Genomic DNA, 115,343 nt, shown 5'->3' with positions numbered 1-115,343 from the left:
GCGGATTGACCAGGCAGCCCTCCGGCGCGCGCACCGTGATCGGGCGCAGATAGCCCTCGCAATTGGGGATGTCCTGCTGCGACAGGCAGCGGATCGCGCAAAAGGCCGCCGATTCCGGCAGCGAGATCGGGCAGTTGATCGAGGCGGCGACTTGACCGGCCGTGCCGGCGAAGTCGACATCGATGCTGTCGTCCTCGACCGTCACGGTGGCGACGATGGCGAGCGGGACCGGATGCCCGCCGACGCCGTCGATATAATCGGTCGCCTTGTAGACGCCGTTGGGGAGCGCGCGGATCACGTCGCGCATCATCGCCTCGGCATGGTCGTGCAGCGCGTCGATATAGCGGTCGAGCAGCGTGGCGCCGTAGCGGGCGATTAGCGAGCGCAGGCCTTCTTCGGCGACATTGCAGGCGGCGATCTGGGCGCGGATGTCGCCAAGAACCTCGACCGGCGCGCGCGTATTGGCCTCGATGATGCGGAAGACCGCATCGACCGGCGCGCCCGCTTCATAAAGCTTGAGCAGCGGCAGTCGCAGGCCCTCCTGCTGGATCTCGGTTGCATAGATCGCGACGCTTCCGGGCACGATGCCGCCGATATCGGTGTGGTGGGCCACCGTGGCGGCGAAACCGGCCAGGCGCTCCTCCACGAAGATCGGCTTCAGGATGTAGATGTCAGGCAGATGCTGGCCGCCTGAGCCATAGGGGTCGTTGGCGATCAGGACGTCACCCGGTTTCAGGGTCGCGCCATAGCGCTGTTTCACGAACCGCATCACGCGCGGAAAGGAGCAGAGCTGGATCGGCAGCGTCAGCCCCTGCGCGATCACGCGCCCCTGCGCATCGCAGAGTGCCGTCGAGTAATCCATGATGTCGCGCACCACCGGCGAATAGGCGCTGCGCATCACGATCAGCGCCATTTCGTCGGCGGTCGAGGCAAGCGCGTTGCGGATCACCTCCACCGTGATCGGGTCGATCGCGTCGGTCATCATGCGGCCTCCAGCGCGATGTCGATATTGCCGGCGTCCTCCAGGCGGGCGGTCTGGCCCGGCCCGACGACGCAGGTGCAGTCGTATTCCTCGATGACGAAAGGGCCGCGCCGGGGCGAGGCGTCGAGATCGGCGCGCCCGATCACCGCGACAGTCGCGGTGCCGACATCCTCGAAGGATACCGGCCGGTCGAACCGGCGCTGGCCTGGAGCGGGCGCGAAATGCTGCGGTGGCGCGACGAGCGGCAACCTCGCGGTGAGCCGGGCATTGACGAGATGGACCTGGTCCTTCTGCGAACGGTGGCCATAGGTCCGCTCATGCTCGAGGTGGAACAGCTCCGCCAGCTCGTCGAAGACCAGACGCCGCGCCGGCACCGTCAGCTCATAGGCCTGCCCGACATAGCGAAGGTCTGCGGCGTAGCGGAATTCGGCGCGCGACAGCTCGTAGCCTTCCAGCGCCAGAACGCGGCGGGCATCCTCGGTCAGCTCGGCATAGAGCTGCGCCAGACCGGAATCGTCGAGGTCTCCGGCCCGGCGGCGCGAGGGGCGGACGAACTCCTGCTCGACATCCGAGCGCAGCAGCCCGAGCGCGCTGAAGACGCCCGCCGCACGCGGGATCACCACCCGCCGGATCCCCAGCGCCTTTGCGACCTCGGCGGCGACGACCGGCCCGTTGCCGCCGAAGGCGACCAGGGTCGAATGGCGCGGATCGCGGCCGCGATAGGTCGAGACCGCCTTCACCGCTCGCGTCATCGTGGTGACCGCCAGCGTCAGCACGCCGCGCGCCGTCCTGGTCAGGTCGAGCCGCAGCGGCCGAGCAACCTGATCGTTCAGCGCCGCGCGTCCGGCATCGGCCTGCAGGGGGAAGGTGCCGCCGGCCAGCGCCACGTCGTTGATGTAGCCCAGCGTCAGGAAGGCGTCGGTCAGCGTCGCCTGCTTGCCGCCGAGCCCGTAGCAGACCGGACCGGGATAGGCGCCGGCGCTCTGCGGACCCACCGAAACCTGGTTCATCTTGTCGATGGCGACGATGCTGCCGCCGCCGGCGCCGATTTCGGAGACGTCGATGAAGGGCATCTTGATCGGATAGCCGCCGCCCTTGACCAGCTTGCTGGAAAGATTGATGCCGGCACCGACCTCATATTCGGTGGTGCGGGCGGGCTCGCCATCCTCGATCAGCGCGGCCTTGGCGGTGGTGCCGCCCATGTCGAAGGAGATGATGCTCGGCTCATTGCTGCCCGAGACCAGCCTCGCGCAGGCGATGACGCCCGCCGCAGGCCCGGACTCGACCAGCGAGGCCGCGCGCTTCACAGCCGAACCCAGCCGCATGATGCCGCCGCCCGAATGCATCATCTCAACCGGGCAGGTTACGCCGATCGAGGCCAGCCGCGTCGTCAGCGCGGCGGCATAGTTGCGCACGACCGGGCCGATATAGGCGTTCACCACGACGGTCGAGGTGCGCTCATATTCGCGGATCTCGGGCAGGATTTCCGAGCCCCGGCAGATATAGACATCATCGCCGAGCTCCTCGCGCAGGATCGCTTCGGCCGCGATCTCATGGTCGGGGTTAGCATAGGCGTGCAGGAAGCTGATCGCGACCGCCTCGACCTTCTCGTCGCGGAACTGCGCCGCCGCCCGCCGAACATCATCCTCGTTCAGCGGTATCCGAACCGAACCGTCCGGTCCGAGCCGCTCGCGTGCCTCCAGCCGCAGATGCCGCGCCGCCAGCGGCCTCGGCTTGTCGTATTGCAGATCGTAGAGCACCGGGATTCGCAGGCGGCGCATTTCGAGCACGTCGCGGAAGCCCTCGGTGGTCAGAAGACCGGTGCGGGCACCCTTGTATTCCAGGATCGCGTTGGTCGCGACGGTGGTGGCGTGGACGATGCCGGTGATGCGGTCTGGCGTGGTTTCATAGTCCGCGACGAGCCGGCCCAGCGCCTCGACGATGCCGCGGCTGTAGTCGTCGGGCGTCGATGGCACCTTGCGGGTCTCGATCAGCCCGTCGTCGCGGGCAATCACGATATCGGTGAAGGTGCCGCCGATATCGATGCCGATCCTGTAGCTGTGCTGCGTCATGGGTTTGGTCTCGTGAGGTCGGAGGAGAGATCAGCCGGCGCTTTCACGGGCGGGGCTGGCAGAGGTTGTGGCCGCCTGGCCGCGACGCCCCTTGATGCCTTTCGGCACGGCGGCGATCAGGAGCTGCGTGTAGGGATGGGCAGGGTGGTCGAGCACGTCGAGGCACGGCCCCTGCTCGACGATCTCGCCCTTGCGCATCACGATGATCCGCGAGCAGAGCGTGCGCACCAGCGCCAGGTCATGGCTGATGAAGAGCAGGGTCAGGCCGAGTTCGCGCGTCAGCCGGCTGAGAAGGTTGATGACCTGCGCCTGCAGCGAGACGTCGAGCGAGGAGACCGGTTCGTCGGCGATCAGGATGTCCGGCTTCATCGCCAGCGCCCGCGCCAGCCCGACGCGCTGTCGCTGGCCGCCCGAAAGTTCATGCGGCAGGCGTGGCGCGAGCTCCGCGCCGAGCCCGACCAGCGCCAGCATCGCCAGAGCCTCGCCCTCGCGCTCAGGCTTAGGCACGCCGCGCAGCGCCAGGGTCTCGGTCAGGCAGCGGCTCACCGTCTTGCGCGGATTGAGCGCGCTGCTCGAATCCTGGAAGGCCATCTGGATGCGCCGCCGCCACGGCCCGCCATGGTCGCGCATCAAGGCCGACAGCGGCTCGCCATCGAGCAGAACCTCGCCCGATGTCGGCCTGGTCAGCCCGACCGCGATGTTCGCCAATGTCGATTTGCCCGAGCCGCTTTCGCCGACGATGCCGACGACGTCGCCGCGTCCGATCTCCAGGGAGATGCCGGCGAGCGCGACGAAACGCGTGTCGCGGCCCAGCAGCCGGTCAAAGGCGGTGCCCTGCGCATAGGATTTGGTGATGCCGCGCAGCGACAGGATCGGGCCGGTCATAGCGGCCTCCAGCAGGCGAAGTGGCGGTCGGCCTCGCGTTCCAGCGGCGGCATCTCCGCGATGCAGGCCTCGACGACATGCGGGCAACGCGGCGAAAACGGGCAGCCCGGCGGCATGCGGCCGAGACGCGGCGGCGCGCCTTCGATCGCCACCAGCGGACCGACCGGGCCGGTCAGGCTCGGCACGCAGGCCTGCAGCAACCCGGTATAGGGATGGCGCGGCGCGCGCTCGATCGCCTCGACGGGCCCATCCTCGACAACCTTGCCGCCATACATCACCACGACCCGGTCGACGATCTCGGCGACGAGCTGGAGGTTGTGCGAGATGAAGATTACCGCGATGCCGAGATCGCGCCGGAGCTCCGCGATCAGATCGACGATCTGGGCCTGCACCGTGACATCGAGCGCCGTCGTAGGTTCGTCTGCGATCAGCAGGCGTGGGCGGCAGGCGATCGCCATAGCGATCAGGGCGCGTTGGCGCATGCCGCCCGAGAACTCATGCGGATACGCATCGAGGCGCTTTCCGGCTTCGCGGATGCCGACGCGCTCCAGCGATTCCGCCGCGATCCGGCGGGCCTCCGCACCCGACACCTGCCGATGGGCCCGCACGACATCGGTGATCTGCCGCCCAATGGTCAGTGCCGGGTTGAGCGAGCTTTGCGGGTCTTGAAACACCATGGCGATGTCGCGGCCGCGAATGGCGCGCATGCGAGCCTCGTTGAGGGCGAGGAAATCCTGGCCGTCGAAGATCACGCGCCCGCCGGTCGTATGCGCCGGCGAGCCGAGCAGGCGCATCACCGCGAGCATGCTCAGGCTTTTGCCGGAACCTGATTCGCCGACGACGCCGACCGCCTCCCCGGCCGCGACCGAGAAATCGACGCCGCGCACCGCCTCGACCACGCCGCCATCCGCACTGCGGAAGCCGACGCGCAGACCCTCGATGCTGAGCAGAGGCGCGCTCATGTGACCCGTGCCACTCATGCGACCAGCGTCCTGGCTTCGCTGCGCGGATCGAACAGCTCGCGCACCGCGTCGCCGAGCAGGTTGAAGCCGATCACGGTGATCGAGATCGCCAGCCCCGGAAACACCGGCAGCCACCATTCGCCGGAATAGATCGCGCTGCGCGCATCCGACAGCATCGAGCCCCAGCTCGCCTGAGGCGGCTGCACGCCCAGTCCGACGAAGGAGACCGAGGCCTCGACGACGATGCCGATCGCGACCAGGAGCGTGCCCTGCACGATGATCGGCGACAGGCAGTTGGGCAGGATGTCGCCGGTGACGATGTCCCAATGCGTCGCGCCCTGCAGATAGCGCGCCCGGACATAGTCGGCGCCGACCACGCGGCTCGCCACCGCATAGGTGACGCGGGCGAAGACCGGCGAGAACAGCACGCCGACCAGCAAGACGATCTTGATCTCGTTGGGCAGGAGCAGCGGGCCGACCGGCACCGGCCCGACGCCGAGGATTCCGACGATCGCGATCGCCCAGACCAGCAGCGGAATCGAGGCAACGCCATCGACGATGCGCATCACGAGCTGGTCGCCGAGCCCGCCCTTATAGGCGGCGAACAGCCCAGCCGAGACGCCGATCAGAGCGCCGATGGCGACGGCCCCGACGCCCACGGCGAGTGAAGCCCGTGCGCCGAAGATGATCCGGCTCAGCACGTCGCGGCCGGCCTGGTCGGTGCCGAGCCAATGCGCCATGTCGGGCGCCAGCAGGCGATCCTCGATGCTCAGCGCGACGGGATCATAGGGCGCGATCAGCGGCGCGAAGACCGCGGCGCAGATCATGACGAGGACGATTCCCGCGCCGAGCCAGCCGGTCCAGTCGATCATGCGCAGCGTCGACGAGAGGCCCTTCATGCGGCGACCCTCTGGCGCGGATCGAGCAGGTGATTGACGAGGTCGGCGGCGAGATTGGCCAGCACGAAGATGACCGTGAACAGGAAGACGATGCCCTGCAGCAAAAGGAAGTCGCGCTGCGAGATCGCGTTCAGCAAGGCGCGCGACAGGCCCGGCACATTGAAGACCTGCTCGATGATCAGCGCCCAGCCGAACATGTAGCCGAAGGAGAGCGCCGCGAGGTTGATCACCGGTGGCAGGGCGTTGATCAGCGCGTAGACCACGACCCGCGGCGAGGACAGCCCCATCGCGCGGGCAGTGCGGACATAGTCGCCGCGCAACGTGTCCTGCAGGCTGGCCTGCGTCATCCGCGCCAGCACGGCGATGTAGTAGACCGCCAGCGACACCGCCGGCATCAGGATCGTCTGGAGATGGGCGGAGAGCCCGGCCGACAGCGGCGCATAGCCGCCGGGCGGCAGCCAGCGCAGATCGACCGCGACGAAGCGGATCAGGACGATGCCGAGCCAGAAGGCCGGCACCGACAGGCCGACTACCGACAAAAGCCGCGATACGCGATCGAACATGCCCCTGGGGCGCAGGGCCGCCGCGATGCCGATGCCGATGCCGAAGATCACGGCGAGCGCGAAGGCGAAGAGCACGATCGACAAGGTCACCGGCAGGGCGTTGACGATCTCGCTGCCGACATCGCGGCCGGTGACGAAGGAGCGTCCGAAATCGCCGCACAGGATGTCGGAAAGCCAGTAACCATATTGCGCCAGGAAGGGCCGGTCGAGCCCGTTCGCCTGCTCGAACTGCGCGAGTTGCTCTGCGGTCGCATCCGCGCCGAGCACGATCCGGGCTGGCGAACCCGGACCGGCGCGCGTCAGCGCAAACAGCGCGAAGCCAACGAAGAGCAAGGTGCCGATGGATGAAACGATCCGGCCGGCGACGAGGCGAAGCATGGGCGATGTTCCGAGCGTTGGTGGCGGGCTTTAGACCTTCACCTCGCCGACGCTCATCGTCAGCGCCTGGTTGACCTTGAAGTCTTGAACGCCCTGCCGCCAGAGATTGGAGGCGTGAACGAAGCCGAGCACGCCGATCGGCGCGTCGCGAGCCATGATCGCCTGCATCTTCCCGTAAAGCTCCTTGAGCTTGGCCTGTTCCGTCTCGAGGAAGGAGGCGGCCATCAGCGCATTGAGCTCCGCGTTGTCATAGCCCGTGCTCTTCGAGAGAAACTGGCCCGGCATCACCGTATTGGCGATGATGTAGGTCGCCTCGCCAGGCGACATGAAGACCTGCATCGCCATCTGGTGCTCACCGCGCGCGATCTGCTGGATCAGCACCGAGAACTCATAGACCTTGAGGTTGATCTTGACGCCAATCTTGGCAAGCTGCGCCTGCAGGAAGATCGCCGCATCCTTTGTATCCAGCAGATAGGGCTCGGCCTGGATCGAGATGTCGATCTCGGCACCGGTCGGATATTTCGACTTCGCCAGGAACTCCTTGGCGCGGTCGAGATCGAAGCCCAGCTCCTTTTCGGCCTCGGCATTGAACCACCAGCCGCGCGGCGGTGCGAGCACGGCGGCCGGATCGAGCAGCCCGTAATAGACCTTGTCGCCGATCGTCTTGCGATCGATGGCGCAGGACAGTGCCTTGCGGAAGTTCAGGTCGTCGAGCGGCGGCTTGAGGTTGTTGGTGAACATCAAGAGCGCGCCTCCCAGCGTCGGGCGCGACGCGCCGGTGATGCCAGGCATGGTTTTGAGGCGGTTGAATTCGCGCGCCGGCGGCGCGCTGATGATGTCGACCTGGTTGGTCAGGAGATAGGCGACGCGGGTGGCGTCCTCCGGGATCATCTTGACGACGAGCCGATCCCAGGCTGGCAGGCCCTTGCGCCAATAATTCGGGTTCTTCTTGAAGCTGATCGAGTCGTTGGGCTTCCACTCCTCGAAAATGCCGGCGCCGGTGCCCATGCCGGCGGGCTTCGACTTGAAATAGTCGTCGCCATGCTCCTTGCGCGAGCCGTCGGGGAAGATGCCCATATATTTGGTCAGGAAGTAGAGCCACTGCCCGTAGGGCTCGGACAGCTCGACCTGGACCTTGAGCGGATCGAGCACAGTCACCTTGGCGATCTTGGTAAAGAGCGGCCGACGCAGCGCCTTGTTGTTGGCGTCGAGCAGGTAGTCGAACGAGTATTTCACATCCTCCGCAGTCATCTTCTTGCCGTTGTGGAAGGTGACGTCGTCGCGCAGTTCGAAGGTGTAGGTCTTCTTGTCGCCTGAGATCGTCGGCAGCGCCTTGGCGAGCTGCGGCTTCAGCACGCCTTCGACATCGAACTCGACGAGGTTCTCGAAGACAGTCTGGCCTAGCACCATCGCGTCATGATTGAGCTGGTTGATCGGGTCGATGGTGATCGGGTTGCTCGGCAGGACAATCGTCAGCGTCTTGCGGTTGTTCGGCTGGGCATGGAGCAGGCTGGACGGCAGCAGAGCGGCGAGCGCGCCACCGGCGCTCGCTGTCAGAAATTGTCGGCGATCCGTCGGCAGATTGACCATCGAACATCCCCTTTTTGGCTGGCAAAGCCTTGGTGGCGCAAACATCGGCGTCGCGCTGAACGGGGAGAAGCGTAACACCCGCGTCAAGACCAATGAAAATAAGAACTCTTGGCGTCTCGATAGCGGTTCGCTATCGTCTTTGCCCATGCGCTACACCTTCGGTCAGGCTGAGGCTTTCTATTGGGTGGCCCGGCTGGGAGGGTTCCGCGCCGCCGCATCTCATCTCAATCTCGCCCAGCCGACCGTCAGCCTGCGGGTCAAGGAGCTGGAGCGCATTCTCGGCGGGGAGTTGTTCGACCGCGCGCTGTACCGGCCGGTGCCGACGACGCTGGGCAGTGCGATCTATGCCGATGTCGAGCGCATGCTGGCCCATGCCGAACAGGTCCAGCGCCGCTCGAAGGACGCGCTGCCGGGGCGCGGCCTGCTGCGCATCGGCGCCGCCGACTCGTTTGCGGCGCTGATCCTGCCCGATCTGCTGGCGGCGCTGGCGGCACGGCACGCATCCCTGCAGGTCGACGTCACCGTGGATTTCAGCACACGGCTGGAACAGCTCCTGTTCGACCGCTCGATCGATATCGCCTTCCTGTCGCAGCCGCGCGCGCATGAGGGCGTCACCATCGTCCCGCTCTGGCTGATCGATCTCGTCTGGGTCATCGGCAGGGACCTGCCCTTCGAGGGCGATGTCGCCACGCCGGAGAATCTCGTCGATCTGCCGATCTTCACCAACAGTTCGCCATCGGGCCTGTTCACCACCATCCAGATGTGGTTCGGCACGAAGGGGCTCAAACCCCACCGGATGAACACCTGCAACCCGTTGACGGTGATCGCAAGGCTCGCCAATGCCGGCACCGGCGCGGCCCTGATCCCGCGCGAGATGATCAGGGTCTCGGGCGACGACCTTGCCTTGCGTGTGCTCGAGGCCAATCCGCCGATCCCGTCCCATAATCTCTGCGCGATGTGGTGGGACAATAAATCTGCCGCCGAATGCAGCTATCTCGCTGATCTCGCCAGGGAGATTTCAGTTGGATTGCAGCAATAGAGATCGCGCGGGAAAACAAGCCGGAATCTCCGCAAGAAGCTTGCAGTGCTGCTGGGCGGCATTCTGTTCGCGCCATTGGCAGAAGTTGGGCTGCCGCCAGACAGCGGACGCTGGCCGGCCGACGGCGCCTTCGGTCCGTCCCGCGCCATTTCGCTTGATCCCGTCGCGGGAGCGGCGGACGGTCACGCCGAAGGCGAAATAGGCCGATTTCCATCAGATCACACGCAGCCAAACGGCCGTCTCGCCTCCGGCGAGCCAAGGCGAGATCGAAGCCCTTTGCTTCGCGCTCATCGACCAAGTGTTTCCGGCTGCCAAAGGCATTCGCTTGCTTGGCGTGACGTTGTCGTCTCTTGTGGTGAGTGCGAACTTCAGGGCCGGGCAGCTTCGACTGGAACTCTAGCATCCAAGCCGAACAATCTGGACAAATCGGACAATCCGGACTATATAACCCTCCGAAGTTATGGAGGCCAACATGGTCGCAACGGTTCGCAAGTCTGGCGGTGGGGCGCAGTTCAATGTGAACAGCGCAGCCGTCGCTGACATTCTCGACGTGCTCGCCCGGCACAATCCCGGCATTTCCAGATCCGTGCTGAAGGGAAAGAGCAAAGTTGTCGCCGCGCTCACGGCGGCCGCTGTCCGGCTGTCTGACGAGCAGCAGCGCCAGATTCTGACCCACGAGAACGACCTTGCCGAGGCAATGCAGACCGTGGTCGCCGATCTCGCCGGCCGCCACACTGAAAAGCTGATCGAGCTCACGGTCGACAAGCCCGTCGAGGTCAGCCAGGGTGCCGGCTTGGCCGACGTGGTCGATTTCGACGAAGGCCGCCGGCGTCTTGCGACCTACGCGACGCCTCTTCGCCTTGAGGACTGGGCGGGGCCGGTTGCCGGACCGGGTGACATCGAAAAGGCATTCGGCACCAAGCGATCGACCCTGCATGACTGGCAAAGGCGAGGCGCCGTCATTGGGCTGCTCAAGGGCGAGCGCAAGCATGTCTTCCCCCTGGCGCAGTTCGTCGACGGCCGGCCGGTGGAAGGCATGTCGGACGTCACCAGGATCATCCGCAACCCCAGAGCCGCCTGGCAGTGGCTCATTCAGCCCAAGCCGAGCATCGGCGGAACTCCGCTCGATCGGCTCAAGGCTGGACATCTGGACGAGGTCATCGACGCGGCCGAAAGAGACTTCAGCTGATCGTGAGGCTTGATCCGAAGACCGTCGCGGAGCTGGCTCTAGCATTCCAGCCGCAGTCCTACTTGCGGGTCATGCCTGCCGCCCATGCCGCGACCCCGCTCGGCATGGGCTTTGGTCATACCCGCTTTTCAAGTCCCGATCAGTCGTTTCGGCTGGTCTACATCGCGCGTGATCTCGCAACGGCAATCGCGGAGACCATTGTCCGGGATCGCTTCGAAGGCGCCACAGAACGCGTGCTCGACTACAGCGAGATCGACGAATGGGCCTTGCAGAGGTAACTGCGCCGTCTCCTCTCCTGGTACTCGACCTACGAACGACGAGCTTGCTGAGGCTCGGCGTCAGTACTGACGCGGCCCGCGCCAAAGCACATCGAGAGGGACAGGAGCTCAGCAAGGCGGTCTACGGCGCCTTCGCGGTTGACGCCCTGCTCTATTCCTCCCGCCTGACCTCGGCCGAGTGCCTCGCGGTCTATGACCGCGCGGTGGACGTCAAATTGGTCTCGGGGCCGGCGGTGAATCTCGTGCGCCACCCGGACCTGGTTCGCGCGCTGAACTCCATCAGTGTCGCAATTCGCAGAGCACCTTGAGCGAGCCCGCGGGACTCAGACGATGATTGTGACGACAGACCCTCTCGGACCGATAGAAGAGAGGCGCATTTCCGCCTGGTCCATCGACAGGACAACCATGAGCGAGCCGAACGACGACGACCACGACACCGATTGGTACCAGGACGACCCTCCGTTCGCAGATCCCGCTATCCAGCTTGAATATGAGGCGGCTCTCGGTCGTTTCCTGGTCGCGTTCAACAAGATCGACAATGAGCTGACGGATCTGATTCGGACGGTTCTTCGGGCACACAATCGAGAAGATCTGTTCGAGAAGTGCGCCATCAGCGTCGATTTCAGCCGTAAGGTCTTCCATCTTGACCTGCTGAGCCTTGTTTCCGACCCGGGGAAGCTCGGTTCCGCCCCTCTCGATGAGATGAAAGATATTGCTGGCCAGAGAAATACCGTGGCGCACGGGCATTTTGATCAGAACCCCACCGATGGCGCATACCAAGTGAAGCAGAAGGGTAAGGCGCTGGAGTTTTCCGTCGAGCGCATAAATGGCCTGACAGCCCGCTGCCAAATCGTGTGAGATCGCCTTCGTACGCTCCAGGCCCACTACTGGCTTGAGCCTGAGATCATCGAAGAGATCAGAAATAGCAGCCGGTTGGCCCCTGCTAGGAAACCATGAGGATCTCCCATGACGCCCCCGCGGGGATCACGCACACGCGGGCCTCGAACGTCAGCGCCGCTTTTTCGGTTGGAGAAGCTCAAGGCAGCGTTTGGCGGTCCCTTCGTCAATGGCGAATTCTTCAGGGCGCGCCTTTAGGTCCGGATGAAAGTTTCGCATCCAGAGCTTGGCTCGCTCGTCGCCGAGTGTCGACTTTGCGACCTTCTCAACATCGTATTGGGCGGCTGCCTTCGCCTGCGCCTGGGCCTGGCAGCGCAGGTACTGGGGCTCGTCATCCCAGAGTTCGACCGGATTGCCATGGGGGAGCCGAGCAACATCGCCAACTCCGGCAAGCCCATCCTGCCGCTCCATCTGCGCCCGTTCCTCCTCGCCGGCGTGGCGGTCGTTCTGGAGAGCGGACCGGAAATGCTCGACCTGCTTCGCAGGCACGCCATCGGCGTCCGACGCGAGCTGTTCGATGCCTTCGCAGCAGAAGCCATCGCTCAATGGGTCAGCGTGCGTGCCCATTCACAGAAGCAGCTTATTTGAAGATGAGCACCCGCCCATTCTCACGATTAAATGCTCAACCCAGTTCGGAAGCGGCCATTCTTACATTTAACTGCAAAGCGACAGCCGGCTCTGATTGTAGAACGCCAGCTGAGGGCGCTCCCGGCCCTGTCCGAAGAATGCAGCATTGTTAGGACGGTCGACAGCGTCCGAAATGTGCATCATATTTCGGACATGTTCGATCAACCGGCCACAGACCTTCGGCGGCGCCTTATGGCCCGAATTGACGCAACGCCGGCAGAGGTGTGGACCCCCGCCGACTTCGCCGATCTCGCCAGCCGCGCTGCCATCGACAAAACATTGCAACGCCTCGTCGCGGCAGGAGAGCTGCGTCGCATCGATCGCGGGCTCTACGACAAGCCGAGAAAAAGCAACCTCACCGGCAAACCGGCGGTCCCCGACTATCGCGCTGTGATCAGAGCCGTTACGCGGCGGGACCAAGCCCGAGTCGTGGTCGACGGCATGACCGCCGCAAACGACCTCGGCCTCACCACGGCGGTCCCGGCGCGCATTGAAGTGCTGATTGATGCCCGCTTGAAACCGATCACGCTCGGGAAGCAGGTCATCCATTTCAAATCGGCCGCACCCAGTCGTCTCTACTGGGCGGGACGCCCAGGCATGCGCGTCGTCCAAGCACTCTACTGGATGCAGGATATGATGAGTACGGAAGACGATCTACGGAGCGTCGAGAACGAACTTCGCAGGCTGCTCACCGCTCCAAAGCATGGAAAGGAGATACGCGAGGATCTTCGCGCGGGGCTCTCTGCCATGCCAATCTGGATGCAGGACTTTCTCCGACCCCTTCTTGAACCTCTGAATGGCGAGCTGGAGAATCACTCGTGAGCGCCGTTGCCTATGCCGAAGTCATCTCAGCCGCACCCGCCGAAAAGCTCGACCTCTTTTTGACCACAGCAAACCGGCTCGGCACCCCGATCAGGAATGTCGAAAAGGATTTTGGGTCTGCTGGACTCTCGACGCCCTCTATCGTGAACGACCAGCGGGAGGGCCACGCCTATTGTTCAAGGGCGGAACATCGCTATCGAAAGCCTATGGACTCATTGAGCGGTTTTCGGAAGACATCGACGTCACGGTATTTCGTGACGATCTCGACGAGCCCGCTTCCGTGGAAGAGCTCGAGGCCCTGTCGAACAACAAGCGCCGTGCTCGCCTAGACGCGATCCGCGACGCCTGTCGCAGCTATATCACCGGCGCGCTGCACGAATTCCTGGCCGAACACCTTGCTGCAGCGACGGACGGAAAAGGCCGAGTCGAGATCGATGAGGCAGACCCCGACCGACAGACGCTTCTGGTCTGGTATCCAGAGGTTGAGCCGCGCGACGAGTCCTACGTGCGACCGGCAGTGCGGATCGAGTCCGGCGCCAAGTCGGCACTCGACCCCAACCAGCTCAGGAACATCCGGCCTTACATTGCCGACGATGCGGGCGGACTCGATCTCACGGTTCCGAATGTCACAACGATCAATGGGGAGCGCACGTTTTGGGACAAGGTCGTGATCGCACACGGCTTGCGGCGCTGGTTCGAGCGGCGCGGCGAGTTGCGCCACGCAGGCCAGCGTGTTTCGCGGCACTTCTATGATCTCCACTGTCTCTTTGCATCCGACACCGGCCGAACCGCATTGGCCGATGCAGCGCTGGGAGCAGACTGTTCGCCACGCGCTCATGTTCTTCAATCGGACCGACTACGACCTGGCCACGGCCGCAGCCGGATCATTTGCACTCATGCCGACAGCAGCAATGATCGACGCGCTTGCGCGCGACTATGCAAACATGACGCCCATGATTTTCGGCGAAGCCCCTCGCTTCGAAGAAATCCTAGCCTCGATGGAAATGATTGAACGAGCGGCGAACGGAGCACGTTAGCAAGGACAGAGGCTCACCATTCGTCACGGCGATCAGATCGGCGATCAGATCGGCCGCGATGCCTCCCGCGGGACTAACCTTGGCTGCTGGCTTCACTGATACACGCCCTTCATATCGTCGCGGCGGTCGCTGCATGGTTGACAAAGCGCAGTTGCGGCGAGCCGTCCAACCCGCGCGATCAGGGCGCCGATCGAATTGGATGAAATGGCACAGATACCCGGCCGCGAGCGCAATGCGCTCGGCAAAGCGGCGGCATAGAGCCCGTTAGGGTAATGCCTTGGCCTTGGTCACACGCTTCGCTCTGGTTGGCTTAACCGGCTCGCGGGCCGGGGCTGGAGCCGCGGCTGGCTTGCGCCCAAGCCCAATCGATTTTGCCAATACTGACCGCGCCTCGGCGTAGCTGGGAGCTACCATCGGGTAGTCGGCTGGCAAGCTCCATTTTACGCGGTACTCCTGTGGCGTCAGCCCATATTTATTCCCGATATGACGCTTCAGCGATTTAAATTTCTGGCCGTCTTCCAGGCAGATCAGGAAGTCCGGGGTGATCGATTTCCTGATCGAGACAGCGGGCACGAGTGGCTCCGCCGGCGCGATTGCCGGCGTGCTGTCGAGCTTCGCCAACGCGGAATGAGTGCTGGCGATGAGGCCGACCACGTCAGCGGCAGGAACATTATTGTGGCTCACATAGGCCGAGACGATAGAAGCCGTCAGCTCCAGTAATTCTTCATGATTCTCGGACATTCGAAATCCTGCGTCTAGGAAAATGGCAGGCGCCAATTAACGGCGCCCAAACAGAGACGGGCTCTGCGAGGAAGTGCATGTGATTAACTTCCAGATATCGGTGTGCGCAAGCAATCTTACTAACGTTGCAGGCGTGCAGTCAGTTCATGAACCCTAGCACCGGGGCACACCCGCCGCGCGATCTCGCAAAGATGCGGATGATGCGTCAGGTAGATCACCTGCCCGACCTGCGCCATCTCGCCGAAGAGTCGAAACGCCTCCTCGGCTCGGAAATCGTCAAACGTCTCCATGATGTCGTCGGCGATGAATGGCACCGGTTGTCGAGAGGCGACGAATTCGTAGTACCCGGCGACGCGCAGCGCGAGATAGAGCTGGAAACGCGTGCCCTTCGACAGCTCCGCCGCCTCCTTCGAGCCCCCGCCAGCTGCCAGCGCAATCAGGATTTCGCCGTCCTTCTCCGGCTGGGCGGCGAGCCCGGTATACGCGCCACGGCTGATCGTCGCGAAGGCCTGGGAAGCACGCGCCATCATCGAACTGCGATGCCGATCGCGATAGGCGCGCAGCGCCCTTTCGGCCGCGGCGGCGCCCAGCTTAAGCCGGAGATAGCGTAGCGCGCGATCCTCGATGTCGAGCAGCAGCGTGCGCTTTTCTTCCTCGATCTTCGCCACGACGCCATCGCCGCTAACGGCCTCGACCCGGTCGAGCGCCTTGCTGTGGACAGAGAACAGGTCACGGCTGCGCTGGTCCTGATCATCGAAGCGAGCCTTCAGCTCGACAAGCTCAGCCTCCAGGGCGGTGTGATCGGCACGATCGAGCACGGCTTCCGCCTCGTCTATCGCGGGCAGCCGAAGTGCTGCGACGATGTCACGCTCGGCAGCTTCGGCCTGCGCAATCAATTCCGCCCGCTTCTCGATGGCCAATAGCTTGCCGGCGACATCCGCCAGGGTCGCGGCGCCGAAGAACGCGATCATCTCCGTCATGCGGCGATCATGGATCGCGACCGTCTCGGAGACCATGCGTTGCCGGGTCCAAGCAGCCTCAAGGTTTTGGGCCCAGTCGCCCGCCGCGTTCGTTCGGCGTAGGCTTGCTGAATCTGAGCGCTGACCGCCTGCGCCAGATCCAGGATATCGCCCGACGGCGCAATGATCCCGATGTTGCTGGCGAGCGCTTCCGCCTCATCGCGGAATGCGGACTGATCCTTCTCCATCTTGCCGATCCGGTCGACGAGGCCAGCCTTCTTCTCCAGCACGGGGCCCAGCTCGCTGATGGCCGCGAGGATTTCGCGAACCGTTGCGAGCGTCGGCACTGTGCCGCCCTCTCCCAGCCAACAGGCCGAGCAGGCTTTGGTCCATGAGGCGTTCCAGTCCCGGTCGGCCTCCGTGGCCTTTTGGACCTCGCGTTCACGGCCCGCCAGGTCGCGCTGCCGCTCATCCACGCCAGCCCGCAACGCCTTCAGCTCGACCTCCCGGTTTATCGCCCCCTGCCCTGCTGCCAGCAGCGCCTCGAACCGGGCTTCGGCGTCCTGCAGCAGACCAGCCGCGTTGAGCGCCATCGCCACTCGATCCCGCATCGCCATGGCGTCGGCTTCCGCCTCACGGAGATCGCTCTCCGCTGCACGGACGAGCGCTCTCGCCTCCAGCGCCGTGTCACGCCGGCCAAGCCAAGTTTCAAACTGAGGCAGCGGCATGCTGTCCGACAGCGCCGGACAGGTCACAGCCACGGCCGCCGCGATCTCGCGCTGGAGGCCCTCCATAGTCGTTGCCGCGACATCCCGAAGTTCGATGGCGCGATGGCACTCTGCCTTGGCAATGGCCAGCGCCTGGCTCACCTGATGGAGCTTTGCGACATCCGCCATATGACCGAGCCGTCCACTCGTGACGACATCGTCATGCCGAAGCGCCGCTTCGAAGCCGTCGGCCGAAGCAGGATCGAGCGCGCCCCGATGAGCGGCCCACGCCTGCTCCCGGATTGCACGAATGCTCGCGGCCTCCTGATCAGAGACGACACCTGAGATCCCACTGAGCGCGCCCAGTTCGGCCGTCAGACGGATCTGCTCCGTCGTCAGGCGCTCGACGTCGCCGGCATGCTGATCGATCCGCTTCTGTGTCTCAGTGATCGCCAGCGTCCAGCGCTGAACCTCCGCCGCAGAAGGAGCAGGCAGGTCGACGAGCTCGTCGATGTCACCGTTCCAGGGTCGCAGCTCACGCAGACGATCCGCCAACGTCGCGCGGGCAGCATCACGAGCCCGTTCGGCCAGCCGGCGACGCGCCGCATGGTCGTCCGCCCGCGCAGCCGCAATGGTCGCCGCGAGCGATGACATCCGTGTCTCTCGCCCCTGCCCCGTCTCCGGATCGCCGCCGGCCTCACCTAGCCTGGCCTGCGCCTCGTCCAATCGCCGACGAGCCTGGGACAACTCGTCGGCAGCCGATTTCAGCGCGGCCTCGATGCCGGAGCGCGTCTCAATCAGGGCGCGAAGCGCACCGACGACGGAGGCTCCCAACACGAGGCGATGGGGATCTGTCTCTCCGGTCCGCTCGATGCGGCCCAGGATCGTGGCGGTCGCGAATTCGGCCTCGCGCAATTGTAGACGGCGCTCGGGGATATCCTTCTCGGCCGTGACATGGCGAGCGCGCAGATCAGCAAGCCGCTCGACCTTGTCGGCCAGTCGCAGCGCCGTCTCATCGACGATGATCGCATCCAGTTGCCCTGACAGCTCCGCGATTTCCTCAGCGAGGCCTTGCGCGCGAGTGCCGAGCTCGATCTCGTCCTTCTGCAGCTGCGGCAGCTCCTCGGCCCAGCCGCGCGGAGCATCGGGAAGGTCGGCGAGGGGCGCTATGCGCGCTCGGAGCGCGCGCAGATCCGTCAGGCGCGGCAAGGCGTTCAGATGGCGCTGGATCTCATCCATGCGCGCCTGGATCTTCCCGCGGCTGCCGATCGCCTCTTCGTACTGGATCGCGGCCCGATCGCGGGCTTCGATGAGCTGGGCATAGTCGGACGCTAGAGTGTCCACCCGTTCCCGTTCCGCCTTGAGCTCTACGAGTCGGGCCTTGAGGTCCGACAGCTCGCCACTGCGGGCGCGGTACTTGTAGAAGCCCTCGGCCTCGGCCTTGAGATCGACGAGGCCTTTGCTGAGATCCGCCAGACCCGCGCTCGCGGAAAACAGGAGCTGGCCGAGATCGCCCTTGCTCGACAGGATGCTTTCACCGCCTGCCTCCAGGGTCGCATCGTCGAGCGAGAACATGGTGCGATAAGATTCGCGGTCGATGCCGCCGAGTTCTCCCAGGAGGACGCCCTCGGCGATCGGCTGATCGCGGACATCGAGCAGGCTGTTCTGTGGCCGCTTGATCCGGACGAGCTCCTGGGGCCCGGCGGCAAGCTCTAACGTCCCGCCGATGCGCATCGTCGGATAGGGATGGATGAAGTTGAAGCGACTGCGCGTTTCGATCCCGAAAAGGAGATCGAGAAAACCGGCCAGGGCGGTCGATTTGCCGGCCTCGTTGGGGCCATAGACGATGTGCAGATCGGGCTGGCCCGCCACCCGCTCGCCAAACTCGATGCGGTGATCGGTGAACTTGCCATAGCGTGTGAGATCAAGGCACTTCAGGCGCATCAGGAAACGCCGCCTTCCGCACCAGCATGTAGCCGGGCGAGCACATCTTCGGACCCGTCCCTCGCCAGAGCCGCGATCGTGGCCTTGAACGCCTCCTCGTCTGAGCCGAGCAGGCCACGGCATTCCTGCGGAAGCTGCGTCCTGAGCTCGTCTGCGATGCCCGCGACCTCGGCCTGGTAGGCGTCGGAGCCGATGACCTCCTCATCGATCAGGCGGCGCAGTTCGGTGAGCGGGTCAGCCGATGCGCCGGCGACCGCACCGGGCGCCCGGCAGTCGACCTCGAGCTTCTCGACCCAGCTGTTCCCGATGACGGATGCCCGATCGTCGGCTTCCGTCTTGAGGAGATCGAGATCACGCCGGATGCGCCAGGCCAGAGGCGTCGCGCCCGTTACCCGCAGGCGGGCGACAAGGTGCTCCGCAGCGACGTCGCCGCGCGCGTGCTCCAGCCCTCGCGCCAGCGCCGCGACGAGATCGCGCCAATCGTCGATCCCCGTTACATCGACGGCAACCCGCTCGAACTGTGCGATGCTGGTGACGCGCTCTTCGATCCGAATCGAGCGATCGTCGCCGATCGTGACCAGGGTCACCGATTTGGCGCCAGCCTCGTTGATGTCGCGGCCCTGCGGCATAGGGCATCACGATCGCGCAGCCGCCCTCGACGACCGACCGCTTGTGGATATGGCCGAGCGCCCAGTAACGAAAGCCAGTGCCCTGCAGATCAGTGAGGTTGCAGGGTGCATAGAGATCATGTCCGGTCGCGCCGGCGAGGCTGGTGTGCATCAGGCCGATATTCACGGCGCCCTCGACCGGTGGCCTGTACTTGCCGATCAGGCTTTCGGGGGCATGGGGCTGGGCAAAACTGAGCCCTTGAATCGCGACGGGAAACTGGCTTCCGGCCCGTTCGATCGCAATCGCCTCGGCGCGGCCGCCAAACAGCTTCACGGAATCCGGCAGGATCAGCTCCTTGCTGATCCGCGACAGCGCATCGTGGTTGCCGCGGATGATGAAGACGCGGATGCCGGCCTCGTGCAGCCGGCGGAGTTGCTCGGCCAGGAACCGCGCCGTCTTCATCGAGGTCTGGTCGCCATCATAGAGATCGCCCGCCAGCAGCAGCGCATCGACCTGTTCGTCGAGACACAGGTCGACGACGCGCACGAAAGCGCGCCGGGTCGCGTTTCCGATCAGGTCGGCGAGGTCCGCGTCGCGCAGCGCGAGAGAACGCAGCGGTGAATCCAAATGAATGTCCGCGGCATGGACGAAGCGATAGGTCACGTTTTGCCCTCTGGCCCGGCACTTTGGAGGAAGCGAACCATCACGCGTGTCTATTGGCCATCTGCTTCGGCCGACTCAAGACGGGTAGAAGCATGCCGGAGGGCCTCGTCCAGTCGCGCTCGCGATGTCGCCGCCAGCCGCTCGACGCCCAACAGGCGCGCCAATGCCAGCGCAGGATCGGTCTCCTCCAATAGGGCGGGCTCGGCGACGACAAGACTGGCGAGTTCGGCGAGCGGGATATCTGCAATGCCTCGGCGCGCCTCGACATCGACCGGCGCGCGATAGGGATGGATCGGCACGATCGTACCCGGTATCCACAGGAACTCACCACTGGACTCGCTCGTGCGCTGAAGGTCACGCAGATGTAGCTGGATGCGCTCGCGGATCTTACCGCCGGTGCGCAGCCATCCGTGGGCGCGAGCGATGCGCTGCGCCAGGATCTCCTCGCGCAGCGGCGCCTCTGTTTCCATCACGGCATCGACCATGCCGCGTAGAGTGGCGCGGTAGCCGAACTCGTGAAACATATTCGGCTCCGCCCGGAATCGTGAGAGGTCCGTCAGGCCATAGCGCGGCGCATCACCGGTCTGTTGAGAATGTGTGCCGAGCAGAGTGCCAGCGGCGGCCAGCCTAACGGGCTGAGGTTCCGTCTCGGCCATGACGTCGGCTGCAAGCTCAGCGGCAGGGATGGAGTTGACGGGACCCATTGGCGACATCGAGCCCTCTATGTGCGCTTCCTCGAGCTCAATCACGTCCGCCGTCGACTGAACAGAATCGACCTCGTCGCCAAGCTCCCAGTGCAAGGTCTGATTGGACGCCTGCTCGGCGTCCTTCGCCCGGCTGTCCGCAAGCAGCGCAGTCAACGCCTCATGAAGGCGAATGGTGGCTCCATTCACATCGAACCACCAATCGGTCGACCAGACGCGGACGATGTTCCAGCCTAGCCCGCGCAGCACCTGCTCCCTCACCTTGTCCCGATCGCGGGCGGTCGCCGCACTGTGATAGGTCGCGCCATCGCATTCGACGCCGGCGAGAAACGCGCCGGCGCGGTCGGGGTGCTTCACGCCGAGGTCGATCCTGAAGCCGGAGATGCCGACCTGGGGAACCAGTTGCCAGCCGAGGCGGGTCAGCTCCGCTGCAACCGCCTCCTCGAATGGAGATTCAAGCGCGCCGACCGATCCCTTGTCCTGCGCTGGCAATGCGATCGCGCCGCGCTCGGCGAAGTCGAGGAACGTCTTGAGATGCTGGACGCCGACCGCCTTGGTGCGGCCGGTATCGATATCGTCGGCGCTGAAGCCGGAGAACACCACGAGCTCTTGCCGTGCTCGAGTCACTGCCACGTTGAGGCGCCTTTCGCCGCCGTCCCGATTGAGTGCTCCGAAATCCATCGTGCGCTTGCCTGCGGCATCCTTCGAGAAGGTAATCGAGAACAGAATCACGTCGCGCTCGTCGCCCTGCACGTTCTCGAGGTTTTTGACGATGGTTGGCTCGATGCGATCCTCGGCAAAGAACCATTCGAGCGCCGGCTCATGGCGGCGTGCCTCGTCGAGCAGATCCTGGATCAGCGCCTGCTGTTGCGCGTTGAAGGTGATGATGCCCAGCGTCGGCCTGCTCGTTTCGGGCAGCTTCAACCACTCTTTCATGCGCTGGACCGCGTCATCGGTTAGTGAGCGGGCCTCCGTGCGGTTCGTTCGACTTTTGCCGCGGTCATAGACACCATCGACCCGCATCAGCCTGACCGCCCGGTCCTCGACCTCCGGTGCAGGGAAGGTGATCAGCCTGTTCTGATAGTAATGCGCGTTGGAGAACGCGATAAGCGACTCGTTGCGACTGCGATAATGCCAACGCAGGTCGCGGACTGGGATTCCGGCGGCCTTGGCCTCATCCAGGATGCTCTCGAGGTCCCGTTCATGCTCGGCGACCTCCTCGTCGTCCTCGTTGCGACCAAAGAAGTTCGTCGGTGGGAGTTGGCGGGGATCGCCGACGATAATCGTCTGCTGTGCCCGTGCGATCGCGCCAACGGCATCCCAGGTGGTGATCTGTGAGGCCTCGTCGAAAATTACGACGTCGAACAGCGCCTGATCCGGCGGGAAATACTGCGCGATCGACAGTGGCGACATCAACATGCAGGGCGCGAGCTTGCCGAAGCTGCCTGACATTCCGCCGATCATCTCGCGGATCGAGCGGCTCGGTCGCTGCAGCTCCATCTGGTGACGCAGTAGACCGAGCTCCGAGTTGCGCGGCACGCTCTGGACCGGAGGCAAACCGTGCGCAAGGGCACTCACCACGCGAGCGGTCGCCTTGGCTCGGACGAGATCGTCGATCTCGCGGAATTCTTCGACGGCGTGTTCGTGCTGGAAGCGGCGAAAATCGCGCAACGTTGCATTCGTGTCGAGAGCGTGGGGCAGCCACCAGCGCGTATAGGCGAGATCAAAGGCCGACCGCGTTTCATCCGGGCTCAGCGCGCCGCTCTGTAGGTCAGCGATCAGTGGGCCGAGACCTTGCGCCTCGCCCTGCGCCCTGACCCGGCACCAGCTCGTCCAATCGCGCAGCAGTTGGCGAGCACTCGCGAGTTGATCAGCCATTCCCACAAGGTCGGACAGCAGCGTCTCGCTGGTAGACCGTGACGGGTCCGACCCCGCGGCCGCGGCGAACTGCGCCATGGCCACTGAGAAGGCAGCGAAAGCATCGCGATAAGCGACGGCAGTCAGCCGGACCGGCTCAGCATCAATGCCCGGGACGAGCACCGGCGCGATAGCTTTGACGACCGCGCGGATATCGTCTGCCGCGCGTCCGAGCCGCAGCAAGCTGTCGCGAAGTTTAGTCGCGCCGGAGAGATGGCGGTCTATCGCCGACACATCGGTATCGAGGCCGGAAAAGGCGAGTGGCTTGCCCGCAAGACTGGAGCTCTCGACTGACGAGCGGAGCACCTGCAACCGGCGCAGGATAGGCAGATCCTTGTCTGGGTTGGGCTGGCCGGCAGCGGCATAGCCATGCAGCAGCCTTTTCACCCGCCGGCGTCCCAGCCAACTGCACGGCCAGATGGCGGCGCCGGCCTCGCGCCAGTCGCGCTCCAGATCGTCGAGGGGGATCCGAACGACCGAATCACGCTCGAACGTCGCCGAGAGCTCCGCTTCCGTAGTCCGATAGAAGGTGATCGAGCCTTCGAGTTCGGCGAGTGCCTGGCGAAGGCCCGCGAAGTCGGGATCGAACGTGATGCGTTGGTCGCTGCCGACGCTCTCACAGAGGGCGGAGGCCAGGAGAGACAGCCTTTCCAGCTCTGTGCCTGAGGCATCGCTAGATGCCGACAGTCCAAGTTGCGGCAGAAACGCCGCGAGCGCCGTCCCGAGGGTGGTAACTTTTCCCGCAAGGTCGCGCCCCGTCGCCAGCAGGCGCTCCTGCCAGGCCGAGGACCATTCGGGAGCATCGACGCAGGCGAGGACCGGCGCGCGCTCGACGGCCGCGAACACGCGGCCTACCTCCTCGGCGAGGTCGCCGAGTGCGCGCCGCGCCTCGTCGTCATGGAGATCGCGATGCGACCAGGACAGCTCGGGAGCATGACGATGGCGACCGCGCAAGGCGACGCCGAGCGCGGCATACGCGGTCAGGCCATTGGTATGGCGCTGGTGGAGCGCCTCGACATAGGCGTTCAGGACGTCTCGCCTCACCTTCAGCCGATGGTTGACGGCGACCCAGTCGGAGGAAGACGCCGTGCGGCCCTTCTCCCAGGAGTTCCGCAGCTGTGCGAGGAACGACTTGCGATCGGCCTTGCTCGAATGCAGTTCGAGGCAATGGTCGCCCAGCCCATGCGCCTTCAAGCGGCGATGCACGACGTTCAGAGCTGCGGTCTTCTCCGCAACGAAGAGCACCGTCTTGCCGCTTGCCAGGCAGTTCGCGATCATGTTCGCGATCGTCTGACTCTTTCCCGTACCGGGCGGGCCGATGATGACAAAGTCGCGCCCCTCGACTGCGGCCATGCTGGCTGCGATCTGCGAGGAGTCGGCCGGCAGAACCGAGACGATGTCGGCCGGCGCATAGCGCCCGTCGAGCTCGCGCTCATCGACGAAAGCATCATCGGATCCAGAGAAGGCCTGCTCGGGCGTATCGATCAGGTGACGGACGATCCGATTCTGTCGCAGCGCGTCGGTCCGTTCAACGAGGTCCTTCCACATCAGGTATTTCGCGAAGGAGAAGGTCGACAGGGCAGCGTCGTCGACAACTTCCATTCCAGGCACGTCACGTACCGCCTGGCGCATTGCGCCGAGGAGACGCGGCACATCAATCCCGTTCTCGTCCTGCGGCAACTCGCCGGCGAACTGCGGCAACGGGAGATCGAACTCGCACTCCAGGAACTGCAGCAGCGTCGCGTTGAAGCGCGGCTCGTCCTCGTGGAAGCGTAGCGTGAACTGCGAACTCGCGCTGCGCCGGTCGAGCTTCACCGGCAGTAGCAGAAGCGGCGCACGATAGCTGCGCTCATCGCTGGGCATGCGCTTCCAGCGTAGGAACCCGACAGCGAGGAAGAGTGTATTTGCCCCGCCCTCGGCAAAGTCGTTGCGGACCTGCCGATGGAGCTCGATCAGCCGCGCGTCGAGGTTCTTGGCGTCCAGCGGCGACGTGAGTTCGCCACGCGCGAGCGCATCCGCCGCAAAGCCGCGATGCAAATCCTGGCCGCGCACTTCTCGATATAGGGCCTCATCACGCTGGCCGAGTGGATTGTGCTCCGGCAGCGAGATCAGCCGCATCGCAGCACCGTCCGAAAGCCTATCCTCGAGATAGGCTATATCGGTGCACAGGAAAGGGATCGTCTTCTTGGAGTCGGCGAAATTGAGCAGCCGGTTGCGTAGCGTGAGATCGAGCAGCTTCTTCTGCCAACGGTCGATGCGCCCTGCGGCAGTGGTCGGCTTGAGCTCAACGACCTCCGCCGGAAGATCGGACAGTTCCGCCGCGACCGAAAGCGGCAACTGGATGTCGCCATCCTGCGCCTCATCAGCAACAGGGACCGGAGCATGATGTGAGGCGAGCGGTGTAATGCCGCCGCTGCGCGACCTGTGCAGGTCGATCGCCGCTTCGAAGCCTGAAGCCTGGGTTTCGGCGAGGCGCGGCTCGGCGAGCCGGCGAGCGTGGTCCAGTGTCGCAACCGGCCGATGCGTCACGCCGGTCGTTTCGAAGACGACGAGCTCTCTAGCGGCAATAGCCTTGCGGACTTCCGTAAGGTCACTTTCCACCGCTCTCGGAAAGGTCCGTTTCGTCAGCCAGACGCCGACGGCCGCGTGATCCTTGAAGAGCAGCACGGCCGAGTTCAGCCCGCAGCCTTCTAGGGCTGCGACGAACAGCAGGGAGCTGTCGAGGCAGGTCACGAGCTTATCCCGAGCGATTGTCGATGGGCGCCTAACCTTCTGGCCGCGCTGTTCAAAGCTCGCCGGGGGCTCAGCATAGTGCAGCTTCATCCCGGCGATGGCAGAATAGACAGCCGCCGTCAGCAGCAGGCTTCGCTTGGGATCGCCCGATTGGTAGCCGTCGAGTCCCGAAGGATGCCCATGCGCCGTCAACGACTCGGCCGCAGCGCGTAGGATCTTCGGGACTGCCGGATCGTTGGGGAGCACGAACGCCGGCAGCAGTTGCGCCATGTCGGCGACACCACCCCATTCGTCGCGTGCCAGAAGCCGCACGGGAAACCGGACTTCGGCCAGGCACGCGTCCTGCGCGTAGAGTCGGAACGCGATTTCGCCGCGCTCCGCCTCGTCCAGACCGGCCAAATAGCCAGCATCAAGTTCGACCCGCTTATCGCTGATGGTGATGCGGTCGCCGGGCACCAGGCGATCGAGCGTCCAGAGCTTGGGGCGGAGGAAGGCCGGGGTCGATACCATCGCCAGCCGGCACTGTTCCAAGTGCCTATCGGTTGGGTTTGCAATCGCGAGTGATCTTAAGACCGGGACCGCGTTCTGATAGGAAGCATACGTGAAGCTTCCAGCGACTGCTGCATCGATTGTAACCGATGGCGGCGCTTCGCTGTCACCGCTCACAGGCCGCCCAATTTCTTGATTCAGCATTTTGCTCCCCGACGCCGGCTCAGGATAGAACCTGTGATTGTAGCGCGCCAAGTGCCTACTTCGTTGAGTGTGCCGAGCAATAGGCGAATCCGCCGGACGGATTTGGACGACTAGCGCAAATAGTCGACATTGGGCCGTCGTCCGAGAGCCGACATTACGACCGGCCGTGCATGTTCTCAGCGACTGCCTTTTGGAACGCTTTCGCAGAAGAGCGGCTACCTCGCTTGAATATCCCGATGAAATCGTATGGTTCGGAAGTGCGGGGAATGAACCAGTAAATCAGCAACAGGTCTTCCTGCCCGCCCTGCACGAAAGCGCTTTCCGCGATGTGAGTCAGGTTGGCGTCGAATTGTCCGGGCGAAGCAGGCGAGCCGACGCCGATTGCAATTGTCTGGAGGCGCTGGGGTGATCCAAGCGTCAAACCTGTCGAAAAAAAACAGTCGGGCCTGAGTGTGACTTGCCTTAGTCCCTGCTTCATCAGCCGTTCGATTTTTCTTTGGCCGGTGAGATCGACATTGAGCAGCCGATGCCCAAAACGAGTCCATCCCGTCGGGCGCTTCTCTTCAAGCGCAGTCAGCAGCCGACTCCAAAACGGTGTGCGGCTGATAGAAATGCGCAGCGGCTGCTTCTCCCCCGCATCATTGTAAGTCGGTGCGATACGCAGGGACGCGCCGTACCACTGAAGCGGCCTGCCATCGAACTCGTCTTCGCCGATGATGAACTGGGTGCCGAGGTAGACCGCGAGCAAATCGAGTTCGTCGGCAAAGTAGACCGCGTTGCGTTCCAATTCGGCACGGCGGCTCAAATAATGGCAGCGCTCGATTTCCTGCGTGAGAACGTCGAAGACAGTCTCCAGCTCAAAGATGGACATCGATGGAGCGATGTCTGAATTCTGAGGAATCAGACCAGCGGCTTTGAGCTGCGGCCAGTGCGCCGAAAGCGGGCCGACCGCGTCCTGAAGCACGTTGATGCGAATGATGTCCCGCACATCGTGCGGATTGATTTCAAGCAGACCCTGTCTGGTTTGAAAGGTGATGGGTCCCCGCGCTTCAAGCACGCGCTGCTTCAATCGAAGAGACTGCTCGGAGGGAGCGACCACGAGTTCGTGGAGTGCTTCTTTCAGGCTCTGAACTGCGCCTCGACGGGCCGCGGATTTGATCTTCGCTGACTTCGCCTCGAACACCAACATGGTCTTGTCGATGATGGCCACGAGGTCAGACTCCCAGGCCGTCTTTCCACCGTCGTCACTCCACTTCACGTTCTCCCGAACGTCCGCGTGCGGCAGGAATTTTCGTACGGTCGCGCTCAAGCGAGCCTCCAACCATTCAGCCCCTGGCTTTCTCCGACGCTTTTTTGAGCTTGGGATTCGCGGTGCAGAGTGCTTCTAGTATCTCCGCGAAGTGGGCGGAGATGACCTGCGGTGCCGCGCAGAAAATGATACCTTCTGCCAGCTGAATCAGTGGCTTGAGCTGGACCGGATTGGATAGATGCAGGTGTTCCAAGTCTGCCGGCGTGACGGCGCCGAACTTCAGTGACAGCGCAGTGATCACCTCCGACAAATACTGCTTTTGAGCCGGCGGGGCTGCGGCCGTCAGATCTTCGATTTTGAATGTGAAGATCTCGCGGAGGCGATGCTCGTTATGGCTCCATAGATAGGCGCGAAGTCGCCGGCGGTCATTCCGGAAAGGCAACGCCTTTTCCTTCGCAACCGACCGAAGCTCCGGCGGTAGACGTTGGACGAAGGCCTCGATCATTGAGATGCCGGTCTTCTTTTGGGACCAGGCGCGCGCCTCGTCCATGAGACCACGCAGGCGATGCTTAGTGGTCTCGATGATTGTCGAGAGTGCGACGACTACTTCCGTCGCGTCGCAGCCAATGTGGTGTCGGAATGTAGGATTGATTGCTTTCGCCAAGTCTGTCGCATATTCCCGCGTTTGGAAGCCTTGGCGCGCGCCCCTCACAATCAACGTCCACTCTTGGATGCGAGCCAGCAGGTTCTGACGTCGGTTCGCAGCTGCGTCGGCGCTCATTTTGCTTTTCGCCCGGTCGCAATACGCTCGGCTATTTTCGGCGATCAGGTCGATAACTCGCTGGGTGTTGCCGGGATAGTCGGTGTCGGAGACCGGACTGCTGCGGCCGCGCGACAGTGCGAGAGCCTGAATTAGTTCAAGATGAAAGAGCTGCAAGCCAGGCTTCCCAATCTGCTGCTCTTCTGGACGCACCCCTCGGAGAATGACCGAAAATCCGGCCCGCGCGAGGATTTCCAATGCGTCAACGGAGGTCGTTTCCTTGATGAGTGAGTTCAGAGTCTCTTCGAAAAGTGCGGCTGCGGCGCTTCCGGCCGCGTGAGCTGAAGCCAAGTCTTCCTGCCTCAATTCGTTGGCTTCCATTGGATGCGCTCTTCGAGCCGGTCTCTAGCCGATCAGTTCTTTTCGTGCGTAGGATTTTCGTCGGGAAACGGGTCCACGTAACCGAAGTTCGCGACCACCCTGGTGGAGGTGACCGTCGTATCCAGCACCTCGATCTCGTCTCCGTCCATCTCGCGGGCGACAACCAGCGTCACGTCGAAAGTGAGATCATCCTCAGTGTATGGAACGCGTGAGCCGAGGGCGACGCTGTCACCATCAACAGCGTCATGTGCGTAAAAGCTGAAGGCTGCCTCGAACCCGATCTTGGCGACGACCTTGACCGTCATGGTCATCTCGTTCTCGTCCTCGGCGATGACGGACGGCGCGCCGATCTTGTCGCTGTAGATGTGCTGTAGCACTGCGTTGAGCGGCTCGACCTCATAGTTGAGCGGCGCATCTGCGTTGATGTCGAAACCGATTCCGTCGAGGTAGTACTCGAATCCTCTCGCTACTTCCTCCGCGATGGACTTGGGGGCGTCTTTCTTCCAGACAGCGACCACCTTTTCGGCGAAGTGACAGCCGGGATCATTGAACCAGGACATAAGCACGTCGAGTTCTGGAACAACCACTAGATATTGCGACTTCTCGGCAAACTCCGCCCACCCCTTATCCGGGCTCACACAAACTATGAGCTTATTGCGTGCCCTTGCTGCCTGTTCGAGCCCCAGCAGTGCGAAGGCATCCGGAAATTCGTGCTTCTTGGCTTCGCGCGCCTCAAATGGGGTTACGATCTCGAAATATCGGCGGAGCACCTCGGCGGCTAGAGTTCCGTCGCCCTCCCCTGGAATGACCTCGGCACCCACGGCAGCGAGGTATTGGTCCAATTGCTCGACCGCAGCGGCAGTGGGATCGATGTCGAGCTGCAACTCCTTCTTGAGGGCGTCGAGGTCTTTAGCCAGTCTCCAACGACGGTCATGGCGTTTCAAGGCGGCGGTCAGCTCACGTTTGGTCTCACCTGCGGCGACAGCGATATGGGCTCTGACCTCCTTCACCACGACTTCCGAAAAGACGAGGTTGACGCCGCCCTTCTTAAACTGGTCGAGACGGGCAAGCACCGCGTGTTCGAGGTTGCATCCGTACCTGTCGAAAATGGCGGTATCGATCGAGACCGCGGTGACAGAACCATCCGCGATGCGCGCCCTTACATCTGCGTTCTCGAATTTTGGCATGCGCACTCGCTATTCGATTCCAAAAACGTGTGTCCCTTAGCAGGGGGCTCCGGTCATATCGACCTTAGTCTCAAGCCACGGAAGCACCGAACGATCCGCGCGAAGGCTGTCCAAGCGCTCACAACATCACCGTAGATTAGAGAGCGCAGCCGGACGTTCCCCGAACAGCCTGCCATTGTGAAAAAACCGAATCTGAACGACCCTGCGTCAGCGGATATCCCAGACGAAGGGTCGCGATCCCAAGCGACTAGCGGGATATCTTGGCTAGGGGGACCAATGCTGACGCCGCTAACCAAGAAAAGAGGGAACGGCGATCTCTACGAGCGCTTCCCCAAAACTGCCGCCATTCTTGAACAACTGATAGCGCTCCCGCGGGACGAGATCGTACGGCGCTTAGGGCATCGGAGCCGAACGCATGCAGAGTTCATCCCGAGCGAATGCTTGATGTACATGCTCCGCGAGGCGAGCCGGCAGGGCAACCGCTCCGAGTGGTTCAACACGCTCTTCCTGGCGCTTTATGCCCGGTGCGAGCGAAACCTGGCACATGCCGTGAGCTATGGCGCCGTGACCGATGCCGAGACCGTCCGCGAAGATATCCTCGGTGAGTTCCAGATCATCCTGGCGCGCGGACTTGGGCCGGAGCCGCAACGGCTCGACGTCTTCGAGGTGGTCTTCGACAAGGCCTTCGTAGCCCTTCGGAAAAACATGCTTAAAAAGCGGAGGCGCATCGAGCACAAGGAAAAGGCCGCGCTTCAGGCTGCCGACCATGATGACGAGGAGGGAACGGCTTCGCCATTCGAGCCGGTCCAGCCCGAGCCCGACAACGCGATGCGACTGAACGCCACCGAACTCGCAATTTTCCGGATCCAGGCAACCGAAAGGATTGACGCACTACCGGACAAGGAACGGCGAGCGGTGACCCTCATTCTACGTGGCCACAAGATCGACGCGTCCGACCCGACAAAGCCCTCTATCGCGGAGTTATGCGACGTGGACGAGAGAACGGTTCGAAACTGGCTCAAGAGCGCAGCGGCGCGACTAAGCGACAAACTGCATGGAGAAGCGCCATGAGCCCGAACCACGACGATACCTTTCGGGAGAGCGTGCTGGCCGACTTCGTGACAGTCGATGGCAACATCACCGAAGACCGCCTTCGCGACTTCAGCAAGCGCTATCCCGAACTGACCGAGGACTTCACCGAACTCGCGCACGAATTGGCGCTGATGGAGAAGACACCTTGGCCGGATGCATTCGAGGTCAACGAGGAAGCGGGTAGGAAAGCGCTCGCGCGCTTCGCAGACATCGAGGCAGAATTCGGAAAGCGGCTGCTCGAGCGCCAACCGGTCCCCTTCGAAGGGTTCTCGGTCAAGGATTACAGGGCCGTCGCGGCGAACCTCGGCGTCAACACGTCCTTCGTGCAACGATTGAGAGACCGCCTTATCCAGGTGGAAGACTTCAGCAACGGCCTGTTGGAGGCTATCGCAGCCGCCGTTGGCACGAACCTCGAAGCCATGAGAGACTTCCTCGCTGGCGCTCCGCCTGCGCCCGCGACGCGCATGTTCAAGGCCGACGAAAAACCGTCCTACCCCACAAAGCAGTCGCTTCAGCAAGCCCTCGACGATTCCGGCCTCGAAGAGGACCAGAAGAGTCGGTTGCTGTCATTGTAGGCCTGCGTCGATGGAGGCGTTCGAAGCCGTCAGGCGGGCCGCGGTCGATCTGCATGCCAAGGCCGTCAAGGCAGGTGCCGATCCATGGGTGCCATTGTCCGTCGTCGTCGCCGGCGCCGCGGAGGCAGGCGTCGAGTTACGGTGGGCCAGGAAGGAAGATCCCGCCTTGATGGGGGGCCTTGCCACCTTCGACCCCTCGATGATGCTGGCCTCTTGCCTCGATGGTGGCACGGATGCCGATCGCGCCATCTTGGCGGCCCACGAGGTCGGCCATGCGGTGTTGCATCTGCCTGCCGAGACCGTCATCGACAACGAGATCGATCCAAGCCGTCTGTCCGAAGGTGCGGCGAGCGGCATCGAGAAAGTGGTCGATTACGGGCGTCGTGAGCGTCGCGAGCTACAGGCCGATCTTTTTGCCCGCGAACTCGTCCTGCCGAGGCATCGAGTTCGCGCCCTCTACTTGGGCGAGAAGCTCGGGGCGAAGGAAATCGCATCCCGGTCCGGGCTTCCCTATTCCCTTGTCGCGCAGCAATTGCTCGACGCGTTGCTCTTGCCGTTGCCGTCCCTCGATGTCGAGGCTGGCCCAAGCAAGCCTCCTCCCGCTCTGGACGAGAGCCAGGCCGCGGCCGCCGATCATGCGGGCTCCCCGTTTCAGCTTCAGGCGGGCCCCGGGACGGGGAAGACCCGCACGCTCATCGCGAGGGTCGAAAGGCTCATCGACAAGGGGATCGACCCCGGCAAGATTTTGGTGCTGACGTTCTCGAACAAGGCGGCCGGCGAATTGATCGACCGGCTTGCCAAGTCCCGACCCGCCGCGGCACCGGCGGTTTGGATAGGCACCTTTCACGCCTTCGGCCTCGATATTCTTCGGCGCTTCCACGACCATGTCGGGCTCTCGACTAACCCACGGCTCGTCGACAAGGCCGATGCTGTCGGACTCCTCGAAGACCTCATTCCGGTGCTTCCGCTGAAGCATTTCAGGAATTTCTTCGACCCGACCGCCGACATCGGCGACATGCTCGCCGCCATCTCGCGCGCGAAAGACGAGGTTTGCGACCCGGCCGCCTATCGCCGGCTGGGGAAGGCCATGGAGACCCGGGCGACCGCCTCCGGCGACAGGGACGCGCTGACCCGCGCGGAAAAGGTGCTCGACGTCGCGGAGCTCTATGACGCCTATCAAGAACAGTTGAGGGCGGGTGGCGTCCTCGATTTCGGCGATCTCGTCATGCGGCCCGTCGAACTGGTCGAAAGGGAGCCCGCCATTCGGGAGGCGTTAGCGCAGCGACACCAGCACGTGCTCGTCGATGAGTATCAGGACGTCAACCGAGCCAGCGTGCGTCTCTTAAAGGCGATCGTCGGCAGTGGCGAGAGACTATGGGTCGTCGGTGACGCACGGCAATCGATCTATCGCTTCAGGGGCGCCTCGTCCTCAAACATGGCCGGCTTCCTGAGAGACTTCCCCGCAGGCAAGGTGGGACCCCTGAAGGTCAACTACCGGTCGAGCCAGGAGGTCGTCGGCACGTTTATCAAGTTCGCCGCGGGCATGAAGGCGTCCAGCGGGATGCTCGCCCTGGACCTGACGGCGAAACGAGGCCCTGCGGGTATCCGGCATGAGTCCCGCCGCGTCGGACGCCCGGTCGACGAAGGGGCCGCCGTCACCGCCGCGATCACCGAACTTCACGATCGCGGGGTGGCTTTCAAGGACCAAGCTGTCATCTGTCGCGGGAACGCTCGACTGGGCGATATCGCCGAAGCGCTGGAAGCGAGGGATGTGCCCGCGCTATACCTCGGAAATCTCTTCGAACGTCCCGACGTGAAGGATCTCCTTTCGATCCTCGCACTCCTCATCGACCCCAGGGCGGGGACCCTGCCGCGCGTCGCGGCGATGGCCCGGACCCCGATCGACATCACGGACCTCGCGATCCTCCAGAAGCATGCCGCGCAATGCGAGAAGCCATTGCAATGGATGTCGGCCGCCGCCTCGGTGGTGCGCAATTCCAGCACGGGCGCCTCGCTGGCGACCTTGGCTGCCGACCTGGCCGGGTTCGGGCCGGAGAGCACGCCATGGCAAGTGCTCACGGCATGGCTTCTGGACAGGACGGAGCTGCTGCGGGACTTGTGCGGCTCGAACAGGCCCCGGGATCAGATCCGCAGAATAGGCCTATGGCAGCTCATGGCATTCTGCCGGACCCTGCCGGCGGCCCAGCGGGGCAGACCAATCCAGCGCCTTCTGGACCGCGCCCGGAGGCTGGCCTTGCTTTCCGAGGAGCGCGATCTGCGCCAGATGCCGGCGGCCGCGAGCGGGCTCGACGCCGTCAATCTGATGACCGTCCACGGCTCGAAGGGGTTGGAGTTCGAGGTCGTGCACATGCCGGGCATGACCGTGTCGAGCTTCCCGACGAACAATACCGCGCCAAGGTGCACGCCGCCCGACGGCATGATTGCAGGGGCCGATGGCCTGACCGGCCTGGAGGCCGTCAAGCAGGGGCACGACGAAGAGGAACAGTGTCTGTTCTTCGTCGGCATTTCCCGGGCCCACAGTCGCGTGATCTTCTATTCCAGTACGAAGCAGGCGAACGGCAACAACCGCAGCCCTTCGCCTTTCCTTGCCGAAGTGCAATCGTCACTGACCTTGCTGGAGCCGGCGCCCCTTCTGGACCCGGACTCCAACACCGAACCCGGACCTGACCTCCCCATCGTCTGGGAGACGCCACCCGGCATCACGCACGATCATCTGGCACAATACGATCGCTGCCCGCGCCGCTATTTCCTGACCCATGTCATCGGAGTGCCCGGCGCGCGGACCTCGACGCCGTTCACCCGCATGCATGACGTCGTGAACGAGGTCATGCGGCGCCTGCGCGGCGATGCGGAGAAATGGGACGTCCCGCTCGCCCAGGTGGTGACGGACTTCGATGCCGTCTGGGCCGAACGTGGTCCGACCGAGCACGCCAGCGCCGCGGAGTATCATCGCGTCGGCCTGCGCCTCATCGAGAGCCTGCTATCGTCCAGGCGCGGCACCACGTTCGTCGAGCCCTCCTCGGTGGAGATCCCGCTAAGCGGAGCCCGCGTCATCATCCGGCCCGACGAGGCCAGGCAGGGCCCTGGCGGCATCGTGCTGCGTCGAGTGAAGACGGGAAAGGAGCGTTCGAACGAGATGGACGACATCGCCTACGCGCTCTTCCATCTCGCGGGCCGGGACAGCGGCGGAGCTGGCGCGACGGTCGAAGCGGTGTTTCTGACCGATGACGTCGTCGGTCCCGCCATCTTGAAGGACGCCAAGATCGCTAGCCAGCGGGATAAGGCGGCACGGTTGGCGGCTGGCATCGTGGGCGGCTACTTCCCTGCGAAGCCCGAGGCCAGGTCATGCCCGCGATGCCCGCACTACTTTACGTGTGGAACGCTCCCCGGCGGGGCGTTGACCAAGGCCTAGCCAGCGGCGGGTGCGGGGGTTGCCCGCATCCCGTTCCATTCCAGAAAAAAGATCGCGGCGAGTTTCCGGTTCCCGGGCGCCGGATTGATTGGTCCCTCAGATGGCCAGGAAGCTCCCTCGGGACGACGGGCCCCAACCTGAAGGAGAACGATCATGAACGCCCATAACCGACCCCCGCTCAACCTGAGCCCCATCGATATCCTGCTGAGCGACATCGCGATCCGCGTGCAGCTCTCGCAGACCGACCACGACAAGGCCGTCGATCGCTACGAGACGATGCAGGACTGGATCGATCGCGACGGCAGCCCGCTCGCGGGACGTGTCACCCGCATGTACGCGCAGGGCAGCATGGCGACCGGCTCGACGGTGGCCCAGAATTCCGACAGCGACGAATACGACATCGACGTCATGACCGAGTTGGCGATCTCGCCGGAGACGCCGCCCCAGACCGTGCTGGATGTGACCTACGAGGCGATCAAGGGCGAGCCGGGGTCGCGATATCATGCGATGACGGTTCGCCACACGCGCTGCGTCACCGTCGAGTACGCCGACGGCATGCACATCGACCTGACCCCCGCGGTCATCGTCCCGGGGGCCGCCGAGCGCACCAGCTGGATCTTCCATCACAAGGAAGATGCCCCTCGCGACCCCAGCTTCCGGCTGCTAGCCAACCCGTTTGGCTTGGCCGAGTATTTCAACGCGCGGACGCCGCAGGATGCCGACTTCGCGGCCTTCTACGAGCAGCGCTCGCTCACTTACGACAAGATGGTCGTCGAGGCTCGCGCCTACGGCGAACCCGTTCCCGAATTGCAGCCCGCCTATCGTAAGTCCAGGGCCCTGATCAGCCTCCAGTTGCTCAAGCGCTGGCGCAACGTGCTCTTCGAGGCACCGTCACGCTCGAAACTCAGGCGGCCGCCTTCGGTCCTGCTCAGCAAATTGATCGCCGATAACGCGGGACGCACGCGGAGCCTCTCCGACGAGTTGCAACACCAGGCCCAGTGCCTGCTGGATCGCCTCATCCACGAAAAGTCGATCGGTCGGCTCATCCATGAAGTGAACCCGGACTGCCATGGCGATGTGCTGACTGACCGCTGGCCGGGTGATCACGCTGCCCAGGATCTGATGATCGCCGACCTGCGCGACTTCTGCGCCAAGATGGAACTCCTCCGCTTCGGCGGCCTGTCCCTGGCGGAGATGAGCGTCATCCTTGAGAAGCTCTTCGGTGAACGGCCGGCGCGCGGTGCCTTGAACGAGTACATTACCCGCCAGGCCGACTCCTCCCGGCTCGGCCAGTCGCGAGTCGTCCTGGGGTCCGGCCTCATCACCGGAGGGTTGGCCAGCATCCCGACGGCAGCACCCGCTCGCACGGTCCCTAATCACAACTTCTACGGCGGCCCCTTGAAGCGGAGGCGCTGACGACCATGACCATTCTGTCGATCGAGGAACAGGATCGTCTAATCCAGCGTGACTTTCCTCAGTTCACGCTGGTCCATGACAGCGGCCTGTTCGCCATCTGGAGGGGAGCGCTCTGCCCGATCCAGAAGCCGTATGAGATCGAGATCGCATACTGCCCGTTCGACACGTTCGACGAGTTCACGATCCTGAACGGCGACATCACGGTCCGGCTGATCAGCCCTGAACTCGTCGTGTTCCACCCCGTCAAGGGTGGCCTCGTCCACCACGTCTACGCCGATCCGGAGCAGCCCGCGCGATCACCGCTGTGCCTGTACGATCCCCGCACCCAGGAATGGTCCCCGGCGCGCGCCATGGCGGAAACCATCATTCCCTGGGCGATGGAGTGGCTCTTCTTCTACGAGGCCTGGCTTCTGACCGGCGAATGGCACGGAGGCGGCCGCGGCCACCCAAGTTTAGAAAGATCCCGCCCATGTCCTACGAACGCGCCGCCCTGCCCCGCTCTGCCGGCTCACTCCGGAAACGCCGCGTTCCACAGGCTTGGCCTGAGGACCGGGACTTCCGCATCCTTTCGAATGATGGCGGCGGCATCCGAGGGGTCTTTCCCGCCGCGATCCTGGCGGGCCTGGAGGAGACTCTCACCGGTGGGAAGCCCATCTCGGATTGCTTCGACCTGATCGTCGGAACGTCCACGGGCGGCACCCTGGCGCTCGGCCTCAGCGCTGGCTTCGATGTCCGGCAACTGCGTGATCTCTCCAAGCAGCGCGGGCGCCATATCTTTATCCCGACCCGGCTCGGAGGCGAGATCCATCCATCAGATGCCGGCGAACATGTACAGCCTGTGCGCGAGCACATCGCCATACGGCGTCCCTACGTCATGATCGGAGTATAAAATGGCCGGAACGAAGATCGATCCGAAAATTCAGTACGCACTTTGGGCGCGGTCGGCTGGGCGATGCCAATACCGCGGCTGCAATGAACACCTGGTCGGTGACCTGTTGGCCGGCAAGACCACAGGCAAGTTCGGCTACGTCGCCCATGTCATAGGCGACGTGCCAAAGGGCACGTCAGGAAAGGGCGGCCCGCGCTACGACCCCGCCCGCTCTGCTGCTCTCGCGGGCGACATTGCCAACCTGATGTTATTGTGTGGCGGGCATCACAAATTGGTTGATGTCGACGCCAAGGAGGACCACCCGGAGTCGTTCCTTTTGAGCATGAAGTCTGAACATGAGCGCCGGATTGAGATCCAAACTGCAATCAAACCCGACCGCGCGTCGCACGTTCTAAGGTTTGGATCGAACATAGGGGCCAACCAGGCACTCGTTTCGCGGCAGGAGATCTTCGATGCGATGCTTCCAGATCGCTATCCGGACAACGACGGCCGCCCGCTAGATCTCGACATGCCAGGCTTCTCATTCGACGACGCCGACCCCGCTTACTGGCAAGCGCTCCAGGCCAATATGCGGCGTCAATTCTCGGACCAGGTGCGAGGGCGCATCGAGCGACAGGAGATCCGGCACCTCAGCGTGTTTGCGCTCGCGCCCATTCCGCTCCTGATCGAGCTCGGGCGGCTGCTGGGCGACATCGTGCCCGCCCACGTGCACCAGCGTCATCGCGAACCCGAGACGTGGAAGTGGCAGTCGGATGGTCCAGCGATCGAGTTTAGCACCGAAGAGCCCCTAAAGCGCGGCGGCGCGGTCGCCTTGAAGCTCGGCGTCAGCGGCACCGTTAGTAACGAGCGCATCGAGGCTGTGCTCGGTGCCAAAACTGCGATCTGGTCGATCGCGGCGGCCACACCAGGCAACGACGTGATGAGACGCCCTGGAGACTTGGTTTCGTACCGCACGATTCTTCGACGAGCGTTCGACCGGATTAAGGCCTCCCACGGCGAGGGTGCGACCATCCATGTCTTTCCGGCGGTGCCGGTCTCGCTCGCGGTCGAAACCGGTCGCATCTGGATGCCCAAAGCCGACCTGCCGCTGCGAATCTACGACCAGAACCGGAAACTTGGAGGTTTCGTCCCGGTCCTCACTATCGAGCACACCTGACCGCATCTGCGCGGCGCCAATGGCCGCGGCTTGGGCGTCGACTTCCAGATCGTGACACCAGCGGACGAATTGCCAAGCGTATGCGTGTGATGACATTGGAAGGGGCGCGCGAGCTAGCAATATGCCCGAAAGCTGACGCTGCTGATGTCCGGAAAGGGCCACAAGCAGAAGCGAGAGACTACGCGGCATCAGCCTTCTTTGGCCGCCCGACATCTCCCAGCCGGTCGATGCGCAAGGTCGGACCGTCCGGAAACCGCGCCACGATCTCAAGGCTGCCGCCGGCGGCCTCGACATAGCCTTTGAGCGTGCTCAGCAGCAGATCCGCGCGCTTCTCGAGTTTCGAGACCCCGGCCTGATCGGTGTGCAGCCTTGCGGCCAATGCCGCCTGGCTCAGGCGGCGCGCCTTGCGGAGTTCCTTGAGGCCGACATATTCGGCCATCACCTCGAGGCTACGCTCTGCGATCGCGACCTGCTCGTCGACTGGGAGCTTGGTCAGCGTCTCATTCCAGGAGGTGGTCATCGTTTTGACCCTCTCTTCGGTGGTGGTGGCACGATCAGCGTCGCAAGATGGTTGCGATATCGCTCGTCAGCGATCGGCACATTGACGTCACAGAAGCGGCCGTCACCGCCCTTGTTGCCGCCGACCAACAAGATGGCTGAGCGGCTAGGATCGAAGGCAAAGAACACCCGCCAGGGATCGCCACCGATCTGGATCTGCAGCTCTCATGTTCGGATAGACTGAACCATTCAACGTGTCAGCGTGGGGCCTGCCAAGCGTCGGTCCGACCTGCTGCAGCAGGTTAATCTTGACCGCGATTTCTACCCGAACAGATTCAAGAACCAGCACTCGAATTCGGCGACGGATTGAACAGCCCAGGCCATGAAAGCGATATGCCTTGAAAGGCATTATGTCGTCAAGTGCATGTATCTGCCTGGTCACAGGATCCCCCAAGCGCGGTACCGCTTCCGCCCAGTGAGCTCGCGCGGCAAGCTGCCGCTCAGTTCCTTCAGCATCGCCTCGATCGCCTGCGGCGTCACCTGCAACCGCGCCGCCGCCAGTTGCACTGTCACGAGCGGCGACGACACGAACAGGTCAACCAGGTCCGCCAACTTCGAATTCCCCCGCCGGCCCTCGCACCTCCGTAGCATCAGCGTTCGCGCCAATGACAGCCGATCGAGATCCCGTTGCCCGAACGCAGCGGCCTCGCCAAAAGCGCCGAGCAGCCCCTCAACCCGGGCGCTGAGCGCCAAATGCGGGCTCCACCTGAACTTTCCCCGTCTCAGCCCAACCCCGACTGTTGGCAGATGCGCCTGCGCCAACTCGCGCTGTCGCAACACGGTCGCCGCGAGCGCGAACCCGAGCTCGCCGGCGCGTTCCGACGGCTCGAGCCACAGCCACGCATCGAGCGCGACCGCGGCTGCGAGCGCCGCCGGCAGCCCCCTGCCCTCCTCCAGGATGTCTTGCCACCGCGCGAACCGCCCGGCGGCGTCATAGGTGGGATCGCGTAGCATCAGGTTTTTGCGGCCCTCGTCGGAGGAAAAATCGTTCCAGGCGTCAAGTTTTTTTCGCGTCCGGACCAACAAGGCGTCGATGTCGGCGAAGGCCGGATCGCCGAGCCCCTCCTCATCCTCCAGGCCCAAATCATCCTCGCCGGCGGGATCTTCATCGTCGTCATCCCGTTCGATCAAAACTACATGTTTGGAGTGCGCGGGAAAGTGTAAATTTGCCTTAGATCCTGTCGCAAAGCGGCATTCGAAGTCAGCAACTTCTTATCATGGAAGCCGCATTCCAGAGTGCCTCCGGAGCGGAAATCGAGCAGTGTCTCAGGTCACAAAACATGGTGGATGCTTGGCTGCGGGATCCCCAATTCGCGGCTGAGCTCAAGAATGGTCCACTCGCGCTTGCTTCCCACGAAAGCGTCGAGAATCGAAACGACCCGCTTGAGAGACGTAAGCAACGAATACACCCTGGCGTTTAGATAGTTCCGAATCGTCTGAGCAATTTGCCACAGCAACGGCGCAGAGCGCGAAGACCTATTCCGGTATTTCCGAACGGATCTCAAGGTTGGCGGGCCATGGTTCGGAATCGTCCATGTCCAGGATTTCACAAGATGCGCGCTCGCCCTCGAGGGGAGCCGCTCCGGAGAGGCTCTCTGCACCTCTCACGAACCCGGCCGATGCTCCCGGAAACCGGCAGCGAGCGCCCGAAGGGCCTCACGTGATTTTGCATCGGTGAGCGTGGAAAACATCACGATCTCGGTGGAGGGAAGCAGCGGCAGGCCGAAACGCTGGCTGACCTCGATCGTGCCGGGAGGCGCAAGGCGATAGGAAAAGGCCGAGATGGCGAGGCCGGCGGAGACGGCGGCCGTCACCATGGATGACGTACCGCCAAGGAAAACCTCGGTCCAGGGGATCGAAGCGGCGTCCAGCGCGCGAGTGGCGATGTCGCGCACACCGCAGGCGGGCGAAAGCGCGGCCAACCGCAAGGGCTCGCCCTGACGGTGCTCGAATTGCGGGGCGGCGAACCAGCCGAAGTGCTCCGGTCCCAGTACCTCGCCGTCGCGCCGATCATCCTCGCGCCGAATGATGGCAGCGTCCAGTTCGCCGCGATCGAAGGCGTCGAGCAGGACGCGCGAGCTCTCCATCCGCACTTCAATGGTCAGGCCGGGATCGTGGGCATTGAGTCGGGCCAGAAGGGTCGGAACCTCCGGCCCGGCCACATGGGCGGCGATGCCGAGGCCGAAGCGGCGGCCTCCCGCATAAAGACCGGCCATGGCGCGGTCGTGAGCGGCGAGGAAGTCGCGCGCGCCCACCAGGAACACGGCTCCTTGCGCCGACAGGCGTACCGAGCGGGGCGTTCGTTCGATGAGCCGCTGGCCGAGCCGGTCCTCCAATCGTTTGAGCTTCACGCTGATGGCACCTTGCGTGGTCCCGAGTGCCTCGGCGGCGCGGGTGAAGCTCTGCAAATCGGCGATGGTGACGAACGCCTGGACGGCGTCCACATCCAGCGTGGTCATCCAATGATCCGAATATGTTGTCTCTGAAATACTTAACCATCTAATTCAGATATGGTCAAGGTTTCGCTAGCTTGCCTCGACCGCAACACGCGGACCGAAGCACACGCGCCTTCCGTCATGACCGGATTTCGCCGTCGCGGTCCGGACGTCGAAAGGCTGAACCATGACCATTGCGATCTCCGCGCCGACCAGCAGCCGGCACGCTGTCGCGCTCGCCGCCGTTTGCCTGTCCGCCTTGATGTTCGGACTGGAAATCTCCAGCGTGCCGGCGATCCTGCCGACTCTGGAGCAGGTGCTGAACGCGAATTTCCGACAACTTCAATGGATCATGAACGCCTATACGATTGGCGTGACGATGGTGCTGATGGCGACGGGCGCGCTTGCCGACCGCTTCGGACGCAAACGCGTGTTCACCGCCAGCATCGTCGCCTTCGGCGCATCGTCCCTCGCCTGTGGGATCACCGGCAGCGTGCCGGTGCTGATCGGCGCTCGCTTTCTCCAAGGCCTGAGCGGCGGGGCGATGCTGGTGTGCCAGATCGCGATCCTCTCGCACGAGTTCCGCACAGCCGCCGACCGAGGCATGGCCTTCGGCTGGTGGGGCATCGTCTCCGGCGTCGGGCTGGGCTTCGGTCCGATCATCGGCGGCGCCATCGTCGCGCTCTGGAGCTGGGAATGGGTGTTCCTCGTCCATGTCGTGCTCAGCATCGTGACTTTGCTGCTGGCGGCCGGCGGAGTGCGGGAATCACGCGATCCGGAAGCGACCCGGCTCGACTTCGTCGGCATCGTCACGCTTTCGGCCGCAGTCTTTTGCCTCGCCTTCTTCATCACCCAGGGGCCGGAACCCGGCTTCGCCAGCCCGGCGGCGCTGTCGATCCTGGGCGTGGCGGTCGCGAGCTTCATCGCCTTCCTCATTGCGGAAAGGCTCACCCCGAGGCCGATGTTCGACTTTTCGGTTTTCCGCATCCGCGCGTTTTCCGGCGCGATCATCGGCTCGGCAGCGATGAATATGAGCTTCTGGCCGTTCATGATCTATTTGCCGATTTGGTTCCAGGCGGGGCTGGGCTATGACAGCGTCGCCGCCGGTCTGGGGCTGCTCGCCTATACGCTGCCCGCCCTGGTCGTGCCGCCGCTGGCCGAGCGTTTGTCGCTGCGCTACCAGCCCCGTCTCGTCATTCCGGCCGGTCTGTTCACCATCGGCCTCGGCTTCATGCTGATGAAGCTCGGCAGCGGCGCCGGGAACGCGAACTGGTTGACCATGCTGCCGGGCTGCATCCTGACCGGTGTCGGCCTCGGCCTGACCAACACGCCAGTCACCAACACGACGACAGGATCTGTTCCCGCGGCCCGCTCCGGCATGGCGTCCGGCATCGACATGAGCGCACGGATGATCTCGCTGGCGATCAACATTCCCATCATGGGCTTCATTCTGGTCGAAGGCGTGCTGTCTTCGCTCGGAGCGAACCTCCCGCTCGACACGAACCCAGTTATTCTGCGTTCGCTTGCAGAAAGAAGCGCTGCCGGAACCGTTGGCTCACTCGGACAGGGGATATCAGATGCTGTCGTTCATGACGCCTTGGCCAACGGTTTCGGTCGGGTCATGCTTTATGGCGGCGTGAGCGCCTGGCTGCTCGCAGCGGTGAGCTTCATGGTGTTCGGCCAAGCGAAGAAGCTCTGCCGGGATCACGCAACCTGAGGTGCGTGGCATGAATCGCCGGCCGGAGCACATCAAGGGGGGGCGATGCGACCCTGATGCACTTCGGTACCGAGGTAATCGACCTGCTCTATCAACATCGCCTCGAAGGAAGCTCTTCTCAAACAGCCCGCGCGAAGGGGAGCCGAACGATCGTCCCCCCAGCCTCCTCCGCTGCAATGAGCCTGGAGTGAGACGAAACGCTACCGATCGGCGGGAATCTGCCGCTCGTTGGGCTTCGCCAACCCGGCATCGGCAACCCTGCCTTCGAGCCAAAGGCTGTAGCGCGATGCGCCGAAGCAGACCAGGAAGTAGATAAGTGCCGCGAACACATAGGCTTCCGTGTAGAAGCCCAGCCAGTGGGGATCCGTCGCCGATACGCGCGAGGTGTTCAGGAAATCGAACATGCCGATGATGATGACCAGCGTGGTATCCTGGAACACGCCGATGGCGAGATTGACCAGTGGCGGGATCACCAGCCGGAAGGCCTGGGGAAGAACCACCAGCCGCATCGAGCGCCAGTAGGACAAGCCGAGCGCCTTGGCCGCCTCGTATTGCCCAACCGGAATCGCCTGAAGCCCGCCGCGAATGATCTCCGCCAAGTAAGCCGCGACGAACAGCACGAGGGCGATCTGGGCCCGCAGGAACTTGTCGACGTCCGACCCGGCCGGAAGCATCAGGGGGAACAACAGCGTCGCGGCATACAGGACGGCGATGAAGGGCACGCCGCGCAGGAGCTCGATGAACACGATGGAAAGCAGCCTGATACCGCCCATGCGTGAGCGCCGTCCGAGCGCGAGCAGGATGGCGAGCGGGAACGCTCCGGCGAAGGCCCCGACCGCCAGCAACAGGGTCACGGGCAGGCCGCCCCATTTCTCGGTCGGAACGACGTCTCCGGCCGGCCAGCCGAGCAGCACCGCGGGAATGCCGGGGATCGCGACCAGCCAAACGGCGAGCAGGCGCCGGCCCCAGAGCGAAGGCCAGGCTGTGGCAGTAACGAGAAGCGCGACGAGCACCACCGCCAGCGAGGCGCGCCACTGCAGCGGCTGCGGGTAGAAGCCGAAGACGATGAAACGCAGCTTTTCGCCGATAAAGGCCCAGCAGGCGCCGGCTGCGGATGCGCATGTCGCGGCGTCGCCCCGCCAGACGGCATCGATCAGGGACCACCTGACCAAAGGAGGAAGCAGCCAGGCCGCCGAGGTCAGCAGCGCCAGGGTGATGAGCAGATTGCCGCGCGTTCCGGTCAGCCGGGCGATCAAATCCGGCAGGCCGCGGAATCCAGCCGCAGCGGAAGGAAGCGAGGGCCGCGTCATCGTCAATGCAGCTCTCGCAGGGCCCAGCGGCGGTTATAGGCGTTCATCGCGGCAGACACGATCAGGCTCACCGCGAGGTAGACGAGCATCATGATCAGGATCGCCTCCAGCGCCTGGCCGGTGGTGTTGGCGGTGGTGTTGAGGATGTTCACGAGATCCGGGTAGCCGATGGCCACCGCTAGGCTCGAATTCTTCGTCAGGCTCAGATAACTCGACGTCATGACCGGGACGATGACGCGCAGAGCCTGCGGCAGGATGACGAGCCGCATGATCTTCGCCCGCGACAGCCCCAGGGAACGCGCAGCCTCCCACTGACCGGTCGCCACCGAGAGGATGCCGCCCCGGACCGTTTCCGCGATGCTCGCCGACGCATTGATCACGAGCGCGACGAGCAGCGCCACGAATTCCGGCGACAACGAGGTGCCCCCGCGGATGTTGAAACCCGACAGCACTGGCAGATCGAACGTCGGAGGCGCCCCTGCGATGACCGCGATCGCCGGTGGAAGCAGAAACGCGGCAAGCGTCCAGATCGCGGCCCCGACCAACGACGTTCTTGCGCGCCTGCCGGCGCGCCATTTGAGAAATCCACCCACGATCAGTGCCAGCAGGAAGCTGGCAGAGACGATCGCGACGGTCGCTTGGTCGTCCGCGATGAACGGGAAGAACGCGCCGCGATTGGTCAGCAGCACGCCAGGCAGCGGCGACAATGCCTGGCGGGGGCCCGGCAACGCGTGAAACAGCGTGTTCCAGAAGAAGATCTGCAGCAGGAGCGGCGTGTTGCGCACGATCTCGACATAGGCTTGCACCAGCCTGGCCAGCATCGGATTGGACGAGAGGCGGGCGATGCCCAGCGCGACCCCGAGCACCGTCGCCAGGATGCAGCCCGCGAACGAAACCTTCAGCGTATTGAGAAAGCCCACGGCGACCGCGCGCAGATAGCTGTCCCCGGCCGAATATGCGATCAGCCCCTCGCCGATCTCGAAATTGGCGGCGTGTCCAAGAAACTGAAAGCCCGGCGTGAGGCCGAGGCGGTGCATGTTCTGCACCAGGTTCGAGCCAAGCAGGACGAAGACGAGGCCGACCGCGATGAACAGCGCGAGTTGCTGGAGAGGCTTGGCGCCCCACCAGATGGCGATGGCCAAAAAGAAGCCGGGTCCTTTCGGGCCCGGCCGGCCTGCCGCTGCGGATGAGGAAGAGGTCATCCTGGCTCTGCAAGCTCAACGGAACGGCGGGGAATAGAGCAGACCGCCTTGCGTCCAAGGCTGGTTGTAACCCCGTTCGAAACCCACCTTGCTCTTCTTGCCGATATTGCGTTCGAAGATCTCGCCGTAGTTTCCGACAGCCTTGATGATGTTGTAGGCAAATTTCGGATCGAGTTCGAGCGCTTCACCCAGTGACTTGTCCACGCCGAGGAAGCGCTTGATCCCGGGATCGTCGCTTTTCAGGAATTCGTCGACATTCGCCTGGGTGATGCCGAGCTCCTCCGCCTGGATCGTGGCGAATACCGTCCAATTGACGATTTCCAGCCAGCGATCGTCTCCGGCGCGGATGGCCGGGGCCAGCGGCTCCTTCGACAGACGCTCCGGCAGGAGAACGTAATCGTCGGGCTTGCCCAGCTGGATCCGCCGCAGGCCGAGGTCGGAGGCATCCTGCGTCAGGGCATCGACCCGGCCCGATTCAAGCGCGTTGACGAATTCCTTCGTCTCCTCGATCACGACCGGCTTGAAGGTCTTCTTCGACTTGCGAAAGAAGTCGGCGATATTGAGCTCACCCGTCGTGCCACTCTGAATGCCGATCGTCGCCCCATCGAGATCGGCCGCCTTGGTGACGCCGAGGGACTTCTTCACCAGAAGGCCCTGACCGTCGTAGAAAACGACGGGGCCGAAATGGAAGCCGAGCTTGAAGGCGCGCGTCACCGTCTGCGTGACACCCGACAGCAGAATGTCGAATTCGCCCGATTGCAGGGCCGGCAGGCGCTGCTGGGGTGAGGAGGACGTGAAGCTCACCTTCTCCGGATCGTTGAAGACCGTCACCGCCAGTGCCCGGCCGAAATCGACGAAGAAGCCCTGCCATTTGCCGGCGCTGTCGGGAGCGAAGAAGCCGGGCGACGTCCCGACTCCGACCTTGATCGTGCCGCGCTGCCTGATCGCGTCCAGCGTCGGCCCCGCCCAGGCGGCTCCCGCCGATCCGGCCAGCCACCCGGCGAGGGCAAGCGAGTAGCCCAGAGTTCTGCTCGACTTCATGAAATTTGCTCGCATACCGATCTCCAAAGGCTGGGCACGAACTCGTCGCCAAATCGACCGAGAGCGGCCGGAACTGCCCCAAAAAGCCTGCGAATGATCAACGCGCTTGTTCGTCAAGTCAACCAGAACGTTCTTTTTAAGGAACGACACCATGAGGATCAAACGCGCTGCGGAGGATTCATCGTGCGAAAGAATACGCTCCGGGGCAGCACCTCTCATTGTCGGGATCGATCGCAACCGGCGATTGCACTCCGCCGAACACGTCCGTCAGAAATGTGTATGGCTCGACCAGTGAAGCGGCTCAAACTGCTCGGTGGCCGGCTCGCGCTCGGTTGTGCGCTCCCGCTCTTTCAAACGATCCTCAGGCTCGACGAGCGCGTCGAACGACCAGAATTCACCACCGCCGGCTCTCATGCCGTCCGCCGCGAACGCCCCGTCGAACCAGTTGACGATCGCCGTCCGGATTTGACCGAGGATCGATATCACAGCAGCCCCTCCGGTGGAGCAGGCCGAGCGCGCTGATTATAGAGAATGCCGCGCCGCCCGGCCTTCTCCTCGTCCGTGAGCGTGGCGGGATCCTCCGGCTCGCCGGCCTTGACCGCAAGCCCGCGTTGAACGGCGGGCCGGGCCGAAAGCTCCTCGAACCAGCGCTTGAAATAGCGGAACTCGTCCAGGTCGATGCCCTGGTCCCGCCAGTTCACGGTCCAGGGAAAGGCCGCGATGTCGGCGATCGAATAGGCATCGCCTGCGAGATAGCGGCGATCGTAAAGGCGGTTGTTCATGACGCCGTAGAGGCGATGCACCTCGTCGCCGAAGCGGCGTCGCGCATAGCTCTGGTCACCCGCATCGATCAGCCGCGAGAAATGGCCGCGCTCGCCGAATTTCGGCCCCTGATTGGCCATCTGCCAGAACAGCCATTGCAGCACCTCGTGCCGGCCGCGAGGATCCTGGGGCCAGAACCGCCCTTCCCTCTCGGCGAGATAAGCGAGGATTGCGCCCGATTCGAACAGGCTGAGCGGAGCGCCCCCCTCCTTCGGCGCATGGTCGATGATCGCCGGCATGCGGTTGTTGGGGCTGATCCGCAGGAACGCCTCGCCGAACTGGTCGCCCCGCCCGATATTCAACGGCGTGACGCGATAGGGCAGGCCGAGCTCCTCGAGCAGGATGGTGACCTTCTTGCCGTTAGGAGTGGGCCAATAGAACAGTTCGATCATGGTTTTGCCTTTGTACGACTGGACAGGCCCTGGCTCAGAAGCGCTCGACCCAGGGGCGCAGCTCCAGCTCCCAGCTCCAAGCGCTGCGCGGCTGGCGCAGCACGTCCAGGTAGCTCTGGGCGATGGCATCGGGATCGAGCGTGCTGTCGGGGCTCTCGCTGGGGTCGGGCCGGACCGGGCTGCGCACGCCTCCATCGATGACGAAATGCGCCACATGGATGCCCTGCGGCGCCAATTCGCGCGCGGCGCTCTGTGCCAGCCCGCGCAGGCCGAACTTGCCGATGGCGAAGCTGGCCGAGAGCGGAAACCCTTTCACGCTGGCGGTCGCGCCCGTGAGCAGGATCGCGCCGTGCCTGTTGGGCACCATGCGCCGCGCGGCCTGCTGGACCACCAGGAAGCCGCCGAAGGCCGAAACCTCGATGGCCCTGCGAACCGCCTCGGGATCGAGATCCACGATGGCCCCGCGCACCCTTGCGCTGGCATTGTAGAGGACGAGGTCCGGCACACCCAGGCCCGCATCGGCATCGGCGAAGAGGCGTTCGACGCTGGAAGGCACCGCGGCATCGACCGAGAATGCCTTTCCGCCGATTTCGGCAGCCAAAGTCTCGAGCTTCGCACTGTCGCGCGCCGCCAGCCCGACCTTGAGTCCCGCTTCTGCGAGGCGTCGGGCGACGGACGCACTGATGCCCGAACCGGCGCCGACGATCAGGGCGGTGCGATAGGGGATTTGGCTCATGCCGCCCGCTCCTGCCGGCGCCGAAGCGCGTACTGGCTTTCGGGGCGCTCAAGGCCGAGATGGCTGCGCAACGTCGTACCGGCATAATCGCGGCGGAACAGACCGCGCTTCTGGAGCACGGGCACGACATGGTCGACGAAGGCCTCGAGCGAGCTCGGCAGCGCCGGCGGGATCAGGTTGAAGCCATCGGCGGCCTCGCCGCGGAACCAGTGCTCGATCGTGTCGGCGACCTGCTCCGGCGTTCCGGCGAAGATGCGGTGGCCGCGGCCCGCGCTGAGCCGGCGCAAGAGCTGGCGCACCGTGAGCTGCTCGCCGGCGAGGATGCGCTCGACGAGCTCGGCACGGCTCTTCTGATGGGGCGAGTTGACCAGGCCCGGCGGCAGCACGAAGGGACGGTCGAGATCGCCCGCCTCCACCGTCGTCCCGAGAACGCGGCTGAGCTGCGCCAGGCCGTAGGTCGGGATGGTCAGATCCTCGAAACGCTCCTGCAGCGCACGCGCCTCCGCCTCCGTGCTCCCGACGAAGGCCGACAGGCCGGGCAGGATGACGACGTGATCGGGGTTGCGGCCATGCTCGCGGGCGCGCTGCTTGACGTCGCGATAGAAGGCCCGCGCATCGTCGAAATCGGGCTGGGCGGTGAAGATGCCTTCCGCATAGCGGGCGGCGAGGTCTCTGCCGGGCTCCGACGAGCCGGCCTGGAACAGCACGGGCCGCCCCTGCGGTGAGCGCGGCACCTCCAGCGGACCGGCGACGCGGTAATAGGTTCCGACATGATCGATGGTGTGGATCCGGTCGCGATCCACGAAGACGCCGCCATCCTTGTCGCCAACGATGGCATCGTCTTCCCAGCTGTCCCAGAGACGGGTCGTGACATCGAGGAACTCCTGCGCCCGCGCATAGCGGGCATTGGGGTCGGGATGGATATCGAGACCGAAATTCAGGGCCGCGTCGGCATTGGCGGTCGTGACGACGTTCCAGGCCGCGCGCCCCCGGCTGACATGGTCGAGCGTCGCGAAGCGCCGGGCCAGGCCATAGGGATCGTTGTAGGTCGTCGAAGCGGTGGCGACGAGGCCGATCCGCTCGGTCGCGGTCGAGAGCGCCGCGATCAGCGTGAAGGGGTCGAGGGCGTCGAACGGCCTGTCCTCCGTCCGGTCCTTGAGAACCGGATGGTCGGCGAAGAACACCGCATCGAGCTTCCCGCGCTCGGCGATCCGGGCAAGCCGGATATAATGGCCGATGTCGGTGATACCCGACAGTTCGGTCTCGGGCAGGCGCCAGGCCGCCTCGTGCTGGCCGATATTGCGCAGGAAGGCGTTGAGATGAAGCTGGCGCGGCGCGGAGGTCATGAAACGTCTCCTTCGACGGGATGGATTGAAAGCGCGGTCCGCCGGGCTCAGTCGCTGGCGGTCTTGTCGGCCGCCGTCAGCTTGGCGAAGCGCAGATCGAACTCGTCGACGGCCTTGAGCTCCTTGCCGGCGAAGGACCCCGCCTCCTGCAGCACGTCGATCGTCTGCTGCTGGATGGCGATGAGCTCGGGCGTCAGACCGGGCACGAAGGTGTCGCCCTGCGTGTCGTAGGCTGCGGCGGCATCCTCGGGCTTCAGCTTCTGGTTCTTGACGAAATAGCCGTCGATCCAGGCGTCCCTGTTGGCATTCTTCCAGGCATGGGCGCGATACCAGTGGATGACGAGATCGCGGATCGCAGCCGCCTGATCGGGATCGTCGAGCGCGCTGCGGGCGGCGTAGAAATAGGACAGGTTGGGGTTCGCGCCGGGCGCGCTTTCCAGCTCGCGCGCATCCGTGCCCGGCACGCTCGCCAGGTAACGGCTGCGATCGGGCTGCTTGAGGACGGCAGCATCGATCTGCCGGGCGCGCAGCGCATCGGCGAATTCGGCGACGCCGAGATTGATGGGCTGGATGTCCTTGATCGAGAGACCAGCCGCCTTGAGGTTGCGCAGCAAGATCGCCTGCTGCGCCGTCCCCTGGTTGATGCCCACTTTCTTGCCCTCGAGGTCCGGAAGAGCCTTGATGCCGGAACCCGGCGCGGTCGCGATCAGAGAACCGCCCCCGCGCCCCTGCACGGCGCCAACGATGATCACATTGGCGTTGGAGAAATGGGCCAGGATCGGGGGCACGTCACCGACCGCCCCGAGTTGCGCCGCGCCCGCGCGGATCGCCTCGAGCCGCAGCGGGCCGCTGGAGAAATTGGCATAACTCACCTTCGCGGCGAGCTTCGCCTGCTCGCCGGACTGTTCCAGCAGGGCACGGACTCCATTGGCGTCGTCGGCGAGCACGATCGCCGTGCCGGGCTTGACGCTGGTCGGCAGCGCGGCCGGCTGGGCCGCAGCCTGCCCGAAGCCGCGCGAAGCAAGCCCGGGCAGGACGGCGCTCGTCGCCAGCCCTGCGAGAAATGCGCGGCGATTCAGGTGGAACGCGGTCATCGGAATCTCCGTCAAGGCTGCAGTTCGGCAACGGGAGCGGCAGCTTCCTGCTCGCGTCGCGGCCGATATGATTGCGAGCGCCCGAAATCCACGCCGAGCCTCGCGAACAATTCGTCGCGCAGGTCCTCGAATTCCGGGCCGCCGCGATGGCGCGGGTGCGGCGAGGTCACGCGGCGGTCGAGCGCGATCCGGCCCGCATCGAGCAGCACGACCCGGTCGGCGAGCATGATCGCCTCCTCGACATCGTGCGTGACGAGCAGAACCGAAGGCGCATGGTTGCGGCAGACGGTCGCGAGCAGCTCCTGCATCTGGATCTTGGTCAGCGCGTCGAGGGCGCTGAACGGCTCGTCCGCCAGCAGAAGCTCGGGCTCGCGAACGAAGGATCGGGCAAGCGCCACCCGCTGCTGCTCTCCGCCCGACAGGTTCTTCGGCCATTCGGCCTCGCGCCCCGCAAGGCCGACCTCCGCCAGCACGCCACGGGCTCTCTCGGCGCGCTTCGGCGAATCGGCGCCGAGCAGCACATTGCCGATGACGCGAGTCCAGGGCAGCAGCCGTGCATCCTGGAACAGAACCGCCCGCCGCGGCGGCGCGACGATCCGTTCGCCCGGGCCGGCATCGTGATCGATACCGGCGAGCGCGCGCAGCAGCGTGCTCTTGCCCGAGCCGCTGCGGCCGAGCATCGCCACGAACTCGCCGGGCGCGATGCTGAGATCGAGCGCATCGAGGACCGTGCGCTCGCCGAAGCGGCGCGTCAGGTTCTCAACGCGTACGAAGGCGTTGGCGCTCATATCGTCCGCCTCATGCCTGAAGCGCCTTCATGCCTGAAGCACCTGCCGCCAGGACAGGGCCTTCCGCTCCAGGAAGCGCACCGCGGCGTCGGAAACGAGACCGAGCACCCCATAGAGCACCAGGCCGACGAGAACGATCTCGGTCTGGCCGTAGATGCGCGCCTGCGTCATCATGAAACCGATGCCGGTCGTGGCGTTGACGGTCTCGACGACGACCAGCGCCGTCCAGGCATGCGTGATGGCAAGACGCAGCCCGACGAAGAAGCCGGGCAGCGAGCCCGGCAGCACGATGGTGCGCAGGAACCTGCCGCGGCCGAAGCTGAGCGACTCGGCGAGTTCGACATAGCGCCGGTCGATGCCGCGCAGCGCGGCATGGGTGTTGATGTAGATCGGGACCAGAACGCCAAGCGCGATGATGATGATCTTCATCTCCTCGCCGATGCCGAACCAGATGATCGCCAGCGGAATCAGTGCCAGATTCGGGATGGCGCGCTTGACCTGCACCAGCCCGTCGAGCAGCGCGTCGCCGATCCGCGTCAACCCGGCGAGAAGCGCCAGAACCAGACCGGACAACAGGCCCCAGAACAACCCGGCCGCTGCCCGCTCGAGCGAAGCCAGCAGATGAGCCTGCAATTCGCCGCTGCGGATCAATTCCTGGAACGAGTTCGCCACCACACCGGGCGGCGAGATCTTGTGAGGGCTGAGCCAGCCCAAGCCGGAAGCCACGAACCACAGCAGCAGAACGAGCGCGGGGCCGAGCAGCCTTTGTCCAGGAATGGGAGGAGGCGGACTGAGGCGAACGGAAGCTTTTGTTTTCTCGAGCAGACGCTCGCTTCCGGAACCGAAAGGCTGATCAGAATAACTCGTGACGATATGAGACATCGAAAACTTCGCTGTGGAATCTACGCCTGCAGCCAAGAACGCGCCGCATCAGGGCGCGCAAATGAATCCGCGAGTTAAGCTTCAAAATTCATACCGCCAATGCGATTGTAAGCAATTTACTGCATTGATATGCGCGATAACAATAGAAACATATCCCAATATTTGACTTGCGATGCGATTTATATTTTACAACTCGGACAAGAAACAGATATCAATTACCCGAATCCCGTTCGGGCCTTGATGCGAGATGAACGCCTTCTGAGCTTCGAGGCTTCGAGGCTTCGTGTCCCCGGTCCACGAGGAACGACACAGCCGCCGTGACAGGCGAATGCTGATCGCGCACTGCGTTGGCGTAAATTGTCCGCACATCGTCCGGCAGCGGCATTTCCCTGACGCCTTCAAGGTCTATCCTACCCTGACCTCGAACAGACGGAAGCAACGCGAATGTCCGCCCAAGCCGCACTTCTGGTCATTGATGCCCAGGAATCCTTTCGGCACCGCTCCTATTTTCGCGAGGATGGTGTTCCCACCTACGTCGCGCGCCAGCAGGCCCTGATCGATGGCGCGAAAACGGCCAGCATCCCGATCGTCCAGATTTTCCATGTCGACGAAACCGGCCCGTTCTCGGAGGCCTCGGGGCTCGTCACCCCCCTGAAGCCGTTGCGCATCGAACCCGACGCGGTCTTCAAGAAATCGCGGCATAGCGCCCTTGTCGGCTCTGGGCTCGATGTCTGGCTGACGGAGAACGGCATTCGCCGCATCATCGTTTCCGGAATCCGCACGGAGCAATGCTGTGAGACGACGACGCGACACGCCTCGGACCTCGGTTACACCGTCGATTATGTCGGTGAGGCGACCCTGACCTTTCCGATGACCGACGCAACCGGCCGCGAGTGGAGTCCGGCCGAGATTCGCACCCGCACCGAATTGGTTCTGGCCAACCGCTTCGCGCGCATCGCCAGTGTCGAGGATGCGCTTGCGGCTACCGCCCGGCAGACCGCCGCATAATGCAGGCGCAGGCGCCCCTGAGGATTCCCGTCTTCGTGGTGGTGCCGCCGCGCGCCCTGTTGCTCGACCTTGCCGGGCCGATGGAGGTTCTGCGCAAGACCAATCTGGAACAGGCGAGCGTCCATTTCGACGTCACCTATATCGGCCCATCGCCGGATGTCGCGAGCTCGATCGGGCTCTGCCTGTCCGGTATCGCGCCGTTGCCGGCCAGGCTGCCGGATGATGCGCTGGTGATCATATCCGGCGCCGTTGACGAACCGCTCGGCAGCGCCGTGCGCGAAGAGGCGGAGGACGGGCCGCTGGAGGCGGCGATCGTCGCGTGGCTCCGGCGCGGCATTCGCCCGGGCATGCGCCTGGCGACGATCTGCTCCGGCGCCTTGCTTGCCGCGCAGGCGGGCCTCCTCGATGGCCGCGAATGCACCACCCATCATGCGGCGATCGCGGAGCTGAAGCGGCTCGCCCCTTTGGCAAAGTTGCGCGAGAACAGGCTCTATGTCGAGGACGGCGACAGGCTGACGAGCGCCGGGATCACGTCCGGCATCGATCTCATGCTCTACATCGTGGCGCGAGAGGTCGGCCACGCCACGGCACTCTCCGTTGCCCGCTATCTGGTCGTCTATCTCCGTCGCGGTGGCTCCGACCCGCAGCTTTCGCCCTGGCTCGAAGGCCGCAACCACATCCACCCTGCCATCCATCGGGCACAGGATCTGGTCGCGGCCGAACCGGCGCGGGACTGGTCCGTGGCCCAACTGGCGAGTGCCGCCGGCGCAAGTCCGCGCAATCTGTCGCGGCTGTTCAACGAGCACGCGCAAATGAGCGTCACCGAATATGTGAACCGCATCCGGATCGCCCTGGCACGGGAACTTGTAACCGATTCACGGCTGGATATGGAAAGCGTCGCCGAAAGAACCGGCTTTTCCTCCGCTCGGCAGTTTCGCCGCGCCTGGAGACGGCTTCACGATACCGCCCCGTCGCAGGAACGACTATCGACCCGCAAGGCCTGAACTATCCCGCCCGGGGATGCTATTGCCCGGGCCTCCGCCACTCAAAGGGTCGAAAGGAACGCGAGCAACGCTGCCTTCTCGTCGTCGGACAATCCCAGCTTTCGGATATGAGGCGAAAGCCTTTGCGCATGAGGATTGAGCGGATTGGCGGCTTCCCCGGCATTGCGCGCCCAGACCTCACCGCCCCCGCGGTCGTAGAGATTGATGACGCCGCGCAGATCGGCGAACAGGCCGTTGTGCATGTAGGGCGCCGTGCGGACGACCTGCCTCAGGCTGGGCGTCCTGAACCGGCCGACATCTTCGAGCCGTCCCGTGACGTCGTAGCGCCCGCGATCCTCCGCCGGCTCTCCGAAGAAAGACAAACGCAGATTATGAAAAAAGCCGTCGCTCAGCCGCGGCCCGAAATGGCAGTTGGCGCAGCGCGCCTTGGTGCGGAAGAGATGCAGGCCGGTGATCTCGATGTCGCTCAGAGCCGCCTTGTCGCCCGCCAGAAAGGCATCGAACCGCGTCGTCTCGTCGATGCCGGCGAGATAGGCCTCGAGAGCCTCGCCAATTCCCTCGATCGTGACGCCTTCCGCCTCGGGAAAACGGCGTGAGAAGGCCTCGCGATAGCCCGGCGATCGATCGAGGCTGCGGGCGACTGCCGCGATGTCCTCATTGGCCATCTCCAGCGGGTCGAACAGCGGCGCCGCGAGCTGAGCGCGCAGATCGGTCGTCCTCCCGGTCCAGCCCCAGAGTCCCGCATGGTCGAGACCGAACAGCGACGGTGCGTTGCGCCGCCCCCGTAGACCTCCGACACCGGCGCTCACCGGGCGACCATCGCTCCATCCCCGGGCCGGATCGTGGCAATGGCTGCAGGCCACCGTGCCGTCGCGCGAAAGCGACGGATCGAAGAAGAGCTGCTTGCCGAGCGCGGCCAGAGCCCTCGTCCGCTCCGTCGGTGGAGCCTTTCGCGGGCGCTCGCCGAATTCGACGAAAGCCACGCCCGCATCGAGCTCCGGAGCTGGCCATGTCGGGGGCGGCCCGGCGTAGAGCTGCCTCAGCGTCGTGCTCTCGACCTTTTCGGGCGACGCGGGAGCCTCAGGGTGTGAAGAGGCGCAGAACATCAGGATGGCGACCGCAAATCCGACGCAGGCGCGCCGCGGGGCACGGAGGCCGGCTGCCTCAACCAAGGGCGAGGAGGCGCCGCAATGCCGCGACCTGCTTGGCATGCTCGTCACGATAGTCGAGCTTGTCGAAGAAGCGCCCGCGCCGGTCCATCAGGAACATCAGGGCCGTGTGCTCCATGGTGTAGTCGCCGGCCGCCAGCGGCACCTTTCGCGCCACGACCTTGAAGGCGCGCATCGCGACCAGGATCTCGTCCTCCGTCCCGGTGAGCCCGATGATCCGGGGGTCGAAGGAGCTCAGATAGAGTGCGAGCTGCTCCTGCGTGTCCCTGGCGGGATCCACCGTGACGAAGAGCGGTGCCAGGGCATCGGCGGCGTCCCCGAGGTCCTTCAGCACCAGACCGAGCTCGAACAGCGCCGTCGGGCACACATCCGGACAATGGGTGAAACCGAAGAAAATCGCGTAGGGCCGGCCCAGCAATTCGCGCGAGCCGACTCTCCTGCCCTCATGGCTGATCAGGTTGAACGCGCCGCCGACATCGACCAGGGCGCTATCGGCCCCGGCGACATCGGAGCAGGCCAAGGCAGCCGCGAGGCCTGCGAGCGCGGCGCGACGCGACGGCCCCGCGGAGACGCTGTCCCGCCCGGACCGGCATGGCATCAATGGCAATCCGGGGCCTCCTGTTCGAGATAGACCTCGAAGGCGACATTGGCGACCCAGCGCTCCTCGCGGCGCTTCCATTCGGCCGGCACGCCGAGCGTTGCGATGGCGCGCGCGAGCTCGTCGTTCAGCGGGCTCGCGGCGGCGGGCAGGACGGCTCGCAATTCGGTCGCCGGAGCCGCCGGCAGGGTCGCCGAGAATTTCTGCCATTCCTTGCGCGAGAACAAGCGCCGCAGCAGCTCCTCGTCATGGATAGCCGCGTCGCACTCTCCGGTTCGCACGCGCATCAGCGACCGGGCCGGGGCACGTTCGGCGCGGACCGCGGCGCCATAGCCCTCCGCCAGCTTTCGCGCGGGCTCGTTGGCTTCCGATATGCAGACGGTCTTGCCGGCGAGATCCTCCCACCGGCGAATGCTCGTATCGCTGCGCATCGAGGCGGCAAGCCCCGAAGAGAAGCCGGTCGATAGACCCGTGCCAGCCGGCGTGGCGCCGCGCGTCAGGACAAGCGCCACGCGCCCCGAAGCAAGCGCCGCCCCTGTCTCCTCCTCCCCCAAGCGGACCAGTTCCACCGGCCGGGCGAGGCGCGCGCCGACCTCCCGGGCGAGATCGAGTTCGAAGCTTTCCTCCGTATAGAGCCGTGCTTCGATCGATTTCGATACCGGCGGCAGATAGGGAACGCCGATGCGAAGCGCCTGCGCGGACTGCGCCGCCGGTGCGATGCCCAGCACACTGGCGAGCGTTGCTGGCACGAGCGCCAGCGAATGCGCACAGCCAGTCAAGCGAGAGATGAAACCCCAGGGACGCATGCTGTTTCCCAGCCTCGGACAGCCTGAGATTACCGAGAATATTAGTCTATTAAAATAGTATTTTATTTTGTTTTATAACACGCTTCCGCGCCTTTTCTTCGCGCAATTCACGCAACAAAGAAAGCTCATTTTCTGCCGATATAACTATGGTTTTCCGGCATCAAATTTTGCATTCAGGCGCTTTCTATTTCCTCCTCGCAGAGCATGGGAAACCCTATCATGAAACACAGCTTTAGGTTAAATGCGATCGGAATGGCCATCGCCGGCAGCGTGCTGGCATCGCTCTGGGCGAGCCCCTCCGCCTTGGCCGAGGAAAAGCTGCCCTACATCAACCTGCAGCTCCGCCCCTGGACGGTCGTGGCGCAGAAGAAGGGCATCCTGAAAGAAGAGTTCGACAAGATCGGCACGCCGCAGGTCAATCTGATCGCCTCGGGCACCGCCGAGCTCGTCGGCGCCGAATCGGCTGCGCTCGACAAGGGCGCCATCGCGATCGCCCAGCGCATGATCTATCCGGCGACCGTGCACAGGGCGAACGGCCTCGACGCGGTGATCATCTGGGAATCCGAGCCCTCGAACGAATTCCGCACGCCGATCCTGGCACGCGCCAACAACGACCAGATCAAGACGGTCCAGGATCTCGACGGCAAGAAATTCGCGAGCAGCCGCGTCAGCTGCTATTTCACCTCGCCTTTCGAAGTTCTGACGAAGGCCGGATTACCGCTCGATTCGCGCACGCAGAAAGGACGCGTTCGCTACCAGTCGATCGATAATTCGGCGGCTGTCAACGCGGCGCTGCTCAGCGGGGCGATCGACGCGACAGCCGCGCATCTGGCCGTCAACAACGCAGCCGCCCTGTGGCTTTCCGGCGAGGTCAAGGTTGTCGGCCGCTCGCCCAATGACGGCGTTTACGTCAACGGCGCGGGCCGCGTCTCCTACTTCGCGATGCGCGATTTCGTGGACAAGTATCCGCAGGCGGTGAAAGCCTTCCTGATCGCGCATGAGCGCACCAAGAAATGGATCTACGCGAATATCGACGAGGCTTCGCAGATCATCGCCGAGGGCACGCGCGTCCCGGTCGAGATCGCCAAGTTCCAGATCACCGATCCCTCGACCTACGAGTTCATGAAGGGCGAGCGGAACGCGGACAACGCCCGCAAGGGAATTCGCGACTTCCAGGCCTGGTACATCGCCAATGGCGACGACATCCTGACCGACCGTCGCCTCACCGACGAGCAGATCCACGCTTTCGTCGACGAGCGTTTCTTCGCCGGCGGCCAATACTCGATCTACAACTGAGCCGGTGGTCTCGCCGCCGGAGCGCGAGCTCCGGCGGCGATGGATCGCCTTCGAGGGCCCGCGTCGCCCGCCTGGAAACCCTCATGAGCACCACAGACATCCTCACGCGTTCCACGACGGTCCAGCCGGCCTCATCCATCCCGCCGGCGGAGCGCCTTTCCGGCTGGGTCAGGGGCCGCAACTGGATCGGCCTCGTGCTGCCGCTGATCATTCTCGCATTCTGGCAGCTCGCCGCCTCGCTGCGCTGGGTGCCGCCCGTCTTCCTGCCTTCGCCTCTGGCGACCGTACAGGCCTTCTGGAAGATGCTGACGGTCCAGAAGCTGCACCTCGATTTCCTCGAAAGCATCGGCATCGTCAGCCAAGCCTTCCTCTACGGTTCGATCGCCGCCGTCGCGCTCGGAATCGCAGCCGGCCTATCGCGCAGGGTCGAGCAGTTCTTCGGGCCTACCTTCGACACGATCCGCCACATCCCGGGCATAGCCTGGCTGCCGCTGATCGTGCTCTGGCTCGGCATCGGCGCCCCGGCGAAGATCCTGGTCATCGCCAAGTCGGTGTTCTTCCCGGTCTTCCTCAACACACTGCAGGGCATCCGCAACGTCGAGAAGAACTATATCGAGCTCGGGCGCGTGCTCACCTTGACGCGCTGGCAGCTCGTGCGACGCATCGTCCTGCCGAGCGCGATACCCAACATCATGGTCAGCCTGCGTTACGCCGCCGGCCTTGCCTGGGCATTGGTCGTCGTCGCCGAAGGTCTCAGCGGTATGCAGGGCCTCGGCTTTCTGATCTTCAGGGCGCAAGGGCTGCTGCTGACCGACCAGCTTCTGGTCTGCATGGTCGTCATCGGGCTTGTCGGCTTCATCATCGACCGCGGCATGTTCCTGCTGCAGCGCCATGTGCTGCGCTGGAAGCAAGGCTTCGACGGCTGAGCCCTCCCCCCGTCTCAATCCGGAAAGACTTCGCCATGGCCTCTCCAGGCAGCCTGCAGATCAGGAATGTCAGCAAGACCTATGCGGTCGAGCGCAGCAAGCTCACCGTGCTCGACCGCGTCGATCTCGACGTCCCCGCCGGGGCCTTCGTCAGCATCGTCGGTCCCAGCGGCTGCGGAAAGTCGACTCTGCTGCGGCTCATCGTCGGGCTCGACGACGCCTATAAGGGCGAGATCTTCGCCCATGGCGAGCGGATTTCGGGTACCAGCCTTTCGCGCGGCATCGTCTTCCAGGACCACCGGCTGCTGCCTTGGCTGACCCTCGAACAGAACATCGCGCTCGGGCTCGAGAATGCCGGCTGGAGCAGCGAGGAAAAGAAGCGTGCCGTGCGCGAGCATATCGCGCTGGTCGGCCTCTCCGGCTTCGAGGGCGTCTACCCGCATCAATTGTCGGGCGGCATGGCCCAGCGGGCGGCGATCGCGCGCGGGCTCGTCGGCAAGCCGGAAGTGCTGCTGCTCGACGAGCCGCTTGGCGCGCTCGATGCGTTGACCCGGCTGCGCCTGCAGGAAGAGCTTCTGCGGATCTGGCGGGCCGAAAAGGTGACGATGGTTCTCGTCACCCACGATGTCGATGAAGCGATCTATCTCAGCGACCGCATCGTGGTGATGAACGCAAATCCCGGCCGGATCGTGCGTGAATTCCCCGTCGAGCTCGGCGAGCAGCGCGACCGCGCGAGCCTCGGCTTCGTCGCGCTCAAGCGCCAGATTCTCGATGAGATGGGCGAAGTTGATCGCCGAGTGGCAGCGTGAAGACTTTCCGTGAAGGAAGGCTTGTTCCCATGCTCGTCCAGGCGGCGCTCGCCTGCGCGATCGCGACATCTGCACACGCCGTCGATACCCCGCCATCGAGCGCGCTTCCGGACCTCTCTGCCATTCGCGCGAAGGTCTATTCCGGCGAGTTCGAGGGCGCGGTGAAGGATCTGACTGCGCTGTCGGACACGGTCAAACACGCCGATCTCTACAATCTGCTCGGCTTCAGCCTGCGCAGCCTCGGCCGCTACGACGAAGCCGGGCGCTGGTACAAGCAGGCGCTGTATTACGACCCCGCCCATCGTCCGGCGATCGAATATCAGGGCGAGCTTTTCGTCGCGACCGGTGACCTCGTCGCGGCAGAGGGAAACATCCAGCTCCTCGAATTGCTCTGCGGCGACCGAGGCTGCGTGGAACTCGACAAGCTGCGCGGTGTCGTAGCCGAAGCACGCGCAAAATCCAGCAAGCCCTGAAGGCAGGACCCGACACATGACGCAAGCCGAATTGGGGTGGGGAGCCGGGCCAACGGCGCGGTATGACGTTTTGGCCGGGCGATTCCGGCCCATCTTCCAACGCATCGCCGAAAGCGCCGTCGATCGCGAGGCCGAGCACCGCCTGCCGCGCGAGGAGATCGGTTGGCTGCGCGAGGCCGGCTTCACCCGCCTGCGCATACCGGAGAGCGGAGGGGGCCTCGGCGCAACCGCTCCGGAACTCTTCGCGCTCGTCATCGAACTCTCGGCGGCCGATCCGAACGTCACCAACGCGCTGCGGGCTCATACGGGTTTCATCGAGGATCTGCTCAACGCACCCGACGACGGATTCCGCGCGCGCTGGTTCGCCCGCGCCGTAGCGGGTGAGCTGGTCGGCTCCGGCTTCTCGGAAGCCGGCGACAGCAAGGTCTCAGCCTTTTCGACGACGATCGTCCGCAACGGCAAGGGATGGGTGCTGAACGGCCGGAAATATTACACGACAGGCTCGCTCTTCGCCGACTGGATCAATCTGGCCGGTGTCGATGCCGAGGGACAGCCTATCGCCGCGCTCGTGCCGACCCACGCGCCCGGGGTCGAGATCGTCGACGATTGGGACGGTTTCGGCCAGCAGCTCAGCGCCAGCGGCACGGCGACCTTCGCCGACGTCCATCTCGACGAGGAACTCGTGAAGCCGACGCCGGTGCGCTTCCGCTATGCGACGGCGTTCCACCAGCATGTGCATGTCGCGACTCTGGCCGGCATCGCCCGGGCCGCCGCCAGCGACGTCGCCCGGCTCGTGGCGGAGCGCAAGCGGATCTACAGCCACGGCAACGCCGGGCGCGCGGGCGAGGATCCGCAGATCCTGCAGGTCGTCGGTGCAGTCCGAGCAGCGGCGTATGGTGCGGGAGCTATCGCGCTCAAGGCTGCAGAGGCACTGCAACATGCCTATGACGCCCGCGATCTCGACGAGGAGCGCAAGGATGCGGTCAGCGCCCTGGCCGATCTGGAAGTCAATCAGGCCGTGCGCGTGGTGACCGATCTCGTGCTCGGCGCCACCACCCAGCTTTTCGACGCGCTCGGCGCGTCCGCCGCCAAGCGCGGCTACGGGCTCGATCGGCATTGGCGGAACGCCCGGACCATCGCGTCGCACAATCCACGCATCTATCGCGACCGCATCGTCGGGGACTTCGCCGTGAACGGCACCCGGCCGGCGATTTTCCATCGCGTCGGCGCGGCATGAGCTCGACGCACGGACATGCTCGACCTGACGCATTCGGCGCGCTGATCCTGCCGGCGCAAATGTTCAGAAGAGACCGTGATCGGCAGCCAAAAGCGGAGACACCGGATGACCAGACGTAACGGCCAGTTCAGCCTCGGGGCCTTCCTGCTCTTCACCGGGCACCATGTCGCGGCGTGGCGCCATCCGGCTGCTTCGGACAGCGACACGCTCGCCGATTTCGTCAGCTTCGCGCGCATCGCGGAGGATGCCAAGTTCGACGCGGTCTTCCTCGCCGACGGGGTGGCGACACGGTTCGGCGAAGAGGCGAGCGCAGCCTCTCGCAAGGCCCATAACGGCGCCTATCCGTTCGAGCCCCTGACGCTGCTTTCGGCGCTGGCAGGCGCGACCAGCCGCATCGGTCTCGTGGCGACGGCGTCGACGAGCTATTCCGATCCCTACAATTTGGCACGCCAGTTCGCCTCGCTCGACCGGTTGAGCAACGGTCGGGCCGGTTGGAATCTCGTGACCTCGGGCGATCCCAAGGCGTCGCAGAACTTCGGCCACGGTGAGGACATCGCCCATGGCGACCGCTACAGCCGGGCCGAGGAGTTCATCGACGTCGTCACCAACTTATGGGACTCCTGGGATGATCGGGCGTTCCTGCGCGACCGCACATCGGGCCGCTATTTCGATCCCGCCGGCTTCCGCAGGCTGGACCATCGCGGCCATCATTTCCAGGTTCAGGGTCCGCTCAACATACCCCGGCCACCTCAGGGGCATCCGGTCGTGGTGCAGGCCGGCTCTTCCGAACCTGGAAAGGAGCTGGCGGCGCGAACCGCAGAGGCGGTCTTCACCGCCCAGCAGACGCTCGATGACGCGATCGCCTTCTACGCGGACGTGAAGGGACGGCTGGCGAAATACGGGCGCCGGCCCGAGGACATCAAGATCCTGCCCGGCATCTTCCCGGTGGTCGGACGGACCGAGGCGGAGGCGCAGGAAAAGTTCGAGCAGCTTCAGAATCTCATCACGCCGGAGGTCGGCCTCGACCTCCTCAGCCAGCATGCGGGCGGGCTGGACCTCTCGAGTTACCCGCTCGACGGCCCGCTGCCCGACCTGCCCGAGACCAATGCGGGCAAGAGCCGGCGCGAACTCGTGATCGCTCTGGCGCGCCGCGAGAACCTGACGATCCGCCAGCTCTACCTCAGGATCGCCGGAGCGCGCGGGCATTGGCAACTCGTTGGCACGCCCGCGCAGATTGCCGATCAGCTCGAGGAGCGCTTCGTCAACTATGGCGCCGACGGCTTCAACGTCATGGCACCGACATTGCCCGGAGGGCTGGCCGATTTCACACGGCTCGTCGTGCCCGAATTGCGCCGCCGCGGCTTGTTTCGCACGGAATACGAGGGCACAACCCTGCGCGACCATCTCGGGCTGAAACGGCCGGCCGCAAGCCCGCTGCCGCTCGCCGCCGAGTAGAGCCGCCGGAGCCGACGCGTTGCCGCAAATCCCGCGACAGGAGGGAACACCAGATCTGCCGCCCTTGAGCCGGCAGATCTGGAAAACCTTGCTCGGCTCGCCCTTGCGTTCGCCGATCGCACTCCTGTTTGCGGCCGTGCTCCTGGTCCAGGCTATCCTGGGTGCAGCTCAGACGGCACGTGCGCTCGATCTTGCCTCCATCGATCGTCAGATTCACGGCACGCTGTGCTCGCCGGATTCAACCGCCATGCCGGCAGCGGAGAATCCGCTGAAGCGGAGCCTGCCAGGCTGCTGCCTGGTGGCTTGTCTCAGCACAGCTCCTGCGCAGGCCCCCTCGCCGCCCACCGCCCATGTGCTGGTCGAGCAGCCAGGCGAGGTCGTGGCCTACGCCTCGCCTCCTGCGCGGCAACTGCGTCTCTCGCAAATCACCCTGGCCGCCCGCCCGAGGGGGCCGCCCATTCCCGCCTGAAGCTGCACCATTCGCAACGGGCCTCCGATCGATGTCGCGCTTCGCGCTCGACAACGCTTGCGGGCCCGCCATGTTCAGTCTTTCGGGAATTCTCCATGACCGTCCACACGGATCGCTCTTCGCGCGTCGAGAGCAGCCGCGCCTTCGCCTTGTCCCCTGAAGTCAAGGCCTTCATCACCCGGTTGCATTTCTACGCCGGCCTGTTCGTCGGCCCCTTTATCCTCGTCGCCGCCATTACCGGCACGCTCTATGTGCTGACCCCGCAGATCGAGACGATCCTCTATCGGGATCAGCTGACGACCCGTACCACGGGTGAGTCTCTTCCGCTGGCCGCGCAGATCGAGGCTGCACGCGCGCATATCGGCGCAGGCCCAAAGCTCTTCGCCGTGCGGCCATCGCCGGGCCCGGGACAGACGGCGCGCGTCATGTTCACGCAGCCCGGCCTCGGCGAGTCGGAGAGCCGCGCGATCTTCGTCGATCCCGTCTCGCTGCGCGTCCAGGGCGATCTCATCGTCTATGGAACAAGCGGCATTCTGCCCTTCCGCACGACGCTGGACTACCTGCACCGCAATCTGCTTCTCGGCGATCTCGGCCGCAACTACAGCGAACTCGCCGCATCCTGGCTCTGGGCCGTCGTGCTCGGGGGCATCGCGATGTGGTATTGGCGGCGGCATCCCGAGGCAGCGACGCGGGCACGGCGCAATGCGGCGCTGCGCACCCGGCGCCGCCATGCCCTGCTCGGCCTCTGGCTCTCCGCAGGGTTACTGTTCCTCTCGGTGACAGGCCTGACCTGGTCGAAATACGCCGGCGACCGTATCGATGCGCTTCGCGCGACGCTCGGCTGGGTGACGCCCTCGGTGTCGTTGAAGCTGGGCGCCGGTGCGTCGGCATCAGGTGGACACGAGGGGCACGTTGGGCATGACCATGCCGGGCCCGCCCTCCTCGCGACCGGCGGCGTGTTCGACCGGGTCCTTGCGACAGCACGCGCAGCGGGTATCGACTCAGGCTTCGTCGAACTGCGCCCGCCGCGTGCCGAAGGTCAGGCCTGGCTGGTCCGCGAATACGACCGGAGCTGGCCGACGCAGGTGGACACCATCGCGATCGACCCTCGCGACTTCACCGTCGTGAGCCGCGCCGATTTCGAGACATTTCCCCTGATCGCCAAACTGATCCGCTGGGGCATCGACGCGCATATGGGCGTGCTTTTCGGCCTGCCGAACCAACTGCTGATGGCCGCGCTCGGCATCGCGCTCACCATCACCACCCTTTTCGGCTACCGGATCTGGTGGCGCCAGCGCCCCCCGGCCGGCGCCGTGCCGCGCACGGTGATCGACGCGTGGCTGCGGCTGCAATGGGGTGCGCGGTTCGGTGCGTTTGCCGCCGCCATCCTGCTCGGCTCGGCCTTGCCGCTCGTCGGCTTGAGCCTCGCCGTCTTCATCGCCGTGGATGTTGCCCGCTGGCATCGCGCCACCCGCCCGAAGGCCTCCTGACACGGACTCGAGGACGGGCGGATCGACAGACGCCCGTCCGGACATGGCAGTGCGAACTCTCGAATCCATGCGAGACCCGGCGCCGAAGCGGACGCTGCGTCGCTCTCCGGCGGCCAACATTCCCCATGTGCCTCAGTGCCGGTGCGTGCCGATACCGCCGGCCTCGAAAGGAGCGGCCGCGACCCGCGAGATCTCGGCCGCCCAGGCCGTCAGCGTCCGCTTCTCGTCGTCGCTCGGAAGCGGTAGCAGTCGGCTGCGCAGCCAGCCATTGGCATCGGCGAGCAGGCGGCCACCGGCGAGGCCCCGCTGATCGACGCCCGCAATCAAAGCCAGAGCGGCAGGGGCATCGGGGGACGTGGACACGCAATCGACCCCTGTAGGAACAGCGTCATCCTGAGCGCTCGCGAGAAGAATGCGGGTTAGCACGATGTCCTGCGGAGCAGGAGGCGGTGCAGCGCCATCCCGACCCGGGATGGCGATCTCAATCGGCCTGCCGGACTGTCCCAGGATGTCGCGCATGGAGCTGCGTCCGTCACGGCAGGTCACGGGAAAATCCGGCGTCAGCACGGGATAGGGCCAGTTGCCAGCATTCCTTGCGACGCTGCCGGCGACGCGTGCACGAAAATAGTCGATGAGCTGCCAACGCTCGCGGGGGTCGAGCTTTGCGATCGTCCCGTACGGAAACGGGCTGTGGCCGATCCTGTCGAAGACATCGGTCAGCCAGCCATAGAGATCGCCGTCGCCGCGTTGCCACAGGCCGTAGGGGCTGGGGTCCGAAGGATCGTCTCGCGGCCTGAAGCAATCGGCGGTGCAGAGCTCTTTCGTCAGCGCCTCGCCCCGCAAGATCGCTGCGGCCGCAAAACCCGTCTCGGAACGCTGAAAGCTCGTTGGCCATGCCGGCTTGGCCAACAGGGCAAAATTCGGCAAAGGCAACCAAAAGAGCAAGGCTGCGCCGATGATCGGCCCGAACAACCGCGTGCGCCGCCAAAGCAGAGAGACCACCATGCCCAGGGCCACCACAAGGATAGCGGCGCCGCGCCACAGCTCTTTCGCATAATAGGCTTCGCCGATCCGGGAAAGGTCGGGCTGCAGCGCAAACGGCCAGACCGCCTGCTCATGCGCGCCGGGCGGGAGGCTCGCCAACCCGACCGCAGCAGCGACCACTGCCGCGCCGAGCGCCGTCTCGACGGCGATGCTGAGCACGAGCGCGCGACGCCCTGCCTCATGCCCGATACGCGGCGTCAGGATGAAGCGGTTCAGGGCGGCCATGGCGAGAAGCCCGGCCAGCCCGGCCGTCTTGGCCAGCGCCGTGAGACCGTAGGCGGTGCCGAACAAGCCGCCGACATCGCCGATGAGCGACAGCGATTGCGGCAATGCGCTGCCGGCGATCACGGCGACGCATCCGAGGCCGAGCCAGGAGAAGCGCCGGGTCGCCACCGCCGCCATGTCGGGAGGCAGCCGCGCGACGACGATCGTCAGCGCCGGCAGGGAACCGAGCCAAAATCCCGCGGCAACGACATGAGCCCCGATCAAGACACGCTGAAGCCGATCATCGGCCGCCGCCGCATGGCCGAGCCAAGGCTGAATCGAGAGCGCCGCGCCAGCGAGCAGAAGCGCAGCCGCGAGGCGCCAGGTCGAGCGGAGCGCGCCCGCGATGCCGAGCGAGAGCGCCACCAAGCCGAAGCGTGCGGCAAGGGCCGAACCGAACGTCGTCCCCGTCAGCACGAGCAGGCTTGCCGAAAACCATCCTCGGCTCTCGCCGGCGATCTGAAGGGCCTGAAGCGGAAGCCATGTCAGCATCGCGACAAGGGCCAGCGTGGCCGCGCTCCGGAAAATACGGAGCAAGGCGCTGTCGACGGAGGATGCCAGGTCTTCGGGTCGTGGCAGCGAACGGATCAGCGCGCCGATCGCCAGGGTACCGAGCGCGGTCATGAGCGCGGCGAGCTCCACGCCACGTGCAAGGCGCGGCAACAGCTCGACCGCTGTGACCTGCGCCATTCTCAGCCGCTCACGGTGAACCCGAAGCTTCCCGTGGTGCGATGCGTATCGACCGAAACCGCAACCCAGCTCACGGTATATTTGCCGGTGCCAATGTCGCTGCGCAAACCGACGGCCAGCTTCTTTCCGCTCGCATCGGCCAGCGCGCTGTTGCCCGCGTCGACCGGTCGCCCGGCCGAGTCCTTGACGGCGATGCTCGAGAGCTTGCCTTCGAGTTTCTCGGTGAAGGTGATCGAAACCTCACGCGGTGCGCCGCGGACGGTGCTGTCGACTGCGGGGCTGGCGGCGGCGAGATGAGCATGTGCCCAGGCCGGCCGGGGCACGCCTCCCGCGAGGATGGCCGCAAGGGCGGCAAACCCGGACTCCCTGCGCGTAAGCCGTGACGTCACCATTGCACAACACCTTTTTGCCAGACGAGGAGCCGGTCGCGAATGCGGAAGAGCAGCGTGGTCACGGCGGAGAAAAGCAGCGCCATGACGAGCAGTCCCGCATAGAGATGCCCATAGGCGGTCCATCCCCGTGCCCAGTCGATGTAATAGCCCAGCCCAGCCTTGACGCCGATCATCTCGGCGACGACGAGCACGGCGATACCGTGGCCGAGCCCCATGAACAGCCCGACGAAGACATGCGGGAGCGAGGCTGGGACTGCGATTCTCCGCAGCAGGAAGAACGGGCCGGCCCCGAGCGTGCGGGCGACGTCGTAATAGGCCTTGTCGACGCTCGCGACGCCGGACCATGTGAGGATCGTGACCGGGAACCAGGTCGCGAGCGCCACGAGAAACACGCCGGCGCTGAAGCTCGAAGGAAACAGGAAGAGGACGAGCGGGATCAGCGCCGTGGTCGGGATCGGGCCGACATAGCGCAGGATCGGGCTGGTCCAGTAGCCGACGCGGCGCGTCCACCCGGTGGCCAACCCAGTCAGGAAACCCGCCGTCGCGCCGAGTCCGAGACCGAGGGAGAGAAGCACCAGAGAAGCTCGCACCCCCTCCAACAGCCGCGGGTAATCAGCCGCATAGGCCTCGATCAACCCCTGTGCCGGCGGAAAGTAAGGCTGCGGCCAATAGCCGGTCTTGGCCGACGCGATCTGCCAGATCGACAGCAGGACCGGCAGAGCGACGAGCCACGGCCCGTTGCGGCGAAGCCAGCGATCGACCCCGCGCAGATAAGATCCCAAGCCATAGGCGAGGAGCAGAAGGAGCCCGATCAGAGCCTGGCCGGCGGCCAGATGGAAGGTGAAGGGAAAGGTCTTGATGCTGGGCCAGAGCAGCGTCACGCCGCCCGCCGCCGCCCAGGCGATCGCGGCGACGGCCAGGGTGATGTCTTTGGCTCGCGCTTCCGGCGCGCTGGACAGCGCGGCCGACACCGGAGTTTCTGGTAGGGTCGCTTCGGTCACGGTTGTCTCACCATCTGGCCGGGTATCGGCGGGCGCACACCCCCGCCGGCGCGTTTGGCTTCAGGTCAGCACGTCGACGACGACGCGCTCGGCCAAAGCCTTCGGATCGGTGCGGGGGCGGATGATGCCGACCGAGCGCAGATCGCCGGCATACAGCGCGATCTCGTCGCGCAGGCGCTGGCCCGAGCCGAAATGATGCTGGTGCGTGTGGCTGCGGATGATCTCGCCCAGGGTCGATTTTGCGATCGGGCTGTAGGCGGTGAATATCTGCGCCGCCTCATCGGGATTCTTCGTTACCCAGTCGGCGGAGTCGAGCAGAGCGCGGGTGAGCGCGGCACTGGCCGGCTTGTTGTTCTCAGCGAAGTCCTTGCGCACCGCGATGCCGCAGCAGGAAAGGTCCTTGTAAGGGTCGGTCGTCAGCAGGCCGCCGATCTCGTGAAGCTTGTCCTCATTGTTCTTGAGAACGAGGAAGATGCCGGGATCGGCATCGACCGCGGCCTGGATCTCGCCTTTTCTGATCGCCTCGCCGAGAAGATCGACGGGATAGACCCGCCAGTTGACCTCGTTCTCGGGGTTGATGCCGGCCTTGAACAGCTGCACCGCCAGGAAGTTCTTGCCGGCGCTCGCCATGTCGACGACGCCGATCGACTTGCCCTTGAGCGACTTGTAGTCCGTCTCCTGCGAATCCACCGCCGAGATCACCCGGATGCAGCCGCCGTGCAACGCGCCGGTGAAGCGGATGTTGATGCCCTGCTCCAGCGGTTTCAGGAAACGGAGGATGAAATTCACGGTCGCATCGATCTTCCCGGAGGCGACCGCTTCCAGGCTGCCGTCGAAATTCGAGCCGAACTTGACGATCTCGACATCGAGGCCGTGTTTGGTGAAAAAGCCCTTTTCCGCCGCGACGGGAACGGAAATCAGGCAGATGCCGGTGCCGCTCCAGCCAAGCTTGAGCTTCGTCGGGCCGCTCTGAGCCAGTGATGCCTGCGAACCCAGGCCGGCCGCCAGAGGCGCGCCGATCGCAAACCCCGCTGCGCCGGCGATCACGCTGCGGCGAGACAAAACCCCGTTCTTCAAGATGTTTTCGTCGGACATGGCTTTGATTCCTTCTGCGGATGAGATGGAAAGGCGCCTACCAGCTGGCATCGAGGCCCAGCAGACGCAGGCTCTCGTGCCGGAGCCCGGAGAGGCGGGGATCACCGCGATGGCGCGGGTAAGGGAGATCGACGGCGAAATCGGCCTTCACGCTCGCCGGCCGGTCACTGAAGATGACCACGCGCGTCGCAAGGAAGAGCGCCTCCTCGACATCATGCGTCACCAGGATCGCCGTGAAACCCTTCCGCTGCCAGAGCGCGACGAGCTCCGACTGCATGGTCAGCCTCGTCAATGAATCGAGCTTGCCCAGCGGCTCGTCCAGGATGAGAATCGACGGGTCGTTGACCAGCGCGCGGGCAAGGGCGACGCGCTGCGCCATGCCGCCCGAGAGCTGGTGCGGATAGGCTTTCGCGAATTGCGACAAGCCGACGAGTTCGAGGGTTTCATCGACCCGCTGGCGCTGGCTTTTGAGGGTGCCCTGCGCCTGCGGCCCCAGCGCCACATTGTCCCAGACCGTGCGCCACGGTAACAGCGTCGGGTCCTGAAAGACCACGACGCGGGAGGGGTGCGGCCCCTTGATGGGCTGGCCATTCTCGCGCAACGCTCCGCGCCGCGGCGGCTCGAGGCCGGCGACCAGACGCAGCAATGTCGACTTCCCGCAGCCGGACGGCCCCAGCAGCGCGACGAACTCGCCGGGAGCGACATCGAGGCTGACATGATTGAGGACCGGCAGGACGGCCCCGTCGAGATCGAAGGCGTGGCTGACGTCGGCGATACCGAGCGACGCTCCGGCATGGGCGACGGGTCCGTCCTCACGCAAGGCGGCGGCTACCATTGGACAAGACCCTTCTGCCAGGAAAGAACGCGGTCGCGCAGGCGAAACAGCAGGGTGATCGACCCCGAGCACAGCAAGGCGAGCACGACGAGCGCCGCATAGACATTGGCGTAGGACGCCCAGCCCTGAGCCCATTGCATGTAGAAGCCGATCCCGGCCTTCACGCCCATGAGCTCGGCGACCATGAGGACCGAGAAGGCGGAACCCAGCGCCATGAACAGCCCGACGAAGACATGCGGCAGGGCGGCAGGGATGGCGACGCGCAACACCAGGAACAGAGGCTTGGCGCCGAGGGTTCGCGCCACATCGTAATAGCGACCGTCGACGCTCGCTATTCCCGACCAGGTCAGCACGGTCACCGGAAAGCCGGTGGCCAGCGCGATCAGGAAGATGCTGGCGCTCCAGCTCGAAGGGAAGGCGAAGAACGCGATCGGCAGCCAGGCGGTCGCCGGCAGCGGGCCGATGAAGCGCAGGACCGGATGCACCCAGTAGCCGGCCCGGCGCGACCAGCCGATGGCGACCCCGGCGAAGAATCCGAACGCGGCCCCGATGGCGAATCCGACGACGAGCAGCCGCAGCGACGCGAACACGCTGTCGCCGAGCTTGGCATAATCTTCGGTGTAGACCTCGAGCAAGGCCTGCGGCGGCGGGAAGAACGGCAGGGGCAACCAGCCGAACTTGGCCGATGCCACTTGCCAAAGCGCCAGGACGATCCCCGACACCGTCAGCCAGGGACCCGCCTCGCGTATCCAGGCTCCCGCGCGCAGCAACCAGCGCCCGGCTACGGCAATCGCCACGAAGCCGGCCCCAAACACGGCTGCAGCGACCGCAAAGCGCTGCGTCTCCAGCCAATCGCCGACATCGGGCCAGATCAGGGCGCCGGCCGCGACAGCGCCCCAGGCGAGCCCGGAGGTCAGCCCATAAAGAGAAACAGGCTCCAGGCGCCGTGATGGACGCTCCGCCTCAAACGCCACTTCGGTCAGGCTTGTCATGGCTTGCCAGCTTGTCCTTCCCGTGGCGTGTGCGGCCATGCGATCGATGACCTTCTGAAAAACTACCAGGCAAACCAAAATAGTCTATAGAAATGATATTCTAATATCGCTCGGGTCGCGCAGTGCCGGGTCTGGCAAAGGCGCGGAAACGAAAATTTTCACTTGCGTGAAGGGGACGCACCCTCGAACCGCCCCTTGGGCATGGTGGGTGATCGGCGCAACCGATCCGCGAAAACCGGGATGTCTTTTGAACGCGAATGAAGGGACGAAATGCGGTTGGCGACCGGCATCCAAAATTATATACTAATCGAGTGTACAATTATTTCGAGGAGTCAGCATGAGCCGTGATCGAATTTTCCTGCTTGAACCGGGTTTCGAGGATCCGAAGCGGCCCGGCGAGGCGTTCTTTTGTCCCTTCAGCAACCAGATCGAAGGGGTGCTGGTGAGCCACCCGAAACTGGCCTCGCGTCTCGAGGTGAGCAAACTTCCGTTTCCGCGGCCGCGTCACCCGGTCGCCGAACTCGTCGGTGAGGATCATCAATCGCTGCCGCTGCTGATCCTGGGTGACGACATCCCGGCGCCGTCCGATGCAGCCACAGCTGCGTCGGGCCTGCGCTTCGTCAACGACACCCGCCGGATTCTCGAGCTCCTCGCCGAGCGCCACGACATTCCCAGGCCGCATTGATACGGGGCGCGCGCCGTAGCCCAGGCTGCGGCGCGGCCGATCACTGAAAAGCCGCCGGCTCCGGATAGAGGCCGGTGAGAAAGGCCTTGCCGACGTTCCGGAGCTTGTACTCCGCGGGATTATGGAGCGTGTGGGTGCGCACATTGCGCCAGAAGCGGTCCAGCCCGAGAGCGCGTGTCGCCGAACGCGCGCCCATCACCTCGAAAATCTTGCTCGTCGCCTCAAGCGCCACATCTCCGGCGAAGACGTTCGCGGCCGCGATGCTGACAGCGGCTTCGCCGCGCTCGGCCTCCGTGAGATCGAAACCGCGCGACCACGCCGCATCGAGCGCCTCGGCTGCCTCGTCCGCGAGCAAAGTCGCCGCCCGGATACGTGCGTACTGCTCGCCATAGACACGTTGCACCCAGGGGTCCTGGACATGGCTCTCGACGCCGGAATGGATCCATGGCCGCGATGTCTCGCGCGTGTACTGACGGGCCGCGAGGAGCGCGCCCTGCGCACTGCCGACGAAGACATTGAGAAGCACGCTCTGTTGAAGCTGGGGCCCCAGCGTTCGCAGCGGCCGTCCGTCATGGCCGGCGTAGTTCAGCACCTCGCTCTCGTGCACGCGCACGCCCCGGTAGGTGACCCGGCCGGAGCCGGTCTGGCGCTGTCCGAAGCCGTCCCAATCGTCCTCCACGGTGAGTCCCTCCCGGCCGGCCGGAATGACGGCGAAGACGCGCTCCCGCGTCAGTTCGTCCTCCCAGGAGATGCTGAGATGATCCGCGATATGGGAGCCTGATGTGAAAGGCTTGAACCCGTCCACGATGGTGTATTCGCCCTCACGCCGGCCGAATAGCGTCTTCGAGAAACTGTTGCCGTTATTGCCCCAGAACCAGTTCCCCGCGGCCGAGCGCGTATAGATATCCGCCGCCTGCTCGGGCGAGCCGCGGAGAAACGCCGCGTGCACCGACAGGAAATGATAGCCGTAGAGATGGCCGACCGAACCATCGGCTTTCGCGAGTTCGCGCGCGATCCGGAGCGCTTTCGACCAATTCTGGCCTTCCCCTCCATGGGGCGCCGGGATCGTCAGATTCAGGAGACCACTGCGCTTCAGAGCTGCGAGCTGCGGCAAAGGCTTCCCTCCGGCCTTGTCGTTCGATACCGCATCGACCGCAAATATCGAGGACAGTTCTGCGACCTTGGCGAGGTAGGGGTCACGCAGGTCGACCGCGAAATGCGAGGGAATCCCATCAAGGCTGCTGGTGACTGCGGCTGTCATCGTCGATCCGTTTCGTGCTGACTCGGGATTGGCTCCGCGCAGATCCTCACGCGGCTGCGATCGTCACGTCGGGAAGCGCAAGGCCGAGGAGACGGGCAGCATTGCCGCCGGCGACGAGAGCCTGCTCGGCCTCGGTCAGTCCCGCCGCCTGGAGCGCCGGAAGCAGTTGATCGGGCGAGATGTCCCGACCGGCGATAGGCCAGTCGCTGCCAGCAACGACGTGGTCCGCCCCCAGCAGTTCCGCGGCGTAGCGGATGAATGCCGGCTGCGCGCCCATGGTATCGACATAGAGATGCTGGCGCGTTCCGTTCCGGGCCTGCTTCAGGAACTGCGGCGCATCGTCGAAGATCGAGATGTAGGTGAGGGCCTGCACGGCCAGCGTCGTCACGACGAGATGAAGTCCCGGCACCGTCTCGAACACACCGGCCTGGATCAGGGAGAGCAGCGAAGCGGCATTCACCGTTCCGCGCGCCAGCCGCACGCCGAGCGAGCCGCCGATGGACTCGGCCTGCTCGCGGAGTTCGGGTGGATTGATCGGGTGCGCGAAGACCGTCAGGCCGCGGCGTGCCGCCTCGATCAGGACCGGCCGCGCGCTTTCGGCATTGAGGAGTTTTCTGTCCCTGGCGCTGTCGATGAAAATGCTGCGGAAGCCGAGTTCGGTCGCCACGCGCTCGACCTCCCGCGCCCCCTCGTCGCCGGCGAAGGCATCGATCGTGGCGTGGGCCGACAACCGCCCCGGATGACGACCGGCAAGATCGGCCAGGTGGTCGTTTATGCGGTGGATGAGTTCCGAGTCCTGATCGCCGCCCGGCGCCACGAAAGGAAGGGGGACGCTCAACACGCGGGTCGCGATACCGGCTCCGCGCAGATCAGACAGGATCGCGTCCGGATCCCCGATTCTTGGCGCGATGCGATCCAGCGGTCGATGCCGCTCCGCTTCGGCCCGCCGCGAGGCGCCGATGATCTGCCGGGGTGGCAGGTAGTGACTGTGAAAATCCACGATCGGCGCGTGACGACTGACCACTCCCCAAACCTCCGGCTGGCTGGCGCCGGACCGACATGGACCAGGCGAGCGCTCAAAAAACTAAGCGAGGATGAGAAGCGGCTCAATATTATATACTAAAAAAGTATACTTTATTTCCTGCGTGGGGCAGCAAGCCGTTTTTGGCGGCGTGCGTCTCATGCCTGAACCCCTGGAACCGGCGGCGATGAACCTCCGTGGGCGGAAACGCAACAAGCCGCCCGGAGGCGACTTTCGCGCATCGCGAGGGATAACGCCCTTTCGCGACGTCCACTCGCTTTCCTCCGCCGAGTCATTCCACCGCTTGGCGACACAGTCCAAGATAACGACCACGTCGCCGCAATCGCGGCGGCGCGCCGACCTTTTCGGCAGGCACCCCGCGACGAGCCCGAGGTGAGACTTGCTCCGGGGACGCTCAAAAACCGTACGTACGCTCCGAAAGGCGACGAATATTAGTATAGTTATTTTATTGACTATTTAATGACAAGCCATAGCCTTCGCTGCGGAGGCAGCCATGACCCAGACCCGACAGCTCCATCTCAACGTCAATATCCTCCATGGCGGCTTTTACGCCTCGGCCTGGCGCGTGCCGCAGGCAGACCCCCGCGCCAGCATCGATATCGGACATTACGTGCGCTCCGCCAGGATCGCCGAGCGCGGCAAACTCGACGCGATGTTCCTGGCGGACCAGCCGGCCCTGGAAGATCGCGCCGAGGAAAAGAGCTTCAATGGATTGGAGCCCTCCATCACGCTCGCGGCAATCGCGACGGCGACCTCTCATCTTGGCCTGATCGCCACGATCTCGACAAGCTACAACGAGCCATACAATATCGCGCGGCGGTTCCAGACACTCGATCTGCTCAGCGGCGGCCGCGTCGGCGTGAACCTGGTCACCACGGCCAACGGCGCCGCCGCCGCCAATTTCGGGCAGACGGTCATGGAGCACGCCCGTCGCTACGCGCGCGGGCAGGAATTCGCGGAAGTCCTGCTCAAGCTCTGGGACAGCTGGGAGGAGGACGCCTTCGTCGGCGACAAGGCGCGCAACACGCTCCTCGACAAGCGCAGGATCCACCGCATCGACCATGAGGGCGCCTTCTTCAAGGTCGCCGGCCCCCTCAACGTGCCGCGCTCGCCCCAGGGACATCCGATCATCGTTCAGGCCGGCGGCTCCGATGACGGGCGCGATTTTGCCGCCCGCTATGCCGACGCCGTCTTCAGCGTCGGCGAGGATCAGGATCTGGCGCTCGCCTATATCGGCGATCTGCGGCGGCGCGCCGTCGCCAACGGGCGCGATCCGCGCTCGATCGTCGCCTTGCCGGGTCTGGGAACCGTCATCGCTTCGACGGAGGCGGAACTGCGCCGCCGCGAAGAGGAACTGGGCTCGCTGATCCCGCTCGATTACGCGGTGCGGCGCATCGGCGGGACCTTCGGGCAGGATCTGTCCCATCTCGATCTCGACGCGCCGTTTCCCGACCTGCCGATCCCCACCAATGGCGGCCACACCTTCGCGCGCGCAACGCTGAACTTCGCAAGGCAGGGCAATCTCACGCTGCGCCAGCTCATCTACAAGCTCGGCGGCGGCATTGGACATCGCGTGCTCGTCGCCACGCCGGAAGCGGCCGCTGACGACATCGAAGCGTGGTTCCTCAGCGGCGCGGCGGACGGTTTCAACCTGATGCCGGACGTCCTGCCGGACGGGTTGGAGATCTTCGTCGATCACGTCGTCCCGATCCTGCAAAAGCGCGGCATCTTCCGGACGGATTATCGCGAGAACACGCTCCGCGAGCGCTTCGGCCTGCCACGCCCGACAAGCCGCTATGCAGAGCTCCCGCGACGCACGGCCTGACGCGCCGCGCCATCCCCCAGATCACCGACAACTCGACGGAATGCCCCATGTCCGCCCATTATCCTTCCCGACGTCAACTTCTCGCCGCCGGTGGCCTGCTGGTCCTCACGCCACAGGGACTCGTTTCGGAGGCCGTCGCGCAGGCCCAGCTGAGCTCGGTACCGAAGCGAGGCGGGGTTCTGACGGCGGTGATAGACCCCGAGCCCACAGCGCTGCTCTCGGCGGTCAATGTTTCCGGACCGACGTCGTTCGTCAGCCCGAAAGTGCATGAGGGACTGCTCGATTATGATTTCGATCTCACGCCGAAGCCACAGCTGGCGACGGCCTGGGACGTCAGTGAGGACGGGTTGACCTACCGCTTCGAGCTCCGCCGGGGCGTCAAATGGCATGACGGCCGCGATTTCACGGCGGAGGATGTCGCCTTCTCTCTGCTGTTTCTGAAGCAGCACCACGCCCATAATCGCAGCACCTTCGCCAATCTCGCCGAGGTGCGGACGCCTGACCCGCACACCGCGATCGTCGTCTTCTCGAAGCCGGCACCCTATTTCCTGACGGCGCTGATCGCCTCGCAGGCGCCGATCATCGCCAAGCATGTCTTCGAGGGCAAGGATCCGGTCTCGAACCCGGCTCACAACGCTCCGATCGGGACGGGACCGTTCGTCTTCAAGGAGTGGCAGCGCGGCAGCCACATTCTCTATGAGCGCAATCCGAACTATTGGGACCAGCCGAAGCCTTATGTCGACAGGCTGATCGTCAGGGTCGTGACGGATCTGGCGGCCCGCGCCGTGGCGCTGGAATCAGGGACCGCCGACATCGCCGGCGACAACCCCGTGCCGCTCGCGGAGGTCGGCCGCTTCGCCGCCATCCCGCAGCTCGGTGTCGAGGAACGCGGTTCCGCCTATTCCGGAGACATCAACCAGCTCGTCTTCAACCTCGATAACCCTTATCTGAAGGATGTCAGGGTTCGTCAGGCGATTGCGCACGCCATCGACAAGAAGGCCTATCTCGACATCGTGTGGTACGGCTACGGCGATATCGCCAACGGCCCGGTCGTGCCGGCGCTCAAGCAGTGGCACGCAACCGATCTACCAGCTTACAAGTTCGATCCCAAGCGCGCCGAGGCCTTGCTCGACGAAGCCGGGCTGAAGCGCGGCGGGGGTGGCGTTCGCTTCAGGCTGACGAACGACTATCTGCCCTATGGCGACAACTTCAAGCGCGGCTCGGAGTTCATCAAGCAGGCGCTCGCGCGCATCGGCATCGAGGTCACCATCCGCGGCCAGGACTTCGCCAGCTATATCCGCCGCGTCTATACCGACCGCGATTTCGACTTCGCCAACGCCTGGCTCGGCAACTATTTCGACCCGACCGTCGGGGTGCAGCGTCTGTTCTGGACCAAGAACATCAAGAAGGGCACGCCGTTCTCGAACGGTGCGAACTACAGCAACCCCGACGTCGACGCGCTCTTCGAGGCCGCAGCCATCGAGCCGGACCTCTCCAAGCGGCAGGAATTGTTCCGCAAGGTGCAGCATCTGCTCGTTCGCGACCTGCCTCATCACGAACTGGTCGCGCAGAAGAACATCACCGTCTTCAACAAGCGGGTGAAGAACCACACCGTTTCAGCCAATGGCCTGAGGGCGAACTTCGCCGACCTCTATCTGGAGGCGTGACCAGCCCGCCCCTGCCCGGCCCGCGGGCCGCGTTCGCCTGTTCTCGATGGTCGGGGACAGTGGCCCCCGGCACGTCTTTCCCGTCGTGAATCGACCCCTCGCTCCCGAAAGCACTCCCTTGCCCCAGCCTCTCGACCTCCCGGCCTCGGCCAGACCGACCGAACTCGCCGCCGTCTTCGACGAGATCGCCTGCAGTTCATCGGACCGCGACGCCCAGCGAGAGCACCCCTACCAGCTGCTCGACAAACTGCGCGCCCTGCGGTTTGGCGCCCTGCGCCTTCCGGTCGAGGCTGGCGGGGCCGGCGCGTCATGGCGACAGGTGCTGGGCGCGCTCCTGCGTCTCGCAGAGGCCGATTCCAATCTCGCGCACATCTTCCGCAACCATTTCTTCGTCACGGAGCGTTTCGTCACGGGGCGTGAGGCCGGTTACAATCCGGCGTGGCGCGCCATCGTGGCAGAAGGAGGCTTGATCGGCCTCGCTACCACGGAGCTCGACCGCAAGCAGACCGGCGGCCGGGGGGACCTGAAGACACGGCTGAGCACCGATGGCGCGGGCTTCCGTCTGGACGGAACGAAATATTACAGCACCGGAACGCTCTATGCCGATCTGACGCTCGTGCGGGCGACATCGCCCGAAGGCGAAGACGTATCGCTCATCATCCCGACCGATCGCGAGGGGATCGAGCGGCTGGACGATTGGGACGGCATCGGACAACGTCTGACCGGCACCGGAACGACCAATTTCCAGAACGTGCGTGTAGAAGCCGACGAGATCCTGCGCGACACGAGCCCTTACGTGAACGCCTTCGCCAGCACGATCGCACAGACGATCGTCACCACCGCCAATACCGGCGTGCTGCATGCCGTGCTGCGGGATGCCAAGGCGCTTCTGCTCGGCCGCAAGCGAAACTTCTACTACGCGCTGACGCCCGTTCCCGCCGAGGATCCTGTGCTGCAGCAGACGATCGGGCGCATCGCGAGCGAAGCTTTCGTCGCCGAACTCGCCATCCTGGCGACCGGTGACGCGATCGATGCCGTCGCCGACCTGCGCGCCATCGATCCGGCCGATGAGAGGCTGATCGAGCTTTCACACCAGGCAGCCCTCGCCGCCGCGAAGACCAAGGTCATCGTCGACGAGTTCGTGCTCCGCTCGGCATCGGCCCTCTTCGATGTCGGCGGCGCCTCGGCCGCCACCCTTCGGCAGAATCTCGACCGCCATTGGCGCAACGCCCGGACGCTCTCCTCGCACAATCCGGCTAGCTACAAGGCGCTGGCTCTCGGTGCGCACGAACTTAGCGGCGCGCCGCTGCCGAACCTGGGGTTCTTCTGACCCGTTCAGGCGAAGGAAGACCTTTCGCCGGGAGGGCGCGCGTAGCCCCGGATCGTCCTCGCATGTCGCGATATTAGAATATAAATTCTATAGACTAATTTCGTCGCGATGCACATGCTCGGGCTCGTCATTTCAGCATACGGAAGCCGAAGCATGGCACTCAACCGAGTCTATCGCGCCGTAGCGGCCGTTCTGGCCGCAATCACCTTCTCTCCGATGGCGAACGCCGCTCCCCTTGCGGACGACGCGCCGATCCCCGAGGCGATCGCGTCGGGAACAAAGCTCGTGATCGGCGACCCGCAGACGCGCGTCGCGCTGACGCTGTCGGGCGAACTCGCAAAGCTGCCATTCAAGGTCGAATGGGCCAACATCTCCGGCGGCCCGCAGACCATCGAGGCTTTTCGGGCGAAGGCGCTCGATGTCGGCTCCGTCGCGGACATCCCGCCCATCCACGCCCGCTGGACCGGGCTCGAGACGCGGATCGTTGCGACGAAATACAGGCTCGACCCGGTCGTCAACCCGATCTACGTCATCGCGACCGCTCCCGGCTCCGGCATCACGAAGCTCGAGGAGATCAAGGGCCGCAAGATCGCCTTCAGCCCCGGTCAGGCCCAGGGCGCGCTCGTCCTGCGCGTGCTCAAGAAGCTCAAGCTCGGGCGCAGCGACGTCGAGCTGATCGAACTGCCGAGCGTCGGCGATACCTATGTCAACGCGCTCGCCAGCAAGCTCGTCGATGTCGCGCCGATCGCCGAGGCGAACAAGCAGCGCTTCGCCCAGAACTACGAGCGCGACGGCGCGAAGGTTCTGCCCCACGGATTGCGCGACGATCCGTCCTTCCTCTACGTGGCGAAAAGCTCGCTGGAAGATGCCGACAAGGCAGCCGCGATCCGCGCTTATGTCGCGGCCTGGGGCCGCGCGACGAAATGGATCGAGACCCATCCGGAAGAGTGGATCAAGGGCTACTACGTCAAGGATCAGGGCCTCAAGGAGGATGCAGGTCGCTTCCTTGTCCAGTCGAACGGCCGTCCCGATGTCCCGCTCGACTGGGTCGCCGCCTCGGAACGCCTGCAGGAAACCGTCGACCTGCTTGCGGAGGAGTTGAAAAAGCCGCCGTTCAAGGCCGGAACGCTATTCGACCCCCGGTTCGAAACGGTCGCGGGCAAAGCTTATCGCGACGGGGAGTAGCACGATGGCGGACCTCTCGATCGAAGGCAGCGTTCTGCGCCAAGCCCGCCCGCGCCCTCTGCTGTTCCGCATTCTCGGTCGATCGGCCGGTGCCGGTGCCGCGGAGCCTGGCTTCGCCAGGCGGAAGCGCAAGCTCGGCCCGGGACCGGTCTGGCGCTTCGGTCCCGCACTCGGACCCGTCTTGCTATTGGTCCTCTGGAGCGTCGGGAGTGCCACGGGTACGATCGACGACCGCATCCTCTCGCCGCCCTGGACGGTCGTGACGACAGGTTACGAACTCATTGGAGACGGGCGGTTGCAGGAGAACCTCTGGACGTCGTTCCAGCGGTCATTCTGGGGACTTTTCTGGGGCATCGTCGCCGGCGCCTCGCTCGGTATCGTCGCCGGGTTGAGCCGCATCGGCGAATACCTCGTCGACGGACCGATCCAGATCAAGCGCGCCATTCCGGCACTGGCGCTGATCCCGCTGCTGATGCTCTGGTTCGGCATCGGCGAGCCGATGAAGATCCTGACGATCGCGCTGATCACCTTCGCGCCGATCTACATCCAGACCCATGACGGGCTGCGTTCGACCGATTCACGCTATATCGAGCTGGCGGAGACGCTGGACCTCAGCAACTGGCAATTCCTGCGCCATGTCGTGCTGCCCGCCGCCCTGCCGGGCTTCCTGCTCGGGCTCCGCTTTGGCGTCACCTATTCCTGGCTCGCGCTCGTCGTCGTCGAGCAGGTCAATGCCACGAGCGGCCTCGGCTACATGATCAACCTCGCGCGCACCTACGGGCAGACTGAGGTCATCATCCTGTGCCTTGCCGTCTACGCGGCCCTCGGGCTGAGCTCCGATTGGCTCGTACGCCTCATCACGCGAAAGGCCCTGCCGTGGCGCAAGATTCTCGCGGACTGATCGCCCGGCCCGCCGTCGAGGCGCGGGGCCTGACACGCCGCTACGGCCCGCGCACCATCCTCGACCGCGTCGACCTGACCATCGGTCGCGGCGAATTCGTCGCCCTTCTCGGGCGCTCCGGCTCGGGCAAGAGCACGTTCCTGCGCGCGCTCGCCGGTCTCGACCACGGCGTGCCGGGCGAAGGCAGCTACGACACGCCGGACGCCGTCTCCGTCGTCTTCCAGGATGCGCGGCTGCTGCCCTGGAAACGTGTCGTGGACAATGTCGAGCTCGGCCTGAAGGGCGAGCAGCCGCGTAAGCGCGCGCTCGATGCGCTCGCGGAGGTCGGGCTGACCCAGCGGGTCGAGGCCTGGCCCACCCAGCTCTCCGGCGGCGAGCAGCAACGCGCGGCGCTGGCGCGCTCGCTGGTGCGCTCGCCGGATCTGCTGCTGCTCGATGAGCCCTTCGGCGCGCTCGACGCGCTGACGCGGCTGCGCATGCAGGCCCTGCTGCTCGATCTCGTCGCGCGACACCGTCCGGCCGTGCTCCTCGTCACGCACGATGTCGACGAGGCCATCCATCTCGCACAGCGGGTGCTTGTCCTGGATCAGGGCCGCTTCATCGTCGATCTGCAAATCGAATTCCCGAAGGACCATGCGGCGCGGGAGATGCGCTTCGCGGAGATCCGCGCTGAACTGCTGCGGAGCCTGGGCGTCACCGATGCCGATCTGCGCCGGGTCGCCTGACGACTAGCACCTCCCCCTTTTCCTTTTCCGTCAGAAACCAAGGCCTAACGGGCCGTTCCCCACCCACGGATGATGTCGACATGCCTGAATATCGCCCCCTCGGACGCACCGGTCTGAGCGTCTCATCGATCGCGCTCGGGACCATGACCTGGGGACAGCAGAACACCGAAGCCGAGGGCCACGCACAGCTCGACCATGCCTTCGATGCCGGGATCAACTTCATCGACACGGCCGAGAGCTATTCGATACCGCCGCGCGCGGAAACCCAGGGATCGACCGAGCGCATCATCGGCTCCTGGCTGCGCTCGCGCGGCAGGCGCGACAGGATCATCCTCGCCTCCAAGGTCGCCGGCCCAAGCGATCGTAACTATCTGCGCAAGGACGGCAGCTCGCCGCGCCTGAACGCCGCCCATATCAACGAGGCTCTGGACGCTTCGCTCAAACGTCTCCAGACGGACTATCTCGATCTCTACCAGTTGCACTGGCCGCATCGGACAGTACCGCTTTTCGGCAACGGCTCCCATGCACCGAACCGCGGCGGCGACGGCTCGGAAGTACCGATCGAGGAGACGCTGGAAGCGCTCGACGGGATCGTCAGCTCGGGCAAGGTCCGGCATATCGGTCTCTCCAACGAGACCGCCTGGGGCCTGTCGCGGTTCCTGCATCTGTCCGAGACGCGCGGATGGCCGCGCGTCGCCAGCGTGCAGAACGCCTACAACCTGCTGAACAGGACCTATGAGACCGGCCTGGCGGAATTCCATGAGCGGGAGCAGGTTGGGCTGCTCGCCTATTCCCCGCTCGCGCAGGGCTTTCTCACCGGCAAGTACCAGCGGGGAGCCCGCCCGCCAGGGGCGCGGACGACGCTGTTCGAACGCGGGCAGCGCTACCAGAAGCCCGGAACGGAATCGGCGATCGATGCCTACCTGGCGATCGCTGCCGATTTCGATCTCGATCCGGCGCAACTCGCCATCGCCTATGTCACGAGCCGTCCTTTCGTGACGTCGACGATCATCGGGGCCACCAGCCTCGAACAGCTCGATTCCGATCTCGCGACAGCCGATGTCGCGATCACGCCGGAGATCGAGGCGCGCATCGATGCCGCCCATCAGTTGCACGGCAACCCCGCGCCCTGACAGGGCCCTACAGGTCCAGGCCCCAAAACAGAAAGGCCCGGATGCACGCGCATCCGGGCCTTTTTCATCGCCTCGCCGGGGCGGCTCAAGCGCTCTGGCGCTGCTCCGCTGCGAAAATGCTCTCCGGACGCGGCAGGCCGTAGTGCTCGCGTAGCGTCGAGCCGGTATAATCATGCCGGAAGAGGCCGCGTTTGCGCAGGATCGGCACCACCTCGGCGACGAAGGTATCGAATCCTCCGGTGAGATAGGGCGGCATCACATTGAAGCCATCCGCGGCGCCCTGCTCGAACCATGTCTGTATCTCGTCGGCAACATGGTCCGGCGTCCCGACCACGACGCGATGCCCGCGCGCGCCGGCGAGGCGGCGGATCAGCTGGCGAATGGTCGGGTTCTCGCGGTCGACGATGTCGACGATGAGCTGGAAACGGCTTGCCACGCCCTTCGGCCCGTTCGTGTCGACGAGATGCCGCGGGAACGGGCCGTCGAGATCGAAGCCGGTCAGGTCGAGGCCGACCATACGCTTGAGCTGCTCGAGCGACGCCGCAGGCTGGATGAGTTCGTTGATCTCCTCCTCCAGCCGCTCGGCTTCCGCCTGGGTCGAGCCCAGGAAGGGGCTGATGCCCGGCAGGACCCGGATATGCTCCGGCCGGCGCCCCAGCGCGGTCGCGCGCGTCTTGATGTCCCGGTAGAATTCCTGCGCGCTCGGCAGCGTCTGGTGCGCGGTGAAGATTGCCTCGGCGAACTGGGCCGCAAAGGAACGGCCGTCCTCCGAGGATCCCGCCTGCACATAGACCGGCCGGCCCTGGGGAGACCGCGCGACGTTGAGCGGCCCCCGCACTCGGTAATGCCGGCCGACGTGATCGATGCGATGGACCTTGCTCCCATCCGCGAAAACCCCGCTTTCGGGATCGGCGACGAAAGCATCGTCCTCCCAGCTATCCCAGAGCTTGCTGACGACATCGAGGAACTCGCGCGCCTTCTCGTACCGCTCGCCATGTGGCGGATGTTCGGGCAAGCCGAAATTCTGCGCAGCGCCGGCATCACTGGTCGTGACGATGTTCCAGCCGGCACGTCCGTTCGACAGATGATCGAGCGAGGCGAAAAGCCGGGCGAGGTTGTAGGGCTCGTTATAGGTCGTCGAAGAGGTCGCGATCAGCCCGATCCTCTCGGTCACGGCTGCGATGGCCGAGAGCCATGTCAGGGGCTCGAAGCGCACGCGCGACGAGTACCGCACGTTCTCTGGCAGAGAGGGACCGTCGGCAAAGAAGATCGCATCGAATTTGGCGGCCTCTGCCCGGCGCGCGAGCTCCTGGTAATAGGTGATGTCGAGCACCCGCTTCGGCTCGGAAGCGGGATAGCGCCAGGCCGCCTCATGATGGCCGCCGGGATAGATGAAAAGATTCAGCGTCAGCTGGCGGGCGTTGGCGGACATCGCGGACCTCGCTCGTAAAGCCTGCACCCGGCATCCGCCGCGATGCAATTATTGCTCGTGACGATGCCGCCCGAGAAGCCCAAGGGTCAAGAGAATGAGCTTTCAAAAAACGTATTGAATCAAAATAATTTTACCAAATCTGCTAGTACAAAGCGATATTCTAAATAATATCTTGAACAAAGACAAAAATATACTTCTCTACAGCAACAAATAGAATCTATTATCGGCGCCTCACCTCATGGCCCTGGAATTGTCTCGCTCTCTCGCCACGATTTGCTCGGGCTTCGTCTTCGAGCTTTGACCGGCAGGTGCAAAATCGGGTTCACACGAGAAACGCTCGGGCGAGACGAACCCAGAGGCTCGCCGCCGGCGCGATGATGGCGTCGTTGAAGTCGTAATCCGGGCTATGCAAGGGCGGCCCGTCGCCATTGCCGACGAAGACGAAGCTGCCCGGAACAGCCTGCAAATAATACGCAAAATCCTCGCTCGCCGTGCGCGGGCGAAAATCGGCTTCGATCCTGTCGACACCAAAGGCGGCGGTTGCCACGTCGCGAACCAATTCCGTCTCGGCAACATGGTTCAGCAGCGGAGGCAACCCGCGCCGATAGCTCACCTCGGCTTGGGCACCATAGCCCGCGGAGACGGTGCCGGCGATCGCCCTCACCCGCTCTTCCAGCCTGTCCCTCACAGCGGCATCGAAGCTGCGGATGGTCAGCTTGAGGTCGACATGGCCGGGAATGACATTCGACGCTTCGCCGCCATGGATCGAACCGACGCTGACGACGGCGGCATCGCGGGGGTCGATGTTGCGAGCAACGATGCTCTGGAGCGCGAGGACCGTGGCCGAGGCTGCGAGGATCGGATCGACCGTCTCATGCGGCGCGGCACCATGCCCGCCTTTGCCGACGATGCGGATTTCGGCCTTGTCGACGGAGGCCATCGCCGGCCCGGCGACGAAGCCGAACTGGCCGAGCGGCACGCCCGGCCAGTTGTGAAGCCCAAAGACGGCGTCGCAAGGAAAGCTGTCGAACAGCCCCTCCGACAAAAGCCGGCGGGCTCCCGCCCCAACCTCCTCGGCGGGTTGAAAGAGCAGCGTCAATGTCCCGGAGAAGTCCGTTCGGGCGAGCCGCCACGCCGCCGCCAGCAGGATCGCGGTATGTCCATCGTGCCCGCAGGCATGCATGACGCCCTTGCTCGCACTGGCATACTCCAGATCGGTTGCTTCCTCGATCGGCAAGGCGTCCATGTCCGCCCTCAGCCCAAGGCGCTTGGTCCCGGCGCCCTTCCGAAGAACGCCGACGACACCGGTTCCCGCCACACCGGTTGTCACATCGTAGCCATAGCGCGCCAATTGCTCCGCAACGACGGCGCTGGTTCGCCTCTCCTCGAAAGCGAGCTCCGGATGGCGATGCAAATCCCGCCGGATTGCCACGAACTGATCCAGCGCTCCGACGATCTCGGAATCGACCCCAGGCGCAAGGTTGGTCGGATGTACTGTCATGTCGCGTTTCCACATCTCAGAGAAAACATGCCGCACCAGGCCACCGACCTCGCGCCCGGCTGCGGCAAAGCAACAAGCCACACGGATGCGCAGCCGGAGGGAAGCATCAAGCGCTCCGGCGTCTCGCAAGAGGATCGGGTCCGAACACGGCCTGCCTGAACGTGTCGCCTCGATCAGAGCGCACAAGACCTTTCCGGCGCAGAATCGGCAGGATCTCTTCCGACACGCCGGCAAAAGAATTGCCGCCCTTCACCACGAACCCATCACAGGCCTTGCGCTCGAACCACAGAGCGACCTCGTCGGCGATGGTCTGCGGGGTGCCGATCAGTGTCAGATGGCCGAATTCGTAGATTCCCGACAGAACCTGACGAAGCGTGGCTCCCGGCCGCGCAAAGTAACTACGGAGGAGCAAGCCGCGGCTGCGGCGCCGCTCGACCCGATTCAACTCCTCCTCGCTGGGTATCGCACTGGCGGGGATGACTTCATCGAGACCGAGTTCGCTCAGTTTGAACAGGGGCGCCTCGCGCACGATTTTGTCCCGATACTTCAGCAGGTTCTTTTCGGTGAACTGGCTGTGGTAGATCTCGTTGGCACGCTGCGGGGTCGATGCGACGAAAATGTTCAGGCCGGGCAGCGCCTTCAGCGAATCCTCGTCCCTGCCATGGGCTGCGGCGCGCCGCTTCAGTTCCCGGTGAAAGGCCGCCCCGGCCTCGATATCGGGCGTCGCGGCAAATACGATTTCGGCGTGGCGCGCGGCGAAGTCCAGCCCCTCGTCGGAGGCTCCCGCTTGCACGATGACCGGACGTCCTTGCGGCCCTGGCGGAATGTCCAAAGCCTGCTTGACCCGGAAGTAATCCCCGGCGAAGTCGGTATCGGTGATCAGATCGCCGCTGAAGCGGTGCCCTTCGGCCGAATGAGAGACCGCGCCGGGACGCCAGCCGTCCCACAGCTTGTAGACGACGCGCATATATTCATCCGCCTTGCGATAGCGCTCGGCCAGCGGCAGCAATCTGCCGTCGCCAAAATTCTCCTCACCATAATAGGAGGTCACGACGTTCCAGCCCGCCCGGCCGCCCGACAGATTGTCGAGGGAGGTGAAATAGCGCGCGACGTTGTAGGGCTCGGTATAGGAGGTCGACTCCGTCACGATCAGGCCGACCCGCTCGGTATGCTGCGAAAGCGCCGCCAGCAGCGTCAGAGGCTCGAAGCCCGCCCGCGGGCGGACATCCGATTTCAGCGTGTCCAAACCGAGGAAGTCGGGCTTGAAGATCGCATCGAAACCAGCATTTTCGGCAAGCTTTGCATGCGCGACGAAGTTCTGGATCGTGAAACGGGCCGGATCTCGCTGCTTGTCAGCGTCACCCTGGTAGAAGGCGTTCGGGTCGGCAAAGGCGACAAGGGTCAAACGATCGCGGCTTGCAGGCATGGATCACGTCCTTAGGTGAAAGCGGGGTCGGCCGGCGCAGCCGCTTGCGCGGGATCGCGAGGCGGCGAGCCTGGAGATGGGACCGAGGCCAGAAGGGTCTTGGTGTAGGCGTCCTGAGGCGCCGCGAAGATCGCATCGACAGGGCCCTGCTCGACAATGCGCCCGTTCTTCAGCACCGAGACGGTGTCCGCGACCTGGCGAACCAGAGAGAGGTCATGCGAGACGAAGAGATAAGTCAGGCCGAACCGTTCCTGCAGCGCGAACAACGCCTCGATGATGCCGGCCTGCACGGTTACGTCCAAAGCCGAAGTCGGCTCGTCCAGAACCAAGACGCTCGGGCGCAATGCCAGCGCCCGCGCGATGGCGACGCGTTGACGTTGCCCTCCCGACAGTGCCGAAGGCCGCCTATCGAGGAGTTCGGGCTTCAGGCCAACCGCGTCGAGTGTCTCCTGAACGCGCCGATCCCGGTCTTCCCGGGAGCCGATCGCATAGCGATCCAGCGGCTCGCGCACGATCGACCGCACGCGCCAGCTTGGATCGAGAGAGGTGAACGGGTTTTGGTAGACAAGTTGCAGCCCTCGCCGCAGCTCGCGCAATGCGAGGCCCGAACGGTTATGAACCCCTGCGCCGGCCACCGAAATATGGCCGCTATCCGGCGTCTCGAGGCCAAGCAGCATCCGCGCGAGCGTCGTCTTGCCTGACCCCGATTCTCCCACCAGGGCATGCGTGCTTCTGGTGCCGACCGAAAAGGAGACGTTGTCGACCGCGCGGATCGTTCGGCTACCGGCATCGAAATCCTTCGATACCGCCTCGACCTTGATTTGGACATCGTCGCCGCCCTGCTCGAGGGCCGCCGCGCGGCTCGCTGTCCGAAAGCGATGCGGATTCAGCGCAGGAACATCGGACTGGAGCTTGCGCGCATAGGCCGAGGACGGCCGGAAGATGATTTGCTCCGCAGGACCCGCCTCCTGAATCTCGCCGTTGCGGAGAACAACGACGTCCTCGGCGCGCTCGGCCGCGATCGCGAGGTCATGCGTGATCAGCAGCAGGCTGAGATCGAGCGTTTCCCGCAGGCCGGACAGCAGGTCCAGAATGCGCTTCTGGATGGTCACGTCGAGCGCCGAGGTCGGCTCGTCGGCAACGATCAGAGCCGGCTTCGGCAAAACCGCGAGGCCGATCAGCACGCGTTGCAGCATGCCGCCCGAAAGCTGATGTGGATATGCGTGGTAGATCCGCTCCGGCTCGGTCAGCCCGACCAGCTCCAGCGCGTCCAGAATCGCAGCCCGCTCGGCACGGCCGTCGCTCAGATCGAGCAGGCGGGCGGCTTCGTGCGCATGGGCCCCGATGGTCCGCACCGGGTTGAGCGCGTTCTGCGGGTCCTGCGGCACGAACCCGATCTGCCGGCCGCGCAGGGCACGGAAGGCGCCTGCGCTCAGCGATGTCAGTTGATGCGCCTCGAAACCGATCGTTCCAGCGATCCCGGCGCCTTCAGGCAAGAGGCCGAGCACCGCCTTGGCGATGGTCGACTTGCCCGATCCGGATTCACCGATGAGCGCGAGCGCCCGCCCCCGTTTCAGCCCGAAAGTCGCATGTCTCACGACCGTCTGGCGGCCATAGGCCACGGACAGGTTCCTGACCGTGAGCAGCGCGTCTTGTCGATGCGGGTCCGACATGGCCGTGCCTCAGCTGGTCTGGCGCAGCCAGCGGCTGATCCGATTGATGGCAAGGACGGTGCCGACGATCACGAGCGTCGGCGCAAACACCAGCCAGGGCGAGCTGGGATAATCCTTGCCGCCGGCGACCAACACACCCCAGTCGGCGGCGGGCGGCGGATCGCCGTAGCCGAGGAAGGCGAGCCCTGCGATGACCAGGATCGAATGGCCGAACTGCAGAACGGCGAGCGCCAGGATCGACCGATAGGCATTCGGCAGCACATGCCGCAGCAGGATATGCCAGCGCGATCCGCCCAACAGCCCGGAGGCCTCGACGAACACGGAGGTGCCGGTCCGCAAGGTTTCGGAGCGCATCAACCTGGCAAAGACCGCGACGGAGGATATGCCGGTCGCGATCGCGACATTGACGGTCTGGAACCCGAAGGAGCTGACGATCACCACGGCCAGCAGGAAATTGGGGATCGCCAGCAGGACGTCGATGAAACGCGCGATGACGATGTCGGTCCAGCCGCCGAGAAAGCCGCTGAGAAGGCCCAGCAATCCGCCCACCGCGAGCCCGATCCCGACCGCGATGGCAGCGCTGGTCACCGACGACCACGCGCCGTAGACGACCCGCGCGAACATGTCCCGCCCCAGGTAGTCCGTGCCGAACCAATGCGCCACGCTCGGGCCCAGCAGCTTCTGGGACGTTTCCCCGACATAGGGATCGTAACCGGTGAAGAGGCCCGGCAGCAGCGACCATGCGACAACCGTTGCGATCACCGCGAAGGCCAGGATGATGGAACCGGGGATCTTGGCGGAACGCGCAACCCTCCCGGCGGCTTCGTCCTGCTCGAAAACATGGAACGTCATCGCTGGCTGCCGGTAACGGCGGCGGCGTCCGCCTTGGAACCTCGCTTGCGCAACCGCGGATCGAGCAGCGGATAGACGAGATCCGCCACGAGGTTGACCGCCACGAACACGACCGCGGCGAGGGAGACGACAGCCTGGATGACTGGGTAGTCCTGGGTCGCGACGGCGCCCTGCACGAGCGAGCCGATCCCGGAGCGGCCGAAGACGGCCTCCGTTATGAGCGATCCGCCCAGCAGCTCTCCGATCGCCAAAGCAATCATCGTCACGACAGGAAGCGACGAGGGACGGAACTGATGGCGGGTGAACAGCTCGACGCGGGTTAGGCCGCGCGATTGCGCGACGAAGAAGTAATCCTGCTTGGCTTCGTGGTCGAGGTTAGCGATCAGCACTTCCGCGATCTGCGCCGAGACCGGAACGCCAAGCGCGAGGGCAGCGAAGGCCGTCGCGGCCAGGCTGTTGGCATCGGTGATGCGGAAAAGCCCGAATTGAAAGGCGAAGACCTGGATCAGGAAGATGCCGATGATGAATCCGGGTATCGACAGCGAAGCAGCGGGCAGGAGCCTGACCAGCCCCTGACCATATTTAGGAGGCAGGTTCTGGGACGCGAAGGCGATGGCGAAGGCCAGGACAAGGGCGACCGCCAGCGCGGCCGAGGCCAGCAGCAATGTCGACGGCAGGGCTGCCGAGACAAGATCGGAAACCGGCAGGTTGGAGCGTAGCGAGATGCCGAGGTCGCCTACGACAAAACGGGACAGCGCACGCCAAAGCTGCTCAAGCACGGGCTTGTCGAGACCATAATACGCGATAATCGGAGCGACATCCTCTGGAGAGAACCCGTTTTCCGGGTCCAGCAGCATGTTCGAGATCGGGTCGCCCGGCAGCACGTTGATGATCAGGAAGGTCAGGCTGTAGGCCAGTGCGATCACCACCAGAGCCTGCAGCAGCCGCCGCCACGCATAGCCCCAATGCTGCGCGGTTCCGGCGCCGGTGTTTCGCCATTTGGCCCACCGTCGCCCGAGGGCGAGCAGGCTCGCACCTGCCCGCCCGGGGTCACCGCTCAAGCCAGGCTCCATGATAAAGCGGATAGGCGGCCCCAGTGTAGGCGTCGCCCTGCAGTTTCGGGGATTGCACGAAAAGGCGCTGGACGAGCTGTGTCGTCGGGATGAACAGGCCCTGCTCGAGCACATAGCGCTGGACGTCATGGAGGATCTTGGCGCGAGCACTCCGGTCGGTTGCGTCGTCGACAGCCTTGGCAAAGGCGTTCAAGGTTTCGTTCGACTGGTCGTATTTGAACCAGTTGTCGCCCTTGTGCAGGTCGGTTAGCACGCGCCCCACCACGCCGGCATCGAGGAAGCTGCGGCTGACCTCCCGCAACGGCACCGTATCGTTGTTCCGCACCCTGGCGTTGAAGGTCGCGATGTCGACCACCTGAAGCGTGACGGCGATCCCGATCTTGCGGAGCTGCTGGACGATGAGCTCGTCGACTTGCTTGGAGGTGCTGACCCAGGGGCTGGCGTAGAGATTGAAGCGCAGCTTGGCCCCGTCCTTGGTCCGCACGCCGTCATCGCCGAGCATCCAGCCGGCCTCGTCGAGAAGGCGCCTGGACTTGTCCGGGTCGTAGGCGAGGAGATCGCTGAAATCTCCAACCTCCGGCACGTTCGATTCGATGAAGCTCTTCGCGGGCTTCCAGTCCCTGGTGAAGACCGTGTCCAGGATTTCCTTCCGGTCGATGCCGTGCTGGATCGCCTGGCGCACCGCGGCTTCGGCAAAGTGCTGCGCCTTGGTGTTCACGCTGAAGCCGCTGACGAAGCCGAGGCTCGGCGGAACGACGACCTTCAAACCCTTGGCCCGCAAGGCCTCGAGCTCCTGCGGCGGAATGTTCAGAACCACATCCGCCTGCCCGGCGCTCAGAGCTGATCCGCGCAGCGCCGCATCCTTCACGACCTTGAACGTGATCTTGTCGAGGCTGGCGGGACCCGAATGGCCGATTGCCGCGGGCCCCCAATTGTAGTCGGGGCGCTTGCGCAGCACGACATTGTCGCCCTCTCGCCACGACTCGACGACGAAGGGTCCGCTGCCGATCTGCTTCGCAAGATCACCAAGTTCGTTGGGCTTGAGATTGAGGCTCGCGACCGACCGCAGAAGCGTCTTGTGATAGCCGAGCGTCGGCAGGAAGCTCAGGGTCGGCGCCGAGAACGTGACGCGGACGGTGTGATCGTCGACGGCTTCCGCGCGCTCATACGTTGCCGAGGGAAACAGCCCCAGACGGCCGATGCCGCGGGCGGTGTCGCCTTTCGCCCAGATGTCGATGTTGGCAGCCACGGCTGACGCATCGAGAGGGCTTCCGTCCGAAAACGTGACGCCCTTCTTCAGATGCAGAATGAACTCGGACTCATCCTTGTTGGCCTCCCATCGCTCGGCGATCCAAGGAGTCGGCCGGCCATTTTCATCGACATGCAACAGCTTGTCGGCGATCTGTCCCCAGACTTGGCCGGTGTAATTGTCGACTTTCTCGTTTAAGCTCCAACCGCTGTCGAGACTGCCGAGGAGAAACGTGATCTCCCCGCCGTTGCGTCTCGCCGGGGCCGCCGCCCACGTGACTGACGGGCCGGCAACGGCGACAAGCGAGGTCGTCGTTGCAAGAGCGAAAAAGTGCCGGCGCGACAGCATCTGGGAACCTCAATCAATAAATCTTCTATACGTTTTATCGAACGTATCGTTCTGTCAATGAAACGAAACCGCGTTGTCGTCGCCGATAACGGGATGAATCTGGGCCTGTTCGGTGGATATGGAGAACAATCGTTTCGCCCATGCCGTGCCCAAAAACCAAGGACTGCGATATCGACTGACGTTGGAGGCATGCGCCACTAGCCTCAGTCGGCCGCGCGCGCCCGGCCGCTGCGGTTTCGTGGTCGCCTTCACGCAGAAGGAGGTGCGTGGATGACCGCGCACCTCCCGGTTTGAGAAGCTTAAAAAAAGCGCCCGCGACCGCCCTCAGAAGTCGAGGCCGCCCCCCGGCGGGAGCACTGGTGCCGCCGCCTTGTCCTTCGGCGCCTCGGTGATCAGGGCTTCAGTGGTGACGAGCAGGCCTGCAACCGACGCCGCATCCTGCAGGGCCGTCCGCACGACCTTGACCGGATCGACGATGCCGGCCTGGATCAGGTCGACATATTCCTCGGTCTGCGCGTTGTAGCCATAGGTCGCGGATTTCGCCTCCAGCAGCTTGCCGACGACCACGGCGCCTTCGACACCGGCGTTCTCGACGATCTGGCGGAGCGGCGCCTCGAGAGCCTTCAGCACGATCTGGATGCCGGCGCTGACGTCGTCGTTGTCGCTCTTCAGCTTCGCGACGGCCGCCTTCGCCCGCAACAGGGCGACGCCGCCGCCGGGCACGATGCCTTCGGCCACAGCCGCTCTCGTAGCGTTGAGCGCGTCGTCGACGCGATCCTTCTTCTCCTTGACGTCGATCTCGGTCGCGCCGCCGACGCGGATCACCGCCACGCCGCCGGCCAGCTTGGCCAGACGCTCCTGCAGCTTCTCGCGGTCGTAATCCGAGCTCGTCTCCTCGATCTGCGCCTTGATCTGCGCGACACGCGCCTCGATCGCCTTCTTCTTCCCTGCGCCGTCGACGACGGTGGTGTTCTCCTTGTCGATCCGAACCTTCTTGGCGCGGCCGAGCTGGCCCAGCGTCACGCTTTCCAGCTTGATGCCGAGATCTTCCGAGATCGTCTCACCGGCCGTGAGAATCGCAATGTCTTCCAGCAGCGCCTTGCGGCGATCGCCGAAGCCGGGCGCCTTCACCGCCGCGACTTTGAGGCCGCCGCGCAGCTTGTTGACCACGAGCGTGGCCAGCGCCTCCCCTTCGATGTCCTCGGCGATGATGAGCAGCGGCTTGCCGGTCTGCACGACGGCCTCGAGGATCGGCAGCAGTGACTGCAGCGAAGAGAGCTTCTTCTCATGGATGAGGATGTAGGGGTCCTCGAACTCGACGAGGAGCTTCTCGGCATTGGTCACGAAATACGGCGAGAGATAGCCGCGGTCGAACTGTAGCCCTTCGACGACGTCGAGCTCGGTCTCGAGGCTCTTGGCCTCCTCGACCGTGATCACGCCTTCCTTGCCGACACGCTGCACGGCCTCGGAGATGATCGCCCCGATCGAGGCGTCGCCGTTCGCCGAGATCGTACCGACCTGCGCAATCTCGTCCGTCTTGGCGACCTTGGTCGCGCGCTTCTCCAGGTCCTTGACCGCCTCGGCGACCGCAAGGTCGATGCCACGCTTCAGATCCTGCGGATTGAAGCCGGCGGCAACCGCCTTCGAACCCTCGCGGACGATCGACTGGGCCAGCACGGTCGCCGTCGTGGTGCCGTCACCGGCAAGGTCGTTCGTCTTGGAGGCGACTTCCCGCAGGAGCTGGGCGCCCAGATTCTCGAACCGGTCGGCGAGCTCGATTTCCTTGGCGACGGTGACGCCGTCCTTGGTGATGCGCGGGGCGCCGAACGACTTCTCGATCACGACGTTGCGGCCCTTGGGACCCAGCGTGACCTTCACGGCATTGGCGAGAATATCGACGCCGCGCAGCAGGCGCTCGCGTGCATCCGCGGAAAACTTCACATCTTTGGCAGCCATGCTGCTCTCCTTCGAAGCGAGTTGCGCAGCGTCAGCCGATGACGCCCAGAATGTCGGATTCCTTGGCGATCAAGAGGTCCTGACCGTCGATCTTGACCTCGGTGCCGGACCACTTGCCGAAGAGGACTCGGTCGCCCTTCTTGACGTCGAGTGGCACGAGCTTGCCGCTTTCGTCGCGGGCGCCGGCGCCTACGGCGACAACCTCTCCTTCCTGGGGTTTTTCCTTGGCGGTATCGGGAATGATGATACCGCCCTTCGTCTTCTCCTCGCCGTCCAGACGACGGATCACGACGCGGTCGTGAAGCGGGCGAAATGCCATTGAAATCTCCTGGGACCTGAAGGGGCTTGGCACTCCCCATCCGGGAGTGCCAACGGCCCAGTTTTGGAGTCAGAACATCCAGCTCGTCAACATTAGAATATGAAATTAGTAGATTATTTGTCGCTCGCTCAGCAGATTGGAAAGTCTGAAGCGTCACGGCCACCTTAGAGGAGGATTTCTACGCGGGCCGCATCCGCCCCCCGCGACGTGCAGCAGCAATAGCGGCGCCACTTGTGGCGCTGATCACGATTGTGGGGGTTCCGAGACCGTGAAAGCCGTCGTCGATTTCAAGCGCTCCACGGTGAAGCGTGAAGTCACCGTCTTGAGCGGGATCGTCTCGATCAAATTCTCGTAGAACGCTTCATATGCGGCCATGTCCGCGACGACGACGCGCAACATGTAGTCGATATCGCCCGCCATCCGGTAGAATTCCATAACCTCAGGCAGGTCCGAAATGGTTTGGGCGAAATTCCGCAGCCATTCGGCAGAGTGATCGGGCGCCACGATCTGCACGAAGACAGTCAGGCCGAGCCCGATCTTCTCGGGCGCCACGAGCGCAACGCGCTTCAGGATCACCCCAGCCTGCTCAAGCTTCTGAACGCGCTTCCAGGCGGGCGTTTGCGTCAGCCCGACTTGGTTGGCGAGTTCGGCGATCGAGATGTCGAGATCGTTTTGCAGCACGGTGAGAATTTGTCGATCGATCGCGTCCATAGGTAAGTCCCTTGCATGAGAGCTGGAACAAGCTCGCAATGTGACGTTCTCGAAAAACGCGAACCCTGTACCCGCACACGGCAGCCGCCGGCGCAGGCAGAGTCCGACGACCGATCATGCCATGATCAGGTGGTTGGAAGCAGCGGCCGGGCCGGAAGTCGCTCGCAAACCTTATGGCATCGGCCTCAGGGAAAATGTTTCCGTATGTTTTCGAGAGAGAAACTGAATTTGCCGTCGTTCGAACACACGCCGCAAGCAATTCTCCGCAGACGTGCTGGATCGCCAAGATCAGACGGCAACCACTCTTCCGAGCACAAGGTCGATCGGCTCTAGCCTTGTTCTTGGGTTCAACGATGCCAATCTTGTTCCGGCTCAACGGACGGCATTCCAACGATGCGCGGGCAAATGGTCGACATGTCATATGGCCAGAGCCGACCCTTCGGCTTTCCACACTCCATACCGGCAAGGCACAAGATCGGCGCGTTTCTGCCTCTGGTACGGCGAAACCTCCTGTGATCCGTCAACCCGGCGTCGCTGAGGCAAGCGAAAACAAACGGAAGGATCCTCCACAATTCACACCCCTGGGAGCATGATCTTGCACGCTCCAGAATTATTGATAGATAGAATATACTTCTTTCGCGGCGGGGCATGCCTGTGCTGACAAACAAAGGCAAATACGGCCTCAAGGCCATCGTGCATCTAGCCAAGCTGGAAGCCGGCGAGACGACGCAGGTCGCCGATATCGCAAAGAAGAATAACATTCCCAAGAAGTTCCTCGACGCGATCCTGCTCGACCTGCGCAATGCTGGCATGCTGCGCAGCAAGAAAGGTCCCGGTGGCGGCTATGCCCTGGCCAAACCGGCACGCACGATCATGGTCGGCGCCGTGATTCGCGCTCTGGAAGGCCCGATCGCACCGATTTCCTGCGCGAGTCGCTCGTCGTTCAAGGCCTGTAGCGATTGCGGCGACATCGACATCTGTCCAGTGCGCTCGGTCATGAGCGAAGTGCGGGATGCGATGGCGAGCGTCGTCGACAACACGACCATCGCGGACCTCGTCCACCGGTCGCGAGGGCAGCGGCCTGGTGCCGCAGACGCGGCCTGATGTTGTCTAGTCATATAATAGACAAATTGCAGAGCCTGCCCTAGGACGATTGTGCGGCCTCGAGGCGCCGCAGCAATCGTACGGGTGATCGCATGAACCGGCAGCTGGCGCCGCTCGCGGCCAACGACATCGAGGCAGATGCCTTCAAGACGGTGATGCGCAATGTCGCCGGAGCCGTGAGTATCGTGACCGCAGCGCATGGCGGCGCGCGAGCGGGCCTGACCGCGACCTCGCTAACAGCCTTGTCGGCCGAACCTCCGACCGTCATCGTTTGCGTGAACAAGAGCGCTTCGGCGTGGCCGACCATCGAGGTTTCCCGCCATTTCGCGATCAACGTGCTTGCCGCCCGCCATCGCTCGATTGCGGATCGCTTCGCCGGACGGGGTGGCTTCAAGGGCGAGGCCCGCTTCGAGGAAGGCCGCTGGGGCCGTCTCGTCACCGGCGCGCCCACGCTCGACGGCGCTCTCGCCGTTCTCGATTGCGAAACTGAAGAGGCGCTCGAGCGTCATTCGCACACCATCCTGATCGGCCGGATCAAAGCCATCAGACACGCCCAGGACGAAGGCGCGCTGCTTTATTGGCGCGGCGTCTACGGCCAGCTCGACGACGAGCTCCAGGCCGGCGCAGGAATCTAGGGCCGCTGCTCAATCCGCAGACAGGATGGGCCGAGCTTCTCCAGCACGAGGAGGCGGAGGGCGTTCGTCCTCTAAATCAGTCCAAATTTGCGAATACGTTTCATTGACCGAACGAGACACACGGCGGGATGATGGGGAGCAATAGGAGACTCCCCATGACCGTCCTCATTGTCCCCGGTCTCTACGGCTCCGAGCCGGCGCATTGGCAGAGCCGTTGGGAAAGCGAAATCGACGGCGTCGAACGTGTCGAGCAAGACGACTGGGATGCCCCGGAGCTGGAAGCCTGGCTGTCGACCTTGCGCCGCCATGTCGAACGCCGGCCGGGCGCCGTGCTGGTCGGTCACAGCCTCGGCTCGACCTTGATCGCCCATCTGGCCGACCGCTATCCCGATCTCGATATCGGCGGAGCGCTCCTCGCCGCTCCGGCCGATCCCGAGTTGCGGGCGTCGCGTATCCGCGGCATCGCATCCTTCGGCCCGGTTCCGGACAAGCCGTTACCCTTCCCCGCGATCGTCGTCGCGAGCCGGACGGATCCCTATATGAATATCGAGCGGGCCCGCGTCATCGCCAATATGTGGGACGCCGCCTTCGTCGAGGCCGGTGATGCCGGCCATATCAACGTCGCCTCCGGCCATGGCGGCTGGCCCGCCGGCCTCAGGCTTCTGGACCAGTTGCTGGCGCGGCGGGATCGGGCCGCGGCATCGGCCCTGTGGATCCGGCACGCGGCCAGCCTGTCCGCCAACTGAGACGGGAGCTTCGGCGACGACATCGCGCGGGTAACCGACTTCATCGACCGATATAGGGCTGATCATGAGCCAGTCATCATCGCGCCTGCTTGGCGTGATCAGCCGCAACGCCCTGCAGGCCGTGCCGACGGTGATCGGCATCGTGATCCTGAATTTCCTGCTGCTCCAACTCGCTCCTGGGGACGCAGCGGACGTGATGGCGGGGGAGTCCGGCGCCGCAACGGAAGAGACGATGACGATGCTGCGCCAGCGTTTCGGGCTCGATCTGCCGCTGTTGAGCCAGCTTGCCGCCTATCTCGGCAACCTCGCGCAAGGCAGCCTCGGCTTTTCTCCGCGCTACAACATGCCCGTCGCGGAACTGATCGGCCAACGCCTGCCAGGGACCCTGCTGCTGATGGGGTTCGCGCTGACGATCGCGCTGGCCTTGGGCATCCTGCTCGGCGCGATCATGGCGCTGAACCGCGGCCGCTGGGCGGACCGCGTCATCTCGATCGGCTCGCTGCTGTTCTACTCCATTCCGGGCTTCTGGATCGGCTTGATGCTGATCGTGGTGTTCTCGGTAAGGCTGGGCTGGCTCCCGAGCGGTGGGTCCGAGACGATCGGGGCCGGCCTGACCGGTGTGGAAGGACTGCTCGATCGCCTGCGCCATATGGTCTTGCCGGGTACGTCGCTCGCCCTCTTCTACGTCGCGATCTATGCGCGCCTGACGCGCGCGGCCGTGCTCGAAGTCTCCTCGCGCGACTTCGTGCGGACGGCGGCGGCCAAGGGATTGTCGCGCACGGAGATCGCGTCCCGCCATATCCTGCGCAACGCGCTGCTTCCCGTCACGACGCTCGCAGGGATGCATTTCGGCGGCATTCTCGGAGGCGCCGTCGTCGTCGAGACCGTTTACAGTTGGCCGGGCCTCGGCCGGCTCGCCTTCGAAGCCGTGATGAGGCGGGACTTCAACGTCTTGCTCGGGATCCTCCTGCTCTCCTCGCTCCTCGTCATTTTCGTGAACATGGTGGTCGACCTCGTCCAGGCCTGGCTCGATCCGCGCATCGAGGTCGGAACATGACCGTGCTGCACCCTCAACCAACCGCTGTAGCCGCCACGGTCTGGTCGGTCCCGGAGCCCATCGTCGCCGAAGCGGCCCAACCTCCGCTGCCAAACCCGGCGGTATCGCGGGTAGAGCCCGCTCCCGGCCTTCGGCGCCCCGGATTCGCCTTGTTGCGAAATCGGGCCGTGCGCGCCTTTCTGCGCAATCCGGCGGGCCTCGGCGCGCTGGCCTTCCTGGCACTGGTCACGCTGGCCGCTGTCGCCGCGCCATGGCTCTATCCGGAGGATCCGCTAGCGATGGTGGCGCGGCCGTTCCTCTGGCCCGGCCAGAACCTTGATTACCCCCTCGGCACCGACTCGCTCGGGCGCGACGTCGCGGCCGGCCTCGTCTGGGGTGCGCGCATCTCTCTTCTCGTCGGCTTCACGGCGATGATCCTGGGCGTGAGCGTCGGCCTGGCGATCGGGGCAACGGCCGGTTTCTATGGCGGGCGCGTCGACAATGCCCTCGTCCGCCTGATCGAAATCTTCCAAACCGTTCCGAGTTTCATCCTGCTCGTCGTTCTCGTCGCGATCGCCCAGCCGCGGGTCGAGACCGTCACCATCGCGATCGCGCTGGTCACCTGGCCGACCGTCGCCCGCCTGTCGCGCGCGGAATTCCGCGCGCTGCGCGAAGCCGATTTCGTGACCGCGGCCCGGGCGATGGGCGCGAGTCCCGCGCGGATCATCCTGCGCGAAATTCTGCCCAATGCGTTGTCCCCGATCGTCGTCACCGCCTCGATCCTCGTCGCTTCGGCGATCCTGATGGAATCGGCGCTCTCCTTCCTCGGCCTCGGAGACCCCAATTTCGTCAGCTGGGGCAGCATGATCGGCGCGGGCCGCGAATTGCTGCGGACGGCCTGGTATCTGACCGCCATTCCCGGTCTCGCGATCGTCTTCACCGTGCTCGCCCTCAACCTGCTCGGCGACGCGATCAATGACGCGCTGAACCCCCATCTCTCGGGGACGCCCTGATTTTCATCCTCCGCCGGCCGTGCCGGCCAGCGACACCATCGGAGTTGTCATGACCGCCATCGACTATCGCTATCTCGGCCGCTCCGCGCTGCGCGTCTCGCCGATCACGCTGGGCACGATGATGTTCGGCCGCGAAACCGACGAGGCGACCTCGCATCGCATCATCGACCGGGCGCGGGAGCAGGGCATCAATTCGATCGACACGGCGGATGCCTATGGCAAGGGCGAATCCGAGCGCGTCGTCGGGCGCGGCATCGCCAAGCATCGCGATCATTGGGTGCTCGCCACCAAATTCGCCAACCCGTTGGGCGCAGGCGCCAACCAGCGCGGCATCTCGCGCAAATGGATCGTCGAGAATGTCGAGGCCAGCCTGAAGCGTCTCGGCACCGACTATATCGACATCCTCTACTTTCACCGCGCCCCCTTCGGCGAGCCGCTGGAAGAAGCGGTGCGTGCCATCGCCGACCTGATCCGCCAGGGCAAGCTGCGCTATTTCGGCGTTTCAAACTTCCGCGGCTTCCGGATCAGCGAGGTCTCGCATCTCGCCGATCAGCTCGGCATCGACCGGCCGGTCGCGAGCCAGCCGCTCTACAACCTCGTCACCCGCACGGCGGAGGCCGAGCAGTTGCCCGCCGCCGCCTTCAACGGCCTCGGCATCATCTCCTACAGCCCGCTCGCGCGCGGCGTGCTGACGGCGAAGTACCAGCCGGGCGTCGAGCCGGCCGCGGACACGCGCGCCGGCCGCAAGGATGCGCGCATTCTGAATACCGAATGGCGCCCTGAATCGCTCGACATCGCCCAGCGCATCGAGCGCCATGCCGCCTCGCGCGGCCTGACCGCAGTCGAGTTCGCTATCGCCTGGGTGCTGCACAACAAGCTGATCAGCTCCGCGATCGCAGGCCCCCGCACCGAGGCTCAATGGGAGAGCTACCTACCGGCCCTGAACTACCGATTGACGGCGGAAGACGAGGCTTTCGTCGACGGTCTGGTTCCGGCGGGCCATGCCTCCACCCATGGCTGGAACGATCCCAGTCATCCGCCGGAAGGCCGGGTGCCCGGCATCTTCGCCGATGCTGCGAGCGACGTCGTATCGCAGGCGGCCTAGCTCGCCGCGCCCGATCGGGCGCGATCATGATGATCCATCTTTTGGTTGTCGCATCGGCCCGAAAAGCAGATCTCGCTTTTCGGGCCGATGCCGTGTGTCGCAGACAATGCGCTGGTGAGCCCGAAAGCAGGACCTCGCCGTCAATTCGAGACGCAGGCGGGAATGGCTGTCAGAGCCGCAATCCCCGCTGCTTCAGAAGCGGCAGGATCTTCTCCTCGAAATGGTCGAAATCGGTGCGGAAGTCATAGAAATTGATCTGCAGCCCGTCGATGCCGGTGGCATGCAGCGCGGCGATCTTGTCGACGACCTGTTCCGGCGAACCGATGATTTCGATATTGCCGCCGAGGCCGAGGCCCTGCTTGTGCGCAGAATCCGCGCGTCCGCGCCAGGCATGGGCGTCGCTGTCATAGCCCTGGTTGCTGCCCTTGCCGTGGGCGGCGAAGGTGGGACCCTTCAGATCCGGCTTGTTGCGATAGATCGCCTGCGCGTAGTCCAGCGCCTCGGCCTCGGTGTCGCGCGACACGATGATCGGGTTTATCAGCGTCCTCACCTCGCGGCCGAAAGCCCGCGCCCGCGCCTTGATCGCGGCGATATGCGGCGGCAGCGTCTCGATCGCACTGTCGATATGCGAGCCGCCCGGCGAGGTGATGAAGACCAGGTCCGAATGCTTGGCGGCAAAGTCGATGCCGGCCGGCGATCCCGTGGCGTTGACGATGATCGGCCGCCCATAAAGTGGCTTCGGCGTGATCCAGGCATTGTTCAGCCGCCATGGATTGAGGCGCCCCTCATAGGAATAGTTGTCGTCCTCGCTCCAGAGCCGGTGCAGCACGTCGAACAGCTCGTCGGCCATCTCGTAGCGCTTGTCGTGCTCGATACGCTGCCAGCCGAACATCTCGTGCTCGACGGCACGATGGCCCGTCACGATGTTGATGCCCCAGCGGCCCTTGCTGATGTGGTCGAGCGTCGCGCCGAGCTTGGCGAGATGCAGCGGATGCCACGGCCCGTAGAGCACATGGATCGTCGAGATCAGTAGGATGTTCTGCGTGACCGCGGCCATCGCGCCCAAGGCCACGAAGGCGTCGAGCGAGGCATCCCCGTCATAGCCGCCCTTGGGCAGCCATTGAGTGCGGCTGAAGGCGACCTCGAATCCGAGCGCATCCGCGCGCTTCACCACCTCGGCATTGTAGTCGAAGGTCCAGGTCGAGCTCGTTGGCAGATCGGAGAAGCGGATGTCCTGCAGGTTGAGGAACAGGCCGAGCAGAAGCGGCTGCTTCAGGGAGCGCGACAGCGGGCTGTCGGCGAAATCCGTCTGTCGGCGCAGGGCTAGGTTCGGGCGAGGATCGGCGAGTGCGGTCATGAAGGTCTCCGGGTGGAGAATTAATCTATCAATCAAATAATCTAAATACCAATCGCTTCCTGCGCGCCACGCACACGGCCCCCTGAAGCCTTCAGTAGGGCTTATCGTCTCGCATGCTCATAAAGGGGTTCCAGGGAAATATACCGCCTCAAAACATCAGAATTTTAGTTTACTAATCTAATATACAATATTGCCGCCGCTTGGCTCCGAACCTAGGCTGTCCGCCATTCTCGCAGGACCTCGCGGAGCCGCCCATGTCTCGAAGCCCGATCCTTGCCGGCCTCGCGGTCGCGCTGCTTCTGGCGTTCTGCCAGACGCCAGCTGAGGCCCAGCCGAAGCGTGGCGGCACGCTCAACATGCTGGTGGAGCCGGAGCCGCCGGCGCTCTCCACCATCGCCCACACCGCCGGCCCTTCGACCAAGGTGAGCGGCAAGGTGCTCGAGGGGCTGCTGACCTATGATTACGACCTGACACCCAAGCCTCAGCTCGCCACCGAATGGTCGGTCAGCGAGGACGGGCTGCGCTATTCCTTCAAGTTGCGCGAGGGCGTGCTCTGGCACGACGGCAAGCCGTTCACCTCGGCGGATGTCGCCGCCTCCATCGCCATCCTCAAGCAATATCATCCGCGCGGGCGCGGCACCTTCGCCAATGTCGTGACCGTCGAGACACCGGACCCGCTGCGCGCCACGATCGTCCTATCGAAGCCTGCGCCCTATCTGATCACCGCCTTCGCGGCATCGGAATCGCCGATCGTCCCGAAGCACATCTATGAGGGCTCCGATCCGACGACGAACCCGAAGAACAACGCGCCGATCGGGACAGGCCCCTACGTCTTCAAGGAATGGGTGCGCGGCAGCCACATCATCTACGAGCGCAACCCGAATTACTGGGACAAGCCGAAGCCCTATATCGATCGGCTGGTGGTGAAGTTCATCCCCGACGCCGCCGCGCGTGCCGTCGCCTTCGATGCCGGAACGGTCGATCTCGGCGGCGAGACGCCCGTGCCCCTGTCCGAGCTGGAAAGGCTGAAGCAGGACCCGAAGATCGGGATCGAGGACAAGGGCTATTCCTACAGCCCCTCCGTCCAGCGGATCGAGTTCAATTTCGAGAACAAGTACTTGAAGGACATGCGCGTCCGCCGCGCGATCGCGCATGCGATCGACCGGCGCGTGATCCTGAACACCGTCTGGTACGGCTACGGCGAGCTGACGAATACCCCCATCAGCACGCGGCTGACGCAGTTCCACGATCCTTCGGTGAAGGGATACGCCTTCGATCCCAGGAAGGCCGAGCAACTGCTCGACGAAGCCGGCTTCAAGCGCGGCGCGGACGGCGTCCGCTTCCGGCTGACCCATGATTTCCTGCCCTATGGCGACGGCTTCCGCCGCACGGCCGACTATCTGCGCCAGGCGCTTGCCAAGGTCGGGATCGAGGTCACGATCCGCTCGCAGGATTTCGCGACCTATATCAAGCGGGTCTACACGGATCGCGACTTCGACTTCACCAACAATTCGATGGGCAACACCTTCGATCCGACCGTCGGCGTCCAGCGCCTCTACTGGTCGAAGAATTTCAAGAAAGGCGTTCCCTTCTCCAACGGATCCGGCATCAATAATCCGGAGATCGACGCCCTGCTCGAAGCGGCCACGGTCGAGACCGACCCGATCAAGCGCAAGCAGGAATTCGCCCGCTTCCAGCAGATCATCGCGGAAGAGATCCCTTCGATCACGATCCTGACGGTCCCCAACCTGACAATCTACAACCGCAAGGTCAAAGACCACACGGTCGGTGCCGATGGCCTGAACGGCAATCTCGCCGGTGTCTGGATCTCCCCGTGAATCGGCCGCCGGCCGTTCCTGCGCAAGCCGCATTCGAGACGTAGACAGTCATGCTCCACAGCACGTCCCTCCACGCCACCGAAGCCCTGCGCCTGCTGGGCCCCTTTCCCGAAAACTGGGTGCCGGTTCGGGACGGCATCGACCACGATGTCGTCATCGTCGGCGGCGGCCATACGGGCTCGAGCTTCGCCTTTGCGCTCAATCGTGCCGGTATCCGGCGGATCAGCGTCATCGACGCGGCGCCGGACGAAGCTTCGTCCGGGATCTGGTTGACGCGTGCGCGCATGAACCTGCTTCGGACGCCCAAGAACCTGCCGGGACCGGAGCTCGGCGTGCAGGGGCTGGGCTTTCAGGCCTGGTATGAAGCGCAGCACGGCAAGGACGCCTTTGCCGAGCTGGTGCGTATTCCCCGCACCGACTGGGCCGCCTACCTTTCGTGGTTCCGTACCATTCTGCGACTGCCGATCCGATACGGCGTGCGGCTGGTGCGGATCGAGACCGCGGCCGGTCATCTGCGGCTACACCTGGAGACGCCGGACGGAGCGCGCATCGAAACCGCGCGCAAAGTCATCCTCGGAAACGGCGTCGCCGGAAGCGGCTATCCCTATCTGCCGCCCGCTCTGGAGTGGCTTCCCCGGCATTTGCGCGCGCATACTCATGACAGCATAGACTTCGAGCCGCTTCGCGGAGAATCGATAGCGGTCATCGGTGCGGCCGCCTCGGCCTTCGACACGGCCGGCGCGGCCCTAGAAGCAGGCGCCCGCGAGGTCCATCTCTTCGCACGCCGCGATCACATCCCGGCGATGCCGGTCTCGCGGGCGCGCGGCTATCCCGGCGCCTATGACAACTACCGGCACCTGCCGGATGAGGTCCGCTGGCACCAGGCCTATCGCTTTCGTGAATCCGGCTCGACGCCAACGCCAGACGCGATCGAACGCGCGGTCCGCTTCTCCAATTTCCACATTCACCTCTCCTCGCCATGGCTCCATGCGCATGAGGAGGATGGCGGAATCGTCGCAACACTTCCCGGACGGCGCGTCCATGCGGATTTCGTCATTGCCGCCACGGGTTACCGCGTCGACCTTGCAAGGCGATCCGAATTGGCAGGGATCGCCGGGGAAGTCCTGCTCTGGCGTGATCGCTATCAGCCGCCAGCAGAAGAGACCGATGACGACCTCGGCGCCCATCCCTATCTCGGATACGGCCATGAGCTGCTCGAGAAGAGCCCGGGCGCTGCGCCCGAGCTTCGGAACATCCATGTCTACAACCCCGGCGGCTTCGTCAGCTTCGGATTGCCGATCGGGGACGTGCCGTCGCTGCGCCGGGACGTCCCCGCGGTCGTCTCGGCGATCAGCCGCGACCTGTTCCTGGCTGATTTCGATCGTCATAGGGCGCGGATCGTCTCACAGGTCGCGCCGGAATTCGGTCGGGACGCCTATAGTTCCGCGCTATGGGCCCGCCAGGCCGCAGAATAGGTCCGCGCCGTCCGGAGAACCCGTCAGCGGCGGGCACGGGTTCCGGACAGTCCTGCGCCGGCCGAGCGTTCGTCAGAACACGCGGCCAGCCCTCAGCAGCTCCGTCTCGTCATTCGCGAGATAATCGCCGATGGCCCGCGCCTTCTGTCGCAGCGGGTTGTGTGTCGAGAGCGTGCGGATGTTGCGCCAGTGGCGGTCGAAATTGTAGCGGCTCGCCGTGGTCGAGCCGCCACCGATCTCGAACAGCGTCTCGGCTGCCTTGAGCGCTTGCGGATAAACCGCGATTTGCGTGCGCGAAACCGCCAAGGAGCCCGCCAGAAGCCTTTCGTCGAGATCGCCTGCGTGGGTCCAGAAGCCTTCGGCGGAGTGGTCGAGTGCGGCTGCGGCCGCCGCGATCGCTGCATCGATCACGAAGGATGCGGCGGAGAGCTCACCGAGCACCTGCTGCACGAACGGATCCTGCCGCCCGGTCTCCGCCGAGCTGTGAAGTACGGCCCGCGCATCCCGCTGCACATAGGTCGCCGCGTCGGTCACGATGTTGCGCACGATGCCCGCGGCACAGGAGACCAGATGAAGCTGCCGCAAGGACGAGGTGTGCCGGTTCACATCCGCGCCGAGCTGGCGCTGCGTCACCTCGTGCGGGAAGACCACCACCTCGTCGAGCTGGACGCTGCCGCTTGCGGTGAGGCGCTGGCCCATGCCGTCCCAATCATCGTGAATCGTGATGCCGTCGCGATCCGTCGGGACCAGAACGCTGACCGGGCGATCCCCGTCATCATGGGCGCTGAACACCGCGTAGTCCGCGAAGGCGGTGCCCGTCGCGTAAAACTTCCGCCCGGAGAGACGAAAGGCGTCACCGTCCCGCCTCAACCGTGTCGTGATCTGTCCGGGCTTGACCGTGCCGACCTCCGTCGAGGCGCCCGCGAAGAGCGCGCCGCCGAGAACGCGGTCGATCAGCTCGCGCGAGCGCGGCGTTTCCTCGCCCAGGATCTGCGTCTCGGTGAAGTTGAAATGCGAGCGCAGCGCATGCGCCACATTGGGGTCGGCAGCCGCAAGGGCTTCGAGGACTGCGACGAGATCGGAGATCGTTCCCCCGGGCCCTCCCAGGCGCCGGGGTATCCGCAACGCGCCAAGGCCCGCCTCCCGCACCAGCCGAAACCCCTCATGCGGAAGCTCGCGACGCTGCTCGCGTTCGGATGCGCCAGCCGCCAAACGCTGGGCGAGAGCCGGCACCCGCCCGAGAAGCTCCTCCCGGCTTGATTCCGAAGTTCGCGGCGGCGCCTGCACGGCGGCCAAGCTTCCACGTCCCGACATGATGCATTTCCAATCCGGAGCCGTCCGAGTGCGGCGCTCTGATGAAGCGCGGGTCGCGCTTCGCCGTCAATAGTATACTTTTTAGATAGCTATTTTTAGCGCCTGAGATGACAATTTTGGCGGCCAAGTGCAGGACCGCGCATCCTTCCGCTGATTCGTCATGGAAGTCAGAGGAAACCGCCTTGCCAAGGCCGTCTCCAATTAGATAACTTATTTAATATACTATTCCCGCATAAGCTCTCATCGACGAAAGAGGATGCGCCATGAACATCGCCGCTCGCCGTGACACATTCGCCCCCGACAGCAATCCCGTGCAGCTTCGCTCGCCCGAGCTGACCGCGCTGATCGCGGCCATCGGCGAAGGCGCATCCGAGCGCGACCGGACTCGCACGCATCCTTACGCTCAGATCGATCTCATCCGCGCCAGCCGGCTCGGGGCCCTGCGCATCCCGACGACGCATGGCGGCAGCGGAGCGTCGCTGCGCGATCTGCTGGAAGTGGTGATCGCGCTCGGCGCGGCGGATCCCAATGTCGCCCATGCCTTGCGAAATCATTTCGGCTTCGTGGAACGCTTCGTGCAACCTGCTCTGGATCCGCAGCACGGCAAATGGCTTGGGGAAGTCGTCGCCGGCAAGATTTTCGGGCTTGCGGCGGGCGAGACCACGTCGCTGCCGGTCGGCGGCAATCCGCTCGAGACCAGGCTGGTCGCGGAAGGGGCCGGGTACCGCTTGTCCGGCACCAAATACTACAGCACCGGCACGCTCTACGCCGATTACGTCGTCGTGCGCGCCCAGGACGAAGGCGGCCGCTACGCCTCTGCGATTCTGCCGGTCGAGCGCGAGGGCATCACCCGCGAGGACGATTGGGACGGCATCGGCCAGCGCCTGACCGGCACGGGCACGACCCACCTCGACAATGTCCGTGTCGCCGGCGATGAAATCGTCTGGGACGAGAGCGGCAGCGCCTATGCCCGCCCATACAATACGACGCTGCCCCATCTCATCGTCACGGCCGTCGAGGCCGGGATCATCCGCGCCATCTGGGATGATGCCATCGCGCTCGTGAGACGGCGCAGCCGCTCCTTCGCCCATGCGCCCGCCGCAAGCCCTATCGACGACCCGTTTCTGCAGCAGGTCATCGGCCAGCTCGAAGCCGCGGCCTTCGCCGCCGAGGCGACCATCCTCGCAGCAGCGGAGAAGCTCGATCGCGCGACGGAAGCCGCCGTGAACGGACGGATCGACGAGGGCCTCGCGCATGACGCCGCTCTCGCAGCGGCCATGGCCAAGATCATCGTCGACGAATTCGCGATCCGCGCCGGCTCACAGCTATTCGACGTCGGAGGCGCTTCCGCAGCCAAACGGGAAACCAACCTCGACCGGCACTGGCGCAATGCGAGGACGCTCGCGGCCCATAACCCCGCTTCCTACAAGGCGCAGGCGATCGGAGCCTTCAGCGTCAAGGCGACGCCGTTGCCTCGCACCGGCTTCTTCTGATCCGCAACCGGGCAGGGCGCACCCGCGAGCCGATGCGAGTGCGCGGCCGATCCCGAATCGGGCGGGAACCTCACAAGCCGGCGGCGCGCGGTCGAGGCCGGACATCGTTTGCGATCGTCTCACCGAACGGCCCGTTATTGATCGAGCCACCGAACTGCGCCCGGTCGTGGCCGAGGTCCAGCAGCGGGAAGACCAGCTCCGCGAACCGATAGGCCTCCTCGAGATGCGGGTAGCCGGAGAGGATGAAGCTGTCGATGCCGAGAGCCTGATACTCCTTGATGCGCGCGGCGACCTGCTCGGGATTGCCGACCAGCGCCGTGCCGGCGCCGCCTCGGACCAGGCCGACCCCCGCCCACAGATTGGGGGAGACGACGAGCTTGTCGCGGCGCCCGCCATGCAGCGCCGACATGCGCCGCTGCCCTTCGGAATCCATCCGCGCGAAGATCGCCTGGGATTTCGCGATGGTCTCATCGTCGAGATGAGCGATGAGCCGGTCGGCCGCCGCCCAAGCTTCCTCCTCGGTCTCCCGCACGATGACATGCAGGCGGATTCCGAAACTGACCTTCCGTCGCGCCGTCTTCACCACCTTTTCGACAGCCGCGATCTTCGCTGCCACCGCCGCCGGCGGCTCGCCCCATGTCAGGTATTTGTCGATCGTTCGCGAGGCCACGTCGATGCCCGCTTCCGACGAACCCCCGAAATAAAGCGGAGGCCCGCCCGCTTGAACCGGATCATAGAGCAGTTGCGCGCCTTCGACCTGCAGATGCCGCCCGTGATGCGTGACGGTCTCGCCGCGCAGCAATGCCGAATAGATGGTCAGAAACTCCTCGGTGACGGCATAACGCTCATCATGCGGCAGGAAGATGCCATCGGCCTTCTGCTCGACGGGGTCGCCGCCTGTCACGACGTTGACTAGCAGGCGCCCGCCCGTCAATCGGTCAAGTGTCGCCGTCATGCGCGCGGCCAGCGTCGGCGATTGCAGTCCGGGCCGCACTGCAACCAGATAGCGCAGGCGCTCCGTCGCGGGCGCAACCGCCGAAGCGACGAGCCAGGAATCCTCGCAGCTCTTGCCCGTCGGGAGCAGCACGCCGTAATAGCCCAGTCGATCGGCGGCCTGCGCGATCTGCCGCAGATAGGACAGATCCGTTTCGCGACCGCCCGTCGCCGTTCCGAGATAGCGTCCATCGCCATGGGTCGGCAGAAACCAGAGGACATTGGCCTTGGCGGCGGGTGCAGTGGTCATGCGGACGTTCCTTTCGCTGTCTTACGATCCCGATCGGCTTCGGGCACGGGAGCCAGCCTTGAGGCGGGTAAAGAGGTTTCCACAAAGCGCCGCGTCAGGCCGTGTCGAGCAGGCGCGATTGGAAAGCCGCATCGGCGTCAACGACCAATCTCGTAGCGAGCCGGCAATTTCGGCCGCGGGACTCAAGACAATCACATCTCCGCTTGGTGGCATAAGATAGAACAATACCGATATTCTCTTAGTCCTGCGGCGCTCGTCAAAAGCATATCGCTCCATATATAATGCTACATAAAGTTCATTTATTCGGATAAATCTCCCATTTCAGGAAATTTATCCGCAGGTCCTCGCAACGTTGCAAGGATCGGAACCTCGACTCAGATCTTCATCGATGCCGCTGCGGTTGCGGCCCACATCTCCGGAAGTGGCCTGCCTGGATCTTCGGTCCGCAAGGCTGAGCTCTCCGGCGAGGCTCCCGGAGCGCATGTCGAGAGACTGAGGCCCGGACACGGCCAACGCGCAGAAACGCGGCCGAAAAGCCGACATTGCCCGGAAAGCCGAACGAGAGCCGCATGTCCCGGAGCAGGCGCCGCCGCAGTAGTGTATCGCGGATCACACTCCGGCGCTGCGTAGTAGCAATTTTTGCTATCCAAGACAGTTCGGCGAGATCAATCTCGCAGCCAAGGGGCGATATTCGCAAGTGCGCAAAATACAAGCTTTGGTAAAAGAGTATCGTTTGAAGAATGCACCCTGATCGAGCTGATTTTTTGTTCGCCGAATATCAGATCGTTCATGCGCCGAGGCATGCTCGGTAAATCATCTTTTCCCTGATCGCCGTTTATCGCCAAAAAGGTCTCGACATGTCCCAAGCCACGCAAAGGAAAGCTGAGGGTCCTTCGTCCCTGTCCGAAGCGACGGCCGCCGATGGAGCGGATGCGCTCTTGACGGCCCGGTATCGCGATGCAGCGCGGACACCGGAGCGTTGGAATGCGGTGCTCGGTCAGATCCTGGCGCATCGTTCGGTGCGCAGCTACAAGCCGGACGCGCTGCCGGAAGGCACGCTGGAGACACTCGTCGCAGCGGCGCAGTCGGCCCCCACGTCTTCGAATCTCCAGACCTGGAGCGTCGTCGCCATTGCGGATCCCGCGCGCAAGGCGCGGCTGGCGGAAGTGACCAACAACCAGAAGCACGTTCTGGAGGCGCCGTTGCTGCTGGTCTGGCTGGCGGATCTCGACCGTCTGGGGCGCCTGGGTGCGGAAAAGGCCCATGCGGTCGATGCGCTCGACTATCTGGAGACGCTTTTCGTCGGAATCATCGATGTGGCGCTCGCAGCACAGAACGCGGTCCTCGCCGCGGAAAGCCTCGGGCTCGGCACCGTCTATATCGGCGCGCTGCGCAACGATCCCGTGCGGGTGGCCGCCGAATTGAAATTGCCGCCCAGGGTGTTCCCGGTTTTCGGGCTCTGCGTCGGCATCCCCGCCCCGGACGTGGTCACCGGCATCAAGCCGCGTCTGCCGCAAAGCCTTATTCTGCATCGAGAGCACTATGCTGCCGCGCGCGTACAGGACGGTGCAGAGCACTACGACACCGCCATCCAGGATTTCCAGGGCGAGCAGAATATTCCGCGAGTTCCATGGTCGCGACAGGCGCTGGCCCGGGTTGCCGGTCCGCAATCGCTCAGCGGCCGGGACAAGATGCGGACAGCACTGGCCGAACTCGGATTCCTGCTGAAGTAATCCTCCCGGCACTTTGCGAGGAAGACGAGCGGACGATGAGCTGGATCGACGTCACCTATCATCTGCGCGGGAAGGCTGCGGACGCCGCGGCCCGAGCTCGTACGATCGCCGTCGAGCAGAGCATCGAGATGCCACCCGAGGCTGTCGACGATGACGCGATCCTCTCGGACGTTCTCGGCCACGTCACCGGTATCGAGGCCTTGGAGCCCGAGCTGCATGCGGTTCGCATCCAGCTCGCGGCGGCGACGATCGGCGCGGATGCCGGGCAGCTCCTGAACATGCTGTTCGGCAACTCCTCGCTGCATGACGACTTGACCCTGGCGGATGCCGAGCTTCCGGCCTCGCTGCAGCGGGAACTCGGCAGCGGGCCTGGCGCCGGACTGCGGGGGCTGCGGGCCCGGGTGAAGGCCGGGGCACGGGCGCTGACCGCCTCTGCGCTGAAGCCGCAGGGCTTGCCGCCGGCGGAACTGGCCAAGCTCGCTCACGCCTTCGCGCTGGGCGGCATCGATTATGTGAAGGACGATCACGGGCTGGCGCAGCAGAGCTTCAGCCCTTTCCATCAACGCGTCACCGCCTGCACTGCCGCCATCCGCCGGGCCACCGCGTCGACTGGCCATCCGACGCGCTATGTGCCGAGCCTCTCCGGTAGCCTCGATGCCGTCCGCGATCAGTTGCGCATCATCCGCGAGGAAGGGCTCGACACCGCGATGGTCGCGCCCGCCATCCTCGGGCTGTCCAATGTCCAGCAGCTCGTCCGCGACCACCGCGACATCGCCTTCCTGGCGCATCCGAGCCTCACCGGCGCCGCACGTATCGCGCCGGCCTTTCTGGCCAAGCTCTGGCGGCTGATCGGCCTGGATGCCGTCATTTTCCCGAACCATGGCGGCCGCTTCGGCTATTCGCCGGAAACCTGCCGGCAGATCGCCGCGGCGGCGCGCGCGCCTTCCGGGGATCTCGCAGCCGCCCTGCCTGTACCGGCCGGAGGCTTGAGCCTCGCACGTGTACCGGAAGTCCTCGACTTCTACGGCGACGAGGTCATGCTGCTGATCGGCGGCAACCTCCTGGCCGAGCGCGAGCGCCTGACCGAGGCGTCGGCCGCCTTCGTCGCCCAGGTCCACCATCATGCCGGAGCGGAAATCCATGCCTGAGCAGACCTCGCCCGAAGCCGCTGCACTGCGTCGTCGGCAGGACGAATTCGGCTGGGACGGCGTCGATCGTCTCGCCTACAAGCAGGACGCCGCGGCGCCTTTCCGCGACGTCTCTCGGCAGACGCTGTTCTCCCGCCCGGACCTAGCCGGCGAGCTGCGCTATTTCGAGATCGCCGCCGGAGGGCATACGACGCTGGAGCGCCATAACCATGTCCATGGCGTCATGGTTTTGCGCGGGCGCGGGCGGTGCCTGGTCGGAACGCGGGTGGACGATATCGGCGAGCTCGACCTCGTCACAATTCCTGGCTGGACCTGGCACCAGTTCCGCGCGGCCGCCGATGCGCCGCTCGGCTTTCTGTGTCTCGTCGATTCCGCGCGCGACAGGCCTGCCTTGCCCACGCCGGATGACATCGCTTCCTTACGCGCGCATCCGGAGGTGGCCGCGTTTCTCGATGGCTATAGCATCGGACCGAAAAGTGGAATCCACTTTTCGGTCCGATGCGATAACAAAGCGATAGATCATCGTGATCGCGTCCGATTGGACGCGCAATGATCTAGGCTCCATCGTCCGGGCCGGCCGCCTGCGCGTCATTGCCCGCAGCCGGCAAAGCGCCCGAGGATGGCGGCGAGAATTTCATTCGGGCAGCCTCGATCCAGCGAGGAGAGAGTTGGAAATCTGGGGGTATCCCTGGAAGACAGCGAACAGCGTTTAACCATCGCGCCAGAACAGCACCCGATTCTCGATGTGCTCGGCGACGGCGTTCAGAGCGTAACCGACAACCCCCAGGATGACGACGCCGAGCATTACAAGATCCATTTCGAAGCGCTCTCTGCCGGCGATGATCAGCCCCCCGATGCCCGGGCCGACTGCCATGAAGTACTCCGCGCCGACGGTGGCGAGCCAAGAGTAGATCAGGGCCAGATGAACCCCCGTGAGAATGGATGGCACGGCTGAAGGGAGGTAGACGCGCCGGATCTGCTGCAGCCGGCTGAAGCGCAGAGCCCTGGTAACCTCGACGATCTGGGGCGGCGCATTCCGCATGCCCTCGATCGTATTCAGCGCCACCGGAATGAACGCTGCCAGCGCAATGAAGGCGATCTTGGCGCTCTCCGCAAAGCCGAACCAGATCGAGATGATGGGAATCCACGCCAGCACCGCAATCTGCTTGAGCGCATGGAATGTGGGACCGACCAGTTTTTCGGCGGTTCGGGAAAGACCGAGCAGCATGCCGAAAGCGACGCCGGCAGCGGTACCGATAGCGAAGCCTGCCAGATTTCGCAGCAGGCTGGCAGCCAGATGGTAGAGCAGATCGCCGCGAACCAGTTCGCGCCAGGCCGTCACGAGGATCGTCTCCAGCGGGGGCAGGAAGCGGGGATCGATCAGCCCGGTTCGGCTCGATATCTCCCAGCCCGCCAGCAGCGCCAACGGCAAAGCGAGCCCGCGACGTTGCCGGGTCGACAGCCTCGGCGGAAACAGCGATGTCAAGGTCATCAGAGTGCCTCCACGCGCCAGGACTGGAAATGCGCCTCGACGCGCGCAAGGACGAGGTCCATCAGATAGCCGACCACGCCGATGACGATCATCGCGAACAGCATCACGTCGAGCCAGAACATCTGCCGACCCCAGACGAGGAGATATCCGAGCCCCTCCGATGAGGCCAGAAGCTCGACCGCAACGAGCGCCGTCCAGGCCTTGGTCAATCCGTAGCGAATGCCGGTGAAGATCTGCGGGAGAGCCGCGGGCAGTACGAGCCGGCGCAGTCTCTGCGCGGGGGTGAAGCGAAACGCGTCGGCGACCTCCATATAGCCGCGTGGAATGCCGCGGATACCGGCCGCTGTGTTCAGCACGACGGGAACCAGGGCAGCCTTCGCGATGATCACGATCTTCAAGGCTTCGCCGATCCCGAGAAACAGCATCAGCAGCGGAATCCATCCGAGAGTCGGGACCTGGGCGATGGCCGTGAAGGTGGGGCGGACATAGTCGTCGAAGGTCGGAATCAGCCCCATGGCGAGGCCCAGCGCCAAGCCGATACTCGCCCCGATCGCAAATCCCGCGGCAACGCGAGCGGCGCTGAAGCCAATATGCTGCAGCAGGTCGCCCCCCTGCACTGTCTCGACAGCCGCTTGCCAGACATAGCGCGGCGGCGGCAAGATCTGTTCGGGAAGCCAGCCACGGGCGGAAGCCCAGCCCCAGGCCAGCAGCAGCACGAGCGGGAAGATCAGGGCCACGGCGATCGCACTCGCGCGGCCGAAGAGCAGAGTCGCCACGTTGCCGGAGCGCGGCAAAGAAATAGGTGTCACTTCACTCATGGCGGATCATGCCGGAATCACGGCGTCGCTCAGACGCGGAGAGTGCAGCAAGCGTCCGGGAGCCTCGGCCCTCGTCTCCGGAAGAGGACTTCCGC

At 64.5% G+C, this 115,343-nt stretch carries 102 protein-coding genes and 2 pseudogenes (2 of these 104 only partly in view); 47 read left to right on the top strand and 57 right to left on the bottom strand.

Features of this window, described 5'->3' with window-relative positions; translation table 11 throughout:
• The 7 genes in view from AB6806_RS26850 to AB6806_RS26820 are tightly spaced (at most 30 nt apart) and all read right to left on the bottom strand, a layout consistent with a single transcriptional unit that may run on beyond the window.
• Window positions 1-985 carry the 5' portion of a hydantoinase B/oxoprolinase family protein gene (locus AB6806_RS26850; RefSeq protein WP_370956078.1) on the bottom strand. It extends 758 nt beyond the left edge of the window, so 985 of the gene's 1,743 nt are visible here — the first part of the coding sequence; the start codon lies at window positions 983-985; its stop codon lies beyond the left edge, outside the window.
• A complete protein-coding gene (locus AB6806_RS26845) occupies window positions 982-3,054 on the bottom strand; it encodes a hydantoinase/oxoprolinase family protein (RefSeq protein WP_370956076.1) in 2,073 nt (690 codons plus the stop codon). Before AB6806_RS26845 ends, AB6806_RS26850 begins: the two co-directional genes overlap by 4 nt.
• 30 nt (window positions 3,055-3,084) lie before the next feature.
• Window positions 3,085-3,939, bottom strand: a complete 855-nt coding sequence (locus AB6806_RS26840) for an ABC transporter ATP-binding protein (RefSeq protein WP_370956074.1) — start codon at window positions 3,937-3,939, stop codon at window positions 3,085-3,087.
• Window positions 3,936-4,901, bottom strand: coding sequence for an ABC transporter ATP-binding protein (locus AB6806_RS26835; RefSeq protein ID WP_370956072.1), 966 nt, complete (start codon window positions 4,899-4,901; stop codon window positions 3,936-3,938). The genes AB6806_RS26840 and AB6806_RS26835 overlap by 4 nt, the downstream gene beginning before the upstream one ends.
• A 14-nt stretch (window positions 4,902-4,915) precedes the next feature.
• Window positions 4,916-5,800: an ABC transporter permease gene (locus AB6806_RS26830; RefSeq protein WP_370956071.1), complete on the bottom strand. Its 885-nt coding sequence runs from the start codon at window positions 5,798-5,800 to the stop codon at window positions 4,916-4,918.
• A complete protein-coding gene (locus AB6806_RS26825) occupies window positions 5,797-6,741 on the bottom strand; it encodes an ABC transporter permease (RefSeq protein ID WP_370956069.1) in 945 nt (314 codons plus the stop codon). The genes AB6806_RS26830 and AB6806_RS26825 overlap by 4 nt, the downstream gene beginning before the upstream one ends.
• A gap of 30 nt (window positions 6,742-6,771) precedes the next feature.
• On the bottom strand, window positions 6,772-8,331 hold the full coding sequence (locus AB6806_RS26820) for an ABC transporter substrate-binding protein (RefSeq protein WP_370956068.1): 1,560 nt from the start codon (window positions 8,329-8,331) through the stop codon (window positions 6,772-6,774).
• A 145-nt stretch (window positions 8,332-8,476) separates the two neighbouring features.
• Here AB6806_RS26820 and AB6806_RS26815 point away from each other — a divergent pair, with 145 nt between their 5' ends.
• From AB6806_RS26815 to AB6806_RS26775, 9 genes and pseudogenes are all read left to right on the top strand, one after another.
• On the top strand, window positions 8,477-9,370 hold the full coding sequence (locus tag AB6806_RS26815; RefSeq protein ID WP_370956067.1) for a LysR family transcriptional regulator: 894 nt from the start codon (window positions 8,477-8,479) through the stop codon (window positions 9,368-9,370).
• Between the two features lie 214 nt (window positions 9,371-9,584).
• Window positions 9,585-9,770, top strand: a pseudogene (locus AB6806_RS26810) (DinB/UmuC family translesion DNA polymerase); the annotation flags it as partial.
• A gap of 60 nt (window positions 9,771-9,830) precedes the next feature.
• Window positions 9,831-10,559: an antitoxin Xre/MbcA/ParS-like domain-containing protein gene (locus AB6806_RS26805; protein WP_370956066.1), complete on the top strand. Its 729-nt coding sequence runs from the start codon at window positions 9,831-9,833 to the stop codon at window positions 10,557-10,559.
• A gap of 2 nt (window positions 10,560-10,561) precedes the next feature.
• Window positions 10,562-10,837, top strand: a complete 276-nt coding sequence (locus tag AB6806_RS26800; RefSeq protein ID WP_370956065.1) for an RES domain-containing protein — start codon at window positions 10,562-10,564, stop codon at window positions 10,835-10,837.
• A gap of 44 nt (window positions 10,838-10,881) precedes the next feature.
• Window positions 10,882-11,145: a hypothetical protein gene (locus AB6806_RS26795; RefSeq protein WP_370956064.1), complete on the top strand. Its 264-nt coding sequence runs from the start codon at window positions 10,882-10,884 to the stop codon at window positions 11,143-11,145.
• A 97-nt stretch (window positions 11,146-11,242) separates the two neighbouring features.
• Entirely contained in the window at window positions 11,243-11,695 is a 453-nt protein-coding gene (locus AB6806_RS26790; RefSeq protein WP_370956063.1) for a hypothetical protein, read from the top strand.
• 243 nt (window positions 11,696-11,938) lie between these two features.
• Window positions 11,939-12,322, top strand: coding sequence for a hypothetical protein (locus AB6806_RS26785; RefSeq protein ID WP_370956062.1), 384 nt, complete (start codon window positions 11,939-11,941; stop codon window positions 12,320-12,322).
• Between the two features lie 192 nt (window positions 12,323-12,514).
• Complete coding sequence (locus AB6806_RS26780; RefSeq protein WP_370956061.1) at window positions 12,515-13,183, top strand: DUF6088 family protein; 669 nt, start codon at window positions 12,515-12,517, stop codon at window positions 13,181-13,183.
• Window positions 13,184-13,355: 172 nt separating this feature from the next.
• Complete coding sequence (locus AB6806_RS26775; RefSeq protein WP_465247261.1) at window positions 13,356-14,195, top strand: nucleotidyl transferase AbiEii/AbiGii toxin family protein; 840 nt, start codon at window positions 13,356-13,358, stop codon at window positions 14,193-14,195.
• 289 nt (window positions 14,196-14,484) lie between these two features.
• Here the strand turns inward: AB6806_RS26775 and AB6806_RS26770 are convergent, their stop codons facing one another.
• The 8 genes and pseudogenes from AB6806_RS26770 to AB6806_RS26735 form a co-directional block, all read right to left on the bottom strand.
• Window positions 14,485-14,961, bottom strand: coding sequence for a Ros/MucR family transcriptional regulator (locus AB6806_RS26770; RefSeq protein ID WP_370956059.1), 477 nt, complete (start codon window positions 14,959-14,961; stop codon window positions 14,485-14,487).
• Window positions 14,962-15,080: 119 nt separating this feature from the next.
• Window positions 15,081-15,932, bottom strand: a complete 852-nt coding sequence (locus AB6806_RS26765; protein WP_370956057.1) for an ATP-binding protein — start codon at window positions 15,930-15,932, stop codon at window positions 15,081-15,083.
• 5 nt (window positions 15,933-15,937) lie between these two features.
• Complete coding sequence (locus AB6806_RS26760; RefSeq protein ID WP_370956055.1) at window positions 15,938-18,571, bottom strand: AAA family ATPase; 2,634 nt, start codon at window positions 18,569-18,571, stop codon at window positions 15,938-15,940.
• Window positions 18,571-19,843: pseudogene (locus tag AB6806_RS26755) on the bottom strand (metallophosphoesterase family protein). Before AB6806_RS26755 ends, AB6806_RS26760 begins: the two are co-directional and overlap by 1 nt.
• A 50-nt stretch (window positions 19,844-19,893) precedes the next feature.
• A complete protein-coding gene (locus AB6806_RS26750; protein WP_370956093.1) occupies window positions 19,894-25,890 on the bottom strand; it encodes a DUF3320 domain-containing protein in 5,997 nt (1,998 codons plus the stop codon).
• Between the two features lie 154 nt (window positions 25,891-26,044).
• Entirely contained in the window at window positions 26,045-27,199 is a 1,155-nt protein-coding gene (locus AB6806_RS26745) for a hypothetical protein (RefSeq protein WP_370956053.1), read from the bottom strand.
• Between the two features lie 16 nt (window positions 27,200-27,215).
• Window positions 27,216-28,280, bottom strand: a complete 1,065-nt coding sequence (locus AB6806_RS26740) for a hypothetical protein (protein WP_370956052.1) — start codon at window positions 28,278-28,280, stop codon at window positions 27,216-27,218.
• A gap of 32 nt (window positions 28,281-28,312) precedes the next feature.
• A complete protein-coding gene (locus tag AB6806_RS26735; RefSeq protein WP_370956050.1) occupies window positions 28,313-29,467 on the bottom strand; it encodes a PIN domain-containing protein in 1,155 nt (384 codons plus the stop codon).
• Window positions 29,468-29,743: 276 nt separating this feature from the next.
• Between AB6806_RS26735 and AB6806_RS26730 the strand changes: the two genes are divergently transcribed.
• The 7 genes from AB6806_RS26730 (at window position 29,744) to AB6806_RS26700 (ending at window position 38,028) form a co-directional block, all read left to right on the top strand.
• Window positions 29,744-30,538, top strand: coding sequence for an RNA polymerase sigma factor (locus tag AB6806_RS26730; RefSeq protein WP_370956049.1), 795 nt, complete (start codon window positions 29,744-29,746; stop codon window positions 30,536-30,538).
• Window positions 30,535-31,134 carry a hypothetical protein gene (locus AB6806_RS26725; protein WP_370956048.1) on the top strand — a complete coding sequence of 200 codons (600 nt, stop codon included), beginning with the start codon at window positions 30,535-30,537 and terminating at the stop codon, window positions 31,132-31,134. The genes AB6806_RS26730 and AB6806_RS26725 overlap by 4 nt, the downstream gene beginning before the upstream one ends.
• 10 nt (window positions 31,135-31,144) lie before the next feature.
• Complete coding sequence (locus AB6806_RS26720) at window positions 31,145-34,567, top strand: UvrD-helicase domain-containing protein (protein ID WP_370956046.1); 3,423 nt, start codon at window positions 31,145-31,147, stop codon at window positions 34,565-34,567.
• 153 nt (window positions 34,568-34,720) lie between these two features.
• The gene (locus AB6806_RS26715) at window positions 34,721-35,983 is read left to right on the top strand and encodes a nucleotidyltransferase domain-containing protein (RefSeq protein ID WP_370956045.1); all 1,263 of its coding nucleotides are present in this window, start codon (window positions 34,721-34,723) and stop codon (window positions 35,981-35,983) included.
• Between the two features lie 5 nt (window positions 35,984-35,988).
• The gene (locus AB6806_RS26710) at window positions 35,989-36,657 is read left to right on the top strand and encodes a type II CBASS E2 protein (protein WP_370956094.1); all 669 of its coding nucleotides are present in this window, start codon (window positions 35,989-35,991) and stop codon (window positions 36,655-36,657) included.
• Window positions 36,546-36,872, top strand: coding sequence for a patatin-like phospholipase family protein (locus tag AB6806_RS26705; protein ID WP_370956092.1), 327 nt, complete (start codon window positions 36,546-36,548; stop codon window positions 36,870-36,872). The genes AB6806_RS26710 and AB6806_RS26705 overlap by 112 nt, the downstream gene beginning before the upstream one ends.
• A gap of 1 nt (window position 36,873) precedes the next feature.
• Window positions 36,874-38,028 (top strand): SAVED domain-containing protein, encoded by a 1,155-nt coding sequence (locus AB6806_RS26700; protein ID WP_370956043.1) that lies wholly within the window; start codon window positions 36,874-36,876, stop codon window positions 38,026-38,028.
• Window positions 38,029-38,206: 178 nt separating this feature from the next.
• Here the strand turns inward: AB6806_RS26700 and AB6806_RS26695 are convergent, their stop codons facing one another.
• The 5 genes from AB6806_RS26695 to AB6806_RS26675 form a co-directional block, all read right to left on the bottom strand.
• Window positions 38,207-38,548: a helix-turn-helix domain-containing protein gene (locus AB6806_RS26695; RefSeq protein ID WP_370956042.1), complete on the bottom strand. Its 342-nt coding sequence runs from the start codon at window positions 38,546-38,548 to the stop codon at window positions 38,207-38,209.
• Window positions 38,545-38,715 (bottom strand): hypothetical protein, encoded by a 171-nt coding sequence (locus tag AB6806_RS26690; protein WP_370956040.1) that lies wholly within the window; start codon window positions 38,713-38,715, stop codon window positions 38,545-38,547. The genes AB6806_RS26695 and AB6806_RS26690 overlap by 4 nt, the downstream gene beginning before the upstream one ends.
• 249 nt (window positions 38,716-38,964) lie before the next feature.
• On the bottom strand, window positions 38,965-39,717 hold the full coding sequence (locus AB6806_RS26685) for a DUF1612 domain-containing protein (RefSeq protein ID WP_370956038.1): 753 nt from the start codon (window positions 39,715-39,717) through the stop codon (window positions 38,965-38,967).
• Window positions 39,718-39,857: 140 nt separating this feature from the next.
• Window positions 39,858-39,995, bottom strand: coding sequence for a helix-turn-helix domain-containing protein (locus tag AB6806_RS26680; protein ID WP_370956091.1), 138 nt, complete (start codon window positions 39,993-39,995; stop codon window positions 39,858-39,860).
• A gap of 195 nt (window positions 39,996-40,190) precedes the next feature.
• Window positions 40,191-41,045, bottom strand: coding sequence for a LysR family transcriptional regulator (locus tag AB6806_RS26675; protein WP_370956037.1), 855 nt, complete (start codon window positions 41,043-41,045; stop codon window positions 40,191-40,193).
• A gap of 163 nt (window positions 41,046-41,208) precedes the next feature.
• On the opposite strand from AB6806_RS26675, the gene AB6806_RS26670 reads away from it, so the two are divergent.
• Window positions 41,209-42,738, top strand: coding sequence for an MFS transporter (locus tag AB6806_RS26670; RefSeq protein ID WP_370956036.1), 1,530 nt, complete (start codon window positions 41,209-41,211; stop codon window positions 42,736-42,738).
• A 200-nt stretch (window positions 42,739-42,938) separates the two neighbouring features.
• On the opposite strand, the gene AB6806_RS26665 is transcribed toward AB6806_RS26670, so the two are convergent.
• The 10 genes from AB6806_RS26665 to AB6806_RS26620 all read right to left on the bottom strand — a co-directional run bounded on the left by AB6806_RS26665 (window position 42,939) and on the right by AB6806_RS26620 (window position 52,195).
• Window positions 42,939-44,048, bottom strand: coding sequence for an amino acid ABC transporter permease (locus AB6806_RS26665; protein WP_370956034.1), 1,110 nt, complete (start codon window positions 44,046-44,048; stop codon window positions 42,939-42,941).
• A 2-nt stretch (window positions 44,049-44,050) separates the two neighbouring features.
• Window positions 44,051-45,190, bottom strand: coding sequence for an amino acid ABC transporter permease (locus tag AB6806_RS26660; RefSeq protein ID WP_370956032.1), 1,140 nt, complete (start codon window positions 45,188-45,190; stop codon window positions 44,051-44,053).
• Window positions 45,191-45,265: 75 nt separating this feature from the next.
• Window positions 45,266-46,291, bottom strand: a complete 1,026-nt coding sequence (locus AB6806_RS26655; RefSeq protein WP_370956031.1) for an amino acid ABC transporter substrate-binding protein — start codon at window positions 46,289-46,291, stop codon at window positions 45,266-45,268.
• Window positions 46,292-46,558: 267 nt separating this feature from the next.
• Window positions 46,559-46,777 carry a hypothetical protein gene (locus AB6806_RS26650; protein WP_370956030.1) on the bottom strand — a complete coding sequence of 73 codons (219 nt, stop codon included), beginning with the start codon at window positions 46,775-46,777 and terminating at the stop codon, window positions 46,559-46,561.
• Window positions 46,774-47,505 carry a glutathione S-transferase N-terminal domain-containing protein gene (locus AB6806_RS26645; RefSeq protein ID WP_370956028.1) on the bottom strand — a complete coding sequence of 244 codons (732 nt, stop codon included), beginning with the start codon at window positions 47,503-47,505 and terminating at the stop codon, window positions 46,774-46,776. Before AB6806_RS26645 ends, AB6806_RS26650 begins: the two co-directional genes overlap by 4 nt.
• Window positions 47,506-47,539: 34 nt before the next feature.
• Window positions 47,540-48,241 (bottom strand): SDR family NAD(P)-dependent oxidoreductase, encoded by a 702-nt coding sequence (locus tag AB6806_RS26640; RefSeq protein WP_370956027.1) that lies wholly within the window; start codon window positions 48,239-48,241, stop codon window positions 47,540-47,542.
• Complete coding sequence (locus tag AB6806_RS26635; protein WP_370956026.1) at window positions 48,238-49,587, bottom strand: LLM class flavin-dependent oxidoreductase; 1,350 nt, start codon at window positions 49,585-49,587, stop codon at window positions 48,238-48,240. Before AB6806_RS26635 ends, AB6806_RS26640 begins: the two co-directional genes overlap by 4 nt.
• A gap of 47 nt (window positions 49,588-49,634) precedes the next feature.
• Window positions 49,635-50,681 carry an ABC transporter substrate-binding protein gene (locus AB6806_RS26630; protein ID WP_370956025.1) on the bottom strand — a complete coding sequence of 349 codons (1,047 nt, stop codon included), beginning with the start codon at window positions 50,679-50,681 and terminating at the stop codon, window positions 49,635-49,637.
• 11 nt (window positions 50,682-50,692) lie between these two features.
• Entirely contained in the window at window positions 50,693-51,469 is a 777-nt protein-coding gene (locus tag AB6806_RS26625) for an ABC transporter ATP-binding protein (RefSeq protein WP_370956024.1), read from the bottom strand.
• A gap of 27 nt (window positions 51,470-51,496) precedes the next feature.
• Window positions 51,497-52,195: an ABC transporter permease gene (locus AB6806_RS26620; protein ID WP_370956023.1), complete on the bottom strand. Its 699-nt coding sequence runs from the start codon at window positions 52,193-52,195 to the stop codon at window positions 51,497-51,499.
• A 600-nt stretch (window positions 52,196-52,795) separates the two neighbouring features.
• On the opposite strand from AB6806_RS26620, the gene AB6806_RS26615 reads away from it, so the two are divergent.
• Together AB6806_RS26615 and AB6806_RS26610 are read left to right on the top strand one after the other, a co-directional pair.
• On the top strand, window positions 52,796-53,359 hold the full coding sequence (locus AB6806_RS26615; RefSeq protein WP_370956021.1) for an isochorismatase family protein: 564 nt from the start codon (window positions 52,796-52,798) through the stop codon (window positions 53,357-53,359).
• Entirely contained in the window at window positions 53,359-54,363 is a 1,005-nt protein-coding gene (locus AB6806_RS26610) for a GlxA family transcriptional regulator (protein ID WP_370956020.1), read from the top strand. Before AB6806_RS26615 ends, AB6806_RS26610 begins: the two co-directional genes overlap by 1 nt.
• A 41-nt stretch (window positions 54,364-54,404) precedes the next feature.
• Here the strand turns inward: AB6806_RS26610 and AB6806_RS26605 are convergent, their stop codons facing one another.
• The 3 genes from AB6806_RS26605 to AB6806_RS26595 are packed head-to-tail and all read right to left on the bottom strand — an operon-like array spanning window position 54,405 to window position 56,936.
• Window positions 54,405-55,535 (bottom strand): cytochrome-c peroxidase, encoded by a 1,131-nt coding sequence (locus AB6806_RS26605; protein ID WP_370956019.1) that lies wholly within the window; start codon window positions 55,533-55,535, stop codon window positions 54,405-54,407.
• Window positions 55,528-56,130, bottom strand: coding sequence for an SCO family protein (locus tag AB6806_RS26600; protein WP_370956018.1), 603 nt, complete (start codon window positions 56,128-56,130; stop codon window positions 55,528-55,530). Before AB6806_RS26600 ends, AB6806_RS26605 begins: the two co-directional genes overlap by 8 nt.
• Window positions 56,130-56,936 (bottom strand): type 2 periplasmic-binding domain-containing protein, encoded by an 807-nt coding sequence (locus tag AB6806_RS26595; protein ID WP_370956016.1) that lies wholly within the window; start codon window positions 56,934-56,936, stop codon window positions 56,130-56,132. The genes AB6806_RS26600 and AB6806_RS26595 overlap by 1 nt, the downstream gene beginning before the upstream one ends.
• 219 nt (window positions 56,937-57,155) lie before the next feature.
• Between AB6806_RS26595 and AB6806_RS26590 the strand changes: the two genes are divergently transcribed.
• The 8 genes from AB6806_RS26590 to AB6806_RS26555 all read left to right on the top strand — a co-directional run bounded on the left by AB6806_RS26590 (window position 57,156) and on the right by AB6806_RS26555 (window position 65,091).
• Window positions 57,156-58,232, top strand: coding sequence for an ABC transporter substrate-binding protein (locus AB6806_RS26590; RefSeq protein ID WP_370956014.1), 1,077 nt, complete (start codon window positions 57,156-57,158; stop codon window positions 58,230-58,232).
• An 83-nt stretch (window positions 58,233-58,315) separates the two neighbouring features.
• Entirely contained in the window at window positions 58,316-59,158 is an 843-nt protein-coding gene (locus AB6806_RS26585; protein WP_370956013.1) for an ABC transporter permease, read from the top strand.
• 35 nt (window positions 59,159-59,193) lie between these two features.
• The gene (locus tag AB6806_RS26580; protein ID WP_370956012.1) at window positions 59,194-59,967 is read left to right on the top strand and encodes an ABC transporter ATP-binding protein; all 774 of its coding nucleotides are present in this window, start codon (window positions 59,194-59,196) and stop codon (window positions 59,965-59,967) included.
• A gap of 29 nt (window positions 59,968-59,996) precedes the next feature.
• Entirely contained in the window at window positions 59,997-60,440 is a 444-nt protein-coding gene (locus AB6806_RS26575; RefSeq protein WP_370956010.1) for a tetratricopeptide repeat protein, read from the top strand.
• A gap of 16 nt (window positions 60,441-60,456) precedes the next feature.
• On the top strand, window positions 60,457-61,677 hold the full coding sequence (locus AB6806_RS26570; RefSeq protein ID WP_370956009.1) for an acyl-CoA dehydrogenase family protein: 1,221 nt from the start codon (window positions 60,457-60,459) through the stop codon (window positions 61,675-61,677).
• A 105-nt stretch (window positions 61,678-61,782) separates the two neighbouring features.
• Window positions 61,783-63,132: an LLM class flavin-dependent oxidoreductase gene (locus AB6806_RS26565; protein ID WP_370956008.1), complete on the top strand. Its 1,350-nt coding sequence runs from the start codon at window positions 61,783-61,785 to the stop codon at window positions 63,130-63,132.
• A 64-nt stretch (window positions 63,133-63,196) separates the two neighbouring features.
• Window positions 63,197-63,601 carry a hypothetical protein gene (locus AB6806_RS26560; RefSeq protein WP_370956007.1) on the top strand — a complete coding sequence of 135 codons (405 nt, stop codon included), beginning with the start codon at window positions 63,197-63,199 and terminating at the stop codon, window positions 63,599-63,601.
• A gap of 95 nt (window positions 63,602-63,696) precedes the next feature.
• On the top strand, window positions 63,697-65,091 hold the full coding sequence (locus AB6806_RS26555; protein ID WP_370956006.1) for a PepSY-associated TM helix domain-containing protein: 1,395 nt from the start codon (window positions 63,697-63,699) through the stop codon (window positions 65,089-65,091).
• Window positions 65,092-65,223: 132 nt separating this feature from the next.
• On the opposite strand, the gene AB6806_RS26550 is transcribed toward AB6806_RS26555, so the two are convergent.
• From AB6806_RS26550 to AB6806_RS26525, 6 genes are all read right to left on the bottom strand, one after another.
• The gene (locus tag AB6806_RS26550; RefSeq protein WP_370956005.1) at window positions 65,224-66,537 is read right to left on the bottom strand and encodes a CopD family protein; all 1,314 of its coding nucleotides are present in this window, start codon (window positions 66,535-66,537) and stop codon (window positions 65,224-65,226) included.
• 554 nt (window positions 66,538-67,091) lie between these two features.
• Window positions 67,092-67,481 carry a copper homeostasis periplasmic binding protein CopC gene (copC, locus tag AB6806_RS26545; protein WP_370956004.1) on the bottom strand — a complete coding sequence of 130 codons (390 nt, stop codon included), beginning with the start codon at window positions 67,479-67,481 and terminating at the stop codon, window positions 67,092-67,094.
• Window positions 67,475-68,482 (bottom strand): ABC transporter permease, encoded by a 1,008-nt coding sequence (locus tag AB6806_RS26540; RefSeq protein ID WP_370956003.1) that lies wholly within the window; start codon window positions 68,480-68,482, stop codon window positions 67,475-67,477. Before AB6806_RS26540 ends, copC begins: the two co-directional genes overlap by 7 nt.
• A gap of 60 nt (window positions 68,483-68,542) precedes the next feature.
• Window positions 68,543-69,577 carry an ABC transporter substrate-binding protein gene (locus AB6806_RS26535; protein WP_370956001.1) on the bottom strand — a complete coding sequence of 345 codons (1,035 nt, stop codon included), beginning with the start codon at window positions 69,575-69,577 and terminating at the stop codon, window positions 68,543-68,545.
• Between the two features lie 37 nt (window positions 69,578-69,614).
• Window positions 69,615-70,412: an ABC transporter ATP-binding protein gene (locus AB6806_RS26530; protein WP_370955999.1), complete on the bottom strand. Its 798-nt coding sequence runs from the start codon at window positions 70,410-70,412 to the stop codon at window positions 69,615-69,617.
• Window positions 70,406-71,404, bottom strand: a complete 999-nt coding sequence (locus AB6806_RS26525) for an ABC transporter permease (protein ID WP_370955998.1) — start codon at window positions 71,402-71,404, stop codon at window positions 70,406-70,408. Before AB6806_RS26525 ends, AB6806_RS26530 begins: the two co-directional genes overlap by 7 nt.
• A 337-nt stretch (window positions 71,405-71,741) precedes the next feature.
• On the opposite strand from AB6806_RS26525, the gene AB6806_RS26520 reads away from it, so the two are divergent.
• The gene (locus AB6806_RS26520) at window positions 71,742-72,089 is read left to right on the top strand and encodes a DUF3088 domain-containing protein (protein ID WP_370955996.1); all 348 of its coding nucleotides are present in this window, start codon (window positions 71,742-71,744) and stop codon (window positions 72,087-72,089) included.
• 40 nt (window positions 72,090-72,129) lie between these two features.
• On the opposite strand, the gene AB6806_RS26515 is transcribed toward AB6806_RS26520, so the two are convergent.
• A complete protein-coding gene (locus tag AB6806_RS26515; RefSeq protein WP_370955995.1) occupies window positions 72,130-73,350 on the bottom strand; it encodes an acyl-CoA dehydrogenase family protein in 1,221 nt (406 codons plus the stop codon).
• Window positions 73,351-73,396: 46 nt separating this feature from the next.
• Complete coding sequence (locus tag AB6806_RS26510; protein ID WP_370955993.1) at window positions 73,397-74,374, bottom strand: amidohydrolase family protein; 978 nt, start codon at window positions 74,372-74,374, stop codon at window positions 73,397-73,399.
• Between the two features lie 511 nt (window positions 74,375-74,885).
• Between AB6806_RS26510 and AB6806_RS26505 the strand changes: the two genes are divergently transcribed.
• From AB6806_RS26505 to AB6806_RS26475, 7 genes are all read left to right on the top strand, one after another.
• Window positions 74,886-76,217, top strand: a complete 1,332-nt coding sequence (locus AB6806_RS26505; protein ID WP_370955991.1) for an LLM class flavin-dependent oxidoreductase — start codon at window positions 74,886-74,888, stop codon at window positions 76,215-76,217.
• Window positions 76,218-76,264: 47 nt separating this feature from the next.
• Window positions 76,265-77,884 carry an ABC transporter substrate-binding protein gene (locus AB6806_RS26500; RefSeq protein ID WP_370955989.1) on the top strand — a complete coding sequence of 540 codons (1,620 nt, stop codon included), beginning with the start codon at window positions 76,265-76,267 and terminating at the stop codon, window positions 77,882-77,884.
• A 118-nt stretch (window positions 77,885-78,002) separates the two neighbouring features.
• The gene (locus AB6806_RS26495) at window positions 78,003-79,214 is read left to right on the top strand and encodes an acyl-CoA dehydrogenase family protein (protein WP_370955988.1); all 1,212 of its coding nucleotides are present in this window, start codon (window positions 78,003-78,005) and stop codon (window positions 79,212-79,214) included.
• A gap of 153 nt (window positions 79,215-79,367) precedes the next feature.
• Window positions 79,368-80,399 carry an ABC transporter substrate-binding protein gene (locus AB6806_RS26490; protein WP_370955986.1) on the top strand — a complete coding sequence of 344 codons (1,032 nt, stop codon included), beginning with the start codon at window positions 79,368-79,370 and terminating at the stop codon, window positions 80,397-80,399.
• A 4-nt stretch (window positions 80,400-80,403) separates the two neighbouring features.
• Entirely contained in the window at window positions 80,404-81,300 is an 897-nt protein-coding gene (locus AB6806_RS26485) for an ABC transporter permease (RefSeq protein WP_370955984.1), read from the top strand.
• Window positions 81,276-82,025, top strand: a complete 750-nt coding sequence (locus AB6806_RS26480; protein ID WP_370955983.1) for an ABC transporter ATP-binding protein — start codon at window positions 81,276-81,278, stop codon at window positions 82,023-82,025. Before AB6806_RS26485 ends, AB6806_RS26480 begins: the two co-directional genes overlap by 25 nt.
• Window positions 82,026-82,105: 80 nt before the next feature.
• Window positions 82,106-83,158 carry an aldo/keto reductase gene (locus AB6806_RS26475; RefSeq protein ID WP_370955982.1) on the top strand — a complete coding sequence of 351 codons (1,053 nt, stop codon included), beginning with the start codon at window positions 82,106-82,108 and terminating at the stop codon, window positions 83,156-83,158.
• Between the two features lie 85 nt (window positions 83,159-83,243).
• Here AB6806_RS26475 and AB6806_RS26470 read toward each other — a convergent pair whose 3' ends face one another.
• The 10 genes from AB6806_RS26470 to AB6806_RS26425 all read right to left on the bottom strand — a co-directional run bounded on the left by AB6806_RS26470 (window position 83,244) and on the right by AB6806_RS26425 (window position 95,698).
• Complete coding sequence (locus AB6806_RS26470; RefSeq protein ID WP_370955980.1) at window positions 83,244-84,590, bottom strand: LLM class flavin-dependent oxidoreductase; 1,347 nt, start codon at window positions 84,588-84,590, stop codon at window positions 83,244-83,246.
• A gap of 322 nt (window positions 84,591-84,912) precedes the next feature.
• Window positions 84,913-86,091, bottom strand: coding sequence for a M20 aminoacylase family protein (locus AB6806_RS26465; protein WP_370955978.1), 1,179 nt, complete (start codon window positions 86,089-86,091; stop codon window positions 84,913-84,915).
• A gap of 106 nt (window positions 86,092-86,197) precedes the next feature.
• Window positions 86,198-87,517, bottom strand: a complete 1,320-nt coding sequence (locus AB6806_RS26460; RefSeq protein ID WP_370955976.1) for an NtaA/DmoA family FMN-dependent monooxygenase — start codon at window positions 87,515-87,517, stop codon at window positions 86,198-86,200.
• Window positions 87,518-87,528: 11 nt separating this feature from the next.
• Window positions 87,529-89,190 (bottom strand): ABC transporter ATP-binding protein, encoded by a 1,662-nt coding sequence (locus AB6806_RS26455; protein WP_370955974.1) that lies wholly within the window; start codon window positions 89,188-89,190, stop codon window positions 87,529-87,531.
• Window positions 89,191-89,199: 9 nt separating this feature from the next.
• Window positions 89,200-90,042 carry an ABC transporter permease gene (locus tag AB6806_RS26450; protein WP_370955973.1) on the bottom strand — a complete coding sequence of 281 codons (843 nt, stop codon included), beginning with the start codon at window positions 90,040-90,042 and terminating at the stop codon, window positions 89,200-89,202.
• Complete coding sequence (locus AB6806_RS26445) at window positions 90,039-90,986, bottom strand: ABC transporter permease (protein WP_370956090.1); 948 nt, start codon at window positions 90,984-90,986, stop codon at window positions 90,039-90,041. Before AB6806_RS26445 ends, AB6806_RS26450 begins: the two co-directional genes overlap by 4 nt.
• A 106-nt stretch (window positions 90,987-91,092) precedes the next feature.
• The gene (locus AB6806_RS26440; protein ID WP_370955971.1) at window positions 91,093-92,712 is read right to left on the bottom strand and encodes an ABC transporter substrate-binding protein; all 1,620 of its coding nucleotides are present in this window, start codon (window positions 92,710-92,712) and stop codon (window positions 91,093-91,095) included.
• Between the two features lie 324 nt (window positions 92,713-93,036).
• Window positions 93,037-94,668 (bottom strand): chaperonin GroEL, encoded by a 1,632-nt coding sequence (gene groL / locus AB6806_RS26435; protein WP_370955970.1) that lies wholly within the window; start codon window positions 94,666-94,668, stop codon window positions 93,037-93,039.
• Window positions 94,669-94,699: 31 nt separating this feature from the next.
• Window positions 94,700-94,987 (bottom strand): co-chaperone GroES, encoded by a 288-nt coding sequence (groES, locus tag AB6806_RS26430; RefSeq protein ID WP_370955968.1) that lies wholly within the window; start codon window positions 94,985-94,987, stop codon window positions 94,700-94,702.
• 243 nt (window positions 94,988-95,230) lie between these two features.
• Entirely contained in the window at window positions 95,231-95,698 is a 468-nt protein-coding gene (locus tag AB6806_RS26425; RefSeq protein ID WP_370955966.1) for an Lrp/AsnC family transcriptional regulator, read from the bottom strand.
• Window positions 95,699-96,352: 654 nt separating this feature from the next.
• Here AB6806_RS26425 and AB6806_RS26420 point away from each other — a divergent pair.
• The 6 genes from AB6806_RS26420 to AB6806_RS26395 all read left to right on the top strand — a co-directional run bounded on the left by AB6806_RS26420 (window position 96,353) and on the right by AB6806_RS26395 (window position 101,337).
• Window positions 96,353-96,802: an RrF2 family transcriptional regulator gene (locus AB6806_RS26420; protein WP_370956089.1), complete on the top strand. Its 450-nt coding sequence runs from the start codon at window positions 96,353-96,355 to the stop codon at window positions 96,800-96,802.
• Between the two features lie 92 nt (window positions 96,803-96,894).
• Window positions 96,895-97,437, top strand: a complete 543-nt coding sequence (locus AB6806_RS26415) for a flavin reductase family protein (protein ID WP_370955964.1) — start codon at window positions 96,895-96,897, stop codon at window positions 97,435-97,437.
• A 155-nt stretch (window positions 97,438-97,592) separates the two neighbouring features.
• A complete protein-coding gene (locus tag AB6806_RS26410; protein ID WP_370955963.1) occupies window positions 97,593-98,183 on the top strand; it encodes an RBBP9/YdeN family alpha/beta hydrolase in 591 nt (196 codons plus the stop codon).
• A gap of 64 nt (window positions 98,184-98,247) precedes the next feature.
• Window positions 98,248-99,240, top strand: coding sequence for an ABC transporter permease (locus tag AB6806_RS26405; RefSeq protein ID WP_370955962.1), 993 nt, complete (start codon window positions 98,248-98,250; stop codon window positions 99,238-99,240).
• Window positions 99,237-100,232 (top strand): ABC transporter permease, encoded by a 996-nt coding sequence (locus tag AB6806_RS26400; RefSeq protein ID WP_370955961.1) that lies wholly within the window; start codon window positions 99,237-99,239, stop codon window positions 100,230-100,232. Before AB6806_RS26405 ends, AB6806_RS26400 begins: the two co-directional genes overlap by 4 nt.
• A gap of 49 nt (window positions 100,233-100,281) precedes the next feature.
• A complete protein-coding gene (locus AB6806_RS26395; RefSeq protein ID WP_370955959.1) occupies window positions 100,282-101,337 on the top strand; it encodes an aldo/keto reductase in 1,056 nt (351 codons plus the stop codon).
• Between the two features lie 169 nt (window positions 101,338-101,506).
• On the opposite strand, the gene AB6806_RS26390 is transcribed toward AB6806_RS26395, so the two are convergent.
• Entirely contained in the window at window positions 101,507-102,694 is a 1,188-nt protein-coding gene (locus tag AB6806_RS26390; protein WP_370955958.1) for an LLM class flavin-dependent oxidoreductase, read from the bottom strand.
• Between the two features lie 254 nt (window positions 102,695-102,948).
• Here AB6806_RS26390 and AB6806_RS26385 point away from each other — a divergent pair, with 254 nt between their 5' ends.
• A complete protein-coding gene (locus AB6806_RS26385) occupies window positions 102,949-104,532 on the top strand; it encodes an ABC transporter substrate-binding protein (protein WP_370955956.1) in 1,584 nt (527 codons plus the stop codon).
• A 50-nt stretch (window positions 104,533-104,582) separates the two neighbouring features.
• Window positions 104,583-106,007 carry an FAD-dependent oxidoreductase gene (locus AB6806_RS26380; RefSeq protein WP_370955954.1) on the top strand — a complete coding sequence of 475 codons (1,425 nt, stop codon included), beginning with the start codon at window positions 104,583-104,585 and terminating at the stop codon, window positions 106,005-106,007.
• A gap of 72 nt (window positions 106,008-106,079) precedes the next feature.
• Here AB6806_RS26380 and AB6806_RS26375 read toward each other — a convergent pair whose 3' ends face one another.
• Window positions 106,080-107,321, bottom strand: coding sequence for an acyl-CoA dehydrogenase family protein (locus tag AB6806_RS26375; RefSeq protein ID WP_370955953.1), 1,242 nt, complete (start codon window positions 107,319-107,321; stop codon window positions 106,080-106,082).
• A gap of 263 nt (window positions 107,322-107,584) precedes the next feature.
• On the opposite strand from AB6806_RS26375, the gene AB6806_RS26370 reads away from it, so the two are divergent.
• On the top strand, window positions 107,585-108,814 hold the full coding sequence (locus tag AB6806_RS26370; protein ID WP_370955951.1) for an acyl-CoA dehydrogenase family protein: 1,230 nt from the start codon (window positions 107,585-107,587) through the stop codon (window positions 108,812-108,814).
• A gap of 70 nt (window positions 108,815-108,884) precedes the next feature.
• Here AB6806_RS26370 and ssuD read toward each other — a convergent pair whose 3' ends face one another.
• A complete protein-coding gene (gene ssuD / locus AB6806_RS26365; RefSeq protein WP_370955949.1) occupies window positions 108,885-110,057 on the bottom strand; it encodes an FMNH2-dependent alkanesulfonate monooxygenase in 1,173 nt (390 codons plus the stop codon).
• An 857-nt stretch (window positions 110,058-110,914) separates the two neighbouring features.
• Here ssuD and AB6806_RS26360 point away from each other — a divergent pair.
• The 3 genes from AB6806_RS26360 to AB6806_RS26350 are packed head-to-tail and all read left to right on the top strand — an operon-like array spanning window position 110,915 to window position 113,491.
• Window positions 110,915-111,790 carry an NADPH-dependent oxidoreductase gene (locus AB6806_RS26360; protein ID WP_370955948.1) on the top strand — a complete coding sequence of 292 codons (876 nt, stop codon included), beginning with the start codon at window positions 110,915-110,917 and terminating at the stop codon, window positions 111,788-111,790.
• 35 nt (window positions 111,791-111,825) lie between these two features.
• Entirely contained in the window at window positions 111,826-112,938 is a 1,113-nt protein-coding gene (locus tag AB6806_RS26355) for a RuBisCO large subunit C-terminal-like domain-containing protein (RefSeq protein WP_370955947.1), read from the top strand.
• Window positions 112,931-113,491, top strand: coding sequence for a cupin domain-containing protein (locus tag AB6806_RS26350; protein WP_370955945.1), 561 nt, complete (start codon window positions 112,931-112,933; stop codon window positions 113,489-113,491). Before AB6806_RS26355 ends, AB6806_RS26350 begins: the two co-directional genes overlap by 8 nt.
• Before the next feature lie 156 nt (window positions 113,492-113,647).
• Here AB6806_RS26350 and AB6806_RS26345 read toward each other — a convergent pair whose 3' ends face one another.
• The 3 genes from AB6806_RS26345 to AB6806_RS26335 form a co-directional block, all read right to left on the bottom strand.
• Complete coding sequence (locus AB6806_RS26345) at window positions 113,648-114,364, bottom strand: ABC transporter permease (RefSeq protein ID WP_370955943.1); 717 nt, start codon at window positions 114,362-114,364, stop codon at window positions 113,648-113,650.
• 65 nt (window positions 114,365-114,429) lie between these two features.
• Window positions 114,430-115,248: an ABC transporter permease gene (locus tag AB6806_RS26340; protein ID WP_370955941.1), complete on the bottom strand. Its 819-nt coding sequence runs from the start codon at window positions 115,246-115,248 to the stop codon at window positions 114,430-114,432.
• A gap of 6 nt (window positions 115,249-115,254) precedes the next feature.
• Window positions 115,255-115,343 carry the 3' portion of an ABC transporter ATP-binding protein gene (locus AB6806_RS26335; protein ID WP_370955939.1) on the bottom strand. 790 nt of this gene lie beyond the right edge of the window, so the window shows 89 of its 879 coding nt (coding positions 791-879); its start codon lies off the right edge, out of view; it ends in the stop codon at window positions 115,255-115,257.

Origin of the sequence: Allobosea sp. RCC_152_1, assembly GCF_041360765.1 — a bacterium.
In the GTDB taxonomy this organism is placed as follows: Bacteria; Pseudomonadota; Alphaproteobacteria; order Rhizobiales; family Beijerinckiaceae; genus Allobosea; species Allobosea spartocytisi.
This window is presented reverse-complemented; position numbering and strand designations above follow the sequence as displayed.

Bases quoted from the DNA above. Each gene is read 5' to 3' on its own strand.
- AB6806_RS26845 (WP_370956076.1), bottom strand. From the start codon at position 3,054: ATGACGCAGCACAGCTACAGGATCGGCATCGATATCGGCGGCACCTTC.
- AB6806_RS26840 (WP_370956074.1), bottom strand. From the start codon at position 3,939: ATGACCGGCCCGATCCTGTCGCTGCGCGGCATCACCAAATCCTATGCG.
- AB6806_RS26835 (WP_370956072.1), bottom strand. From the start codon at position 4,901: ATGAGCGCGCCTCTGCTCAGCATCGAGGGTCTGCGCGTCGGCTTCCGC.
- AB6806_RS26830 (WP_370956071.1), bottom strand. From the start codon at position 5,800: ATGAAGGGCCTCTCGTCGACGCTGCGCATGATCGACTGGACCGGCTGG.
- AB6806_RS26825 (WP_370956069.1), bottom strand. From the start codon at position 6,741: ATGCTTCGCCTCGTCGCCGGCCGGATCGTTTCATCCATCGGCACCTTG.
- AB6806_RS26820 (WP_370956068.1), bottom strand. From the start codon at position 8,331: ATGGTCAATCTGCCGACGGATCGCCGACAATTTCTGACAGCGAGCGCC.
- AB6806_RS26815 (WP_370956067.1), top strand. From the start codon at position 8,477: ATGCGCTACACCTTCGGTCAGGCTGAGGCTTTCTATTGGGTGGCCCGG.
- AB6806_RS26805 (WP_370956066.1), top strand. From the start codon at position 9,831: ATGGAGGCCAACATGGTCGCAACGGTTCGCAAGTCTGGCGGTGGGGCG.
- AB6806_RS26790 (WP_370956063.1), top strand. From the start codon at position 11,243: ATGAGCGAGCCGAACGACGACGACCACGACACCGATTGGTACCAGGAC.
- AB6806_RS26785 (WP_370956062.1), top strand. From the start codon at position 11,939: ATGAAAGTTTCGCATCCAGAGCTTGGCTCGCTCGTCGCCGAGTGTCGA.
- AB6806_RS26780 (WP_370956061.1), top strand. From the start codon at position 12,515: ATGTTCGATCAACCGGCCACAGACCTTCGGCGGCGCCTTATGGCCCGA.
- AB6806_RS26770 (WP_370956059.1), bottom strand. From the start codon at position 14,961: ATGTCCGAGAATCATGAAGAATTACTGGAGCTGACGGCTTCTATCGTC.
- AB6806_RS26765 (WP_370956057.1), bottom strand. From the start codon at position 15,932: ATGATCGCGTTCTTCGGCGCCGCGACCCTGGCGGATGTCGCCGGCAAG.
- AB6806_RS26760 (WP_370956055.1), bottom strand. From the start codon at position 18,571: ATGCGCCTGAAGTGCCTTGATCTCACACGCTATGGCAAGTTCACCGAT.
- AB6806_RS26750 (WP_370956093.1), bottom strand. From the start codon at position 25,890: ATGCTGAATCAAGAAATTGGGCGGCCTGTGAGCGGTGACAGCGAAGCG.
- AB6806_RS26740 (WP_370956052.1), bottom strand. From the start codon at position 28,280: ATGGAAGCCAACGAATTGAGGCAGGAAGACTTGGCTTCAGCTCACGCG.
- AB6806_RS26735 (WP_370956050.1), bottom strand. From the start codon at position 29,467: ATGCCAAAATTCGAGAACGCAGATGTAAGGGCGCGCATCGCGGATGGT.
- AB6806_RS26730 (WP_370956049.1), top strand. From the start codon at position 29,744: ATGCTGACGCCGCTAACCAAGAAAAGAGGGAACGGCGATCTCTACGAG.
- AB6806_RS26725 (WP_370956048.1), top strand. From the start codon at position 30,535: ATGAGCCCGAACCACGACGATACCTTTCGGGAGAGCGTGCTGGCCGAC.
- AB6806_RS26720 (WP_370956046.1), top strand. From the start codon at position 31,145: ATGGAGGCGTTCGAAGCCGTCAGGCGGGCCGCGGTCGATCTGCATGCC.
- AB6806_RS26715 (WP_370956045.1), top strand. From the start codon at position 34,721: ATGAACGCCCATAACCGACCCCCGCTCAACCTGAGCCCCATCGATATC.
- AB6806_RS26710 (WP_370956094.1), top strand. From the start codon at position 35,989: ATGACCATTCTGTCGATCGAGGAACAGGATCGTCTAATCCAGCGTGAC.
- AB6806_RS26700 (WP_370956043.1), top strand. From the start codon at position 36,874: ATGGCCGGAACGAAGATCGATCCGAAAATTCAGTACGCACTTTGGGCG.
- AB6806_RS26695 (WP_370956042.1), bottom strand. From the start codon at position 38,548: ATGACCACCTCCTGGAATGAGACGCTGACCAAGCTCCCAGTCGACGAG.
- AB6806_RS26675 (WP_370956037.1), bottom strand. From the start codon at position 41,045: ATGACCACGCTGGATGTGGACGCCGTCCAGGCGTTCGTCACCATCGCC.
- AB6806_RS26670 (WP_370956036.1), top strand. From the start codon at position 41,209: ATGACCATTGCGATCTCCGCGCCGACCAGCAGCCGGCACGCTGTCGCG.
- AB6806_RS26665 (WP_370956034.1), bottom strand. From the start codon at position 44,048: ATGACGCGGCCCTCGCTTCCTTCCGCTGCGGCTGGATTCCGCGGCCTG.
- AB6806_RS26655 (WP_370956031.1), bottom strand. From the start codon at position 46,291: ATGAAGTCGAGCAGAACTCTGGGCTACTCGCTTGCCCTCGCCGGGTGG.
- AB6806_RS26645 (WP_370956028.1), bottom strand. From the start codon at position 47,505: ATGATCGAACTGTTCTATTGGCCCACTCCTAACGGCAAGAAGGTCACC.
- AB6806_RS26640 (WP_370956027.1), bottom strand. From the start codon at position 48,241: ATGAGCCAAATCCCCTATCGCACCGCCCTGATCGTCGGCGCCGGTTCG.
- AB6806_RS26635 (WP_370956026.1), bottom strand. From the start codon at position 49,587: ATGACCTCCGCGCCGCGCCAGCTTCATCTCAACGCCTTCCTGCGCAAT.
- AB6806_RS26630 (WP_370956025.1), bottom strand. From the start codon at position 50,681: ATGACCGCGTTCCACCTGAATCGCCGCGCATTTCTCGCAGGGCTGGCG.
- AB6806_RS26625 (WP_370956024.1), bottom strand. From the start codon at position 51,469: ATGAGCGCCAACGCCTTCGTACGCGTTGAGAACCTGACGCGCCGCTTC.
- AB6806_RS26615 (WP_370956021.1), top strand. From the start codon at position 52,796: ATGTCCGCCCAAGCCGCACTTCTGGTCATTGATGCCCAGGAATCCTTT.
- AB6806_RS26610 (WP_370956020.1), top strand. From the start codon at position 53,359: ATGCAGGCGCAGGCGCCCCTGAGGATTCCCGTCTTCGTGGTGGTGCCG.
- AB6806_RS26600 (WP_370956018.1), bottom strand. From the start codon at position 56,130: ATGCCATGCCGGTCCGGGCGGGACAGCGTCTCCGCGGGGCCGTCGCGT.
- AB6806_RS26595 (WP_370956016.1), bottom strand. From the start codon at position 56,936: ATGCGTCCCTGGGGTTTCATCTCTCGCTTGACTGGCTGTGCGCATTCG.
- AB6806_RS26590 (WP_370956014.1), top strand. From the start codon at position 57,156: ATGAAACACAGCTTTAGGTTAAATGCGATCGGAATGGCCATCGCCGGC.
- AB6806_RS26585 (WP_370956013.1), top strand. From the start codon at position 58,316: ATGAGCACCACAGACATCCTCACGCGTTCCACGACGGTCCAGCCGGCC.
- AB6806_RS26580 (WP_370956012.1), top strand. From the start codon at position 59,194: ATGGCCTCTCCAGGCAGCCTGCAGATCAGGAATGTCAGCAAGACCTAT.
- AB6806_RS26575 (WP_370956010.1), top strand. From the start codon at position 59,997: ATGCTCGTCCAGGCGGCGCTCGCCTGCGCGATCGCGACATCTGCACAC.
- AB6806_RS26570 (WP_370956009.1), top strand. From the start codon at position 60,457: ATGACGCAAGCCGAATTGGGGTGGGGAGCCGGGCCAACGGCGCGGTAT.
- AB6806_RS26565 (WP_370956008.1), top strand. From the start codon at position 61,783: ATGACCAGACGTAACGGCCAGTTCAGCCTCGGGGCCTTCCTGCTCTTC.
- AB6806_RS26555 (WP_370956006.1), top strand. From the start codon at position 63,697: ATGACCGTCCACACGGATCGCTCTTCGCGCGTCGAGAGCAGCCGCGCC.
- AB6806_RS26550 (WP_370956005.1), bottom strand. From the start codon at position 66,537: ATGGCGGCGGTGGCGACCCGGCGCTTCTCCTGGCTCGGCCTCGGATGC.
- copC (WP_370956004.1), bottom strand. From the start codon at position 67,481: ATGGTGACGTCACGGCTTACGCGCAGGGAGTCCGGGTTTGCCGCCCTT.
- AB6806_RS26535 (WP_370956001.1), bottom strand. From the start codon at position 69,577: ATGTCCGACGAAAACATCTTGAAGAACGGGGTTTTGTCTCGCCGCAGC.
- AB6806_RS26530 (WP_370955999.1), bottom strand. From the start codon at position 70,412: ATGGTAGCCGCCGCCTTGCGTGAGGACGGACCCGTCGCCCATGCCGGA.
- AB6806_RS26525 (WP_370955998.1), bottom strand. From the start codon at position 71,404: ATGACAAGCCTGACCGAAGTGGCGTTTGAGGCGGAGCGTCCATCACGG.
- AB6806_RS26520 (WP_370955996.1), top strand. From the start codon at position 71,742: ATGAGCCGTGATCGAATTTTCCTGCTTGAACCGGGTTTCGAGGATCCG.
- AB6806_RS26515 (WP_370955995.1), bottom strand. From the start codon at position 73,350: ATGACAGCCGCAGTCACCAGCAGCCTTGATGGGATTCCCTCGCATTTC.
- AB6806_RS26505 (WP_370955991.1), top strand. From the start codon at position 74,886: ATGACCCAGACCCGACAGCTCCATCTCAACGTCAATATCCTCCATGGC.
- AB6806_RS26500 (WP_370955989.1), top strand. From the start codon at position 76,265: ATGTCCGCCCATTATCCTTCCCGACGTCAACTTCTCGCCGCCGGTGGC.
- AB6806_RS26490 (WP_370955986.1), top strand. From the start codon at position 79,368: ATGGCACTCAACCGAGTCTATCGCGCCGTAGCGGCCGTTCTGGCCGCA.
- AB6806_RS26485 (WP_370955984.1), top strand. From the start codon at position 80,404: ATGGCGGACCTCTCGATCGAAGGCAGCGTTCTGCGCCAAGCCCGCCCG.
- AB6806_RS26475 (WP_370955982.1), top strand. From the start codon at position 82,106: ATGCCTGAATATCGCCCCCTCGGACGCACCGGTCTGAGCGTCTCATCG.
- AB6806_RS26470 (WP_370955980.1), bottom strand. From the start codon at position 84,590: ATGTCCGCCAACGCCCGCCAGCTGACGCTGAATCTTTTCATCTATCCC.
- AB6806_RS26465 (WP_370955978.1), bottom strand. From the start codon at position 86,091: ATGACAGTACATCCGACCAACCTTGCGCCTGGGGTCGATTCCGAGATC.
- AB6806_RS26460 (WP_370955976.1), bottom strand. From the start codon at position 87,517: ATGCCTGCAAGCCGCGATCGTTTGACCCTTGTCGCCTTTGCCGACCCG.
- AB6806_RS26455 (WP_370955974.1), bottom strand. From the start codon at position 89,190: ATGTCGGACCCGCATCGACAAGACGCGCTGCTCACGGTCAGGAACCTG.
- AB6806_RS26450 (WP_370955973.1), bottom strand. From the start codon at position 90,042: ATGACGTTCCATGTTTTCGAGCAGGACGAAGCCGCCGGGAGGGTTGCG.
- AB6806_RS26440 (WP_370955971.1), bottom strand. From the start codon at position 92,712: ATGCTGTCGCGCCGGCACTTTTTCGCTCTTGCAACGACGACCTCGCTT.
- groL (WP_370955970.1), bottom strand. From the start codon at position 94,668: ATGGCTGCCAAAGATGTGAAGTTTTCCGCGGATGCACGCGAGCGCCTG.
- groES (WP_370955968.1), bottom strand. From the start codon at position 94,987: ATGGCATTTCGCCCGCTTCACGACCGCGTCGTGATCCGTCGTCTGGAC.
- AB6806_RS26425 (WP_370955966.1), bottom strand. From the start codon at position 95,698: ATGGACGCGATCGATCGACAAATTCTCACCGTGCTGCAAAACGATCTC.
- AB6806_RS26415 (WP_370955964.1), top strand. From the start codon at position 96,895: ATGAACCGGCAGCTGGCGCCGCTCGCGGCCAACGACATCGAGGCAGAT.
- AB6806_RS26410 (WP_370955963.1), top strand. From the start codon at position 97,593: ATGACCGTCCTCATTGTCCCCGGTCTCTACGGCTCCGAGCCGGCGCAT.
- AB6806_RS26405 (WP_370955962.1), top strand. From the start codon at position 98,248: ATGAGCCAGTCATCATCGCGCCTGCTTGGCGTGATCAGCCGCAACGCC.
- AB6806_RS26400 (WP_370955961.1), top strand. From the start codon at position 99,237: ATGACCGTGCTGCACCCTCAACCAACCGCTGTAGCCGCCACGGTCTGG.
- AB6806_RS26395 (WP_370955959.1), top strand. From the start codon at position 100,282: ATGACCGCCATCGACTATCGCTATCTCGGCCGCTCCGCGCTGCGCGTC.
- AB6806_RS26390 (WP_370955958.1), bottom strand. From the start codon at position 102,694: ATGACCGCACTCGCCGATCCTCGCCCGAACCTAGCCCTGCGCCGACAG.
- AB6806_RS26385 (WP_370955956.1), top strand. From the start codon at position 102,949: ATGTCTCGAAGCCCGATCCTTGCCGGCCTCGCGGTCGCGCTGCTTCTG.
- AB6806_RS26380 (WP_370955954.1), top strand. From the start codon at position 104,583: ATGCTCCACAGCACGTCCCTCCACGCCACCGAAGCCCTGCGCCTGCTG.
- AB6806_RS26375 (WP_370955953.1), bottom strand. From the start codon at position 107,321: ATGTCGGGACGTGGAAGCTTGGCCGCCGTGCAGGCGCCGCCGCGAACT.
- AB6806_RS26370 (WP_370955951.1), top strand. From the start codon at position 107,585: ATGAACATCGCCGCTCGCCGTGACACATTCGCCCCCGACAGCAATCCC.
- ssuD (WP_370955949.1), bottom strand. From the start codon at position 110,057: ATGACCACTGCACCCGCCGCCAAGGCCAATGTCCTCTGGTTTCTGCCG.
- AB6806_RS26360 (WP_370955948.1), top strand. From the start codon at position 110,915: ATGTCCCAAGCCACGCAAAGGAAAGCTGAGGGTCCTTCGTCCCTGTCC.
- AB6806_RS26355 (WP_370955947.1), top strand. From the start codon at position 111,826: ATGAGCTGGATCGACGTCACCTATCATCTGCGCGGGAAGGCTGCGGAC.
- AB6806_RS26350 (WP_370955945.1), top strand. From the start codon at position 112,931: ATGCCTGAGCAGACCTCGCCCGAAGCCGCTGCACTGCGTCGTCGGCAG.
- AB6806_RS26340 (WP_370955941.1), bottom strand. From the start codon at position 115,248: ATGAGTGAAGTGACACCTATTTCTTTGCCGCGCTCCGGCAACGTGGCG.